At 66.8% G+C, this 115343-nt stretch carries 104 protein-coding genes, 1 tRNA gene, 6 pseudogenes, 1 riboswitch and 1 other annotated feature (1 of these 113 running past the window's edge); of the genes and pseudogenes, 65 read left to right on the plus strand and 46 right to left on the minus strand.

What is annotated here, in order from left to right; all coding sequences use genetic code 11:
• The first annotated feature begins 442 nt into the window (after nt 1-442).
• The 8 genes from M1L58_RS03705 (at nt 443) to M1L58_RS03740 (ending at nt 7141) form a co-directional block, all read left to right on the plus strand.
• The gene (locus M1L58_RS03705) at nt 443-1198 is read left to right on the plus strand and encodes a hypothetical protein (RefSeq protein ID WP_040535982.1); all 756 of its coding nucleotides are present in this window, start codon (nt 443-445) and stop codon (nt 1196-1198) included.
• A 1037-nt stretch (nt 1199-2235) separates the two neighbouring features.
• Nucleotides 2236-3294, plus strand: coding sequence for a septum site-determining protein Ssd (ssd, locus tag M1L58_RS03710; RefSeq protein ID WP_248657867.1), 1059 nt, complete (start codon nt 2236-2238; stop codon nt 3292-3294).
• The gene (locus M1L58_RS03715; RefSeq protein ID WP_248657868.1) at nt 3291-4529 is read left to right on the plus strand and encodes a TadA family conjugal transfer-associated ATPase; all 1239 of its coding nucleotides are present in this window, start codon (nt 3291-3293) and stop codon (nt 4527-4529) included. The genes ssd and M1L58_RS03715 overlap by 4 nt, the downstream gene beginning before the upstream one ends.
• Nucleotides 4526-5377 carry a type II secretion system F family protein gene (locus M1L58_RS03720; RefSeq protein WP_248657869.1) on the plus strand — a complete coding sequence of 284 codons (852 nt, stop codon included), beginning with the start codon at nt 4526-4528 and terminating at the stop codon, nt 5375-5377. The genes M1L58_RS03715 and M1L58_RS03720 overlap by 4 nt, the downstream gene beginning before the upstream one ends.
• The gene (locus M1L58_RS03725; RefSeq protein ID WP_248657870.1) at nt 5374-5988 is read left to right on the plus strand and encodes a type II secretion system F family protein; all 615 of its coding nucleotides are present in this window, start codon (nt 5374-5376) and stop codon (nt 5986-5988) included. Before M1L58_RS03720 ends, M1L58_RS03725 begins: the two co-directional genes overlap by 4 nt.
• 168 nt (nt 5989-6156) lie before the next feature.
• The gene (locus tag M1L58_RS03730) at nt 6157-6372 is read left to right on the plus strand and encodes a DUF4244 domain-containing protein (protein ID WP_248657871.1); all 216 of its coding nucleotides are present in this window, start codon (nt 6157-6159) and stop codon (nt 6370-6372) included.
• Nucleotides 6372-6773 (plus strand): TadE family type IV pilus minor pilin, encoded by a 402-nt coding sequence (locus M1L58_RS03735; protein ID WP_248657872.1) that lies wholly within the window; start codon nt 6372-6374, stop codon nt 6771-6773. The genes M1L58_RS03730 and M1L58_RS03735 overlap by 1 nt, the downstream gene beginning before the upstream one ends.
• Nucleotides 6770-7141 (plus strand): Rv3654c family TadE-like protein, encoded by a 372-nt coding sequence (locus tag M1L58_RS03740; RefSeq protein WP_154882041.1) that lies wholly within the window; start codon nt 6770-6772, stop codon nt 7139-7141. The genes M1L58_RS03735 and M1L58_RS03740 overlap by 4 nt, the downstream gene beginning before the upstream one ends.
• 10 nt (nt 7142-7151) lie before the next feature.
• Here the strand turns inward: M1L58_RS03740 and M1L58_RS03745 are convergent, their stop codons facing one another.
• Nucleotides 7152-7703: a hypothetical protein gene (locus M1L58_RS03745; protein ID WP_006866625.1), complete on the minus strand. Its 552-nt coding sequence runs from the start codon at nt 7701-7703 to the stop codon at nt 7152-7154.
• Nucleotides 7696-10023 carry a DEAD/DEAH box helicase gene (locus tag M1L58_RS03750; protein ID WP_248657873.1) on the minus strand — a complete coding sequence of 776 codons (2328 nt, stop codon included), beginning with the start codon at nt 10021-10023 and terminating at the stop codon, nt 7696-7698. The genes M1L58_RS03745 and M1L58_RS03750 overlap by 8 nt, the downstream gene beginning before the upstream one ends.
• Nucleotides 10024-10359: 336 nt before the next feature.
• Between M1L58_RS03750 and M1L58_RS03755 the strand changes: the two genes are divergently transcribed.
• From M1L58_RS03755 to topA, 3 genes are all read left to right on the plus strand, one after another.
• On the plus strand, nt 10360-10563 hold the full coding sequence (locus M1L58_RS03755) for a cold-shock protein (protein ID WP_004022110.1): 204 nt from the start codon (nt 10360-10362) through the stop codon (nt 10561-10563).
• 158 nt (nt 10564-10721) lie between these two features.
• On the plus strand, nt 10722-11306 hold the full coding sequence (locus M1L58_RS03760; protein WP_248657874.1) for a hypothetical protein: 585 nt from the start codon (nt 10722-10724) through the stop codon (nt 11304-11306).
• 184 nt (nt 11307-11490) lie between these two features.
• Entirely contained in the window at nt 11491-14553 is a 3063-nt protein-coding gene (topA, locus tag M1L58_RS03765) for a type I DNA topoisomerase (RefSeq protein WP_154882045.1), read from the plus strand.
• 111 nt (nt 14554-14664) lie between these two features.
• Here topA and M1L58_RS03770 read toward each other — a convergent pair whose 3' ends face one another.
• Nucleotides 14665-16182, minus strand: a complete 1518-nt coding sequence (locus M1L58_RS03770) for an adenylate/guanylate cyclase domain-containing protein (protein ID WP_248658046.1) — start codon at nt 16180-16182, stop codon at nt 14665-14667.
• A 115-nt stretch (nt 16183-16297) separates the two neighbouring features.
• On the opposite strand from M1L58_RS03770, the gene M1L58_RS03775 reads away from it, so the two are divergent.
• From M1L58_RS03775 to M1L58_RS03810, 8 genes are all read left to right on the plus strand, one after another.
• Nucleotides 16298-17584, plus strand: coding sequence for a DNA polymerase III subunit delta' (locus tag M1L58_RS03775; protein ID WP_248657875.1), 1287 nt, complete (start codon nt 16298-16300; stop codon nt 17582-17584).
• 65 nt (nt 17585-17649) lie between these two features.
• Nucleotides 17650-18018, plus strand: a complete 369-nt coding sequence (locus M1L58_RS03780) for an ArsR/SmtB family transcription factor (protein WP_248657876.1) — start codon at nt 17650-17652, stop codon at nt 18016-18018.
• Nucleotides 18015-18542 carry an SRPBCC family protein gene (locus M1L58_RS03785; RefSeq protein WP_248657877.1) on the plus strand — a complete coding sequence of 176 codons (528 nt, stop codon included), beginning with the start codon at nt 18015-18017 and terminating at the stop codon, nt 18540-18542. Before M1L58_RS03780 ends, M1L58_RS03785 begins: the two co-directional genes overlap by 4 nt.
• 64 nt (nt 18543-18606) lie before the next feature.
• Complete coding sequence (locus tag M1L58_RS03790; protein ID WP_248657878.1) at nt 18607-19452, plus strand: ABC transporter ATP-binding protein; 846 nt, start codon at nt 18607-18609, stop codon at nt 19450-19452.
• Nucleotides 19445-20218 (plus strand): ABC transporter permease, encoded by a 774-nt coding sequence (locus tag M1L58_RS03795; RefSeq protein WP_248657879.1) that lies wholly within the window; start codon nt 19445-19447, stop codon nt 20216-20218. The genes M1L58_RS03790 and M1L58_RS03795 overlap by 8 nt, the downstream gene beginning before the upstream one ends.
• Complete coding sequence (locus M1L58_RS03800) at nt 20215-21048, plus strand: ABC transporter permease (protein ID WP_248657880.1); 834 nt, start codon at nt 20215-20217, stop codon at nt 21046-21048. The genes M1L58_RS03795 and M1L58_RS03800 overlap by 4 nt, the downstream gene beginning before the upstream one ends.
• Nucleotides 21049-21100: 52 nt before the next feature.
• Nucleotides 21101-22162 (plus strand): ABC transporter substrate-binding protein, encoded by a 1062-nt coding sequence (locus M1L58_RS03805; protein ID WP_248657881.1) that lies wholly within the window; start codon nt 21101-21103, stop codon nt 22160-22162.
• A 60-nt stretch (nt 22163-22222) separates the two neighbouring features.
• Nucleotides 22223-22399, plus strand: a complete 177-nt coding sequence (locus tag M1L58_RS03810) for a hypothetical protein (RefSeq protein WP_248657882.1) — start codon at nt 22223-22225, stop codon at nt 22397-22399.
• Between the two features lie 69 nt (nt 22400-22468).
• On the opposite strand, the gene M1L58_RS03815 is transcribed toward M1L58_RS03810, so the two are convergent.
• The gene (locus M1L58_RS03815; RefSeq protein ID WP_248657883.1) at nt 22469-23311 is read right to left on the minus strand and encodes an alpha/beta fold hydrolase; all 843 of its coding nucleotides are present in this window, start codon (nt 23309-23311) and stop codon (nt 22469-22471) included.
• 145 nt (nt 23312-23456) lie between these two features.
• Here M1L58_RS03815 and M1L58_RS03820 point away from each other — a divergent pair, with 145 nt between their 5' ends.
• Complete coding sequence (locus tag M1L58_RS03820) at nt 23457-24029, plus strand: TetR/AcrR family transcriptional regulator (protein WP_248657884.1); 573 nt, start codon at nt 23457-23459, stop codon at nt 24027-24029.
• A 16-nt stretch (nt 24030-24045) separates the two neighbouring features.
• Nucleotides 24046-24342: a hypothetical protein gene (locus M1L58_RS03825; protein ID WP_308221788.1), complete on the plus strand. Its 297-nt coding sequence runs from the start codon at nt 24046-24048 to the stop codon at nt 24340-24342.
• Nucleotides 24343-24361: 19 nt separating this feature from the next.
• Here M1L58_RS03825 and M1L58_RS03830 read toward each other — a convergent pair whose 3' ends face one another.
• The 6 genes and pseudogenes from M1L58_RS03830 to M1L58_RS03860 all read right to left on the minus strand — a co-directional run bounded on the left by M1L58_RS03830 (nt 24362) and on the right by M1L58_RS03860 (nt 29909).
• On the minus strand, nt 24362-25774 hold the full coding sequence (locus M1L58_RS03830; RefSeq protein ID WP_248657885.1) for a hypothetical protein: 1413 nt from the start codon (nt 25772-25774) through the stop codon (nt 24362-24364).
• Nucleotides 25775-26083: 309 nt separating this feature from the next.
• A tRNA-Thr gene (locus M1L58_RS03835) sits at nt 26084-26159 on the minus strand.
• A gap of 173 nt (nt 26160-26332) precedes the next feature.
• Nucleotides 26333-27187: an esterase/lipase family protein gene (locus M1L58_RS03840; RefSeq protein ID WP_248657886.1), complete on the minus strand. Its 855-nt coding sequence runs from the start codon at nt 27185-27187 to the stop codon at nt 26333-26335.
• Nucleotides 27184-27660: pseudogene (locus M1L58_RS03845) on the minus strand (VOC family protein). Before M1L58_RS03845 ends, M1L58_RS03840 begins: the two are co-directional and overlap by 4 nt.
• A pseudogene (locus M1L58_RS03855) lies at nt 27657-28768 on the minus strand (IS3 family transposase); the annotation flags it as partial. The pseudogenes M1L58_RS03845 and M1L58_RS03855, both read right to left, overlap by 4 nt.
• Nucleotides 28545-28676: a sequence feature (AL1L pseudoknot), on the minus strand. Its footprint overlaps the pseudogene before it by 132 nt.
• A 172-nt stretch (nt 28769-28940) precedes the next feature.
• Nucleotides 28941-29909 (minus strand): AAA family ATPase, encoded by a 969-nt coding sequence (locus tag M1L58_RS03860; RefSeq protein WP_308221789.1) that lies wholly within the window; start codon nt 29907-29909, stop codon nt 28941-28943.
• A 226-nt stretch (nt 29910-30135) separates the two neighbouring features.
• Here M1L58_RS03860 and M1L58_RS03865 point away from each other — a divergent pair, with 226 nt between their 5' ends.
• Together M1L58_RS03865 and M1L58_RS03870 are read left to right on the plus strand one after the other, a co-directional pair.
• A complete protein-coding gene (locus M1L58_RS03865) occupies nt 30136-31173 on the plus strand; it encodes an aliphatic amidase (RefSeq protein ID WP_248657888.1) in 1038 nt (345 codons plus the stop codon).
• Between the two features lie 160 nt (nt 31174-31333).
• On the plus strand, nt 31334-32413 hold the full coding sequence (locus tag M1L58_RS03870; RefSeq protein ID WP_248657889.1) for a substrate-binding domain-containing protein: 1080 nt from the start codon (nt 31334-31336) through the stop codon (nt 32411-32413).
• Between the two features lie 23 nt (nt 32414-32436).
• On the opposite strand, the gene M1L58_RS03875 is transcribed toward M1L58_RS03870, so the two are convergent.
• Nucleotides 32437-32931, minus strand: coding sequence for a MarR family winged helix-turn-helix transcriptional regulator (locus M1L58_RS03875; protein WP_248657890.1), 495 nt, complete (start codon nt 32929-32931; stop codon nt 32437-32439).
• Between the two features lie 307 nt (nt 32932-33238).
• Between M1L58_RS03875 and M1L58_RS03880 the strand changes: the two genes are divergently transcribed.
• From M1L58_RS03880 to M1L58_RS03915, 8 genes are all read left to right on the plus strand, one after another.
• Nucleotides 33239-34795: a tubulin-like doman-containing protein gene (locus M1L58_RS03880; RefSeq protein ID WP_248657891.1), complete on the plus strand. Its 1557-nt coding sequence runs from the start codon at nt 33239-33241 to the stop codon at nt 34793-34795.
• Entirely contained in the window at nt 34792-35145 is a 354-nt protein-coding gene (locus M1L58_RS03885) for a hypothetical protein (RefSeq protein ID WP_248657892.1), read from the plus strand. Before M1L58_RS03880 ends, M1L58_RS03885 begins: the two co-directional genes overlap by 4 nt.
• An 18-nt stretch (nt 35146-35163) precedes the next feature.
• Complete coding sequence (locus tag M1L58_RS03890; RefSeq protein WP_248657893.1) at nt 35164-36870, plus strand: tubulin-like doman-containing protein; 1707 nt, start codon at nt 35164-35166, stop codon at nt 36868-36870.
• 92 nt (nt 36871-36962) lie between these two features.
• Nucleotides 36963-37415 carry a hypothetical protein gene (locus tag M1L58_RS03895; protein WP_248657894.1) on the plus strand — a complete coding sequence of 151 codons (453 nt, stop codon included), beginning with the start codon at nt 36963-36965 and terminating at the stop codon, nt 37413-37415.
• Nucleotides 37416-37458: 43 nt separating this feature from the next.
• On the plus strand, nt 37459-38172 hold the full coding sequence (locus M1L58_RS03900; protein WP_248657895.1) for an energy-coupling factor ABC transporter permease: 714 nt from the start codon (nt 37459-37461) through the stop codon (nt 38170-38172).
• Nucleotides 38162-38533: an energy-coupling factor ABC transporter substrate-binding protein gene (locus tag M1L58_RS03905; RefSeq protein WP_282578315.1), complete on the plus strand. Its 372-nt coding sequence runs from the start codon at nt 38162-38164 to the stop codon at nt 38531-38533. The genes M1L58_RS03900 and M1L58_RS03905 overlap by 11 nt, the downstream gene beginning before the upstream one ends.
• Nucleotides 38530-39279, plus strand: coding sequence for a cobalt ECF transporter T component CbiQ (gene cbiQ, locus M1L58_RS03910; protein WP_248657896.1), 750 nt, complete (start codon nt 38530-38532; stop codon nt 39277-39279). The genes M1L58_RS03905 and cbiQ overlap by 4 nt, the downstream gene beginning before the upstream one ends.
• Nucleotides 39264-40178 carry an energy-coupling factor ABC transporter ATP-binding protein gene (locus tag M1L58_RS03915; RefSeq protein ID WP_248657897.1) on the plus strand — a complete coding sequence of 305 codons (915 nt, stop codon included), beginning with the start codon at nt 39264-39266 and terminating at the stop codon, nt 40176-40178. The genes cbiQ and M1L58_RS03915 overlap by 16 nt, the downstream gene beginning before the upstream one ends.
• Before the next feature lie 156 nt (nt 40179-40334).
• Here M1L58_RS03915 and M1L58_RS03920 read toward each other — a convergent pair.
• The 3 pseudogenes from M1L58_RS03920 to M1L58_RS03930 all read right to left on the minus strand — a co-directional run.
• Nucleotides 40335-40802, minus strand: a pseudogene (locus M1L58_RS03920) (transposase); the annotation flags it as partial.
• 63 nt (nt 40803-40865) lie between these two features.
• Nucleotides 40866-41312 (minus strand): annotated as a pseudogene (locus M1L58_RS03925) (transposase); the annotation flags it as partial.
• Nucleotides 41313-41361: 49 nt separating this feature from the next.
• Nucleotides 41362-41910: pseudogene (locus M1L58_RS03930) on the minus strand (hypothetical protein).
• Nucleotides 41911-42125: 215 nt separating this feature from the next.
• Between M1L58_RS03930 and M1L58_RS03935 the strand changes: the two are divergent.
• From M1L58_RS03935 to M1L58_RS03960, 4 genes are all read left to right on the plus strand, one after another.
• On the plus strand, nt 42126-43010 hold the full coding sequence (locus M1L58_RS03935; RefSeq protein WP_248657898.1) for a hypothetical protein: 885 nt from the start codon (nt 42126-42128) through the stop codon (nt 43008-43010).
• A 121-nt stretch (nt 43011-43131) separates the two neighbouring features.
• On the plus strand, nt 43132-44247 hold the full coding sequence (locus tag M1L58_RS03940; protein ID WP_374112657.1) for a hypothetical protein: 1116 nt from the start codon (nt 43132-43134) through the stop codon (nt 44245-44247).
• Nucleotides 44248-45176: 929 nt separating this feature from the next.
• A complete protein-coding gene (locus M1L58_RS03955) occupies nt 45177-45884 on the plus strand; it encodes a hypothetical protein (RefSeq protein ID WP_248657901.1) in 708 nt (235 codons plus the stop codon).
• 105 nt (nt 45885-45989) lie between these two features.
• On the plus strand, nt 45990-46658 hold the full coding sequence (locus tag M1L58_RS03960; RefSeq protein ID WP_248657902.1) for a VOC family protein: 669 nt from the start codon (nt 45990-45992) through the stop codon (nt 46656-46658).
• A gap of 63 nt (nt 46659-46721) precedes the next feature.
• Here the strand turns inward: M1L58_RS03960 and M1L58_RS03965 are convergent, their stop codons facing one another.
• The gene (locus M1L58_RS03965) at nt 46722-47918 is read right to left on the minus strand and encodes an NAD(P)-dependent malic enzyme (RefSeq protein WP_248658048.1); all 1197 of its coding nucleotides are present in this window, start codon (nt 47916-47918) and stop codon (nt 46722-46724) included.
• Between the two features lie 268 nt (nt 47919-48186).
• On the opposite strand from M1L58_RS03965, the gene M1L58_RS03970 reads away from it, so the two are divergent.
• From M1L58_RS03970 to M1L58_RS03980, 3 genes are all read left to right on the plus strand, one after another.
• Nucleotides 48187-48837, plus strand: a complete 651-nt coding sequence (locus tag M1L58_RS03970) for a GntR family transcriptional regulator (protein ID WP_248657903.1) — start codon at nt 48187-48189, stop codon at nt 48835-48837.
• Nucleotides 48834-50099 (plus strand): MFS transporter, encoded by a 1266-nt coding sequence (locus M1L58_RS03975; protein WP_248657904.1) that lies wholly within the window; start codon nt 48834-48836, stop codon nt 50097-50099. The genes M1L58_RS03970 and M1L58_RS03975 overlap by 4 nt, the downstream gene beginning before the upstream one ends.
• A gap of 104 nt (nt 50100-50203) precedes the next feature.
• A complete protein-coding gene (locus M1L58_RS03980) occupies nt 50204-52321 on the plus strand; it encodes a DUF6541 family protein (RefSeq protein ID WP_248657905.1) in 2118 nt (705 codons plus the stop codon).
• 448 nt (nt 52322-52769) lie between these two features.
• Here M1L58_RS03980 and M1L58_RS03985 read toward each other — a convergent pair whose 3' ends face one another.
• Nucleotides 52770-54353: an HNH endonuclease signature motif containing protein gene (locus M1L58_RS03985; protein WP_248657906.1), complete on the minus strand. Its 1584-nt coding sequence runs from the start codon at nt 54351-54353 to the stop codon at nt 52770-52772.
• Between the two features lie 202 nt (nt 54354-54555).
• Between M1L58_RS03985 and M1L58_RS03990 the strand changes: the two genes are divergently transcribed.
• On the plus strand, nt 54556-55392 hold the full coding sequence (locus M1L58_RS03990) for a hydrolase (RefSeq protein WP_248657907.1): 837 nt from the start codon (nt 54556-54558) through the stop codon (nt 55390-55392).
• A gap of 4 nt (nt 55393-55396) precedes the next feature.
• On the opposite strand, the gene galE is transcribed toward M1L58_RS03990, so the two are convergent.
• Together galE and M1L58_RS04000 are read right to left on the minus strand one after the other, a co-directional pair.
• Nucleotides 55397-56416, minus strand: coding sequence for a UDP-glucose 4-epimerase GalE (gene galE / locus M1L58_RS03995; protein WP_006866671.1), 1020 nt, complete (start codon nt 56414-56416; stop codon nt 55397-55399).
• A gap of 105 nt (nt 56417-56521) precedes the next feature.
• Nucleotides 56522-57418, minus strand: a complete 897-nt coding sequence (locus M1L58_RS04000; RefSeq protein ID WP_248657908.1) for an SDR family oxidoreductase — start codon at nt 57416-57418, stop codon at nt 56522-56524.
• Between the two features lie 44 nt (nt 57419-57462).
• On the opposite strand from M1L58_RS04000, the gene M1L58_RS04005 reads away from it, so the two are divergent.
• Nucleotides 57463-57834: a hypothetical protein gene (locus M1L58_RS04005; RefSeq protein ID WP_248657909.1), complete on the plus strand. Its 372-nt coding sequence runs from the start codon at nt 57463-57465 to the stop codon at nt 57832-57834.
• On the opposite strand, the gene rfbB is transcribed toward M1L58_RS04005, so the two are convergent.
• The gene (gene rfbB / locus M1L58_RS04010; RefSeq protein WP_248657910.1) at nt 57827-58831 is read right to left on the minus strand and encodes a dTDP-glucose 4,6-dehydratase; all 1005 of its coding nucleotides are present in this window, start codon (nt 58829-58831) and stop codon (nt 57827-57829) included. The genes M1L58_RS04005 and rfbB overlap by 8 nt on opposite strands.
• 97 nt (nt 58832-58928) lie before the next feature.
• Here rfbB and rfbA point away from each other — a divergent pair, with 97 nt between their 5' ends.
• Nucleotides 58929-59804 carry a glucose-1-phosphate thymidylyltransferase RfbA gene (rfbA, locus tag M1L58_RS04015; RefSeq protein ID WP_248657911.1) on the plus strand — a complete coding sequence of 292 codons (876 nt, stop codon included), beginning with the start codon at nt 58929-58931 and terminating at the stop codon, nt 59802-59804.
• 28 nt (nt 59805-59832) lie between these two features.
• Complete coding sequence (locus M1L58_RS04020) at nt 59833-60453, plus strand: dTDP-4-dehydrorhamnose 3,5-epimerase family protein (protein WP_248657912.1); 621 nt, start codon at nt 59833-59835, stop codon at nt 60451-60453.
• A 292-nt stretch (nt 60454-60745) separates the two neighbouring features.
• On the opposite strand, the gene M1L58_RS04025 is transcribed toward M1L58_RS04020, so the two are convergent.
• Complete coding sequence (locus M1L58_RS04025; protein ID WP_006866677.1) at nt 60746-61099, minus strand: DUF2304 domain-containing protein; 354 nt, start codon at nt 61097-61099, stop codon at nt 60746-60748.
• A gap of 7 nt (nt 61100-61106) precedes the next feature.
• A complete protein-coding gene (locus M1L58_RS04030; RefSeq protein WP_006866678.1) occupies nt 61107-61808 on the minus strand; it encodes a glycosyltransferase family 2 protein in 702 nt (233 codons plus the stop codon).
• Nucleotides 61809-61874: 66 nt separating this feature from the next.
• Here M1L58_RS04030 and M1L58_RS04035 point away from each other — a divergent pair, with 66 nt between their 5' ends.
• The gene (locus M1L58_RS04035; RefSeq protein WP_248657913.1) at nt 61875-62720 is read left to right on the plus strand and encodes a glycosyltransferase family 2 protein; all 846 of its coding nucleotides are present in this window, start codon (nt 61875-61877) and stop codon (nt 62718-62720) included.
• Nucleotides 62721-62949: 229 nt separating this feature from the next.
• Here M1L58_RS04035 and M1L58_RS04040 read toward each other — a convergent pair whose 3' ends face one another.
• Together M1L58_RS04040 and M1L58_RS04045 are read right to left on the minus strand one after the other, a co-directional pair.
• Nucleotides 62950-64236: a polysaccharide biosynthesis protein gene (locus M1L58_RS04040; RefSeq protein WP_248657914.1), complete on the minus strand. Its 1287-nt coding sequence runs from the start codon at nt 64234-64236 to the stop codon at nt 62950-62952.
• 8 nt (nt 64237-64244) lie between these two features.
• Complete coding sequence (locus M1L58_RS04045; RefSeq protein ID WP_248657915.1) at nt 64245-65612, minus strand: M1 family metallopeptidase; 1368 nt, start codon at nt 65610-65612, stop codon at nt 64245-64247.
• 219 nt (nt 65613-65831) lie between these two features.
• On the opposite strand from M1L58_RS04045, the gene M1L58_RS04050 reads away from it, so the two are divergent.
• Nucleotides 65832-66260, plus strand: a complete 429-nt coding sequence (locus M1L58_RS04050; protein ID WP_006866682.1) for a DoxX family protein — start codon at nt 65832-65834, stop codon at nt 66258-66260.
• Between the two features lie 132 nt (nt 66261-66392).
• Here M1L58_RS04050 and M1L58_RS04055 read toward each other — a convergent pair whose 3' ends face one another.
• Entirely contained in the window at nt 66393-66965 is a 573-nt protein-coding gene (locus tag M1L58_RS04055) for a hypothetical protein (protein ID WP_248658049.1), read from the minus strand.
• 109 nt (nt 66966-67074) lie between these two features.
• Between M1L58_RS04055 and M1L58_RS04060 the strand changes: the two genes are divergently transcribed.
• A complete protein-coding gene (locus M1L58_RS04060; protein WP_006866684.1) occupies nt 67075-67569 on the plus strand; it encodes a DUF5709 domain-containing protein in 495 nt (164 codons plus the stop codon).
• A 124-nt stretch (nt 67570-67693) separates the two neighbouring features.
• Here M1L58_RS04060 and M1L58_RS04065 read toward each other — a convergent pair whose 3' ends face one another.
• Nucleotides 67694-68443 carry a Clp protease N-terminal domain-containing protein gene (locus M1L58_RS04065; RefSeq protein WP_248657916.1) on the minus strand — a complete coding sequence of 250 codons (750 nt, stop codon included), beginning with the start codon at nt 68441-68443 and terminating at the stop codon, nt 67694-67696.
• 180 nt (nt 68444-68623) lie between these two features.
• On the opposite strand from M1L58_RS04065, the gene egtB reads away from it, so the two are divergent.
• Together egtB and egtD are read left to right on the plus strand one after the other, a co-directional pair.
• Nucleotides 68624-69925, plus strand: a complete 1302-nt coding sequence (gene egtB / locus M1L58_RS04070; protein ID WP_248657917.1) for an ergothioneine biosynthesis protein EgtB — start codon at nt 68624-68626, stop codon at nt 69923-69925.
• On the plus strand, nt 69922-70857 hold the full coding sequence (egtD, locus tag M1L58_RS04075) for an L-histidine N(alpha)-methyltransferase (protein ID WP_248657918.1): 936 nt from the start codon (nt 69922-69924) through the stop codon (nt 70855-70857). Before egtB ends, egtD begins: the two co-directional genes overlap by 4 nt.
• A gap of 6 nt (nt 70858-70863) precedes the next feature.
• Here egtD and M1L58_RS04080 read toward each other — a convergent pair whose 3' ends face one another.
• On the minus strand, nt 70864-71919 hold the full coding sequence (locus M1L58_RS04080; RefSeq protein WP_248657919.1) for an LLM class flavin-dependent oxidoreductase: 1056 nt from the start codon (nt 71917-71919) through the stop codon (nt 70864-70866).
• A gap of 215 nt (nt 71920-72134) precedes the next feature.
• Between M1L58_RS04080 and M1L58_RS04085 the strand changes: the two genes are divergently transcribed.
• The 5 genes from M1L58_RS04085 to M1L58_RS04105 are packed head-to-tail and all read left to right on the plus strand — an operon-like array spanning nt 72135 to nt 78273.
• A complete protein-coding gene (locus tag M1L58_RS04085) occupies nt 72135-72524 on the plus strand; it encodes an SHOCT domain-containing protein (protein ID WP_006866689.1) in 390 nt (129 codons plus the stop codon).
• 47 nt (nt 72525-72571) lie between these two features.
• A complete protein-coding gene (locus tag M1L58_RS04090) occupies nt 72572-73555 on the plus strand; it encodes an ABC transporter permease (protein WP_248657920.1) in 984 nt (327 codons plus the stop codon).
• A 1-nt stretch (nt 73556) separates the two neighbouring features.
• Nucleotides 73557-74555 (plus strand): ABC transporter permease, encoded by a 999-nt coding sequence (locus tag M1L58_RS04095; RefSeq protein WP_248657921.1) that lies wholly within the window; start codon nt 73557-73559, stop codon nt 74553-74555.
• Entirely contained in the window at nt 74552-76624 is a 2073-nt protein-coding gene (locus M1L58_RS04100) for a dipeptide ABC transporter ATP-binding protein (RefSeq protein ID WP_248657922.1), read from the plus strand. Before M1L58_RS04095 ends, M1L58_RS04100 begins: the two co-directional genes overlap by 4 nt.
• The gene (locus tag M1L58_RS04105) at nt 76621-78273 is read left to right on the plus strand and encodes an ABC transporter family substrate-binding protein (protein WP_248657923.1); all 1653 of its coding nucleotides are present in this window, start codon (nt 76621-76623) and stop codon (nt 78271-78273) included. The genes M1L58_RS04100 and M1L58_RS04105 overlap by 4 nt, the downstream gene beginning before the upstream one ends.
• A 243-nt stretch (nt 78274-78516) precedes the next feature.
• Here M1L58_RS04105 and thiD read toward each other — a convergent pair whose 3' ends face one another.
• Complete coding sequence (gene thiD / locus M1L58_RS04110) at nt 78517-79368, minus strand: bifunctional hydroxymethylpyrimidine kinase/phosphomethylpyrimidine kinase (protein WP_248657924.1); 852 nt, start codon at nt 79366-79368, stop codon at nt 78517-78519.
• Nucleotides 79365-81041 (minus strand): phosphomethylpyrimidine synthase ThiC, encoded by a 1677-nt coding sequence (thiC, locus tag M1L58_RS04115; RefSeq protein ID WP_248657925.1) that lies wholly within the window; start codon nt 81039-81041, stop codon nt 79365-79367. Before thiC ends, thiD begins: the two co-directional genes overlap by 4 nt.
• A riboswitch (TPP riboswitch) is annotated at nt 81033-81147 on the minus strand. It overlaps the preceding gene by 9 nt.
• Nucleotides 81148-81330: 183 nt before the next feature.
• Here thiC and M1L58_RS04120 point away from each other — a divergent pair.
• Entirely contained in the window at nt 81331-81678 is a 348-nt protein-coding gene (locus tag M1L58_RS04120) for a GNAT family N-acetyltransferase (RefSeq protein WP_248657926.1), read from the plus strand.
• A gap of 324 nt (nt 81679-82002) precedes the next feature.
• Here the strand turns inward: M1L58_RS04120 and M1L58_RS04125 are convergent.
• Both M1L58_RS04125 and M1L58_RS04130 read right to left on the minus strand, forming a co-directional pair.
• Nucleotides 82003-82359 (minus strand): annotated as a pseudogene (locus M1L58_RS04125) (PucR family transcriptional regulator ligand-binding domain-containing protein); the annotation flags it as partial.
• An 85-nt stretch (nt 82360-82444) separates the two neighbouring features.
• Entirely contained in the window at nt 82445-84109 is a 1665-nt protein-coding gene (locus M1L58_RS04130; protein WP_248657927.1) for a (2,3-dihydroxybenzoyl)adenylate synthase, read from the minus strand.
• A 158-nt stretch (nt 84110-84267) separates the two neighbouring features.
• Between M1L58_RS04130 and M1L58_RS04135 the strand changes: the two genes are divergently transcribed.
• The 6 genes from M1L58_RS04135 to M1L58_RS04160 all read left to right on the plus strand — a co-directional run bounded on the left by M1L58_RS04135 (nt 84268) and on the right by M1L58_RS04160 (nt 90399).
• Nucleotides 84268-85638: a salicylate synthase gene (locus tag M1L58_RS04135; protein WP_248657928.1), complete on the plus strand. Its 1371-nt coding sequence runs from the start codon at nt 84268-84270 to the stop codon at nt 85636-85638.
• Between the two features lie 47 nt (nt 85639-85685).
• Nucleotides 85686-85934, plus strand: coding sequence for an acyl carrier protein (locus M1L58_RS04140; RefSeq protein ID WP_248657929.1), 249 nt, complete (start codon nt 85686-85688; stop codon nt 85932-85934).
• A gap of 29 nt (nt 85935-85963) precedes the next feature.
• Nucleotides 85964-87130 carry an acyl-CoA dehydrogenase family protein gene (locus tag M1L58_RS04145; protein ID WP_248657930.1) on the plus strand — a complete coding sequence of 389 codons (1167 nt, stop codon included), beginning with the start codon at nt 85964-85966 and terminating at the stop codon, nt 87128-87130.
• A 24-nt stretch (nt 87131-87154) separates the two neighbouring features.
• A complete protein-coding gene (locus M1L58_RS04150; RefSeq protein WP_248657931.1) occupies nt 87155-88459 on the plus strand; it encodes a wax ester/triacylglycerol synthase family O-acyltransferase in 1305 nt (434 codons plus the stop codon).
• A gap of 125 nt (nt 88460-88584) precedes the next feature.
• Entirely contained in the window at nt 88585-89403 is an 819-nt protein-coding gene (locus M1L58_RS04155; protein ID WP_248657932.1) for a hypothetical protein, read from the plus strand.
• A gap of 24 nt (nt 89404-89427) precedes the next feature.
• Nucleotides 89428-90399: an ABC transporter substrate-binding protein gene (locus M1L58_RS04160; RefSeq protein ID WP_248657933.1), complete on the plus strand. Its 972-nt coding sequence runs from the start codon at nt 89428-89430 to the stop codon at nt 90397-90399.
• A gap of 140 nt (nt 90400-90539) precedes the next feature.
• Here the strand turns inward: M1L58_RS04160 and M1L58_RS04165 are convergent, their stop codons facing one another.
• From M1L58_RS04165 to M1L58_RS04195, 7 genes are all read right to left on the minus strand, one after another.
• Nucleotides 90540-91856 (minus strand): lysine N(6)-hydroxylase/L-ornithine N(5)-oxygenase family protein, encoded by a 1317-nt coding sequence (locus tag M1L58_RS04165; protein WP_248657934.1) that lies wholly within the window; start codon nt 91854-91856, stop codon nt 90540-90542.
• Nucleotides 91853-93397, minus strand: coding sequence for a pyridoxal phosphate-dependent decarboxylase family protein (locus M1L58_RS04170; protein ID WP_154883895.1), 1545 nt, complete (start codon nt 93395-93397; stop codon nt 91853-91855). The genes M1L58_RS04165 and M1L58_RS04170 overlap by 4 nt, the downstream gene beginning before the upstream one ends.
• A gap of 65 nt (nt 93398-93462) precedes the next feature.
• Nucleotides 93463-94914 (minus strand): condensation domain-containing protein, encoded by a 1452-nt coding sequence (locus M1L58_RS04175; RefSeq protein WP_248657935.1) that lies wholly within the window; start codon nt 94912-94914, stop codon nt 93463-93465.
• Entirely contained in the window at nt 94902-97250 is a 2349-nt protein-coding gene (locus M1L58_RS04180; protein WP_248657936.1) for a penicillin acylase family protein, read from the minus strand. Before M1L58_RS04180 ends, M1L58_RS04175 begins: the two co-directional genes overlap by 13 nt.
• The gene (locus M1L58_RS04185) at nt 97247-99046 is read right to left on the minus strand and encodes an IucA/IucC family protein (RefSeq protein WP_248657937.1); all 1800 of its coding nucleotides are present in this window, start codon (nt 99044-99046) and stop codon (nt 97247-97249) included. The genes M1L58_RS04180 and M1L58_RS04185 overlap by 4 nt, the downstream gene beginning before the upstream one ends.
• A 5-nt stretch (nt 99047-99051) precedes the next feature.
• On the minus strand, nt 99052-99660 hold the full coding sequence (locus tag M1L58_RS04190) for a GNAT family N-acetyltransferase (RefSeq protein ID WP_248657938.1): 609 nt from the start codon (nt 99658-99660) through the stop codon (nt 99052-99054).
• A 49-nt stretch (nt 99661-99709) separates the two neighbouring features.
• Nucleotides 99710-103429 carry a non-ribosomal peptide synthetase gene (locus M1L58_RS04195; protein ID WP_248657939.1) on the minus strand — a complete coding sequence of 1240 codons (3720 nt, stop codon included), beginning with the start codon at nt 103427-103429 and terminating at the stop codon, nt 99710-99712.
• Nucleotides 103430-103759: 330 nt separating this feature from the next.
• Here M1L58_RS04195 and mbtM point away from each other — a divergent pair, with 330 nt between their 5' ends.
• Nucleotides 103760-105424, plus strand: a complete 1665-nt coding sequence (gene mbtM / locus M1L58_RS04200) for a long-chain-fatty acid--ACP ligase MbtM (RefSeq protein ID WP_248657940.1) — start codon at nt 103760-103762, stop codon at nt 105422-105424.
• Entirely contained in the window at nt 105425-106180 is a 756-nt protein-coding gene (locus M1L58_RS04205) for a siderophore-interacting protein (protein ID WP_248657941.1), read from the plus strand.
• A gap of 433 nt (nt 106181-106613) precedes the next feature.
• Here the strand turns inward: M1L58_RS04205 and M1L58_RS04210 are convergent, their stop codons facing one another.
• The 6 genes from M1L58_RS04210 to M1L58_RS04235 are packed head-to-tail and all read right to left on the minus strand — an operon-like array spanning nt 106614 to nt 111050.
• Nucleotides 106614-107399 carry an exodeoxyribonuclease III gene (locus tag M1L58_RS04210; protein ID WP_154885067.1) on the minus strand — a complete coding sequence of 262 codons (786 nt, stop codon included), beginning with the start codon at nt 107397-107399 and terminating at the stop codon, nt 106614-106616.
• A complete protein-coding gene (locus M1L58_RS04215; RefSeq protein ID WP_248657942.1) occupies nt 107400-107912 on the minus strand; it encodes a barstar family protein in 513 nt (170 codons plus the stop codon).
• On the minus strand, nt 107909-108508 hold the full coding sequence (locus M1L58_RS04220; protein ID WP_006867336.1) for a ribonuclease domain-containing protein: 600 nt from the start codon (nt 108506-108508) through the stop codon (nt 107909-107911). The genes M1L58_RS04215 and M1L58_RS04220 overlap by 4 nt, the downstream gene beginning before the upstream one ends.
• Nucleotides 108508-109545: an N-acetylglutamate synthase, CG3035 family gene (locus M1L58_RS04225; RefSeq protein ID WP_248657943.1), complete on the minus strand. Its 1038-nt coding sequence runs from the start codon at nt 109543-109545 to the stop codon at nt 108508-108510. Before M1L58_RS04225 ends, M1L58_RS04220 begins: the two co-directional genes overlap by 1 nt.
• A 30-nt stretch (nt 109546-109575) precedes the next feature.
• Nucleotides 109576-110187 carry a peptide deformylase gene (locus M1L58_RS04230; RefSeq protein ID WP_006867334.1) on the minus strand — a complete coding sequence of 204 codons (612 nt, stop codon included), beginning with the start codon at nt 110185-110187 and terminating at the stop codon, nt 109576-109578.
• Nucleotides 110188-110207: 20 nt separating this feature from the next.
• Complete coding sequence (locus tag M1L58_RS04235) at nt 110208-111050, minus strand: lipase family alpha/beta hydrolase (protein ID WP_248657944.1); 843 nt, start codon at nt 111048-111050, stop codon at nt 110208-110210.
• 250 nt (nt 111051-111300) lie between these two features.
• On the opposite strand from M1L58_RS04235, the gene M1L58_RS04240 reads away from it, so the two are divergent.
• The 4 genes from M1L58_RS04240 to M1L58_RS04255 all read left to right on the plus strand — a co-directional run bounded on the left by M1L58_RS04240 (nt 111301) and on the right by M1L58_RS04255 (nt 114153).
• The gene (locus tag M1L58_RS04240) at nt 111301-111645 is read left to right on the plus strand and encodes a DUF3263 domain-containing protein (RefSeq protein ID WP_005199114.1); all 345 of its coding nucleotides are present in this window, start codon (nt 111301-111303) and stop codon (nt 111643-111645) included.
• Nucleotides 111646-111692: 47 nt separating this feature from the next.
• On the plus strand, nt 111693-112181 hold the full coding sequence (locus tag M1L58_RS04245; RefSeq protein WP_006867332.1) for a LytR C-terminal domain-containing protein: 489 nt from the start codon (nt 111693-111695) through the stop codon (nt 112179-112181).
• Between the two features lie 137 nt (nt 112182-112318).
• Nucleotides 112319-112999 (plus strand): superoxide dismutase family protein, encoded by a 681-nt coding sequence (locus M1L58_RS04250; RefSeq protein ID WP_006867331.1) that lies wholly within the window; start codon nt 112319-112321, stop codon nt 112997-112999.
• A 32-nt stretch (nt 113000-113031) separates the two neighbouring features.
• Nucleotides 113032-114153: a glutamate--cysteine ligase gene (locus tag M1L58_RS04255; protein ID WP_248657945.1), complete on the plus strand. Its 1122-nt coding sequence runs from the start codon at nt 113032-113034 to the stop codon at nt 114151-114153.
• Between the two features lie 93 nt (nt 114154-114246).
• Here M1L58_RS04255 and mnhG read toward each other — a convergent pair whose 3' ends face one another.
• The 3 genes in view from mnhG to M1L58_RS04270 are tightly spaced (at most 10 nt apart) and all read right to left on the minus strand, a layout consistent with a single transcriptional unit that may run on beyond the window.
• Nucleotides 114247-114579, minus strand: coding sequence for a monovalent cation/H(+) antiporter subunit G (gene mnhG, locus M1L58_RS04260; RefSeq protein WP_248657946.1), 333 nt, complete (start codon nt 114577-114579; stop codon nt 114247-114249).
• A gap of 10 nt (nt 114580-114589) precedes the next feature.
• The gene (locus tag M1L58_RS04265; RefSeq protein ID WP_154884631.1) at nt 114590-114853 is read right to left on the minus strand and encodes a monovalent cation/H+ antiporter complex subunit F; all 264 of its coding nucleotides are present in this window, start codon (nt 114851-114853) and stop codon (nt 114590-114592) included.
• On the minus strand, nt 114850-115343 hold the 3' portion of the coding sequence (locus tag M1L58_RS04270; protein ID WP_248657947.1) for a Na+/H+ antiporter subunit E. It continues 361 nt past the right edge of the window; only the last 494 of its 855 coding nucleotides appear in the window; the start codon falls outside the window, past its right edge; the stop codon is at nt 114850-114852. The genes M1L58_RS04265 and M1L58_RS04270 overlap by 4 nt, the downstream gene beginning before the upstream one ends.

The raw sequence follows: 115343 nt of genomic DNA on the forward strand, positions 1-115343 counted from the left end.
TGGCGGGAACGCCTGGACGGTGGTGGAGGACATCAGTGAAATGAGCCTTTCGCTTCTCGACGGCGGGTCAACCCACAGTAAAGGTGACCCGATCGGATGACGGATCGCTGGTGTGAGCGTAGTCACGCCACGTTGCAACGGGGTACCGGTGCTCCGATGAGCGTGATCGATACGCGACGAGCGGTGGCTCTGTCGCGACAAGCGGTCGGCGTCCATTCTCCACGCATGGCCGACGCCCTGTTCGGGCGACCGAAAAGAATGGATAGAAGAACATATTCGAAACCGTCGCTAACAATAAGTGATGTCATGGTCGGTTAGGGGATGATTCGGTTGTCGACCGGGTGGGCCACAGCGATGTCCGGGTTCGGGAGCGGTGGACGTGGAGATGCTCGGACCGGGGTCGGGAACGCACGCGACGAGTTCGCGCCACTATCGTCAGGGCGTGACCAACGATCCTTTGGCTCCTCTGTTGGACCTCCCCGGCGTGGCCGACGCCGCCGACCGGGCGCGTGACGCGCTGTCCGCGGTACACCGGCACCCCGCCAACCTGCGCGGATGGGACAAGACAGCCACCGAGGCCTCGTGGCGGGCGGGCCGGTCGTCGGCCGCGATCGACGGCGGCAGTGTGGAGCTCCGCCGTGACGGGGACTTCGACGATCCGATCCTCGCGGGGGCGATGCGCGTGTCGCAGGCTCTCGACGGTGAATCGCTCGAGACCCTCACCGGCGTGATCCGACGCGCTCCTGCCCAGGCTCTCGCTCGGCTGCACACGCTCGCCGCCGCCGACCTGGTGGAGGATCCCGACGAGCTCGGCCGGCCGCGGCCTGAGACGGATGTGGCAAATCGTCTCGATCTGTTGGGGCAGTTGATAACCGGTGCAACGTCGGTGCCGGCGCCGGTGCTCGCCGCGGTGGTACACGGCGAGCTTCTCGGGCTCCAGCCGTTCCCCTCGGCGAACGGGGTGGTCGCGCGTGCCGCGTCCAGGCTCGTGGGTGCGGCGACGGGACTCGACCCGCATTGTCTCGGGGTCCCGGAGGTCACCTGGTTCAAGCGCGCGGCGGAGTATCGGTCGCTGTCCGCGGCCTTCTCCTCGGGGAGTCCGGACGGGCTGCGGGACTGGCTCGTGTTCTGTTGCGAGGCTCTCGAAGCCGGTGCGGCGGAGGCGAAATCGATCGCCGATGCGGCGCGTGCCGGGTAGCTGAAACCGGCCCCGGACAACACTGCGGGCGGCCTCCCTGTCGTTACCGACGAGGTTGCCGCCCGCGTAGCACGGACTCAAGTTACCAAGCGTGCTTGGTGGGTTGTGGTCACCGCCTCGGCGATTGAACGCGAGTCAGGTCGCCCGTACCGTCCACGTGCTGCCATTGGAGGGCCATTCTCCCCGGGCTATCTACCGTGCGGGGGAAGGCTTTGGCGCATCAGTGTGTCGGTCGTTTCTCCTGGCCGCGATTTCGCAGGCGCACAACGCTTTTGCCTCTATGCGGCGTGCTCCGCGTGGGTGCTTGCCGCCCGTGCTGGGAAGTGTTGGAGTGGGGGCTCGGTCCTTCTCTTCCGGATCGGGCTTGGCCCTCCGAACTTCCGTACCACTGTTGTACACCGTGATCGCGGTCACATCAAGTGATTCGGGTCCAAATGTCGAACGACTTCCCCGAATCGACGAGAAGTGCTGCGGGACAAAGCATCCGCGGATCTGGAGGGCGTCGGGAAGCTGTCGATGCACTGCGGCCTGCGTGTCGCGAGGCGGGTTCCGGCATCCTGTCGAGTCCTAAGTTCGTCATGACGATCTGCCCCCTGGCGCCGTCCGTGGGACCGAGGCGGCGAACACTTATGTCCGAGATTTACCAACCGCAATTTTCCTTGCGGAAATACGTCTGCTGGGATGTTGCCTATCGGGCTCCGGGTCTATCCTGAGATCAGAACGGACATTTGCGAAAAACGATTGTTGTACTTGCAAAGAATCCGGGGCCGTGTGTATAGTCGTCGGTACCCGGTTCTGATACCGGCGCCTTTCAGCCCGACCCCCCGGGGCTGAAACGCGACAACCCCGGCCTCCTCCCCCCCTGGCCGGGGTTGTCTTCTATCTAAGGGTCGTTTCGTTCCAGGATTCCCCTCACCACAGTCAGTTGTAGTCTGCGCTGTCGTCGTCTTGTGGATTCCTTCCACAGCCCCACGAAGATCTCCACAGAGTCGGCTGCCGGCCTCGTGCGGGTCTTCCTCCACCTCATCATCGACTCCATGCCCGATGATCTGCTCGTTCTCGTCGACCCGGAGCTGTACGACGACGTCGCCCGCTGCGCCGCAGCTGCCGGTTATCGAACGGTCGCAGGCCGACCCGACGACTGCCGCCGCGAATGGCTGACCACCCGCGCCGTGGTGGCCGATCCGGCGGCGATCGCCGTTCTCTCGCTGACACATCCGCCGCGTCGCGACGGTCTGATCCTCGTCAGTGCGGAGGAGCCGCACACCGACACCTGGCGGATGGCGATGGATCTGGGGGCCGCCGACGCGGTCGCGTTGCCGTCGGATGAGAAGCGCCTGGTCAGAACCCTCACCGAGGTCCGCGTACCCCGGCGCCGTCCTGCAGGTGTCCTTGCGGTCATCGGCGCACACGGTGGAGCCGGCGCATCGACGCTGGCCGCTGCGGTGGCTCTCACCAGCGTCGGGAACGGCTCGGCCACCCTGCTCCTCGATCTCGACGACGTCGCGCCCGGTGCCGACCTCCTGCTCGGGATCGAGCAACGCCCGGGATTGCGATGGCAGGACCTGTCCCTGGACGGTGGAGTCGTCGGCGGCACGGCGCTGCACCACGCGCTGCCCCGTGCGGAGGGCGGTCTCGCGGTGCTGACCTCGGAACGCCTCCCGGCGCGGGGCCCGGGTGCGGACGCGGTCGCCGCGGTCATCGACGCGGGTCGGACGCACGGAGATCTCGTGGTGGTCGATCTCCCGCGCGCCGACACCCCGGTCGTCCGCACGGCGATCGCGTCGGCGGATCTCGTCGTGCTGGTCTCGGCTCCCTCGGTCGGTGGCTGCGCTGCGGCGCGCCGGGTCGTCGGCCGGCTCATCGGTGACGAGGTCTCCGTCGAACTCGTGGTCCGGGGCCCGTCACCAGGTGGTCTGCGACCCGCCCAGGTCGCCGACGCGATCGGGGTCCCACTGATCGCCGCTTACCGGCCTGACCCCCGCCTTCCGGTCCGGCTGGAAGGCGGACCGCTCCGTGTCCGGCCCCGCAGTCCACTAGGGCGCGCGGCCCGAGCGGTGCATTCGAGGGTGGTCGGGCAGGGGAGGGCAGCGTGACGCCCGATCGGACCGATGACGAGCTGCTCGAACGCGTCCGTTCCCGCCTGGCCGCAGATGCCGCGGAGCCGAGCCCGGCCGTCATCGCCGAGGCGATCCGCGCCGAGGCGGGCGGTGTCCTGGGCGACACCGACCTCCTCGCGGCACTCCGATTCCTCCAAACCGAGCTCACCGGCGCCGGGAAGTTGGAGGCGCTACTCGCCGAGCCCGACATCGCCGACATCCTCGTCGCCGGTCCCGCCGACGTGTGGGTGGACCGCGGACGCGGACTCGAGCCGACAACGATCCGCTTTCCCGACGAGGCATCGGTCCGGCGCCTGGCGGGACGTCTCGCGCTGAGCGCCGGACGCCGTCTCGACGACGCGCAACCGTGGGTCGACGGCCAGTTGTCCGACGTCGGCCGGTGCGGGTACACGGTGCGACTCCACGCGATCATCCCGCCACTCGCCGCGGACGGCACCTGTATCTCGTTGCGGGTGCTGCGTTCGGCATCGAAGGACCTGCCGAGTCTGATCGCCGGCGGCGCGATCCCGACCGAGGTGGTCGGGACCATCGGAGACATCCTCCGACACCGCTTCTCTTTTCTGGTGATCGGCGGCACGGGTTCGGGCAAGACGACTCTGCTCAACGCGCTGATCGGCGAGATGGACCCGCGTGAGCGGCTCGTGTGTGTCGAGGACGCCCTCGAACTGGCACCACGTCATCCCCAGGTGGTGCGTCTCGTGGCTCGTGCGGCGAATGTCGAAGGCGTGGGCGAGGTTCCGGTGCGCACACTGGTGCGGCAGGCACTGCGCATGCGGCCCGACCGGATCGTCGTCGGCGAGGTACGAGGCGGCGAGGTGATCGACCTGCTCACCGCACTCAACACCGGCCACGACGGCAGTGCCGGGACTGTGCACGCCAACTCGACCTCCGAGGTGCCGGCGCGCATGGAAGCCCTTGCCGCACTCGGCGGGATGGGGCGGGATGCGTTGCACAGTCAGCTGGGCGCGGCGCTACAGATGGTGCTCGGTGTCGCGCGCCGAGCAGACGGTTCACGCGGACTCGTCGAGATCGGCGTCGTACGTCGCGCTCCTGACGGCAGGGTCGACATCGTACCGATCTGGTTGCGCGACAGTGGATTCACCGACCACCGACCACTCTTCGACACAATGCTCGCCAGACATCGACCGCCCGGTAGCTTGCCCATCGGCGATCACGGGGTCGCATCCGGTCCGCCGCGGTTGCCGGCATGATGGCCGCGGTCCCGCCGTTGGCCCCGGTGCTGGCGGCCCTCGGGTTCGGTGTCCTGTTGTGGTCGCCACTGCGGGCCGGACACCGCCTCCGGGTCGTCGTGGGCAGGCCGCGCGTTCCCCGATCGTCGAATCCGACGGCGCTGGTCGCCGCGAGTGCACCGTTGGCGGCCCTGGTGCCGGGCGGACTCTCGGCCGCGGTTGCGGCGGGGATCGTCGTGACCCTGGTGGTGTGGATTCGACGCCGTCGGCGGGCGGAGAGAGGATTCGATCGTCGGTTGGACGACCTGCTGCTGGCGCTGTCCCTGATGATCTCGGAACTGTCGGTCGGTGCGCCCCCGGTCCATGCCTGCGAGGTCGCCGTCGCCGAACTTCGGCGGCGCACATCCGGCGGCGGGCCCGGTTGTTCGGAGATCGCCGACGGCCTCGAGGCGATGGCGTCGCGGGCGTCGCTCGGTGGGTCGGCGATCGCGGAACCGGACACGGCACCGGGCTCGGACGACGCGTCGGGGGCCGCGTCGTGGCGTCGGATCGGAGTCGCCTGGCAGACCGCAGAACAATACGGCCTACCGATGGTGGACACGCTGGCGGCGTTGCGGGCCGATCTACGGTCGCGCCGCGGGTTCGCAGACCGCACACGTGCCGGCCTGTCCGGACCACGCGCGACCGCGATGGTGCTGGCCGGTCTCCCCCTGCTCGGTATCGCACTGGGCCAGGCGACCGGCGCCGGGCCGATCCAGGTACTCCTCGGTGGGGGTCTCGGTGGCCTCCTGCTGATGGTCGGAACCGCCTTGGCCGCTGCTGGAGTCGCCTGGTCGGAACGCATCACCGGCAAGGTGCTGGCCCGTTGACTCCAGTGGCCATCGCGGTGGCGGCTCTGGCTGCGGGACTGTTGGTCTGGCCCGCGCCACGCTGGCGGTTGTACCGGGTCATAGACCCGCCGCCGGGCCCCGACCGCTCACCGAGATGGCTGGGTGCGGGTCCACCACGTGAGGACCCGTTCGCCGTGGCATCCGCCTTCGATCTCTTCGCCGTGTGCCTTCGGGCAGGGTTACCGGTGGGGGTCGCCGCGGCGGTCGTTGCCGGCCGTGCCCCGCCGTCACTCGCCCAGCCGCTCGCGCGGGTCGCCGACCTGCTAGAACTCGGTGCCGACCCGGACGCCGCATGGTCGGCGCTGCTCGACGACCCACCGGATGGAAAGGCATCGGGCGACGACCATCTCGAGGCTCTCGCGGCCCTGGCGCGACGATCGGCCAGAGCCGGTTCGTCGCTCGCCGGCGGACTAGCGGAACTGGCCGACGACGTTCGACGCCGCGCTCACGACGACGCGCTGGCCGCCGCAGAACGTGCCGGCGTCGCGATCAGCGGTCCGCTCGGGTTGTGCTTTCTCCCGGCGTTCATCTGCCTCGGGATCGTGCCGGTCGTCGTCGGTCTGGCGTCGACGGTGCTCGGCACATTCTGAGCTGTCCGCAAACCCACCCCTTTTCGGCAAACCCACCCCTCGAAAACTGGTGGTCCTGCCGAAAAAGGGTGGGTTTGCGGAGGCGGAAATCCGATGGATCCGAACAGGGCTCGCGTGCGTCCTAGTAAATGCAGGAACTCGGAAGTGCTCGTCCCGACAGGAGAACCCATGACCCACAACCTTTCTCGTCTCATCGACCGTGCGGGTGCGCACGCCATGCGGCTGATCACCGATGAGGACGGCATGTCCACGGCCGAGTACGCGATAGGGACTATTGCGGCTGCGGCGTTCGGAGCGATCCTTTATACGGTGATCACCGGGGACAACATCGTGAGTGCGCTGACCGGCATCATCGGGAAGGCGCTCAACACCTCGGTGGGCTGATGTGTCTGCACGCGTGGCAGATTCGGCTGGTGCAGCTGGGTCGCAACGAAGACGGGATGGTGACGGTCGAGGCGGCCTACGCCGTGGCCGCGATAGTCGTCGCGGTGTTGCTCGCCGTCGGAGCAATCGGTGGCGTGACGGCCCAGATCCGTTGCACCGACGCTGCGCGGGAGGCAGCGCGGTTGACGGCGGCTGGGGATGATTCGGCGCGCGAGGTCGCGAAGCGGACGGCGGGGGATCGGGCGGTGGTGTCGGTGTCGGTGCAGGGCGAACGTGTCGTCGCGCAGGTCCGGACCTCGGTGCCCCTGCTGCCCGGGCTCACGCTGTCGGCGCAGGCGGTCGCGGCGAAGGAACCACGCGGCGAGGACGAGGTGCTCTTCGCTCCCGGCGTCGAACCGTGAGAGCGATCCGCGGTCTCGTCGCCGACGACCAGGGCAATGCGACGGTGCTGGGTGCGTTCGCGATCGCCGCTCTCGCCGCAGTTCTCGTCATGGTCATCTACGTCGGCGCGGCCGTGCTCGCCCGTCACCGCGCACAGTCCGCGGCCGACCTGTCTGCGCTGGCGGCTGCCGCAGACCATGTGGCAGGGGAGTCCGACCCTTGTACCGCTGCGCGTGCAGTGGCTGCGGCGCAACGGCCGTCAGCCGAGGTGGTCTCGTGCCGACTCGACGGCGACGACGTGCTGGTCTCGGTGCGCGTACCGGTCGACCTGGGCAGCTTCGGGGTCCGGGCAGCTACGGCATCGGCGCGGGCCGGGCCGGCCGAGTGATGGGGGAGCGCTACCCGCGACTGTCCTCGTCGACGACGATCCGCTTGGGATACACGCGTACCGATTGCATAGGGGCGAACCACAATTGGTGAAAGTGCACGTCGGTGTCGCCGCGGTAGGCGAGTTCGAAGGCCTCGGTTCCGGTGTTCAGCGGGATCCACGGTCGGACTGCCCGCACGAACGAGGACCAGTGGATCAATTCGCCCTCGGTCAGGAAACCTCCTGCAGCAGCCCAGGTTTCGCCGGACTGTGCGTCGGACGACGCCAGGTACACCTCGCCGAGCGACGGCGTGATCCGCGGGCCGATCATCGCGGTCTGCAGGTACCACTGGGCGGTGGTCACCACCGGGGTGAAGCCGCCCGATCGCGCCGCGCACCACCCGTAGTGCAGGTCGAGGGCGTCGAGGGCCGCCTCCTCGGAGAAGAACACATCGCGTTCGCCGATCGAGGCCGGCAGGTTGTCGGTGTCCTGGGTCGGCCGCGCTAGCAGGAAGAAGGCGCGCGAGGGCCGGGTCACCACCCGCTTCGTTCCGATCCCCCGATCGGATGCCTCGTCATGCATGAGCCAAGTATTGCCGAGACAGCAGCTCGAGGACCGCCACTGCGCCATCTTTGTCCAAAGGATCATTGCCGTTGCCACACTTGGGGCTCTGCACACACGACGGACAGCCACTCTCGCATCCGCAGCTCGCGACGGCGTCCCGGGTGGCGTCGATCCAGGTGAGGAAGGCGGAGTGCCCGCGCTCGGCGAAACCCGCCCCGCCCATGTACCCGTCATAGACGAAGACGGTCGGCAATCCGGTGTCGGGATGGAGGTCGGTGGAGACGCCGCCGATGTCCCAGCGGTCGCATGTCGCCACGAGGGGGAGGAGTCCGATCGCGGCGTGCTCGGCCGCGTGCAGTGACCCGGGCAGCCTCGTCTCGTCGATCCCGGCCTCGGCCAACACCTCGGGTGTCAGTGTGTACATGACCGCCCGGGTGTGCAGGGTCTGCTCGGGCATGTCGAGTTCGACGGCGTCGAGGACCTCGCCGGTGCGCAGAGTCCGTAAATACCCGACCACCTGGTGCGTCACGTCGACCTCGACGAAGGTCACGGTCAGCGGGCCGAACTCGCGGCTCTCGATGACGGAGGTGATCGAGATGTCGGTGGTCTCGCGCGCGGCGGTGGTCCAGTCCGGGTCCTCGGGATGAGCCAGGGCCAGGCCGTCGTCGAGGTCGAGCTCGTCGACGAGGTATGTCTCGCCCTGATGGATGTGCACCGCCCCGGGGTGCACCGTCGACATCGCACGTCCGGTGTCGACGGTGCCCAGGACCTGCGAGGTCGTGGTGTCGACGATCAGCACCTGTCCGCCGATGCCGCCCCGGATGTCGATGTCGGCGTGCGGTTCGACGCCGGCGGCGACGTACCAACCGGACTTCCGCTTGCGCAGCAGCCCTTCCGCCGCCAGCGCCTCGGCCACCGGCCGTGCATCCCAGGCATCGATCTCGGCGTCCGACAGCGGTTTCTCCGCGGCGGCACACAGTAGATGCGGCCCGAGGATGTACGGGTTGGCCGGGTCGGTGACGGTGGCCTCGACCGGTTTGCCGAGGAGTGACTCGGGATGGTGCACGAGATAGGTGTCGAGCGGGTCGTCGCGGGCGACCAGGACCACCAGCGAGTCCCCGGACTCGCGCTGGCGACCGGCACGGCCCGCCTGCTGCCAGAACGATGCGACGGTTCCGGGGTAACCGCTGACGATGACGGCGTCCAATCCGCTGATGTCGACACCCAATTCGAGTGCGTTGGTGGTCGCGACACCGAGCAGCGCGCCGTCGGAGATGGCCTTCTCGAGCTTGCGCCGGTCGTCGGCGAGATAACCCGCCCGGTAGGCCCCGACCCTCGACTCGAGTTCGGGCGCACTCTGCGACAACAGGTTCCGCGCGGACAGCGCTGTCAGTTCGACGCCCCGCCGGCTGCGCGCGAAGCACAGGGTCCGTGCACCCTCGACCACGAAATCGGCCAGTAACCGTGCGGATTCGGCGCCGGCGGAGCGTCGGACCGGTGCGCCGTTCTCGCCGGTCACCGCCGGCAGGAAGTCCGGTTCCCACAATGCGACGGTGCGTTCGCCGCGCGGCGAACTGTCCTCGGTCACCGCGACCGCGGGTTCACCGATCAAGCGGCCCAGCGCCTCCGCGGGTTGTGCGACCGTCGCGCTGGCACCGATGACCGTCGGATCGGCACCGGCTGCTCGGGCGATTCGCAGCAACCTGCGCATCACGAGGGCGGTGTGCGAGCCGAAGACGCCACGGTAGTGGTGGCACTCGTCGACGACGATGTAGCGAAGATGCCGGAAGAACTGACGCCACCGGGCGTGATGGGAGAGGATGCCGATGTGCAGCATGTCGGGGTTGGTGAAGATCCACCGTGAGTGCACGCGCGCCCACTGTCGGATCTCGGGGTCGGTGTCGCCGTCGTAGGCGCAGGGCTGCAGATGCCCGAACTCCGGCCGCCCGGCGATGACCGAGGAGACCGACCGGATCTGGTCCGCGCCGAGAGCTTTCGTCGGCGCGAGGTATAACGCTGTCGAATTCTTTTCATTCAACAGAGTCGAAAGAATCGGCATTTGGTAAGACAGCGATTTACCCGATGCGGTGCCCGTGCAAATGGCGACATGATTACCGCGGAATGCCTCGTCGGCGGCGCGGGCCTGATGTGTCCAGAGGCGTTCGATTCCGTTGTCCGCGTAAGCGTCGAGAAGTGCTTGGGGAACCCATTCCGGCCACTCGGCGAAAGATGCAGGGCGCGACGGGATTACCGACAGGTGCGTGAGTGGGGACTCGTCGGGGTCGGTGCCTGCGAGGGACCTCGCGAGGAGGCCTGTCCCGAATGTGGAGTACTGCATTTTATGGAGGAAACTCTTCAAAGTGGTGTCGACGCGGTAGGTCTGGGGAAGCTCGGGATGTTACCGACGGATGTCGTGCTGCTGAAGTTTGGCGAGGTTTTTGCTCATCTTGGTTGATGCGACTATCGCAACTGGGCCGGACATGATTGACTGGGTGCGGCCGCAGCTTTCGCAACCCGTCGAGGCGGGCGACAAGCGTGTTGCAGCCGTGGTACTGAGGTTAGTTTGGCGGATCGAAGCAGATCTTCGCGGGGCTCTTTGAGGTATGGCGGTCAACCGGCCACGACGCGATGACCCATCGTGTCGCGACAGTTGATATGTAAAGGATTGCAAGACATGGCACAGGGAACTGTGAAGTGGTTCAACGCGGAAAAGGGCTTCGGCTTCATCGCGCCTGACGAGGGCTCCGACGACGTGTTCGTCCACTACTCCGAGATCCAGGGATCCGGTTTCCGTACCCTCGAGGAGAACCAGCGGGTGGAGTTCGAGGTCGGCCAGGGGACCAAGGGCCCGCAGGCCACCGGCGTTCGCGCGGTCTGAGACCACCTGCGCAACTGCTCACGCAGATTGCCGACAACCGCTCCTGTCTCGATCAGTCGAGACGGGAGCGGTTTGTTTTGTGTGGGCCGATGAAGCGCCGTCGCGAACCGCCGCGGGAAAGGCCGGTTTCGCGGACCCGGACCACCTAATCTCGATCTGTGGGCCAGTTGTCGTTTTTCTCCGCGGAGACCGAGGAGCCCGCGTACTCCGATCTCGCGGGTCTGCTCGTGGCGCACGGTCAGGCCGTCCGTTCGGATTCCGGTACGCGGGTCTCGATCGTCGTCCGCGATCGCTGGCGCGCGGAGCAGATCGTCGAGGAGATGCGGGCCTCCGGTCTCGACGCCGAGGTCACCACTTCTGATGAGGGCACCCCGCTGGCCCGCACCGCCGCGAGTCATGAACTGGACTCGCTGCACCAGGCGTGGTCGGCCGGAGCGGTCAAGGCGATGCCCGCCGGCTGGATTCCGTCGTACCGTGCGTTGCGGCTCTGGGTGATCGCCTCCGGCCACTCCGACGAGGGCCGCTACCAGCTCGGTCTCGACCCGCACGCCCCCGACACCCACGCGGCCCTCGCCACCGCTCTGATGCGGGTGGGGATCGCACCCACGCTGGTCGGCACGCGGGGCCATTCACCTGCACTGCGTATCGCCGGACACCGCCGTCTCGTTCGTTTGCACGAATACGTGGGTCCTCCACCGAATGCCGCGGCGGTGCCGGATTGGCCACCTGCGGACATCCATTAGCGATCTCGACGAGAATTCTTTGACCTGGGAAAACGCGGGCTGGTAGCGCGGTATGGGTCACATCTGACAGCGCGACATGGAATTCAGATGTGCAAACGGCGCTATACATAAGGTACAAACCCATCGAACACACCTGTTTCAACGCGCAGGTGGTTCTCCACCCAGTCAACCGAAGGACGCCCCGGTGGCCGAGACCAGCACCGCATCCCGCTCTAGTGGGGGAATCCGACGACTCGTGATCGTCGAGTCCCCTACGAAGGCGCGCAAGATCGCCGGTTACCTCGGCTCCAACTATGTGGTGGAGTCGTCCCGCGGCCACATCCGCGACCTGCCGCGCGGCGCCGCCGACGTGCCCGCCAAGTACAAGGGACAGCCCTGGGCGCGTCTCGGCGTGAACGTCGACGACAACTTCGAACCGCTCTACGTCGTCTCGCCGGACAAGAAGACCACCGTCAGCGAACTGAAGTCGCTGATGAAGGATGTCGACGAGCTCTACCTCGCCACGGACGGTGACCGCGAGGGGGAGGCCATCGCCTGGCACCTCCTCGAGACGCTCAAGCCGAAGATCCCGGTCAAGCGGATGGTCTTCCACGAGATCACCGAACCTGCGATCCGCGCCGCCGCCGAGAACCCGCGTGACCTCGACATCGACCTGGTCGACGCCCAGGAGACCCGCCGCATCCTCGACCGCCTCTACGGCTACGAGGTGTCGCCGGTCCTGTGGAAGAAGGTCATGCCGAAGCTGTCGGCGGGGCGTGTGCAGTCCGTCGCGACGCGCATCATCGTCGAGCGTGAACGTGAGCGCATGGCGTTCGTGTCCGCCGAGTACTGGGACATCGCCGCGACCATGGACGCCGGCGCCGAGGCCAGCCCGTCGACGTTCAAGGCACGTCTGGTCAACGTCGACGACGCCCGCGTCGCCACCGGTCGCGACTTCGAGGCGACCGGCGAACTGAAGAAGTCCGACGGCGTCGTCGTGCTGAACGCCGACCGTGCGGAGAGCCTGGCCGCAGGCCTGCGTGGCGCGGCCATGACGGTGACGTCGGTCGAGGAGAAGCCCTACACCCGCCGCCCGTACGCGCCGTTCATGACGTCGACGCTGCAGCAAGAGGCCGGCCGCAAGCTGCGGTTCACCTCCGACCGCACCATGCGCATCGCGCAGCGGCTGTATGAGAACGGCTTCATCACCTACATGCGTACCGACTCGACGAGCCTGAGCGAGTCGGCGATCAACGCCGCCCGTGCCCAGGCCCGCGAGCTGTACGGCGACAACTTCGTCCATCCGACGCCGCGTCAGTACACCCGCAAGGTCAAGAACGCGCAGGAAGCCCACGAGGCGATCCGTCCCGCGGGCGAGACCTTCCGGACCCCCGGTCAGGTCGCCGGCCAGCTCGAGGCCGACGAGTTCCGCCTCTACGAGCTCATCTGGCAGCGCACCGTCGCCTCCCAGATGGCCGACGCCAAGGGCACCACGCTGAGCCTGCGCATCGCGGGTACCGCCTCCTCCGGCGAGCGCGCGACCTTCGCCTCGTCGGGCCGCACCATCACGTTCCCCGGCTTCCTGTCGGCCTACGTCGAGACCGTCGACGAGCAGACCGGCGGTCAGGCCGACGACGCCGAGAACCGCCTGCCGCAGCTGACCGAGGGACAGTCGCTCACCGCGACCGAGCTCACCGCTGACGGCCATTCGACCAACCCGCCGGCCCGCTTCACCGAGGCGTCGCTGGTCAAGGTGCTCGAAGAGCTGGGCATCGGCCGTCCGTCGACCTACGCCTCGATCATCGGCACCATCCAGGACCGCGGCTACGTCGTGAAGAAGGGCAACGCCCTTGTCCCGTCCTGGATCGCCTTCGCGGTGGTGGGGCTCCTCGAGGCGTACTTCGAGAGTCTCGTCGACTACGACTTCACCGCGACCCTGGAAGACGACCTCGACCAGATCGCCACCGGCAACGAGAACCGCACCAAGTGGCTGACGGAGTTCTACTTCGGCGACGAGCGGTCCGGCGACGACGCCGAGGCACGATCTGCATCGTCGGCGATCGCCCAATACGGCGGCCTCAAGAAGCTCGTCGGCGTCAACCTGGAGGAGATCGACGCCCGTCAGGTCAACTCGATCCGGCTCTTCGACGACGAAGAAGGCCGTCCGATCTACGTGCGCGTCGGCCGCTTCGGCCCGTACCTCGAGCGTGACGTCAACGCGAACAAGAAGACCGACGCCGACGCCGAACCCGATCTGCAGCGTGCCAACCTGCCGGCCGACATCACGCCGGACGAGCTGACCCTGGAGATCGCGGAGAAGCTGTTCTCGACGCCGCAGGAGGGTCGCTCGCTGGGCGTCGACCCGCTGACCGGCCACGAGATCGTCGCCAAGGAAGGACGTTTCGGTCCGTACGTGACCGAGATCCTGCCGTCCGACGACGATGACGACGACGGTGATGCCCCGATCACCATCCCTGCGGGTCCGACGCCGCGCGACGGCGGATCCCCCGGTGCCGGCGGCAGCGATGCCGGCGACGCCGATGTGGTCCCGCTGGATTCCCCGGGCGGCGGCACCACCACCAAGACCAAGCCGGCTGCGAAGAAGGCCGCCAAGAAGGCAGCGAAGAAGGCCGGTCCCAAGCCGCGTACCGGCTCGCTGTTCAAGTCGATGGACATCTCGACGGTCACCCTCGAGGATGCGCTGAAGCTGCTGTCGCTGCCGCGCGTCGTCGGCGTCGACCCCGAGTCCGGCGACGAGATCACCGCGCAGAACGGCCGCTACGGTCCGTACCTGAAGAAGGGTTCCGATTCGCGGTCCCTCGGCAGCGAGGAACAGCTCTTCGAGATCACTCTCGAGGAAGCCCTGAAGATCTACTCCGAACCGAAGCGTCGTGGACGGCAGGCTGCTGCTCCGCCGCTGCGTGAACTGGGGAAGGACGACGAGGTCAGCGGCAAGCCGATGGTCATCAAGGACGGCCGCTTCGGTCCGTACGTGACCGACGGCGAGACCAACGCCAGCCTGCGCAAGGGCGACGAGGTCGACTCGATCACGCCGGAGCGCGCGATGGAACTCCTCGCCGATCGTCGTGCCCGCGGCCCGGCCAAGAAGGCGGCGAAGAAGGCTGCCAAGAAGGCCCCGGCCAAGAAGGCGGCGAAGAAGACGGCCGCCAAGAAGACCGCGAAGAAGGCTGCCGCCAAGAAGACGACGGCCAAGAAAACCGCGGCCAAGAAGACGGCCGCGAAGAAGACGGATTCGTCGGAGGACTGAGCGCCCTTCGTGGCTCGCTTCGCTCGCACCTCAGGGAGCGGGGGTTGGCCGCGCTCGCACCTCAGGGAGCGGGGGTTGGCCGCACTCGCGCCTCGGACGCGATGGCCGGCTTCAGTCCAGGCGGTACGGCTCCATGTGCGGGCGGGCGAGGAGGGTCTCGATCCCTCGTCCGCGGAGTTCAACGCCTTCGCCGATCTCCCAGTGCTCGGCCTCCTGATGCGAGGCCAGGAACACGGCACGGGCCGAACCCAGCACACGGGTGGGCTCGTCCTTCGCGAGTTCGGTGAGACGGGCGGCCTCGTTCACCGGGTCTCCGATGACGGTGTACTCGAGGCGCTGTTCGGCGCCGATGTGACCGGCAATCGCCTTGCCTGCGGAGACGCCGATGCCGATGTCGGTGTCGCCGAGGGTCTGGTACAGCTCGGCACGTAGTTCGCGCGCGGAGGCCAGCGCGCGGCCGGCGAAGTCGTCGAGGTCGAGGGGAGCGCCGAAGATCGCGAGCGCTGCGTCACCCTGGAACTTGTTGACGAAGCCGCCATGGCGTCCGACGACGGTCACGACCACTCGGAAGAACTCGTTGAGCAGCTCGACGATCTCGCGAGGCGGACGGTTCACCGCCAGGCGCGTCGAACCGACGATGTCGACGAACAGCACGCCGACGTAGCGTTCCTCGCCGCCGAGTTCGGTACCGGTCTCGATGGCGCGTCGAGCGACGTCCTCGCCGACGTAGCGGCCGAACAGGTTGCGTAGTTCCTGTCGTTCGCGCAGGTCGGCGACCATGTCGTTGAAGCCGGCCTGCAGCAGGCCGAGGTCGCTGCCGTCGTAGATCTTCACCGCGACGTTCAGGTCGCCCTCACTGACCTTCGACTGGGCGCGGCGCAGCTGCTTGATCGGGTCGTTGATCGCGGCCACCACGCGCACGATCGCGATGACGCTGAATGCGAGAGCCGACACCGCCATCCACAGGATGGGACGTTCCAGGCCGGTGGAGTCGCCCTCGAAGATGCCCAGCCGGTGCAGCACGATCAGGCCGATGATCACGACCATCGGCGCAACAACGCTGATCACCCAGAACGCGGTGATGCGGGTGGTGACGCTCGGGGCGATCGCATGGTCGGGGTTGTTGGCCATCGCGGCGACGGTGATCGGCCGCATGACCTTTTCTGCCTGCATGTAGCTGAGGGCGCAGGTGACCATCGCACCGATGGCGCTCGCGATGGCGACGATGAAGGCGTTCTTCGACGACACCGTCAGGTTGACCAGGGTGAAGAGCGCGCCGCCCACCACCCACAGTGCGGCGTTGACGACCGTCAGCAGCGTCGGTAGCGCGAGGGCGCGGCGTCGGGCGGCCTCGTTGTCGAGTCGCGTGCGTCTTCGGTGCCACACGAGCACGGGTAGCGACAGCTGGATACTGGCGTAACCGCCGATGACCATTGCTATCAGCAAGTAGCTCGCGAAGATCACCTGGTTCAGTGCGGTGATCTCGTCCAGGCTGATGGAATCCTGGAGCGGCATCCCGAAGCGGAGGAAGGCGAAGGTGAAGAGCGCGCCGACGAGATTCGCGCGGAGCATGTCGAGCGCGAGGATCGGCCACGGCGTATGAATCAGCCAACGGCCAAGGTGCAGCACCTTGGACCATCGCGACCGCTGTTCCACCACGGAGACTACGGTAGCTGGCTGCTTGCAATCGTTAAACACGGTTCCGCCCCGTTGGCGTGTCCGAACTGCGGTTTAGGGTGTCGTTGTGACCAATGTCTTTGATCGGCTGACCGGCCAAGAGGCCATCGCGGACGATCTGCGGGCTGCCGCGCGTGCTGCGCGGGTCCTCGCGCAGCAACTCGACGCGGGCAGCAGCGAGGGCCTGTTCGTGCCCGACGACGAGATCCCGGGCGTCGACGCGGGGTGGTCACGCGCGTCGATGACGCACTCCTGGTTGTTCACCGGGCCGCCGGGAAGCGGCCGTTCGGTCGCTGCGACGTGTTTCGCGGCCGCCCTGCAGTGCCAGTCGCCCGAGTCGGCGAACGTCGGGTGCGGCGAGTGCCGCGCGTGTGTGACGGTGATGGCAAAGACCCACGCCGACGTGAGGCACGTCGTGCCCGAGGGTCTGAGTCTGGCGGTCAACGCGATGCGCGACATCGTCCAGGCCGCCGCCCGACGCCCCGGGACCGGTCGCTGGCAGATCGTGATCGTGGAGGACGCCGACCGCCTCACCGAGCAGGCCGCCAACGCGCTGCTGAAGGTCGTCGAGGAGCCGCCACCCCGCACCGTCTTCCTGCTGTGCGCGCCGTCGGTGGACCCCGAGGACATCTCGGTCACCCTCCGGTCGCGATGCCGGCACGTCGCGCTGGTGTCGCCGACACCCGCGGCCATCGAACGGGTCCTGATCGAACGCGACGGCCTCGACCCCGAGCAGGCCCGATGGGCGGCGTCGGTCTGCGGCGGCCACATCGGCCGCGCCCGGCGCCTCGCCACCGACCCCGACGCCCGTTCCCAGCGGGAGAAGGCGCTGTCGCTGGCGCGGGCGGCTTCCCGGGATTCGACGGCGTACGCCGCGGCCGAGGAGCTGGTGCGTTCGGCGGAGACAGCGGCCAAGGCGATCAGCGCGGAACTCGACGAGGCCGAGACCGAGGAGATGAAGACCGCGCTCGGTGCGGGTGGTACCGGCAAGGGGACCGCCCGGATGCCCCGCGGTAGTGCCGGCGCGCTCAAGGAGCTGGAGAAGCGACAGAAGTCGCGGGCCACGCGCGTCGGACGCGACGTCCTCGACCGCGCCCTCGTCGACCTCGCCGCGCTCTTCCGCGACGCGCTCGTCGTCGGGGTCGGGGCGAAGGTGACCGCGATGCACCCCGACAAGTCCGACGACATCTCGATACCCCTGGCCGGCTACGCCCGCCCCGAGCAGCTGCTGTCCTGCGTCGAGGCCGTTCTCGACTGTCGTGAGGCGCTGGACATGAACGTCAAACCCAAGTTCGCGGTGGACGACATGGTCGCCCGGATCGGGTTGGCACTCAAGCGCAAGGTCGACGCCTAGATCAGCTAGATCACGGATCTCGCTGATCCACCCACTATTGGTAACTGATGTGTTACCAATAGTGGGTGGATGCATTCGAGGCGATCGCCGACCCGACTCGTAGGGCACTCGTCGAACGTCTCGCGCAGCGCCCCGCGCGCGTCGTCGATCTCGCGGCCGAACATCCGGTCAGCCGTCCCGCGATCTCGCGTCACCTGCGGGTCCTCGACGAGGCCGGCGTGGTCTCGGCCGTCGACCACGGCCGCGAACGGCACTACGAACTCGTGCCCGGCGGACTGGCACCGGTGCGCGACTGGCTCGACGAACTGGCGGCGGGAGCAACGCCGCCGTTCGGCGAGCATCATCTCGACGCGCTCGATCTCGAGGTCCGACGCACCGTGCGGGAGTTCGACGACCCGAGCCACCAGACCGGCGAACAGAAGGAGACAGGATGAATGCCGACGTGACGGCCACCGGCCGCCGGGAGATCCGCGACGGGGTTCCCTATGTGGTCCTCGAGCGCACCTTCACCGCGCCTGTGGCCGCGGTGTGGGCGGCCATCACCGAACCCGGACGGCTGGAACGCTGGGTGGGGACCTGGGACGGCGATCCGACCGACGGGTTCGTCGATTTCCGTATGACCGCAGAGGGTGAGGACGCGGCGCCGGAGCAAATGTCCATTCTGGACTGCGAGCCGCCGAACCGGCTCGTCGTCGAATCGAAGTCGCCCGATCCCGAGGGCGGACCCGACGACGTGTGGCGGCTGGAGTTGGATCTCACCGAGGCCGATGGGACCACCACACTCACGTTCGCGCAGGGACTTCCGCGCCCCGAGATGGCCGAGAACGTCGGTCCCGGGTGGGAGTACTACCTCGACCGGCTCGTCGCGGCGGAGTCCGGCAGCGGCGTCGGCACGGTGGACTGGGATGCCTACTATCCGGCGCTGTCGGCTCCGTACGCCCAGATGTTCGCCGGCTGAGCACGGCGCGACTATTACGCGACGGTAATCAGGCTGCAACACGGCCTCTTTAACGTCTCCGGTCATGACACGCCCCCTGGGTACGGGGATCAACATCTCTGGACTGACCAAGACGTTCACCTCCCGTTCGCTGCGCGGGAGTTCGACGGTGACCGCGTTGTCCGACGTCTCGCTGAGCACGTCGGAGGGTTCCTTCCTGTCGTTGCTCGGTCCGTCGGGCTGCGGCAAGTCGACGGTGCTACGGATCCTCGCCGGCCTCGAGGACGCCACCTCGGGGACCGCGCTCATGAACGGGCAATCGCCGCAGGACCTCCAGCGAAATCATGAGCTGGGCATCGCTTTCCAGGATTCGGCGCTGCTGCCGTGGCGGTCGGTGGAGTCCAACATCAGACTGCCGCTGCAGGTCGGCGGGATGCCGGCCGACGACGCTCTCGTCGCGGACCTGATCGAGCTCGTGGGGCTCAAGGGTTTCGAGAAGTCCAAGCCCGCGATGCTCTCCGGCGGTATGCGCCAGCGTGTTTCGATCGCTCGCGCCCTGGTCGTGAAACCGACTGCGTTGCTGCTCGACGAACCCTTCGGAGCACTCGATGACATGACGCGGCAGCGGCTCAACGTCGAATTGCTGCGTATCTGGACCGAGAAGCCGGCGACCACGCTGATGGTCACGCACGGCATTGCCGAGGCGGTTTTCCTCTCCGACGTGGTGGCGGTCATGAGTCCGCGGCCGGGCACGGTGGTGGAGGTGGTCCCCATCGATCTGCCGCGGCCACGTGTCCCGGAGATGATGCGCACCCCCGAGTTCCATGCGATCCACGACCATCTCTCCGGTCTCCTGTTCGGCAAGCAGTCGAACTCGAAATCGACCGAAGATGTTGCGCCCGAACCCGTTGCGGAGGGCGTGAGTGGCTAGATTCGGATCGGTCCGATGGCTGGCCGGTCTCGGAGGCATCGTCGGGCTCGTCGTGGTGTGGTGGATCGCGGGTGCGCTGGAGCTGTTCGGCGGAACGATCCCGACGCCGTGGTCGGTGCTGGCCGAGATCGGCGAGACCGGGTCCGCCTACTACGTCGACAACTTCTCGCTGACAGTCGAACTGGCGTTCCGCGGATTCCTGTGGGGTAACGGCCTCGCGATCGCGCTGGCCATCGTCGTGATCCTCTTCCCGCCGGTCGAGGGGCTGGCGACCCAGCTCGCGATCCTGTCGTACTGCACGCCGATCATCGCCGTCGCACCGATCATCCAGGTGGCCTTCGCCGAGGTGACGACCATGATCGTCTTTCTCGCGGCGATCTCGGTGTTCTTCACGACGATGATCGGGACGTTGTCGGGGCTGCGATCGCCGCACGCCGGCAGCCTCGACCTCATCAAGGTCTACGGCGGCGGCCGGTTCGCGCAGCTCTGGCGGGTGCGATCGGTTGCCGCATTGCCGAACACGCTCGCAGCCATCAAGATTGCTGCTCCGGCGGCGGTACTGGGCGCAGTGCTCGGTGAGTTCCTGGCGATGCCCGAGACCGGGGCCGGTCCGGCGATGATCATCGCCCAGCAGAGCGGCAACATCCCGCAGGTGTGGGCCATCGCCCTGATCAGCGGAGCGGTCGCAGGTCTCGGTTACGCCGTGGTCGCGGTGATCGCCAAGTATGCGACGAACTGGTCGAGCGGAACGGCGGCGGGACGATGAGCGCCGAGGTGAGGACTCTCGGAGCAGGTGGGATCGGAACCGGTGGTCTGTGGGCGGCCGGGCGTTTCCTCGGCTCCCTGCTGTTGTCGTTCGCGTTGATCCTCGTGATCTGGTGGCTGTTCCTCCTGGCCTTCCCCGACATCGGGCCGATCATCGGACGCACACCGGTCGATGTGTTCAACTACCTGTTCGTCGACGCCGACGCGCCGGCCAATCGCGCCGAGATCTTCGACAATCTCTGGATCACGTTGCAGGACGCGGCGATCGGATTCGTCGCGGGCATGCTCGCCGCGATCGTCACGGCAGCGATCTTCGTCGTGTCCCGTTCTGCGGCACAGACCTTCATGCCGATCGCGATGCTCCTCCGATCGGTGCCTCTGGTCGCGATGACGCCGCTGATCACCGTCATCGTCGGCCGAGGTGTCGCGGTGGTCGCGGTGATGGGCGGGATCGTCGTGTTCTTCCCCGCGCTCGTGATGATCATGACCGGGCTGTCGAATGCGCCGCGCCAGATCACCGACGTGATCAGTGTGTACGGCGGCGGGCGCTGGACGGCGTTGCGGCGCTCCGCGATTCCGTCGGCGGTCCCGTCGTTGTTCAGCGCGGCCAAGGTGTCGGTGCCGGGCGCGCTGATCGGTGCGACCGTCGCCGAATGGTTGGGGACCAACAAGGGCCTCGGTGCGTCGCTTCAGCGGGCTCTGCCCGCCGCGGCCTACGACGAACTCTGGGCCTCGGTCCTCGTCATCACCGTTGCTTCGATCGTCATCTACGCCGTGGTGGGTGTCATCGAGACTGTCGTCCTGTCGCAGATGGGAATGCAGCAAACCTAGGTCGGGCGCACCTGTGCGACCGAATCAGCTTCGTGCGAAAGGTAACTCTCACATGGCAAACTCCTTCGACCGTCGGTCGTTTCTCCGCTATTCGATGATGGCCGGGGGCGCCGCCGGTGCACTCGGCCTGACCGGCGCGTTGTCGGCGTGCAGTTCCGGTGGCTCTGCGAGCGGGGGTACGACCTCGACCAATCCGAAGGTGCAGCTGTCGTGGCAGAAGAACATCGAGTTCGCCGGTGAGTACTTCGCCATCGAGAACGGCTACTACGAGGAGGAAGGCCTCGGCACACCCGAACTGATCACCGGCGGTGGCGCCGGTACGGGCGTCGAGAACGGCCTGACGTCGAACAAGGTGTGGATCGGCATGTCCGCGCCGCAGCTGACCGCACCGGTCATCCTGCAGGGCGCGAAACTGATGACCGTAGCCGCGACGTTCCAGCGCAACCCGTTCTGCATCGTCTCGTCGGCGGGCAAACCCATCCTCAGTCCCGAAGAGATGAAGGGGCGCAAGATCGGCGTGCAGGCGACCAACGAGAACGTCTTCCAGGCGCTGCTCACCGCCAACAACATGACCGAAGCCGACATCGAGAAGATCACCGTCCAGTACGACCCGACGCCGCTGAAGAACGGCGAGGTCGACGGCTGGGTCAGCTACGTGACCAACGAGCCGATCACCCTGGAGGAGAGCGGTTTCCCGAACGCCAACTTCCTGTTCGCCGACTTCAACCTGCCGCTCGTCGCCGAGACGCTCGTCGTTCGGCAGGACACCATCGACAACGAGCGCGACAAGGTGAAGGCCTTCCTCAAGGCCGACATCAAGGGCTGGTACGACGCGGTCGCCGATCCGGCGGGGTCGGCGAAGCTCGCGGTCACCAAGTACGGCAAGGATCTCGGACTCGACGAGGCCGAGCAGACCAAGGAGGCCATCGCGCAGAACACGCTCGTCGTCTCCGAGGACACCAAGGCCAACGGTCTGCTCACGATGACAGACGATCTCATCGCGCAGAACATCGAGGCTCTGGCCAAGGCCGGCTACGACATCAAACCCGAGCAGATCTTCGACATGTCGCTCATCAAGGAGGTCTACGAGGAGAACCCCGATCTGAAGAAGTGACCCGCCCTATCATGGGTGGACGGTCGCAGGCCGTGCAGTCGATGAGCGAGGGAGCAGGCGATGTCGGACTTCATCCGCAAGATCAAAGAAGAGGCCAAGGCCGTCTCGGCCGCCATCGACCAGGAGCTGACCGTCCTCGAAGGGGTGCCCGGGTACGACCCGCTGGCCGATGACACCGACGCGGAATCCTCCCAGGAGACCGCAGCCGTCGAGGCCGAGGACGAGACGACCAAGTAGAGAGACACGACGCAACGGCCGTCGGGTGGGATGTCCCCCCGACGGCCGTCGTGCGTCACGCGCGCGTGGTCACTTCACGACGAACCGCAGCAGAGCCTCGTTGACCTCGGCGGCATGCGTCCACAGCAGGCCGTGGGGAGCGTCCTCGATCTCGACGTACTCGGCCTCCGGGACGGCGTCGTGGAAGCGGCGACCGGTGGCGTCGATCGGCAGGATGTTGTCGGCGGTGCCGTGCAGGATCAGCGTCGGCTTCCCCGAATCACGGACTGCGACAACGTCCTTGCGGAAGTCTTCGATCCAGGTGGGGACCACGGCGTAGGCCGCGACCGGCGCGCTGCCGACGGCGGTGTTCCAGTTGGCGTCGACGACCTCCTGGGTGATGCGGCTGCCGAGTGTGTCGTCGAGGTTGTAGAAGTCCTTGTAGAACTGCGTGAACCAGGCGTACCGGTTGCTCTTGGCCGCCTCGGCGATGCCGTCGAAGACCGCGGCGTCGACGCCCTCGGGGTTGTCGTCGGTCTTCACCAGGAACGGCTCGAGCGATGCCAGGAAGGCGAACTTGGCGATCCGCTCGGTCCCGTACTTGCCGGCGTAGCGGGCGAGTTCGCCTGTGCCCATCGAGAATCCGACCAGGATGACGTCACGCAGGTCGAGGGTCTCGAGCACGGTGTTCAGGTCGGCGGCGAAGGTGTCGTAGTGGTAGCCGGTGCCGACCTTGCTCGACTTGCCGAACCCGCGACGGTCATAGGTGATGACCCGATAGCCGGCGTCGAGCAGTTCGCGGGCCTGCAATTCCCAGCTGTTGCCGTCGAGGGGGTAGCCGTGGATCAGCACGACCGGCCGGCCGGCCCCGTGGTCCTCGTAGTAGAGCTCGATGTCGGCGGAGTTCTCGGTGCCGACGGTGATGTAACCCATGGAGATCACTTCTCTCTTCTGCAGCGACCCGAGGGGGTCTGTTCGGAGCTGCGGAGAACGGGCGTTCTCTGAGCTGGTTGCTATGCTAGAGAACGATCGTTCCCCACGCAAGGGGTAGCTCGGAATCCGGTGAGGACGGTGTGTCGTGGCAGCTTCGAAGGACACTGTGGTCGACCCCCGTGAGCAGGTCATTCGCGCCGCCGATGAGCTGTTCAACGCGTATGGGGTGCACGCGGTCGGGATGGACAAGGTCCGTGACGCGGCAGGTGTGTCGCTCAAGAAGATCTACTCGATGTTTCCTTCCAAAGAGGCACTGATCCTCGCCGTCCTCGACGATCGAAGCGGGCAGTGGGGCGCGGGTATCGCAGCCTGTACGGAGGGGTCCTCGGCGCCGCGGGAGAAGCTGCTCGCGATCTTCGACTTCCTGCTCGGATGGTTCGGAACCGAGGAGTTTCGGGGATGCGCGTTCATCAACGCGTACGGCGAACTCGGCGGGGAACTGCCCTCGGTGGCCGAGGCGGTGCGCAGGCAGAAGGCTGGCTTCCAGGATTACGTGGCCGGCCTCGTCGCCGAACTCGGCGGGCCGCCTCGCCTCGCTGCTCAGCTGGCGATTCTGGCCGAGGGCGCCCAGACGACGGCGGCGATCGCCGGGACCGCGCAGGCGGCCGACGACGCGCGCAATGCTGCCGAAATTCTGATCGATCAATCGCTCGGATGAATTGTCGTTCGTCCGGGTGAAGCACGCGCTCAAGATCGTGTGGTGGATCAACAAGTCGATTGCGAAACAGGGCTCGGCTACCGCCACCACGTGGAAGTCCGGACGTGCCGACACCTCGTACGTGATCTACCAGGAGTGCGCGACGCCCGATCCGGTCCTCGGACTGACGATCAACGGCCGCACACAGGCTTACAAGGTGACCGGCACCGGCAAGCCGGCCGACAACGGCGGTGGTGACAACGGCGGCGGCGACAACGCCGGAGGCGACACCGGTGGCAACGGCAGCCTGGGAAATCTGTTCGGCTCCAGCTAGTCCCACGGCCGGTGGGGGATCAGGCGGCTTCGCGGTCCGTCGAATCCCCACCGGCCGAACCGGTTCCGGAGGAGTCTGACTTCTCCCGATCGTTGCCGGCGCTGCTGTTCGATGAGTTGTCTCCGCCGGTCGACGAGTCGGAATCTCGGGATCCGCTGTCGCCGGAGTCCGGCTTCTCCGAACCCGAATCCGAGCCTTCGGAATCCGGCTTCTCGGAGCCACCCGGTCGGTCGCCGGCGTCTTCGGAGACGGGTTCACCCTCGCCGCGATCGACTGCGGGCTCGCGCTCACCCGTGGGGACGTCGTCGGCGGCCGGCGGCACGATCCCGGCCGGGACGATTCCCCGGGTTTCCGGCGGGCCTTCCGGCTTCTCTGCGCCGGTTGCGACTTCGGATGGCACGGTGACGGTGTATCCGTCGCCGAGCGGGTCCTGCTTCACCGGATCCACGGCCGTGACCGGTACCGCTGCGTTGTCGGGGTTCGGCGCCTGGGTCGGGTAGTAGGCCTCGGCGAGTGCGTCCCAGCGGGCGAGATCGTCCTTGTCGTAGGTGATCCCGAGCGTGTCGTAGATGGCTGCCACCAGCAGTGCCAGGGGATGCGCGGCGTCGTACACGAGGTATGTGGTGTTGGCGCTGGTGTATTCGGTCGGGTCACCCAGACGTTCGACGTCGCCGTACGTGTGCGGTCCGTTGCCCGAGTGGATGGTGAGGAACCCGGCCGCGTTGACGATGAGCGACGAGATGGGCCGGTACGCCACCCACTGGAAGTTGCTGACTGGGTCGCCGACGACGATCACCGACACGACCTTGATCTTGCCGCTGGCTTCCGGATCGCGGGCGCCGTTGGCGTCGATCCCGGCCACCGCGACGAACGGCTTCAGGAACGGCATCGTGTCGAGCCAGGCCTTGATGCCCCAAGGGCTCCGCGGGTCGGAGACCAGGACGACCATGTCCTTGCCCGGGACGAAGAAATCGTTGTCGTAGGCCCGGGGGTTCTCGGCGGCGTCGCCGAGTGCGTCGGCGCCCTGCGAATAACCGGTGTAGACCACGAACGGGCGGTCCTCACCCATCTCGGCGAACGCGGCCATCACGGCCAGGTTCTGGTTCATCGCATGCTCTTTGGACTCGTCGTAGCCCGGTGAGAACGGTGCGAGCGTGTTCGAGCGACCGGCGATGACGGGTCCGAAGGACTCGGGGTAGTTGATGATCAGGGTTTGCCGCTGGCCGACGTACGGAAGGTTGCGCGAGATCAGCGTGGTGTCGTCGGTGCCGGGGGTGACGACCATGATCGTGCCGTCGGGCAGGTCGGCGAAGATGTCGCTGGTGTTTCCGTGCTGGGTGGCCTCGCGGACGATTTCGCGATCGATGAGGTCTTCGACGACGGGGATGTTTGTCGACGCGACGGCAATCGGCACGACGGTGCCGAGAGACAACGCGCTGAGCGTCAGCGATGTGGCTGTCGCGCGCGATGGTTTACGAGAAGTTGTGGCAGTTCGCGCCGGTTGAGACCGGTGCTTACCTCCCCGACGTGCCCCCAATTGACCTCCTACAGTCGGATGGAGTCTAAGGAGCGGGAGGCTCGGGACGTGTCATCTGAATGGATTAACACCGACATTCCTGGCACGCATTTATCTTTGCGTAGCTAAGTGTTTGAGGTATGCGTCGGCCGACCGGGTGAGAAACTGAGCGATCTGCGAGGGTATGAGGAGCGTCGTGCAGGGATCGGCATCGCACGATCCTGGTGGAGCCGCCCAGGGGAATCGAACCCCTGACCTATTCATTACGAGTGAATTGCTCTACCGACTGAGCTAGGGCGGCGTGCTACGCGAGGCAGCGCAGACGAGTCTAGCGAGTCCATCGCCCGCAACAAAAACCGGCTCCATCCGCGCGCCTGGACGTGCCCCCGCACAGAATCGCGACCTGCGCCCAGGCGCGCTAGCTGTAGCTCGCGAACGTGGTCTGACCGGGTGATTCTGGCGAGGGCCCGGGGCTCAGAGCGGGTAGTCGGAGCCGCAGACGACCGGCACCCGATGGGCGGAGTCGAGCGCGTTTCGGACGAGCGCGGCGACGGTCGGGGAGTAGGCCATGCCGACGTGACCGATCTTCGACGCCGGGCACACGTCCTGGACCAGCGTGTTGACGACGTTCGGCCCAGGTGTCATCAGGGTGTTCGTGTACGGGGTGGAGATCTCGTCGTAGCGGGTCGCGAAGTTGACGTAGTCGATCGACGGGTGCCGCGGACCCCAGTAGCTCTGGCCGGGAGCCCGTGCCGGGAGTCGGTCGGTGATCGACCCGACGCGCGAGGTTCCCTGGTGCGACGCCGACAGGGAGATGAGGGTGTCCACCTTGGAAGCGCGGCCCGGGAGCTGCGTCACCAGCTGGGCGATGGCTCCGCCCTGACTGTGGCCGATGAGGTCGACCTTGGCGGCGCCGGTGGCGGCGAGGACCTTGTCGACGAACGGTGCGACCTGACGCGCCGCCGCCTGTTCCTTGTTGCCGAGACCGCCGGTGTTGCCGCTCCACGACGCCTGGCCGTAGGTGAGGCTGAAAACGCAGTACCCGGCGTTGGCGAGGGTCGGGGCAAGGTACGCCCAGTTGGCGCTCTGGTTCATCGCGGTGGCGTGCAGCAGGACGATCGGGTCGCGTCCGTGTCGATCCCGGCAGTCGAACCGGTTGCTGCCGGCCGGCGACTCGGCGGCCGGGCTCAGGTAGTGCTCGGCGATCGCCTGGTTGGCATCCGTGGTGACGGGGAAAGGGGCGGCCTGCGCGGTGCCCGGGGCCAGCAGCATGCAGGCCGCGGCCAGAGCGGTCGCAGCGGCGGCGAGGCCTGATCGGAGACGGGTCATACGAGCATTGTCGCCGATGACCGTCGGCGCGACAGGCGGTCTCGCACCCATGCCGGGATCTCCGCGATCTGGGTCAGGCGGAGCCTGATGCCCGAGGGGTCGCGGAAACCTGCGCCGATCCCATACGGCCGTTTTTCGGGGTTCTCGGTGAACTCGACGCCGCGGGCGGACACGGCCTCGTAGTCGCCCCGACAGTCTTCGGTGGTGAGGAAGACCGTCGCCGCGAACCCCTAGGACATCAGGCTGTGGCTCTCTCTCGAGATCTCGGCCTCGAAGGCCGGTGGGCCGGGGATGTCCATCACCACGATGGAGACGTCGTCCTGTCCCTGCTGCCCGACGGTGAGCCAGCGGAACCCGCGCATCTCCGGCAGCGAGACGTCCGAGCGGACCTCCATCCCGACCTTCGTCGTCCAGAATTCCAGGGCCTCGTCCTGGCCGTGTACCCACCGCTGAGCGCTTGCAATGCGAATCATGTTGTCCACCATTTGAAGTGGATTGTGTGGGGACGGTTCCCCTCGGCGACGGTGCGATCCGTCTCGCGCAACACTGCCCGCTCGAGTCGACGTGTTTGCAGTTTGGAGTGTGGGGACTGCCCGAACGCGGCGGTGAACGCGCGCGAGAAGTGATGCACCCACGCGGCGGTCTCGCGCTCGACCTAGCCGCGGCCGGTCCACGATCGCTGGCGCTCGATCGGTTCGGTCTTGTACAACCCGATCGCTGATTCCATCAACGCGCTGTCGAGTGCATCGCCGACCGAGCCGATCGATACGGCGAGGCCGGAGTCGCGTAGCGCCTCGGTAGACGCCAGCGCTGTGTACTGACTGCCCGCATCGCTGTGGTGCACCAATCCTGTTGCGGTAAACGAGAAGTAGATTCTTCGTCGGGCGAACAATGCTTGCTCGAGAACGCTGGTCACCAACGGTGTCGTCTTGCTTGTCGTCACCCGCCATCCCAGGATTCGGCGCGAGTACACATCGACGAGAAACGCGGTGTGGACGAACCCTGCCAGCGTCCAGCAGGGGGTAAAATCAGCCACCCACCATTGGTCGGGCCCGACCGGTGAAGACCACTGTCGCTCCACCAGATCAGGATGCCGCGGCGCGCGATCATCGCGCTGGGTCGTGACCGTTCGACGCTTACCGGGTACGACTACGGTGATGCCGCAGATCCCCATCAGCCGGCCCACCTGATCGCGACCCATCTCCCGGCCCTCGCGCCGCATCGTGTGTCAGACTTTGCGGACGCCGTAGACACCACGATTGCGGTGAAACGCCTGGTACACGGCGTGAGCGGCGTACGCCTCGGCCACTTGTGTCGCCGAGACCGGACCCGCCTGGGTGCGGGCGTAGTAGGTGGACGGGGCGATCTGCACGCCGCGCTCGGAGAACACTCGGCAGATCGGGGCGACCCCGAACCGGTCCTTGTGAGCGTCGATGTAGTCGACGATCAGCGCAGTCGGCGGTCGACCTCCGCCGCTGCGAAAAACGCTGACGTGGTCTTTAAAATGTCGTTGGCCCTTCGTAATTCGGCGTTCTATTTGCGAAGCGCGGCCAGTTCGGCGTCCTGTTCGCCGACCGTAGTCGTCCCTCAACCTTCTCCAGTGCCGCTGATCTTACTGCCGCCATCACCCTATGGGCTCAGCACTGGAGCGTCGACCCGAAGCCCTTCATCTGGAAAGCCACCTCCGAATCGATTGTCGACAAAGTCAGTCGCGGCCGCGGCACCCTTGACAGATCAATTCACAGACGGACCACTAGGACCCAGCGGCCCGGGTGACGGTGGCGACGACTTGTCCCTGCGTCACTGTCGTGGACAGCGTGAGACGAGATCGCTTGTCTGCGTCAGGAGCGGTTACGATTGCTTCGGCGATCGGTGCCGACAGCGTAATGCGGACGGTACGTTTTATATGCCTGGCTCCGTAGGTGGAATCAAATCCCTTGTGGATTAGAAGACTTCGTACGTCGTCATCTGTTATCCAATCAATGTGGATGGCAGACAGCTGATTACGTAGGCGCGCGAGCTCAAGATCCACGATCTTGCCCGCTGAGGTCTGGGTCAACGGCGCGAAGTGCACAACCTCGTCGAAGCGGTTGTACAGCTCCGGGTCGAAGAACTGTTCGACGACGTCGGCAACGATCTGCTGCGAGTCGCGACGTGCGCCGGGCCGGAATGGGGCCGCGAGCCGCTGCAGTGACGACGAGCCTCGGTGCTGGCGTTCGTGGGCGGCTACTTCGGCAGATCCGAGGTTGGATGTGAATAGGACAATCGCGTTGCGGAAGTCGATGGTCTCGTTGCCTGCCGACAGCCTCAGGACCCCGCTGTCCAGAATCTGCAGTAATGACCGCAGGACTGTCGCGTGCGCTTTCTCGACCTCGTCGAAGAGGACGAGCCCCGGCCGGGAATGGTTACCCGCGATCAGGGTGGGGTCAAAGAGCGTCAGGCCTTCCTTTGCACCGGCGTAGCCGGGCGGCGCCCCGGCAAGCGATGCCGAGTAGTGTTCTTGTGCAAGGGCATTCATGTCTATTCGGCAGAGGCTATCGGGATCGCCGGTGACCTGACGCGCGAGTTGTCTTGCGAGCTCGGTCTTTCCCACACCTGTCGGCCCAACCAGCAGTAGCGAGGCGATCGGACGGTTGGGATCGCGCAGCCCCGCGGCGGAAATCGTCAATGCGCGCACCGCCGCCTCGATAGCGGCCTCCTGCCCGACGATATGTGACTGCAATGCGGCAGTCAGCTCCTGTGGTGATCGGAGCCGTCCCAGCCTGAACCGGCTGGAGCCCATCGGGCTGGGGGGCGAGTTCGTGGGTAATCCAGGTTGCATCGAGAGATCCTCCTTGAAACATAAGTGTAACGGCTATGGCTGGACCCTGTCGTTTCGAATACTTTACGATCAAAGTACCTCGTGCAGAAGGCTGGCGAGAGTTGACGAACTAAATGGAGGGTCCAACATGCGACATGGAGACATCTCATCGAGCCCGGACACGGTTGGCGTTGCCGTCGTGAACTACAAGATGCCGCGGCTGCACACCAAGGAGGAGGTACTCGACAACGCGCGCAAGATTGCGGACATGGTTGTCGGGATGAAGGCCGGCCTCCCGGGCATGGATCTGGTGGTGTTCCCCGAGTACTCCACCATGGGCATCATGTACGACGCCGACGAGATGTATGCGACGGCCGCCACGGTGCCAGGCGATGAAACCGACATTTTCGCCGAGGCATGTCGGGCTGCAAAGACCTGGGGAGTCTTCTCCTTGACCGGTGAACGGCATGAGGATCACCCGAACAAGCCGCCGTACAACACATTGGTGCTGATCAACGACGAGGGCGAGATCGTGCAGAAGTATCGCAAGATCATGCCGTGGACCCCGATCGAGGGCTGGTACCCGGGTGGGCAGACCTATGTCACCGACGGCCCGAAGGGTATGAAGGTCTCGCTCATCGTCTGCGACGACGGCAATTACCCGGAGATCTGGCGTGACTGCGCGATGAAGGGTGCGGAACTCATCGTCCGCCCGCAAGGCTACATGTATCCGGCCAAGGAACAGCAGGTTCTGATGTCAAAGACGATGGCGTGGGCAAACAACTGCTATGTCGCAGTGGCCAATGCGACTGGTTTCGACGGCGTCTACTCGTACTTCGGCCACAGCGCCATCGTCGGATTTGACGGGCGCACGCTGGGGGAGTGCGGGGAGGAAGACTACGGGATTCAGTACGCGCAGCTCTCACTTTCGACGATCCGGGATGCGCGTGCCAATGACCAGTCGCAGAACCACCTGTTCAAGCTGCTCCACCGCGGCTACACCGGCGTCTACAACGCAGGCGACGGCGACAAAGGGATCGCCGAATGCCCCTTCGACTTCTACCGTGACTGGGTGACCGACGCCGAGGCCACTCGGGAAAAGGTCGAGGCGATCACCCGCAAGACCATTGGTGTTGCGTCCGCACCGGTCTACGATCTGCCCACCGAGAAAACCGCAGAAGCATAGCCACGGAGTCGATCTCGTCGGGGAGTCACGTCATGTCACCGGCGGGATCGATTCTGTTTTCCGCGTGTGGGACCTCACACGAGCGATTTACACCCAGGTAATAGCGCGCTGAAATCATAGGACGTAACCGGCGATCCACGCTGCGCAGGGAGAGAGTTCGATGTCTGACCCACGCATGAATCTCGGTCTGCTCATACCTGAGAGTGGTCCGGCGGGCATCTTCGGGCCTTCGTGCCTGAGCAGCGCCGAACTGGCCATCGCCGAGCTCAATGAGCATGGCGGACTTCTGGGTTGCGAGGTCTCCGCCACCGTCATCGATGGCGGCGCCGACATCGGGGACGTGACCCGCGACGTCTCCGCATGGGTGTCCAACGGTGAGGTCCAAGCCCTGATCGGCTGGCATACCTCGGCGCTGCGTCGCGAGATCGTCCGATCCGTTGGTGGTCTGGTGCCCTACATCTACACGGCGGTGTACGAGGGCGGCGAATCGTCACCCGGTGTGTTCACTACCGGGGAGGTGCCCGAACGTCAGATCGTGCCCGCGCTGCAATGGATGGGTCGAGAGAACGGCATCACATCCTGGTTTATCGTCGGCAGTGACTATGTGTGGCCACGACGCACGACTGGTCGGATGTTGAAGTGGGCGACAACAGATGCCTACGGTCCAGGTGTCAGGCTTGTCGGGGAGCACTTCGCGCCGCTGGGTGAGACCGACTTCAGCGGTGTACTCGATGAGATCGAGCGCTCCGGCGCCGACGGAGTGTTCGTGTTGTTGCTGGGCCAGGATGCGGTGTCGTTCAACAGGCAGTTCGCCGCACGTGGGTTCGATCGCGACCTTCCTCGACTCGGTCCGCTGATCGATGAGAATATGCTGCTGGCGGGCGGTGTGGGCGCTGCGCGTGAACTCTATTCCGTGTCAGGATTCTTCGAATCCTTGGGGACCGGCCACAGTCTGGAGTTCGGTGGGCGTTATGCGGACCGGTTCGGTGTGAGTGCGCCGCCGCTGGCCTCGCCGGGCGAGTCCTGCTACGAGGGTGTGCGGCTCCTGGCTGAACTGGTTGAGCGGTCGGCGTCGGTGACTGTGTCTGAATTGAGTGCGCAGGCACAAGCCGACATTCGTTATCACAGTCCACGTGGACATGTCCGATTCCGTCGGCACCATCTTGCTCAAGACGTGTACATGGCGAAGGCCAACGGGCTCGAATTCGATGTCCTCGAACAGATTGCGATGGTCGGCTAAACCAGCAGCGGGCGCCGGTCGGCTTACTGACTCGTGAAGTCCTCTGCTTGTTTGCCGTAGTGTTTGAGCATGCGTTCCAGCGCTCGGCGGTCGCGTGCGGCGAAGATGCCCAATACCTCGGCTTCGGTGGCAGCGATAGTGCCGAGGAGTTCCTGGTGGACGCTCGTACCCCGGCTGGAGGCGTGCACCAGTACTTTGCGCCGATCGCGCGGGTCGGCGAGCCGGAAGACGTAGGCGTTCACAGCCAGCTTGTCCACGTACTTGGTGAGGGTGGGTGCGGCGACGCTCAATGCGCGCGCCAAGTGATTCATCGCCACGCCGTCCCGACGCACTATGACGTCGAGTGCGTACCAGTGATCGGCGGACATATTGTGCTGCGCGGTAATCCCGTCGATGCGGCGTGAGAGCATTCGACTCAATGAATCCAATCGCCCTGCGAGTGGCCGGGGTGAGACCTGGAGGGCGTCTGCCTCGGCCGCGTCGGCGGCGCCCGCTGGCTTGGTCTGGACATTGGTCATTCAATCATCCTTCTCTTGGTACGGGGATGCGCAGTACGAGCGACTGCGGCCACCGTTCCAGCCCCCGCTGGCTACATACTAGCGTTCACAGGATTGGTCCTCAACCATATCGTTGTCAGTTCGCATATTTCGGTTACGAACAGTTAACACCGAGATATTTCACAATGACAGTAAAACCTCTACGCTCAGTTGCGGGAAGCCATTGGCTTCTCATTCAGGCAGTAACTTCGCGAGTCCGGTCGACAAGACCCGTCCCTCCCCGCTGTGCGGCATCCGCAGGCTCGCGACCACCGTTGAAGGAGATGAAGTGTCAGGAGCACACGACCACAATCACGATCATGGGCACAGCCACACTCATGAAGGTGCGGCGTGCGACAGCGAGTCCGCTGGGTACGGCACCGACAAGGTGCGGCTTGAGGCGTTGGTCACCGATGGCGTTCATCGCATCGGAGATCACGAGGGGCCGTTCTCTATTCACGTCCTGGGCATCGGCAAGACCGGTTCTAACGTCGTTGAATCGATGCTGCGCGAGTACGCCCCCGGGGGTGCTGCAGCCGGCTCGGAAACACCGTTCCGTGGGCTGGCCATCGACATCGGTGATGCCGAATTGACCGGTGTCACCACCGCGTCGGCAGCGCTGTCCGGCGATCTCGCCAGCGCGGAGGTCGTCGACCTCCCCGCGCTGGAGAATGAGGCGCTGTTCAGCGAACTGCGCCGCTACCGCGAATTCCTCAAGAAGGAGTACCCTCGCTACTACTGGAATCCCAACTACGAGCCGTGGCTTCCCAACGATCTCGTGGTGCCAGAGACTGGCGAGCACTTCCCGCGCGCGGTGTCCAAGGGCCTCTACGGCGTCGACTACTACACCGGTGGTGAGGTTGCCCAGGCACTGGACCGCTTCGCCGACGGGATCATGTCCAGCGACAAGACTCCACTGGTGATCATCGCCTTCTCGCTGGTCGGTGGAACGGGCAGTGGCATCGTCGTAGAGTTGGCCCGCCACCTATCCAACATCCGGTTGGGCCGTCGTGCGCTGGTTGCCGGCATGTGCGTTCTGCCCGCCGACGCCGACAACGACGAACTTAAGGACGGTCGCGCGTTCATCGCCATCAACGAGCTCGACTGCATGGTGGACGCCGACAAGAACAAAGGCGTCATGACCGTCTGGGGTGACCTCTACAAGAACCCCTTCACCGCAGGCTTCTTCGGTGTACCGCAGAACGCGGTGTACAACGCGGTCGGCGACCTTGACGCGGCGCACAAGGCCATCGACACCGGTATCGCGCAGTTTGTTCTGCGTGACGGAGGCGATCACTTGTACGAGTCGATCAAGGCACTCAACTGGATGAATGTCCCGGCCGACGCGTGGCACCCGGCCACCCGTGGTGATCAGACCGACAGCTGGATCAACCTGCTCGCAGTGGGCATTGGTCCGGCCGACACGCCGCTGGTCGGCGAGGTAACAGACTCGGCAGCAGTCGAATTCGTCGAGGTTCGCGCCTTCGGTGCGGATTCGGCCAGTGCGGTCACCGCGTCGTTGTCTGAATCGCTGGATCCCGTCGTCGGGCCCAACACGCTGGCGTTCGCGGGTTCGGGTGCCACCACGGTCGCCGCCTTCATCCCGCGGCTGAGCAAGCTCGACATGAGCTGGTTCGTGCCCGCGCGGGAGGCCTACGACGCCCTGGATTGGGAGTCCAAGCTCATGCGTCACGCATGGCTGCTCGATCTCGGTGTGCTGCTCTGCGAGCCCTCGACCCGATTCGAGGGAGTCGGCGGCGAATGCCTGTTGGGCTGCGCGTGCTGGGTTGTTGTGCCGCACTTGGCAATCCGTGGTGAGGTCGAACAACTCGAGCTGTCCAAGTGAGCACCGGAACCGACATCGAGCGCTCGGAGGCCGAGATGACTACGGAGCCAGCAGGTCTGGACTGGGATCAGGCCGTCGAGAAGTATCGGGACGGCGCGGCGGTCGACACCCTTCCGGGCGGGGCAACCGTGACCGTCAGCGGAGCCGACGACGAGCGGATCTACGTCAAACACCGGCTCTGGACCGCGGAACTGCACCGCTACAACCTGGAAAAAGGTGTTGACCTGGTCAACCAGGGGGCCATCCCGCGAGAGGCCAACAAATTCATCGACAAATACCGAACGTTGGTTGCCGACGAACGCCCCACGGTCGCGGCAACCGTTCTCAAGGACCTCGGATACCTGAACTAGAAGGGCTGAACTACCACCATGGCACTATCCATGTACCACAGTGCAAGCGGAAAACAGGCGCCGCACTGTATCAATGTTGTCGGCCTCGGTAAGGCCGGCGCCCAGCTCATCGACGCGCTGCTGCGCACCGGTGAGATCGAGGACATGCTCGATGATCCGCGCGCTCGGTTCACCGCATTGGCGATCGATATCGGCGAGGGCGACATGCGTCAGATGCGCCAGTACGCTGACTCGTTCTACGCACGCCTTGATGATCGTGGGATTCCCCGGGACCGCGCGCAGATTCGGACTGTGGCCCTGGACATCCCCGATGCCGCGGATCTCGAGCAGAGCATGGCTCGCTTCCCCGAGTTCCTTGGCCAGGAGTTTCCGCGGTTCAGTTGGAAAGGTCAGGACGACAGCGGATTCGCCTCGTGGTTGGATGCCACCAAGACGCCGACCACCGAGAAGAACTACGTCGGCCAACTGGAGGTTCCGTCCTCCGACGAACATGTGTCCCGATCCTTGGCGAAGGCGATCTATGGCCGTGCGTACTACGACGGCGAACGCCCGCTCCATAGCGAACTGGAGGCATTTGCCGACAGTATCGACCAGACCGGCCTGCCATGCCTGGTCCTTGTTGCCTTCGGTGTTGGTGGCGGCACGGGCAGCGGAATGGTTGTTGACCTCGCCCGCCACCTGAGCACCGGTGCGCTCGGCCGTCGCGTGCCGGTCATCGGGGTCGGTTTCATGCCGTGTTCGGGAGATCCTGAATACCAGCGTGGCGCATCGGTTTACACCACTCTCAACGAGATCGACTGCATGCTCGATGAGACGAAGAACGAAAAGATCACCTCGGTGTGGGGTGACATGTACAAGAATCCGTTTACCGGCGGATTCTTGGCGGTCACCCAGGAGCAGTCGTGGGAGCGTCTGTACCGGTACACCACAATCAAGAAGGGTGTGCTCCCCGAGATCCGACATCAGCAGGCGCTGCACGTCACGAACAAGTTCGTCGACGACTCGTTCGCCCGCTACGTCGTTCACGACTACGGTCGCGAGATCTTCCGCGTTCTGCGTCCGGCCGGTTTCACCGGTGCACCACATGAGCGAGTCAGTTTCGGGCCGCGCAACTTCACCGTGTTCAACGTCGCCAAGCTCATGCATCCCGGTGTGGAGGTACTGCCGGGCGAGCCGATCAGCAAGTGGCGTAGTGCGATCAGCGACTGGATCGGGTATGTCCCGCAGTGGATGGGTATTCGCGAGGGCTTCGCGACAGAGTATGTGGAAGCACATACCTTCGCGGCCCGTACCAAGTGGAACGCGACCCTGCAGGCCAAGCTCGAATCGACTCTGTCGCAATACCTGCTGCCGGGTGAGGACGGCTCGCTGCGGACCACCGAAGGCGAGTTCTTCGACGAGTTGACGGTGTACTCCAACATCATCGTGCCGGGTGTGGCGAAGGCGGACCTGACGGCGTTCGCCGAGGCCAAGAAGCTCTATGACGCGGTACCTGCCAGTGAGCGGATCGGCCTCAGCAGTTGGCTGCTCGAACTCGGCATCGTGCTCTCGGAGCCATCCGATCAGTTCGAGGCCACGATGGGCAAGGCCCTCGCGGGATCGCCCGGGTGGAACACCCATATCGGTGTCGACGAGATGGCGGGCGCAGCGCTGCCGGCCACCGCTGTCGAGTACACCAACGAAGTGATGGCAGCCTCGGTCGCCACGGTGGTGCCGACGCCATAACCGGGGCCCGGGGCGGTCCGCTCGGCGCGTGTGGGTGTGCGAACCGAGCGGACCGACCGGTCCTGGCCCCAGAATTCTTGTGCAGGAGGGCAGTGGAGTCCGAAAGTGGTTGGCAAGACGACTATTTAGCCTGGATATTGCGCCTGAATGACACCCGTGATTCGGTGCGGTACATGGTTACCCACCGGCTGGGTGACCGGACGATTGCGGAAGCGGTGGCCATGCAGGTGGTGGTCTCGATGCTGGCCCGACCCCGGGTGTTTCGTTACCAGGGACTGCCTTACGCGGGACGTATCGCGGCCCTTGCCGAACCGCTCATCGCCGACCCGGACGGCGACTGGCGAGCACAGCAGTGTTCCTGGGAACAGCTCGCCGCCCGGCTGATCCAGATGCCGACCGAATTGCGCAACATACATGTGGCAGCACATGTTCACGGACTTAGTGCCGCCGAGATCGGTTCGGCGCTCGGAGTGGACGTCGAGACGGTGCAGTCGATGCAACAGCAAGTGGAGGACTATCTCCGACCAACCGATGATGGTGTCTGAGTTCTCGTAACCGACCCGTCTCATACAGCAGAGGAATGACCCAGTGCATATTGCCGAAGGCTTCTTGCCGCCGATCCAGGCGGCGTGTTGGGCGGCTGTAGCCGCACCGTTCGTCGTCCACGGTGCCGTGGCCGTCGTGCGCGAGGTACGTGAGCATCCCGAATCGCGGCTGTTGCTTGGGGCGGCAGGGGCATTTACCTTCGTCCTGTCCGCAATCAAACTTCCGTCGGTGACCGGTAGCTCGAGCCATCCCACCGGAACCGGGTTGGGTGCGGTGCTCTTTAGGCCGCCGGTGATGGCCTTCCTGGGAACGGTGGTACTCCTGTTCCAGGCGCTGCTGCTCGCGCACGGCGGTATCACCACCTTGGGTGCCAACGCGTTCTCGATGGCCATCGTTGGTCCGTGGGCGGGGTACGTGGTATGGCAGTTGAGCCGAAAGTTGAAGGCACCCTTCAGTGTCGGGATATTCTTCGCAATGGCGATCGCGAATCTCTCGACATACTGCGTTACCTCTGTTCAGCTCGGCATTGCCTTCCCCGATGCGACCGGCGGTGTGATCGGTTCGGTGGTGAAGTTCCTGGGTGTCTTCGCGGTCACTCAGATTCCGCTGGCCATCATCGAAGGCCTCGTCGGGATCCTGATCTTCAACGTCCTGCGGAAGGTGGCACGGCCGGAGTTGCTGCGTCTGGGAGTTTTGACCAACCGGACCGCGCAAGACAGCCCAGTCCCGGCCAAGGAGACCATCCATGTTGCGTAACAGGAAAGTTCCGGTCACCGCACTGATCATCGGCGCGATTGTCGTGATCTTCGCTCTGTCGATGTTCCTTAACCGGAACGCCCCGGAGGATGAGGCGTTCGTCGGTAGCGATTCCCTGGCCACCGAGCACATCGAGGAGAGCAATCCTGACTACAAGCCATGGTTCTCGCCGGTCTTCACCCCCGGATCCGGTGAGATCGAATCAGGACTGTTCGCGCTGCAGGCCGCCCTCGGTGCGGGAGCGTTCGGCTTCGCACTGGGCGCGATGTGGCAGCGCCGGCGCCCTGAACGTGAGGCGAATGCACTGGCCGGTGATGTCGACGCCATGGCCGCGAGCGCTGGCGAGGTTGACCGGACATGAGTGCCGGCACCGCCGCCATCGACAGCGTTGCGTGGAGGTCGCCGTGGCGCCGCCGGTCGGTCGCAGAGAAGGTCATTCTCTTCGGCGGGATCGTCGGATGTGCGGTGGTGCTTCCCCCGATTCCGGCGGCGCCACTGTTGATCGTGGTGACCCTGATCGCCGCGCGACGAGCCGGGGTTCCGTTTGCGCACGTATTCCGTACCGTCCGAGGACCTGCGACCTTCATTGCGATCGCGGCGCTCTCGACTGCGGTCTCGATCGATTTCGGCGCTCGGACGGTATCGATGACCGCAGAAACGGCTTCGGGTGCAGCTGAACTCGCACTGCGTGCGATGACGGCGTCGCTGGCGATGCTCGTCTTCGCCTCCACGACACCGATGACCACGTTGACGACGGCGCTACGGCGGGCGGGGCTGCCGGCGGCCTGTGTCGACGTCATCGGGATCATGTATCGCATGGTGTTCGTGCTGGTGGAGTCGCTGGCAACGATCCGGCAGGCGCAGGTCGCGCGACTGGGCTATGTAGGATTCCGCCGATCACTCAACTCTGCGGGCCTACTGACCGCGGCTGTGCTAATTCGGTCTTGGACTCAGGCACAACGGCTGGAAACCGGATTGGCGGGTCGCGACCAGGGCATCGGTATGCCTGTTCTGTACCGACAGCCGGTGAGCCGACAGTTCATCCTCGGCGCGGTATCCGTTCTTATTGTTGTTGTCGCACTATCAGTTTCGTGGAGGATGGCATGAGCCATAGATCGCTGAGCGCCGAGCATGTGGCGTTCGCATATCACGGTGCGAGCGAGGCGCTGATCGACGTCGATATCGAGGTGGCACCACGGTCACGGGTGGCACTGCTGGGTGCCAACGGATCGGGAAAGACAACGCTGCTCCGAATACTGGCCGGATCGCTGCGGCCGTCGCGCGGGACGGTCAGTCTTGACCACACCCCCATCAAGTACGGCAGGGCAGGGCTGCGCACTCACCGTCAGAATGTGCAATTGGTTCTGCAGAATCCGGATGATCAGCTGTTCTCGGCGGATGTCAGACACGACATCGCCTTCGGGCCCGCGAATTTGGGATTGAATACCGACGAGATCCTGGAGCGGGTCGACGAGGCGATGCGGCTGCTGTCGATCACCGATCTGGCCGACCGGCCGACTCATGAACTGTCGTACGGGGAACGCAAACGCGTCACGATTGCCGGTGCGATGGCGATGCGGCCCTGTGTGTTGCTCCTCGATGAACCCACTGCTGGCCTGGACCCTGCCGGGGTGGCCGAGATGTTCCAGGCACTTGAACGGCTCGAGGAGAGTCACACCACGGTGGTCCTCTCCACCCACGATGCCGCTCTGGCGTTGGACTGGGCGTCGTCGGTTGCGATCGTTGAGGGCGGCACAGTCCGCCAAGGTGATCCCGGCGAGCTGCTCGGCGATGCGTCGCTCCTGGCGGCCGCCCGGCTCGCGGCTCCGTGGTCGCTGGAACTCGCCGCACTGCTGGCGCGTGACGGATTCTTGCCGCAATCACTGCGCCCGCGCAATGTCTCCGAGGTACGTGCGTCTGTCGCAGCACACTCATTACGCCACGGCGGACTGAGACCGGGCCAGCGAGCTAGACCTGGCTGCCAGGAAAGGCCACTGCGGTACTAGCCCCGTTAGGGGCGAACCGCTTGCTCCGCCGAGAGATTCGGTTCCACAGGGCTTTCCGGCGGGGTGAGATGTTCGAGCAGTGTCCGGCATCGGGCGGGATGTTCAATGTCACGTCGGTGCAGGATTGAACCGTCCTGGATCGGATGGAGTCCTGGTTTAGGCCACCTCCGCTTCGGAGGCGACCGTCTCACAGTTGCGCGTCTCGTACTCGATGGGCGGGCAGTAGCCGATCGCTGAGTGCAGCCGCTCGGTGTTGGACCAATGCACCCACGAGGTGGTCTCGCGCTCGACCTCGCCGCGGCCGGTCCACGATCGCTGGCGCTCGATCGGTTCGGTCTTGTACAACCCGATCGCTGATTCCATCAACGCGCTGTCGAGTGCATCGCCGACCGAGCCGATCGATACGGCGAGGCCGGAGTCGCGTAGCGCCTCGGTAGACGCCAGCGCTGTGTACTGACTGCCCGCATCGCTGTGGTACACCAATCCTGTTGCGGTAAACGAGAAGTCGGCTCTTCGTCGGGCGAACAATGCTTGCTCGAGAACGCTGGTCACCAACGGTGTCGTCTTGCTTGTCGTCACCCGCCATCCAAGGATTCGGCGCGAGTACACATCGACGAGAAGCGCGGCGCGATCATGTGGGCCGGCTGACTTTACCTACTGCTGGACCCTGGAAGGGTTCGTCTACACATACAGCGCCAGCACTACCCGATCCACATCGGTGACGCGTCGTTTGCTCTTACCGACGATCACCGGATCGAAAGTGCCGTTGCGGTCGCGGGGCACCTCGATCGGCACCTGCCCGCACGCGTCGGTCAGCACCCGTTTCGTACGCGTGCCATTGCGTGAATTGCCGGTGTTCCGGCCGGCCACGTCATGTTTGTCATAGCCCAGATGCTCGGTCATCTCCTCATCGAGCGCGGCTTCGAGCACGCTCTTGGTCAACGCCTTGAGCAGCCCGTCAGGACCGGTCAGTGCCACGCCCTGTGCACGTGAGCTACGTACCAGATCGCTCACCAAGGCCTGCTCGGCCTTGGTGAGCTCACGCACCGCGTCCGCGGCGGTGACATCGTGTTCCTGACCGGTCTGAACCGGTCCTGCCACTGGGGCATCCACGCCCCCGATTGTGTCGGTCATCGTCGTGATTCCTCCTGCCCCACGCCGGGGGCGATCAAAACCACTTACGCTAGATTAGCGACAGCCCCCGACGGAGGAATTCGACGCCGCGCGGAGAAAGTGCATAGCCCACTTCGAGGCTCTCGGTCAGTCCCAGTTTTTCAGCTTGGCTACGTCGTTCTTGAAACCTGCTCGTTCCCTGCCGAGTTCGGCTGAGAGCTCGGTAGATACGACGCCGGGTCGACGGCCGATGACCTCGAGGGTGGCGCGGGTCCACGGGCCGATCTTGGAGCAGGTGTCCATTCGATCGAGCCGCGAACCGATGTCGGCGACGTCGTCGTCGGAGAGATCGTCGTCGGCGCGCAGTGCGATCCGCGGGTCCTCGCCGATGCAACGGAGGCCGATCCGGTAGGTCGGATCGTGGGTGTTGACGCACAGCGTCACCCGTAGCTCGTCGACGTTCTGGTAGCCGGCTCGGCGGGCTTCTTCTGAGGTGATCTGTGCGGGGTCAGTGCGATGAAGCTCGACCCGGGGCGGATGCGGGGATGTCCCCAGCGTCGAAGGCGAGGTCGACGGAACCGTCGGCGACCCCGCGCGCCACAGCGGCTGTGAGAAGCACATCTCCGACCGTAACGACGGCGCTGCGGGCGCGCAGGGAGTCGGGACGACCGCCTGTCGTGCCTGTGGAGGACGTCTGAGATGTTGCTGAGAGCTGTTGTAGGGTAACCCGAGATCAGCGACGGCAATGCCGGCGTCAGGGGGATCTTCCTTTGGTGTCGTGTCGTCGCGTGCACAACTGACGACGACGATCACCAGCCGGGGGGAGGGGGTCTCATGGTGTTGCAGCGTCCGCAGTCCCTGTGGTTCCCCGACATTCCCGCGTGGCCGTCCTCCGGCGCGACACCGGCCGTCGATCTGGCCGCTCACCTCGCCAGATTTCGTTCTGTCGACGCAGTTCACGGCACTGTCGGCGGCACCGCTGCGGCAGTTCTCGACGCTCCGGCCCCGCCTGTCGAGCCGTTGACGCCGACGGTCGTGCCACCCGCTCTCGAGGTTCCGGAGAAGCCGTCGTCGGACCTGGATTCCTTTCTCGCGGAGGCCGAGAAGTCGTTCCGCGCGAAGCGAAAAACGTTGTCCGGCACCGCTCCCGGCTGGCGTCGATTCCTGGGTTCGGGACCGCGAATCGTGGGTGCGACAGCCGCGATTCTTGTGATTGTGGCCACAGTCGTCGTCTCGATTTCGCTCGCCGGTGGCGGTTCCGACCGGCCCGCGGTCGCCGCGGATTCGACAACGGAGTCCACTGCACCGACCGAGGCTCCGTCGACGTCGGGCGTCGCCAGTCACCCGGCTTGTGTGCAGCGACCCGTCGGGTCGGGGACCACGGTGTCCAACGACGACGAGAAGGGCGACCAGGAGTCCGGCCCGGGCGCCATCCGCGCGTTCAATCACGGCTACTACGTGCTGCGCTCGGCGAAAGCCGCGCGCGCCGTGGCGGCCCCGGGTGCGGTCGCCTCCGAGTACGTGATGCAGCAGTACATCGATCAGCGCCCGATCGGTACGCGGCACTGTCTGAAGATCACCGAACGGGCTCCCAATGAGTACTCCGTGGTGCTCACCGAGCTGCAGCCCGACGCGGCTCCCATCACTTATCGCCAGGTCATCCGCACGTCCACGGCGGGTGGCAAGACCTTCATCCAGTCCATCAGGTCCGTCGAATGAGTTCAGGCCGTAAGTCATTCGGATGGCGCAGAAAGGTAGTTCCGAGATGACCCAGAGTCGAGGTCGGCATCGTAGGCGTCGGGCGCCGAGTGGTCCGGTTTTGTCGGTGACGTCTGCTGTGGTGGCGGTGTCGATCACTGCTGGTGCGGGTGCGGCGTTTGCTGTTCCGGAGCAGGGTGGTACTGATCCGGCGGATTCGGCGCCGGGTCAGGGTGGTACGAGTCCGTCTGATGTGGCGCCGGGTGCTCCGGCTCCGGGTGAGACGGTGGTGCGGCCTGTTGTTGTGCCGGGTCCGGGTTCGATTCCGGGTCCGCCGGTGGAGGCGCCGTATCAGTCGTATGACGAGTCGTTGTCGCAGAGTTACGAGCAGCCGTATTCGTCGGCGATCACCAATCCTGTTGCGCCGCGGGTTGCTCCGCCGGTGCGTCCGATTGCGCCGCCGCCGGACAAGATTCGTGTGGGTAACTTCGTGACCGACATTCCGCAGGGGTTGTCGTCGAAGGACGTCAATTCGATCAATGCGTGGTCGGCGTATGGCGAGGCGAAGATCGCTCAGGGTTTGATCTCGGTGGGTGTGCCCGAGGATGAGGCGAGTCGCCGTGCTGCTGCGACGATCATCGGTGTGATGGCTGGTGGTACGGCTGGTGCTGTGGCGCTTGGTATTCCGGCGGCGGTGGTTGGTGCCGTTGGTGGTGCAGGTGTCGGCGCGGCGGCACGGGCACTCATACTCGGTATTCCTACTTTGGGTGTCGAGGTGCCGTACGGGGCGGGTGTTGGCGCTTTGATCGGCGCGGGAGTTGGCGGTGTCGGTGGTGCTGCAGCGGGTGCGGCGATCGGTTTCGCTATTGGCGGCACCGCGGGTGGTCTTCTCGCCTACTCGCTGGGTGCCGGCGATCCGGGTGCAAATCCGGATGAGCCGTGGAAGAACGATGGTCCGCGCCATGCGGCGCCGGAAGTCGAGGGCCCGAATCAGTTCGAGTTCCATCTGTCTGCAGATGAGGCTCGTGAGTCTGGTCTGCCGGCCGTTGGCTACGTGGTCAACAGTCGCGGTGACGTGAACGCAAAGGTCGGTACAACCACGTACAAGTGGTCAGGTGAACAGGCGGGAGCACCGTACGCGGTTCTAGGTCCGGGGGCAGAAAAGTCTGTTCGAGACTGGACCAGGGCGCAATCAGACAGCTTGAAGAAGGCGATCCCGGGTAGCGAGGTTCTCTGGCCGGCGGAAAGCGCACGGTAGTTCGGGCGGCCATTGGTTCGGCACTCACGAAGCCTGACGGACGCTTCCTGAGTCAAATCAGCGCATAGAGAGAGGCGGAGCGAAGATATGAAGAGATTGGCAGTGGCCGCGGCGGCGTCTGCAATTGCTGCGACTGCAAGCTTGGTCGGGGCGGGGCAGGCGTCCGCAGCCCCAATACCTCACTTTCCTGCGTCGACTTCCTTCGGGACGTTCGGCGACCACTCCTTTTGTCATGGTGTCTTGAGAGTCGATGTCGACGCGCCGCCGAAAAAGCGCGGTGTCGTGCGGGTGACTGTTACCTCTCTCGGGTTCACAGGAATTGGGGCAACTTGGAAGCGAAACCCAAACTGTCGCATGCGAATTAACACGCTCTACAACGGCTCCGCAGGGTTTGGTCGGGAGAAGTGGGTCACCGCTTCGTTCGGTCCTCGTAGGGGTGAGAAGAAGGTTTGGGAAGTCGCCACGGGATCAGGTCCCGCGTCTATCGGTTTGACGACCTACTCAGTAAACAGTCCCGTGCGCGTGCGGCAGGGATACAACGGTGGCGCCTACGTGCTCGTTCCGTAGGGCGCGCCGCAATCCGGGTTGACTAGTGAAGTTCGGTGGGAGAGGTAGCGCAGCGGTGACCCAGAGTCGAGGTCGGCATCGTAGGCGTCGGGCGCCGAGTGGCCCGGTTTTGTCGGTGACGTCTGCTGTGGTGGCGGTGTCGATCACTGCGGGTGCTGGTGCAGCGTTTGCTGTTCCGGAGCAGGGTGGTACTGATCCGTCGGATTCGGCGCCGGGTCAGGGTGGTACGAGTCCGTCTGATGTGGCGCCGGGTGCTCCGGCTCCTTCGCGTCCATGACGGTCAGGGCTCTGCGCCGAAGCTTCCGGTCGACGTGCCACAGTCATTGGGGTGCGGCGGTGATCTTCTGGTTCCATAAGGACCGATGACTGCTTCGACAACACCTCGCGTCGGCGACCCGCAGATCTGGGATGAGCGGGCCGTCGTCGTCTGTGGAACCGCCGGTGGGGTCGGCACGTCTGTCGTGTCGGCCCTCCTCGCCGAACATCGTGCTGCGTCGAGTCTCGGCCTGCTCTCGTGGTGGGTCGACGCTTCCGGCAACGACTGCGACATAGAGCTCCGCCTCCGCGGGACCGGCAACGAGGAGTTGCTTCGCACCGCGTCGGGCACCGGCTTGTGGTTGCCGCCCGACGAGGCGGCGGTCACCGACGCCGTTGTGGAGGTGTGGCGTCAGGGAGCAGTGCCGGTGATCGACGCCGGTGCGCACCCGTTGACGCTGCTGCCCGAACTCGCCGAAGACGACCTCCCGAACCTCACGCCGGTCCTCGTGATCAGTCCGCGCCCAGACCTGCTCAACCGGGCACGGGTCATCTTCACGGAGTGGGACCGCGCCGGCGTACTCGAGAACACCGTCGTCGTGATCGACTCCCAGCTGCCGGTACAGCAACAGACGGGCCTCGCGGACATGCTCGTCGGCGTGGTGTCCGGGTCGGTCGGCACGGTGATCGGCCTCGACTACGACCCAGTCCTCGGCGCCGGGACCGCGCTCGACGAGGACGCCCGCCGCGGGTTCTTGCCGGCAACGATCGAGTCCATCGCGAAACTCGCAGCAGCGACATCGAACCGACGCTGACACGATTCAAGAGTGCGGCCTGAGGGCTGGAGAACGGCACTCAGGCCGCACTCTGTGAAACCGGGCCCTTTCGGAACAGGTCCCGAAGGTGCAGCATGGGGCAGTATGACCGGGTCCACGCGTGCACCGCTCACTGCCAAGCAAGCCACCGAGGTCGTTGCCGACCCGTGGCGCGTCGTCGCCGACAAACTCGTGGCCGCCTACCGCACCGGGTCGATGGTGCGGGGGCTCGAGTTCGTCACCAAGATCGTCGACGCGGCAGAGGAAGCCAACCATCATCCCGACGTCGACCTGCGGTACGGCTCAGTGCATCTCACCCTCACGACACACAGCGCGCATCAGCTGACCGAAGCTGATGTGGCCCTGGCAAACCGGATCACCGGGATCGCCGCCGAGATGGCGCTCGAGAAACTCGTGGACCCGGTAACGAAGATCGAACTGGCGATCGACGCCATGGACATCTGGGCGATCCGTCCGTTCTGGCAGGCGGTCCTGGGTTACTCCGACGGGAACGACAAGGAACTCGCGGAGCTCGCCGACCCGGCCGGGCGGTTGCCGTCGGTGTGGTTCCAGCAGATGGATGAGCCTCGCCCGCAACGTAACCGAATCCACTTCGACCTCTGCCTACCGCATGACGAGGTACACGAACGACTGCAGGCGGCGATCACCGCCGGTGGGCAACTACTATCGGACGAATTCGCGCCGGCGTGGTGGATTCTCGCCGACCCCGAGGGCAACGAGATCTGCCTGTGCACCTGGCAGGGACGGGACTGAAACACTTGGAATGAAACAAGCCGGTTCGATCGAGGAGATCGAACCGGCTTGTGACACAGAATCTTACGAGCAGAGACCCTCGTCCTGCGCCGCCTTGGCGACCGCGGCCGCGACGGCCGGTGCGACCCGGTCGTCGAGCGGGCTCGGCACGATGCGATCGGCACGCAGGTCATCAGACGCCACCGAGAAGATCGCGTCTGCCGCAGCGATCTTCATGCCCTCGCTGATCCGGCGTGCGCCCGCGTCGAGTGCGCCCTTGAAGACGCCCGGGAAGGCGAGCACGTTGTTGATCTGATTCGGGAAGTCGCTGCGTCCCGTTGCGACGACGGCCGCGTACTTGGCGGCGACCTCGGGGTGGATCTCCGGATCGGGGTTCGACAGCGCGAACACGATCGCGTCGTCGCTCATCGACGCGATGATCTCCTCGGGGATGAGGCCGGCCGAGACGCCGATGAAGACGTCGGCGCCGTCGAGTGCCTCCACCGCACCGCCGGTCAGGCCGCGCGGGTTGGTGCGCGTCGCCAGGTCGGCCTTCGACTCGTTCAGACCGTCGCGGCCCTCGGAGACGATGCCCTTCGAGTCGAGCACGATGACGTCGGCGATGCCGACGGCGAGCAGGATGTTGGCACATGCGACGCCCGCGGCGCCGGCGCCGGAGATGACGACGCGCAGGGTGGTGATGTCACGGCCGAGGTGGGTGACGGCGCCCTTGAGGGCGGCGAGAACCACGATCGCGGTGCCGTGCTGGTCGTCGTGCATGACCGGGCAGTCGAGGGCCTCGATGACGCGACGCTCGATCTCGAAGCAGCGCGGTGCCGAGATGTCCTCGAGGTTGACCGCACCGAAGCTCGGACGCAGACGGATGAGGGTCTCGACGATCTCGTCGGGGTCCTTGGTGTCGAGAACGATCGGGATCGAGTTGAGTCCGGCGAAGCTGCGGAACAGTGCGGACTTGCCCTCCATGACCGGCAGCGACGCACGCGGGCCGATGTCACCGAGGCCGAGCACGGCCGATCCGTCGCTCACCACGGCCACCAGACGGTCGGTCCAGGTGTACTTGTTCACCAGGGTGGCGTCGGTGTCGATCGCGCGCGACACCTGGGCGACACCCGGGGTGTAGGCGATCGACAGGTCGCGCTGGGTGTCGATGGGCGCCCGCAGTTCGACCGACAGTTTGCCGCCGGCATGCGCCAAGAAGATCTCGTCGTCGGTGATAGGCAGATCGGCAATGGTCGGTTCGGTGAACGGCGTCTCGCCCATACGTGTGTCCTCCGTGCTTGTCACGGTCGGGTCCTCCTGAATCCCGCGAAACGCGGGTTGCATCGTCTCGCCGGCCACGCTGCCCGCGAGCTATCGAGATACGCATCGACGCCGGGGCGGGTAGCTCGGCGGACGCGAATCGGGCGCTCGAGCGCGGGTGACGCTCGTTACGGCCGCATTAAGTGTCTCACTGCTTGGGACCGTTCTGGAAGGCGGGTCGGCGCTGGTGACGGCTTCATCGGACAATGGTAAGGTACAACTTGTGTCTATGTCGCATACCTCTGCCGAATCCGCTGCTGAGCGTGTATATGCCGAGGTCAAAGAGCAGATCCTCACAAATGAGATCGCCGGCGGTGAGCTCATCAGCGAAGGTGAGATCGCCTCGAAGTGCTCGGTCAGCCGCACCCCCGTGCGTGAGGCGTTCCTGCGTCTCGAGACCGAGGGATGGATGCGGCTCTACCCGAAACGGGGAGCGCTCGTGGTGCCGATCGGCGACCGCGAGAAACGCGACGTCGTCGACGCTCGGCGTCTCCTCGAAGGACATGCCGTCCGATCGGTCACGTCCCGGCCCGCCGCCGTCGCCGAGCTGGTGGCACGCCTCCGCGACAACCTCGACGCCCATCGACGCGCCGACGCCACCGGCGCGGCCGAGTTCTCGCGCCTCGACGCCGAGTTCCACCAGCTCATCGCAGCGGCCGGCGACAATCCGCTCCTCGCCGACTTCTACACGACGTTGGGGGAGCGCCATCGACGCATGACGATCGCCTCGGTGCACCGCGACGCCGCGGTGGCGACGCGCATTCTCACCGATCACCTCGACCTCCTCGGCGCCATCGAATCCGCGGACGCCGACCGTTTCGAACACCTCTTGGCAGGGCACCTCGCCGGTGTCCACGACCTCTCGGGAGAACCCGCATGACCGACAACCGCAACCGCTTCGGATGGCCCGCCGTCTCGCTGGCCGTCTTCGCGACCGCGTGGGGCGGCAACGAGTTCACCCCGCTGCTGGTCCTATACCGACAGATCACCGATCTGTCGCCGGTCGTCGTCGACGCCCTGCTGTTCGCCTACGTGCTGGGCATCGTGCCCGCGCTGCTGATCGGTGGGCCGCTGTCGGACCGCTTCGGTCGACGGCCGCTCATGCTGCCTGCGCCGGTGTTCGCCGCGCTGGGTTCGGTGCTGTTGGCCGCGGGTTCGCAGTCGGTGACCCTGCTGACCGCGGGGCGCATCTGCAGCGGCATCGCCCTGGGCCTGTCGATGGCCGTCGGCGGCAGCTGGATCAAGGAACTGTCCGACCGCGACGGTGCGCGGGCAGGCGCCGGCGCAGGACGCGCGGCGATGAGCCTGACCGCGGGATTCGGTATCGGCGCGGGCGTCGCCGGCGTGCTCGCCCAGTGGGGTCCGTGGCCGCATGTGCTGCCGTACCTGGTGAACATCGCCATCGCGGTGTGCGCGGGAGCCCTTCTGATGGTCGTGCCGGAGACGCGATTCCGCAGTTCGACGCCTGGCCGTCTGGTCGACGATCTGCGTATCCCGGCTGCCGGTCACCGGCGGTTCATGTTTGTCGTCCTGCCGGTCGCGCCGTGGGTCTTCGGTGCCGCCGCGTCGGCGTACGCGATCATCCCGGCGCTGATGTCGGCACGGACCTCCGGCGCGCCGATCGCGTTCGCGGCATTGTGTTGTGTCCTGGGACTCGGTGCCGGATTCGGTATCCAGTCGGTGGGCCGACGCATCGACGTGCCGGGGAGCTCGCGCGGCGTGGTCGTCGCCCTCACGACCCTCGTCGCGGGCATGCTGGTCGCCGCGCTGGCCGCGCACGTGCTGACGGTGTGGCTGTCCCTGGTCGCCGCGACGCTGCTGGGTTGCGGCTACGGCATGGCGCTGATTGCCGGCCTTCTCGAGGTGCAGCGCATCGCCGGGCCCGACGACCTCGCCGGCCTGACCGCCGTCTTCTACAGCGTCACCTACCTGGGGTTCGCCGTCCCCGCGCTCCTCGCGTGGATCACCGAGACCTGGACCTCGATCACCTACACCGAGATGTTCCTGTTCGGTGCGATCGCCGCGCTGGCTTGCCTCGCGGTCGCCGCGTCGGGGCACACCAGGCATCGCCCGGAGGTCCGGCCGGTGGCGGTCGAGCAGCCGATGCGCGCCGAGGGCGTCGTCACCGGACAGTCGCACTGAGACGACGCCGGGTACCCTGCTGAGTGTTTGGTCGGGGCTCGCCAGGGAGCGGAAGCGGGTCCCACCGCGGGGTGTGACGAGCGAGTGTGGAAAGGCGCGGGGTGATGGTGCTGGCTGCGTGGGTCGTGATCGTGTCCGCGCTGGTCCTGATTCTCCCGGGCGCCTTCGTGGGTCGGCGGATGAACCTGCCGTGGCCGGTGGCGTTCGCGGCCGGACCCGCCATCACCTTCGCCCTGGTCTCCATCCTCACCGTCCTGTACTCGGCGGTCGGCTTCGAATGGAACGCGGTCTCGGCGCTCGTCGGGCTGGTCCTGGCGCTCGTCGGTGCCTGGCTGTACTCGCGCCTGCTCGGCACCGGAATCGGGCGTCGCCTCGCGCCGGCACCGGCGGACACCGATGAGCTACGCGTCGGGCGCACCGCGATCCTGCGCGCGGCGGCAGGCCTCGGACTCGGTGGACTCATCATCGCGATCACCTGCATCCGACCGGTGGCCAAGACCGCCTTCGCGGGCCTGAACAACATCTCGCAGGTGTGGGACTCGTTGTGGCATGCCAGTTCCCTGCGGTGGATCGACGAGACGGGTGTCGGTTCGGCCATGCGCATGGGCGAGCTGATGAACTACGACACCCAGGGGTTCAACTACTACCCGAACACGTGGCACGCACTGGGCGCTTTGCTGTTCCCGCTGACCGGCGCGAACCCCGTCGAGCTCTACAACACGTATTCGCCTGCGGTGCTGGCTGTCACGGTCCCGCTGGGTGTTGCGTCGTTGGCCTACTGGTTCGCCCGTCATCGCTACGACGTCGACAATTCTGCGCTCATCGCCGGCACCGCCGCCGCTGTCTCCGCGCTGTTCCCGTCGCTCCCGTATGTCGAGGTGCAGCTGACCTCGGTGCCCAACGCCGTCGGCGTGAGCTTGGCTCCGGTCGCGGCGGTCCTGGTTCTCAGCGTCGTCCGGGATCGATCGCGGGTGGCGCCCGCGGCGCTGGCCGTGGCAGGCGTGACGGCAACGCATCCTTCCGGCCTGATCCTCGTCGGTGTCATCGTCGGACTGTGGTGGCTGTGCGAGGGACTGTGGCGTCCGGCGACGAGTCGCCTCGCCGATCTCGCGACACTCGCCGTCACCGCCGTGCTCACGATGATCCTCATCTTCCCCGTGGTAATCGGCACGATTCGGGTCGCCGACACCAACGAACTCCCGTTCTTCGACTTCCGCGAGGAAGGAATCGGGGTTCTGCGCGGCCTGGCGCAGGGCGCGTTCAACGGCACGATCCCGCTGGAGCTCAACCACTTCCCGATCTGGCCGCTGATCATCGTGACGGTTCTCGGTCTCGGCGTGCTGGCCTGGCTGCGCTGCTGGGCGGGACTCGCCGTCTGGTTGGTCTTCGCGCTGGTGACGACCAACTCGGTGGTGTCGCTGGGTCCGCTGTCCTACCCGTTCGGCGCGATCGGCGGCTACTTCTATAACTCGCCGCACCGACTCACCTTCGTCGTCGCGATCTTCTCGGCAGCGGCCGCGGGTGTCGCGATCGGCGTGGCGGTGGTCGCGCTGATCGGCGTCCTCGGGCGGCGGTTCGGTCAGTCCGACGAGAAGTCCGCCGTGGGCACCGGGCGCCCGGGCTGGCTGGTCGCGGCGACCTACGTGGTGCTGCTCGCGCTGATCGCCGGCGCCGCAGTGGTCCGCTACCCGCCGAACGCACAGATCGCCTCGAAGGAACGCGGCGGCAAGTACGTCGGCCCCGACGACCTCGCCGCCTACGCCTGGCTGGCATCGCAGCCTGATGCGCAGGACGTGCTCGTCCTGAACAACCTCGATCAGGGCACCGGCTGGTTGTACCCGGTCACCGGCGTCACCCCGATGTTCCCGTTCTACCGGGCCAACGAATTCTCCGACCGGCAGCGCGACCTCTTCTGGGGCGTCGCGAAGATCGGCGCCGACCCCGCGATCGACCAGATCGTCCGGGACATGAACGTGCACTACGTGATCGACTCCCCGACGAGCTACTGGGAGTTCCAGCGCGGCCGGCCCGACCCGGAGAACGGCCACCAGGGCGACCCGTTCCTCGAACTGCGCGAAAACGGCGCTCCCGGACTGACCGAGGTCTTCCGCCAGGGCGAGGCCGTCATCTACCGCGTCAACGACCGGGTCTACCCGCCGGCTCCGCCCGTCGAAGGTGCTCCGGCCGAGGGCATCCCGCCCGTCCCGGCCCCTATCCCCTGAGGTGCGAGGAGCGCAAGCCGCCGGGCTGAGTGGCGACGCGGCCCCCTCCCTCCCCGAGGTGCGAGTGTGGTTGCGCGCGTCGTCCATTGCTCCCTGAGGTGCGAGCGCAGCGAGCCTCGAAGGGCTGGTGAGACAACTTCGCCCACCTGACTACCGGTCGACGTCAACCCGACCGGCAGACTTCGATCGACGTCTGCCGGTCGAGTTGAGGTTCGGCAGTCGGGATCCGGGCGCTCCTCAGCGAGCGGACCCTTTCGACCTTCACGACGGCCGGTTCACCGGCCCTTCGAGGCTCGCTGTGTCAGCCACTGGGCTGAGTAGCGACGCGGAGGTGCACTCCTCGCTCCCTGAGGTGCGAGGAGCGTAGCCGCTGGGCTGAGTAGCGACGAAGGAGCGTATCGAAGTCGACGAGCCACGAAGGGTGGTGACCATCCCTCGAGAATCGTGATCAGCGCGGGTACGCCGCGGCGAGGAGGATCGAGGCGAGGGTGGCTTCGGCGTCGGAGGCGTTGCGTAGGTCGATGACCTCGCGTAGCTGAAGGCGTGTTTCATCGCCGGACTCGGTGTCGGGTCCGTGGATTTCGTCGCGCACTTGTTGGAGGTGTTCGGTGAATCGGCGGGGTATGTCGGGTCGCCGGTTGATGTGTTCGGGGTTGGGTGGTGCGCCGGGTTCGGCGTTGAGCCGCCAGGCGCAGCGGCCTTCGTCGGGTCCTTCACGCACCATGCGGGTGGTGTACTGGCCTGCCTGGTTCCCGACCATGCGGTTGTGTTTCGGGCAGGCGGGGGCGAGGTCGGTGATGTCGGTGAGTCCACCTGCTGCCCAATCGAGTTGGGCGTGATGCATTTCCAGGTGTGCGGCGGCGAGGTCGCAGCCGGGGGTGGAGCAGTTTTGGCCGTCGGGTCGGGCGAAGGACACCAATCGTTGTTCGCGGGTCGCGAGGCGTTTGCCGCGTCCGAAGTACAGCGGGACTGCGGTGGCGTCTTTGAACACCGCCAACCAGGGCTGAGCGTCGGCGGCCATGTCGATGAGCTCGGGGATGGGAATGAGGGTGCCGGTGGCGGTGGTGGCGAACCCGGCTTCGCGGACCAAGTCGTTGAGGTCGGCTTTGATGATCAGCTGGGTCGGTAACCCGCGGTGACTCTTACCCAGGAGGCCGTCTTCGACGACAGCTTTGAGCAGTGCGTTGAACGCGTCGTGATTGAGCTGGGCGGGGGTGCGGTCATCGCGTTCGGCCGCAGCAGCCACCGCTTCGGGGTCGGCGTCTTCGATCGATCCGTGTGGGGAGTCGGGGTCGTCGGGGTTGTTCATGCCGGGTTTGGCCCACACGGCGAGCAGCATCGTGACCCGGGCGAGAAGCTCCGGAGTCAGATTGGCGGTCATCTTGGCGGTGCCGTCGGCGCGCTGGCGATTGACGCACAGGTTGCGGCGGCGTTTGCGATCGGTGTCGTCGGCGAGTGTGCCGTCGGGGTCGAGGTGAGCCAGTAGGCGCGAGCCGAGGGCGGTGATGTCGGCGGGGGTGTGGTCGACGGCGATCTCGGCCATTTGCCGTTCTGCGGCGACTTTGATGTCGTGGTCGATGGCGTGGGGGATCTGGTCGAGGACGTCGAGTACTGCCCGGACGTGGGAGGTGCTGACGTGGCCGTCTGCCAATGCTTCTGCCAGAGCGGGGTGTTCGGGTTCGAGTGGTTCGCCGGTGGGGCTGAGGTGGGTGGCGGTTGCGTGGCGTTGTTTGGTGCGGCGCATGGGGTCGGCCACGCGTAGGCGGTGGGTCATGAACGCGGTGATACTGCGATGCCCGGTCTTGTGGGGCAGATCGCGGTCGGCGATCTCGACGATCTGTCGGTCGCCGGCGAAAGTCATTCGGGCGATTGCCCGTTCGGTCTCAGCAGCGACATCGACGAGTTCGTCGTGCGAGCATCCGGTGAGGTTCATCGTCTGCAGCTCGTCGATGAGGGAGTGGATCCGGTCGATAACAGCGACGGCGCCGGACGGTTCAGCGGCGTCCGGATTGCCCAGCGATGTGTCGGACATGGCGGCCACCCCCTGAACCGATAGTGCGAATGTATGTTCGATAGTACGCCCGAAACCCGAGCACTGCAACGATTGTCGGCGAAGATTTCGCCGAGGAATTCTGTCGGTAGGTACTGGTAGAGTGCGGGTTCGCCTCGATCCGACGGGCCATATCCGGCCAAAACTCGCGCCCGATGACGGGGACGGGGGTTAGCGTCGAAGTATGCAGTCGTGGATGTGTGTTTTCTGCGCAAACGAGTTCGCCCCCGACGCGGACCTTCCCGAGGTCTGTCCGATCTGTGACGACGACCGCCAATGGTTGCCTACGAGCGGGCAGCAGTGGACCCGGCTCGACGAGAACGCCGACAACGCTCTTGACGTCACGGAGGTTGAGCCCGGCCTCGTCCGGTTGTCGCTGAGACCGTCGGTCGGTATCGGTCAGCAGGGATTCCTGGTGACCACCCCGGAGGGCAACATCCTCTGGGAGCCATCAGGTTTCATCGGCCCGGCCCTCATGGACTGGTTGGACCTACACGGCGGTGTCAACGCAATCGCAGCCAGTCACCCGCACCTCTACGGCGCCAGTGTGTCCATCAGCCACCATTTCGGCGGGGTGCCGGTCTTCTACAACGACGTCGATCGCCGATGGCTGACCCGACCCGACCCGGTCGCGAAGTTCTGGTCGGGTGAGGCAGAGGTCCTCGGCGATGTTCGACTCGTCCAGTGCGGCGGGCACTTTCCGGGCAGCGCAGTGCTGCACCTGCCGCACGCCGCGGACGGTCGGGGAGCGCTGCTGACCGGCGACACCATCAAAGGTGTCGCGCAACCGGGCATGGTGACGTTCATGCGGAGCTACCCGAACATGATCCCGTTGTCGCCGAGGCTCGTTCGTCAGATCGTCGGCCGGGTCACGGCACTGTCCTTCGACCGGTTGTACGACGCTTTCGGCGTCGTCGTCGACGAGAACGCGCGTGAGGTCGTCGAATCGTCAGCCCGACGCTACATCGGTTGGGCCAGCGACGAGATCGTCGATCCCGACGATCCGTACGCCACTCGATGACGGTTCAGGCGTCGGGGTAACCGGTCGGGTTCTCCGACTGCCAGCGCCACGTGTCGACGCACATGTCGTCAATCGTCTTGGTGGCGTGCCAGTTCAGGTCTGCGTTCGCGCGAGTGGGGTCGGCGTACGACGCGGCGATGTCGCCGGGCCGACGGGGTGCGATCTCATAGGGAATCGGCTTGCCGCTGGCCTTCTCAAAGGCGTGGACGACCTCGAGGACCGAGACACCCTGCCCGGTGCCGAGGTTCCACGTCGACATGCCGGTGTCGCCGGTGCTGATGCGGTCGAGTGCGGCAACGTGCCCGGCGGCGAGGTCGTCGACGTGGATGTAGTCGCGGACGCCGGTGCCGTCGGGGGTGTCGTAGTCGTCGCCGAAAACCGACAGCTTCGCGCGCCGGCCCACTGCGACCTGCGCGACGAACGGCATGAGGTTGTTCGGGATACCCGACGGGTCCTCACCGATCTGACCGCTCGGGTGCGCGCCCACCGGGTTGAAGTAACGCAGTGCGGCGATCCGCCAGGCGTCGGAACTGGCCGCGACGTCGCGCAGCACCTGCTCGATCATCACCTTCGTCCAACCGTACGGGTTGGTGGCCGACGTCGGGAGGTCCTCGGTCATCGGTAGCTCGGGGTCGGCTCCGTAGACGGTCGCCGACGACGAGAACACCAGGGTGTGCACGTCGTGGCGTTCCATCGCCCGCAGCAGCGAGAACGTCGTGCCGAGGTTGTTCTGGTAGTAGTCCAGCGGCTTGGCCACCGATTCGCCGACCGCCTTGTACCCGGCGAAGTGGATGACCGCATCGACGTCCTCGTGGGCGAAGAAGTGCTCGGTCTTGTCGACGTCGGCGAGGTCGAAGGCGTGCACCGGGATGGAACGGCCGCTCAAAGCCTCGAGTCGACCGACCACGGTGGGCTTGGCGTTGCTGAAGTCGTCGACGATGACGACGTCATGACCGGCGGAGACCAGCTGGATCACGGTGTGCGAGCCGATGTAGCCCGCGCCGCCGCTGACGAGTACGCGCATGTGACCACCGTAGGCGCCGGACCTGGGAGAACGCCAAACGTGCCCCGCTTGGCAGCAGGAGATCGGTAGCCATGGGGTCCTGTGCTGGTTGGGAGGTCCGACTGACTATCGGCGGAAGTAGTGCCCGGCGCGCAGATCCTCGATCAGGCCGGGCTCGACGGGCGTCCAGTTGAGTGACTGCTGGGTGAGGGAGCTCGAGGCCGGTGTGTCGAGAGCGAAGAACGAACCCACCCAGCCGAAGTGCGACAGTGCCTCATCTGGGTCGACCGAGCGGCTCGGGATATCGAGCTCGTGACCGATCACCTCGGCGATCTCACGGGTGGCGATCCCTTCCTCGCCGACAGCGTGCATCACCGATCCGGGTGGCGCCTTCTCGAGTGCCAGCCGGGTCATCCGCGCGGCGTCCCGAACATGCACAGCAGGCCATCTGTTGGAGCCGTCGCCCACGTACCCGGACACCCCGGTCTCCCGAGCCGCATCGATGATCGTAGAGATGAATCCGTGGTCCCCGACTCCGTGCACGGTGGTGGAGAACCGCAGGGCAACGGGGCGAACACCTTTCTCGGTGTAACCGAAGGCGAGTTCTTCGCCACCGCCGCGGGGCGCATCGGGACCACGCATCGAGTGGGAGTCGTTTTCCGTCACGACATGTCCCGGTCGGATGCCGGCGACACCCGAGGCGAACAGCAGGGGACGGTCGGAACCGGCCATCGTCTCGCACAGCGTCTCCAGGACCGACCGCTCGGTGCGACCGGCGCCGGCGTAGTCGGAGAAGTCGTGCTTGAAAGCGAGGTGGACGACGCCGTGGGCGGCGTCGGCTCCCTTTCGCAGACTCTCCAGATCGTCGAGGTCGCCGCGGTGCACCTCGACACCCTTGTCGTGGAGGGCCGCGGCGGCTTCACGCGAACGGGCGAGGGCGACCACCTCGTGACCGGCGTCGAGCAATTCGGGGACAACCGCTGATCCGATCCAACCGGATGCGCCGGTGACGAAAACACGCATGGTGAGGCCTCCTGTCTCGAGGTCCGACCGCGCTTCAGACCCAGGTGATCGCCGCGATCGAGGCCGCACCGGTCGACGTCGCGCCACTCGACGCCGTCTGTGCCGCGATCGGCGACGCCGGCGTCTTGTTCGACCGCGTCCATGCACGTCGCCGAGACGCGGTGATCTCGGCGAACCCCGGTCTTCTCGAGCGGGAGCTGTTGAAACTGAATCGCCTGGCCGCCGCCATCGCGGACGCTCTACGCGCGCGCGGCGTCCCCGAACTCACCGCGACCGTTTCTGCAGAGGCGGGTGTCGCGGTGTTCAAGATCAGCTTTGCCCGATGGATCGCCGACGACCCGGACTCGGATTTCGCCGGGAGTGTCCAGAAGGTGCGTGCGGAGCTGGGTGCCCAGGTCGGCGAACCCGCTACCTGACCACTTTCTCGGTGACGGCGTACTTCTGTTCGACGGCGTCTTTGGCGGGCTGCCACCAGGCGGCGTTGTCCCGGTACCAGGCGATGGTCGCGGCCAGGCCGGCGCGGAAGTCGACGTACTGCGGGGTCCAGCCGAGTTCGGTGCGCAGGCGCGTGGAGTCGATGGCGTAGCGGCGGTCGTGGCCGGGTCGGTCGGTGACGAAGTCGAACGCGTCTTTGGGCTGACCTTGGAGTTCGAGGATGGTTTCGACGACGGTGCGGTTGTCGACCTCGCCGTCGGCGCCGATCAGATAGGTTTCGCCGATCTGGCCTTTGTCGATGATGGTCCACACCGCGTCGTTGTGGTCGTCGACGTGGATCCAGTCGCGCACGTTGCGGCCGTCGCCGTAGAGCTTGGGGCGTACTCCGGAGAGGACGTTGGTGATCTGGCGGGGGATGAACTTCTCGATGTGCTGGTACGGGCCGTAGTTGTTCGAGCAGTTCGAGATCGTCGCGGCGACGCCGAAGGACCGCACCCAGGCGCGGACGAGCAGGTCGGAGCCGGCTTTGGTCGAGGAGTAGGGGCTCGACGGGTTGTAGGCGGTGTGCTCGGTGAAGCGGGCGGGGTCGTCGAGGTCGAGGTCGCCGTAGACCTCGTCGGTGCTGATGTGGTGGTAGCGCACCTGATGAGCGCGCACGGCCTCGAGCAGCGTGTAGGTGCCCACCAGGTTGGTCTGCACGAACGCCGACGGGTCCGCCAGCGAGTTGTCGTTGTGGGATTCGGCGGCGAAATGCACCACCTGATCGCTCTCGCCGACCAGCTTGTGGACGAGCGCGGCGTCGGCGATGTCGCCTTCGATCAGCTCGACACGGTCCGCGACCGGAGCCAGGGTCTCGGGGTTTGCGGCGTAGGTGAGTTTGTCCAGCACCCGGATCGTCACGTCAGGGCGGGTGGCCAGGGTGCGCAGCACGAAGTTGGCGCCGATGAAACCGGCACCACCGGTCACGAGAACACGCACGTCGTTCCTTCCGCCTGAGGCATTCGTGGACGTCACTCTACCGAGGCGGCTGGTGTGGACTCGGTGAGCTGGATCGTCGGGCACTAGGCTGAGGCGCATGCGAGGGATCATTCTGGCCGGTGGCACGGGCACGCGCCTGCACCCGATCACGCAGGGTGTGAGCAAGCAGCTCGTCCCGGTCTACGACAAGCCGATGATCTACTACCCGCTCTCCACGCTGATGCTCGCCGGCATCCGCGACATCCTCATCATCACCACCCCGCACGACGCCCCGGCCTTCCAGGGATTGCTCGGCAACGGTGACCAGTTCGGCATCAACCTCACCTACAAGACCCAGCCCTCACCCGACGGCCTCGCCCAGGCCTTCACCCTCGGCGCCGACCACATCGGCGACGAATCGGTCGCACTCGTCCTGGGCGACAACATCTTCTACGGACCCGGCCTCGGCAGCCAGCTGCAGGGCTTCGAGAACGTCGACGGTGGTGCGGTGTTCGCGTACTGGGTGTCGAATCCGGAGGCCTACGGTGTGGTCGACTTCGACGCGAGCGAGACCGCGATCTCGCTGGAAGAAAAGCCGGCGCAACCGAAGTCGAACTTCGCGGTGCCCGGACTGTACTTCTACGACAATGACGTGGTCGAGATCGCCCGCGGGTTGAAGCCCAGCGCCCGTGGCGAATACGAGATCACCGACATCAACGCCCACTACCTCGAACGCGGCAAACTGTCGGTGACGGTTCTTCCTCGGGGCACCGCCTGGCTCGACACCGGTACCTTCGACAGCCTCCTCGACGCCGGCAACTTCGTGCGCACCGTCGAACAGCGGCAAGGTCTGAAGATCGCGTGCCCCGAGGAGATCGCCTGGCGGCGGGGCTTTCTCGACGACGACGGGCTCCGATCCCGCGCGGAGAAGCTGCGCAAGTCCGGCTACGGCGACTACCTGCTCGAACTCCTTCAGCGAGGCAAGGGGTTTTGAGTACACATCCGATGCGAAAGGCTCATCCATGAAGGTGCGACCGCTCACGATCGACGGCGCGTGGGAACTCACCCCGGTCCAGCACGGCGACGCACGCGGCCTGTTCGCCGAGGCGTTCAAAGGTGACCTGCTCGCCGAGGTCATCGGGCATCGCTTCGACCTCGCCCAAGTCAACTTGTCGGTGTCCGCGGCGGGTGTGCTGCGCGGTGTGCACTTCGCCGATGTGCCTCCGGGACAGGCGAAGTACGTCACGTGCGCGTCGGGGGCGATCCTCGACGTCATCGTCGACATCCGCGTCGGTTCCCCGACCTTCGGCACCTACGACACCGTCCTGCTCGACGATGTCGACCGACGTGCGGTCTACCTGTCGGAGGGGCTCGGCCACGCCTTCTGCGCCCTGGCCGACAACTCGACCGTCACCTACCTCTGCTCCACCGGTTACAACCCGTCGGGTGAGCACGGCATCAACCCGCTCGACCCCGAGCTCGGCATCGAATGGCCGACGCAGGCCCGCGACGGATCGCCGCTGGAATACGAACTGTCCGAGAAGGACACCGCCGCACCCGGTCTCACCGAGGCGCGCGAGTCCGGGCTGCTGCCGGACTACGACGACGTGATGTCGTTCCTGCAGGGGCTCGCCGCGGAGTGATCCCCGCTTTCTGAGGTGCGAGCGCAGCAAAAGGCTGCCGATGCCGCCTCACCAGGCCTTCGTGGCTCGTCGCTTGCGCTCCTCACGCCTCAGGCAGCAGGGGGGTAGCGTCGCTTGCGCTCCTCACACCTCAGGCAGCAGGGGGGTAGCGTCGCTTGCGCTCCTCACACCTCAGGCAGCAGGGGGTAGCGTCGCTTGCGCTCCTCACACCTCAGGCAGCAGTGGGTAGCGTCGCTTGCGCTCCTCACGTCTCAGGCAGCAGGGGGGTAGCGTCGCTTGCGCTCCTCGCACCTCAGGCAGCAGGGGGGCGGTTCTCCGGCTTCTCGGCGTTCTGCAACGCGATGGCGCGGGCGAGGCGGGCGTACTTCACCTCGAGGTCGCGGAACCGGAGGTACGTCGAGACCGTGGTGAACGCGAACGCGATGACCAACAGGAACAGCACGAGGTCGAGGCCGCGCTGGATGCCGATCTTGTTGGCCACCCAGGTGACGTCGTCCTGACGCAGCATCGCGTAGAGGCCGAAGCCCACGAACGCGACGAACAGGATCTTCACCCCGGCCGACGAGCGAGCCGTGCCACGGTTGACGACGAAGAACCCGACGAGCGCGAGCAGTCCGATGATCGCGAGGATCTGGAACCAGATCATGGAGTCCTCACTTCCTCATCCGGGTGTGGAACAGGCCGTCGGCGACGATGTTGACCCCGTTGATCAGCGACTGTCCCTTCGCGCGCGAGTATTCGGTGTAGAGGATCGTCACCGGTTGCTCGGCGACCCGCCAGTTGTGGTGGTCGATGAGCGCGATGAACTCCGACGCATGGCTCATGCCGCTCATCAGGAGGTCCAGGTCGTCGGCGACCTTCTTGTTGAAGACGCGAAGTCCGTTGTGCGCGTCGGACAATCCGAGCCGTCGAGTGCGCGGGCTCAGGAAGACGATGGTGCGCAACGCCATCCGACGCAGCAGCGGGACCGACTCGCTGCGTCCCTCGGCGAAGCGGGTGCCGACGATGATGTCGACCGGTTCGGTGCGCAGGCGGGCGACCATCGCCGACACGTCGTCGACCTGATGCTGGCCGTCGGCGTCGAAGGTGACGAAGAAGCGTGCGCCGGGCTGCTTGCGCGCGTATTCGACGCCGGTCTGGATCGCGGCGCCCTGCCCGAGGTTCACCGGATGACGCACCAGGTGGACCCCGGCCGCCTTGATCTCCTCGGCAGAGTTGTCCGACGAACCGTCGTCGACACAGACGATGTTGGGGAAGGTCTCGCGTGCCTTGGCCGCGACCTCCCGGATCACCTGACCCTCGTTGAAGACGGGTACCACCAGCCACACGTCGGCATTGGTGATGGGTTCGGCCATGGTGAACAACCCTATCCCGGCCGGTCGCGGCGCTCAGCGCCCGGCACGCCCGGCTAGTCTTGTCGGGTGCCGATCGACGTGATGATGCCCTTCTACGGCGACGTCGCGCAGTTCCGCGAGGCGGTGACCAGTGTCCTCGACCAGAGTGACCCGGATCTGCGGCTCGTGGTGGTCGACGACTGCTATCCCGACCCCACACCCCGCGAATGGCTCACCTCGCTGAACGACGCGCGCGTCCGCTACGTGCGCAACAAGACCAACCTCGGCGTCAACGGCAACTTCCGCAGGTGCGTCGACCTCGTGACCGCCGACTGGTTCGTCGTCATGGGTTGCGACGACGTGATGCACGCCGACTACCTGGCTACGGTCCGCACCCTGACCGAGCACCACCCGGAGGCCTCGGTCATCGCGCCCGGCGTCGACGTCATCGACGAGAACGGCCGGACGGTGCGCCCCCTGGGGGACCGCATGAAGAACGTGCTGGCCCCCTCCCGCGCGACCGTGCTGTCCGGCGAACGCCTTGCCACCAGCCTCTATCACGGCAACTGGACCTACTTCCCGTCGTTGCTGTGGCGGACCGCCCCGGTACGCGAAGTGGGTTTCCGGCCGGGGCTGGAGATCGTCCTCGACCTCGCGCTCCTCATCGACCTCGCCGCCGCTGACGGCTCACTCGTCTACGACCCCGAGGTCGTCTTCTCCTACCGCCGCCACAGCGCATCGGTGAGCTCGGTGCAGGCCGTCGACGGACGGCGCTTCGACGAGGAGAACCGTTTCTTCGCGGAGGAGGCGCAGCGGTGCGCCGAACGCGGCTGGCCCAAGGCGGCGCGGGCGGCCCGGCTGCATGCGACGTCGCGGTTGAATCATTTGCAGGCGCGGGTGGGTGCGCAGGTCGGCCGGTTCAGCCGCGGATAGAGCTTGTGCCCCGTGGCTCCCTGAGGTGCGAGCGCAGCGGCCCACTGCTCCCTGAGGTGCGAGCGCAGCGAGCCTCGAAGGGCTCCCGACGCCGTCTCACCAGGTCTTCGAGGCTCGTCGCTTGCGCTCCTCGCACCTCAGACAGCGAGGGGTGGCTCCTCGGATTTCGGAGGACGAGGGTGGCTCCTCGGGTCTCGGAGGGCGGGGTGGCGCGTCGCTTGCGTAGCTCTCAGGCCGCCGGTCGCCGCAGCACCCCGACCACGTGCACGCCGAGGCCGACGAGAGGACCGACGACGAGGGCGACGCAGGTGCGGACCTCGACGTCGGCCGGGATCAGCAGCATGCCGACGGCGACGAGCGTGGCGACCCACCATCCGGCCGCGTACCAACGGTGGGCGCCCGCGGCGATCGCGGCGGCGCCGGTGACGGTCAGCAGGGCCAGGCACGTGGCACCGGCGGTGAGGAGGGCAACGACGTAGCCGTCGAGGTCGAAGTCGGCGCCGAAGATCGATCGCAACAGCCACGGCCCGACGGCCCACGCGGCCACGATCCCGACCCCGCCGATCACGCCGACGATGCCCAGCGGAGCTATCAGCGCGGCGGTCCGACGGTCCCGTCGGTCGACGAACCGTGAGATCAGCACGCCCTGGAAGCTGTTGAGCGGCACCAGCAGCGGCGCGCGGGTGAGTGTCACCGCCAAGATCAGTGCGCCGATGACCCGCGCCTCATCGGCGTCGGGGGTGCCGCGCAGGTTGGCGGTCAGATTGATGAGCACCGGGAAGCCCATCACGAGGACGGCACTCGCCGCGGCCGCGGCCATCGCGGTCAGGGTGTTGGCAGTGAGACGGCGCGGTGGCACGTCGCCACCGACCCCGACCGCACGCCGGGCCGCCGACGAACCGAGCAGCAGCAGACACCACGACACGGAACCGATGACGGTGATGACCAGGAAGGCCGTGGTGCCCCAGCCGGCGGCCACCGCGATGACGGCACCGGCCAGACGGATCAGCGCGTCGACCGACAGCAACACCGCGAACGACGACCAGCTCAGCATCCCGGACAGCGCGCCGCACAGGTGCGCATACACCGCGAAGCTCGCCACCCCGGCCGACAGCAGGGCCACCGACAGCCAACGCTCGTCGGTGAAGACCTCACCGCTCCACAGCGGCGAGGTCGCGGCCACGAGAGTGGCCAGACCAACCCCGATCCCGACGTTCACGAGTATCGGTCGCGACCGGACGGTGCCGTCGGAGGCCGCGCGCACGGCACGCGTCGTCTCCTGCAGCTGACCGTTCTGTGCACCGGTGACGAGGCCGTAGGCCGCCCAGAACACCGCGAAGACGCCGTATCCGATCGCGCCGAGATGTCGTGCGGCCAGCAGCAGCACCAGATAGCCCGATGCGGCGGCGATGAGCGTCGCGATCGTGACGCGTCCCAGGGACCGCGCGTCGGTGTCGGTTCCCCCGGCCGCACCGGAAGGGGTGTCCGGCGTCGGTGCCGGCCTGTCCGTCGTCACGGGATGCCTCAGGACGGGGTGGGGAACGGCGGCAGCTCGGGGGTGAACAGCCAGGCGTCCCACAGGTCCTTGAGCGGCTTCGACGAGTGGTTGGCGGCGAGCGACATGAAGTCCTCGGTGGTCACCGACCCGTAGCGGTACTTCTCGGTCCACCGTCGCAGCAGTGCGAAGAAGTCACCGTCACCGATCCGCAGGCGCAGGGCGTGCAGCGTCAGTGCGCCGCGCTTGTAGACCCAGTCGTCGAACATCTTGCGCGGGGTGGGATCGGCGAGGGGCACCTTCACCGGCTCGGCGTCGAGCTTCTCGTAGTAGTGGCGGGCCCACTCGTCGGCGCTTCGGCCGCCGGACCGCTGGCTCCACAACCACTCGGCGTAGCAGGCGAATCCCTCGTGCAGCCAGATGTCGCGCCAGCGTGAGGCGGTCACCGAGTTGCCGAACCACTGATGGGCCAACTCGTGGGCGATGAGGCGGTCGGCGTCGCGGCTGCCGTCGCAGTGATTGGCGCCGAAGGTCGAGAAACTCTGTGCCTCGATGGGGATTTCGAGTTCGTCGTCGGTGACGACGACGGTGTACTGCGGGAAAGGATAGGGCCCGAACATCTCGATGAACGCCGAGATCATGTCCATCTGCGGGCCGAAATCGATCCCGAAGTTCTCTTCGAGGCGGGACGGGATGAGCCCCGTCACCGGAAAGGGCTTGTCGGCCAACGAGATCTGCTTGTACTGACCGATCTGGATCGACGCCAGGTAGGTGGGCATCGGCTCCACCTGCTCATAGACCCAGGTGGTTTGCGCGGCGCGGGCCCTCTTGGACTCCAGCACGCCGTTGGCGAGCGCGTGGTAGGGGCTGTCGGTGGTGATCGAGATCCGGTACGGCGCTTTGGCACTCGGATGGTCGTCGCACGGGAACCACGACGCCGCCCCGTTGGGCTGGTTGGCGCACAGTGAGCCGTCGGTCAGTTCTTCCCAGCCCACCTCACCCCATGGGCCTCGGATGGGACGGGGGCTGCCGTGATAGCGGACGGTGATCGTCATCGCGCCGCCCGGCGGCACCGGGGTGTCCGGCGTGATGGTGAGTTTGTTGCGGCGATGGCTGTAGCGGGCACGCTTGGCGTTGACCGAGACCCGCTGCACGGACATCGAGCCCGCGAGATCGAGGGTGAAGCGCTTGAGTTCCCGCAACGACGTCGCGGTCAGGACAGCGGTGCCGTCGAGGCGATTGCTCGCGACCTTGTACTCGAGTTCGAGGTCGTAGCGGGAGATCCGGAAGCCGAGATTGCCGTTGTCCGGCAGGTACGGATCGAGGACGTCCGACGGCGCGCCCAGGACGGGCTGCCCGGTGTTCCCTCGCGACCCCAGGCCAGACTTTCCCGGCACTCTCGACTCCTACTCCGTTCTGCCGTATGGCATGTTCGCCGGCGGTCGGGTGCCGTGGCCCCCGGGTTGCCGGTACGGTGCGTTTTGGGTCACGACGCGGTTGCGTTTGATGACTCGATTTCGGCGTAACACCCGCGACGAGGTGATGTCGTCGCGGACACTGTGAGAGTACCTGGCGGCGGGGATCCGGGCCCGCCCGACGATGCGAGGAGCAGGGTTATGAGCGGATTCGGCAGTGTCGCGCAGTTTCTCGCGCGACTGATACTCGGCATCATCTTCATCGCCCACGGCTGGCAGAAGCTGGTGACGCAGGGGATGGACGCCACGAAGGTGGCCTTCGGTCCGGCCGGCATGGACGTGCCGTACCCCGATCTCGCCGCGTACTACGCGACCTGGGTGGAACTGGTCGGCGGCATCCTGCTGATCCTGGGCCTGTTGCTGCCCATCGTGGCCACGTTGCTGATCGCGGACATGATCGGCGCGATCGTGTTCGTGCACTGGGATGCGGGATTCTGGAACGCCGACAGCGGATACGAATGGCCGCTGGCACTGATCGCCGGTCTCCTGGCGGTCGGCTTCACCTCGGCGGGACGTGTGGCCGCGGACAGCTACATCATGCGACGGCGGCGTCGAACCGACGTGGTCTGAGGCTCGGCGGTAGGCGAAGCTCGAGACGAGCAGGGTCGCCACCTCCGCACGGCGGCGCCGGTTCCGCCGACGCAGCCGGCGTGGAGGTGGCGATTCCCGTCGGAGCGGCGAGGGCTCGGTCGGGCGGGGTTGTCAGGCGAACGCCAGGCCGTCGATGGTGGCCGAATTCTGCGATGCGGTGTCGTTGTCGGCGAGCTGGGCCACCAGGCGCGCGATCACGGTGCGTTCCTCGTCGGCATGGTGCAGGCCCACTCCGTCGATCTCACCAGGGGTGAGGATCTCCAGGGGATCGGTGTCGTGCCGGTGGATCACCGCGGCACCGAGAAGGCGCTGTGCCTGACCGGGATCGATGTCCCAGCAGGCGTCGGCGGTCATCAGGTAGAGGCGGACGGCCGGCGGATAGTCGTGCAGGTTCACGAGCGCCCAGGCCCAGTGCTTGGCGACGTCGACGGTGTCGGCCTCCCCGCGACCGTGGGTGCGCACGTACTTGCCGTGCAGCTCGCTGCAGAGGTAGTTGGCGTCGGTCCACAACTGCAGGTGAGACATGCACCGGACGCAGTCGTGCAGATTGGACAGATACTTCGTCGAGTATGGTCCCTCGCGTCGTGCCCTGACCTCGCGGAGGACGGAGAATGCGGCGAGCGCATGCTCGTATTCGCCCGCGGAGAGGAGAGCTTCGGCCTCGACCTGCAATTCCTCGATCATCTTCGTCATTCTGGTCGATTTCGCGGGCGGCCACCGGCGTATTGACCGAACTGGGACAACCCGTGCCGATTCCTGGCACAGGCCTCGACAGGCTGGCATCGTGGCAAGGATGAAGGACGACATCGGCAGCACCCCCGAAGGCTCCGACGGCGAATACAGCCTCGACGAGGACGATCAGCTCCAGCCGGAGGACACCCTGGTCGACCGCGGAGTCGACGACGTCCTCGACGAAGGTTATTCACCGCCCGACTACCGGCCCAAGGGCGCTGTCCACGGGTTGACCGCCCAGGAGCAACGCGAGGGCGAGAGCCTCGACGAGCGACTGGCCGAGGAGGAGCCCGATGTGGGTGCGGTCGATCCGCTCGACGAGATCACCGCCGACGAGCATGCCAAGAAAGACTGGCGCGCACACGATTCCGACCGGAGCGACGAGTTCGACGAGGACGACGAGGTCGGTGACCGACGGGCCGGTCGGCTGATCGCGCCGGACGAGGGCTCGGGTATCGACACCGAATCCGAGGTCATCGCTGCCGACGCGGGCATCGACGGCGCGGGCGCCTCGGCCGAAGAGGCCGCGGTGCACTACATCTCCGATCAGGAGTAGGGGGGACCTCGATACGGCCCTCGGGTGGCCCCTCGGGCCTACTCGGCCGGCGGGTTGGGGGCCTCGGGTGGCCCCTCGGGCCTACTCGGCCGGCGGGTTGGGGGCCTCGGGTGGCCCCTCGGGTCTACTCGGCCGGCGGGGCGAACTGCGCGAGAGTGTCGACGATCTTGTCGCGGATCGCGGTCTTGTCGAGCCCCAGGCCCGTGAGTGCCTCGGCCACCGAGTTGTCGGCGAACAGTCCGAGCAGCAGGTGTTCGGTGCCGACGTAGTTGTGTCCGAGATCGACGGCGATGCCGACGGTTGCCTCAAGGACCGCCTTGGCCGCGTCGTCGTAGGGCACAACGGTCGACGCCTCTGATTCCGGGACGTCCCGCGACGCCGGGACGAGCGGTGTCACGGCCTGTGCGAACGCCTCGGCGTCGACCCCGAACTCCCGCAGCACCACGAAGACCAGGGCCTGTGGATCGTCCGTCATCGCCGCGGCCACGTGCCCGGGTGTCACGAATTCGGCCCGATCCGCGGCCGCCGCAGCGTTGGCGGCCATCAGGACGTTCGCTGCGCGGGGCGTGAACCGCGAGAACGGGTTCGACTCGTCGGCCGGTCCGCCCGCGGCATCGCCTGCGGCCGACACCCGGTCGACGAACCGCTTCTGAGCTGCCTGTTTGCTGACCCCCATGCTGGTTCCGATCGCCGTCCACGACGCGCCGGATCGGCGGGCCTGGTCGACGAAGTGGCCGATCAGGCTGTCGGCGACCTCGTCGAGGTGGGCGGCGGCGAGGACTGCGTCGGACAGTTGGTCGAGTGGGTCGTCGTGCACCTTGCGGATCGCAGCGATCAGGTCGTCGAGACGGACGGGAACGGAGTTCTTTGCCATGCGTCAACCGTAGGTTGACGGGAACTCTGTCGTCAACCCTCGGTTGACGATCGGATCGTCCGGGGGTCGGATGCAAGGCTGACCATCGTTGACAGCGACGGAAACCGTCGTGACGATGGATGCGGAGATCCGCCGAAGACGCCGCCGCACACTCCTTCGTTTGCCACGGGAGGCTTTCCAGTGAGCATCACCGAACCCACTGTCCGCCCAGACTCGCGATCAGATGCGGGTGCCCCGGATGCCGAGCGCCCGGGAGTGGTCGCGGGCGGTTCCGACACCGTCCGTCGCTTCCTCGATGTGCGGTCGCAGACAGACGCGCTCGCCGATCGACTCTCGCCGGAGGACCAGACGCCGCAGTCGATGACCGAGGCGAGTCCCGCGAAATGGCATCGGGCGCATGTCACCTGGTTCTTCGAGGAGTTCATCCTCCGCCGGAACCCGGACTACGTGGTCTACGACGAGACGTTCCGCTACCTGTTCAACAGCTATTACGAGACCGTGGGAGAACGACACCCGCGTCCCGATCGCGGTCTCGTGACCCGGCCGGGCGTGCGCGACGTGACGCGGTATCGCGAACACGTCGACGCGGCGATGGTCGCGGCCCTCGAGTCCGGCCGACTCGACGACGCCGCGCTCGGCCTCGTCGAACTCGGCTGCAATCACGAACAGCAGCACCAGGAACTGCTGCTCATGGACATCAAGCACCTGTTCTCGACGCACGCGTTCGGGCCGGTCTACGTCGACCGCGAACCGGACGCGCCCGGGGAGGTCGCGCCGATCCGATGGCGCGAGTTCACCGGTGGTGTCCACGAGATCGGTGCTGTCGGAAGTGGATTCGCCTACGACAACGAGGGGCCACGGCACCGTGTCTATCTCGAGGACTTCGCGGTGTCCGATCGCCTCGTCACCAACGCCGACTGGCTGGAGTTCATGGCCGACGACGGATACCGACGTCACGAATTCTGGCTCTCCGACGGATGGGCCACGGTCAACGGAAGAGACTGGCGTGCACCGGGTTACTGGCGCGAAGAGGACGGCGGGTGGACGACCTTCACGCTGTCCGGACGCCGGCCCGTCGTGCCCGATGAGCCGGTGACCCACGTGTCGTTCTACGAGGCCGACGCCTACGCACGTTGGGCCGGCGCACGCCTCCCCACCGAGTTCGAGTGGGAGGTCGCCGCGGGAACACTCGGCGACGCGCGTGGACAGCTTCTCGACCCCGACCGCTGCCATCCGGGCCGAGCCGGTTCGGCGATGGTCGGTGACGTCTGGGAGTGGACGGCCAGTGCGTATCTGCCCTACCCGGGATTCGTCCCGGCGAACGGGGCGGTGGGCGAATACAACGGCAAGTTCATGTCCGACCAGCACGTGTTGCGCGGTGCGAGCGCGGTGACTCCGGTCGGCCACGAGCGGATCACCTATCGCAACTTCTTCCCCGCCGCGTCGCGGTGGGTGTTCTCGGGACTGCGGCTCGCCCGATGACTCTTGCCGCGGACGCGCTTTCCGGGTTGTGGCAGGACCCGCCGACGCTGCCCACCAAGTGGCTCTACGACGAGCGCGGGAGCAAGCTCTTCGACGAGATCACCCGGCTGCCCGAGTACTACCCGACGCGCCGGGAGACCGCGATCCTGCGCACGCGTTCGGCCGAGATCGCCGCTGCCACACAGGCCCAGGTGATGGTCGAACTGGGTTCGGGCACCTCTACCAAGACCCGGTTGTTGCTCGACGCCTTCAGCGCCGCCACACCCGACGCCGAGCGGTTCACCTACGTGCCGGTCGATGTCAGCACCGAGATGCTCACGATCACGGCCGATGTGTTGTCCGCCGACTACCCGGGCATCGACGTCGTCCCGGTGGTCGCGGACTTCACCGAACCCGATCTACGTCTGCCCGACGCCGACGGCCCTCGCCTCGCCGTGTTCCTCGGCGGCACCATCGGGAACTTCGACCCCGACGCGCGGCGGGCGTTCTACCAGGGACTGGCGAAAGCGCTCTCGCCCGGCGACTTCTTCCTGCTCGGCACCGACCTCGTCAAGGACACCGGCCGACTCGTCGCCGCCTACGACGACAAGGCCGGTGTGACAGCCGATTTCAACCGCAACCTCATAGAGGTGCTGCGGACCGGGCTCGACGCCCGCGGCCTGTACGCCGACGACTTCGAACACATCGCGCGGTGGAACCCGGGCGAACACCGCATCGAGATGTGGCTCCGTGCCCGCCGGGACATCGACGCGTACTTCGAGGTCCTGGGCCGGGCGTGGCGGCTTCCCGCCGGTACCGAGATCCACACCGAGATCAGCACCAAGTTCGAGCCCGATGCGCTGCGCGACGAACTCGAATCCGCCGGACTGCGGGTGGTCACCGTGTGGACCGACCCCGCCGGGGATTTCGCGCTCACGCTCAGCCGGCGCTGAGGCCGCTCACCCCTCGGCGAGGAGCTCCCGCACCCGCGGGATGACCTTCGTACCGTAGAGCTCGACGCTGCGCATCAGCTGCGCGTGCCCCAGGGTGCCGTGGGAGTACTTCATGTCGAAGCGACTCAGGTCGAGACCCTTCGCCGTCGAGACGATCTTGCGGGCTACGGTCTCCGGCGATCCGACGAACAGCGCGCCGTCGGGCCCGGTGGACCGCTCGAAGTCGAAGCGGCTGGGCGGTGGCCACCCTCGTTCGCGCCCGATCCGTGCCACATAGCCTCGGTAGTGCGGCCACAACTCCTCGCGTGCCTGCTCGTCGGTGTCGGCGATGTGGCCCGGGCAGTGGACGCCGACCGGCAGGTGGTCCTTCTCCAGGTCGGTGAGAGCGCGGTGATAGAGGTCGACGTAGGGGCGGAAGCGGAGGGGGTCGCCGCCGATGATGGCCAGCATCAGCGGGAGTCCGTACGACGCTGCGCGCACCACGGATTCGGGGCTGCCGCCCACGGCGATCCACGTGGGTAACGGAGGGTTCTCGAGCTGCGGGAACACGGGCTGAGCGCGCAACGGGCCGCGTGTCGAGCCCGACCAGTCGACCGGCTTGCCGGTACGCAGTTCGGCGAAGAGTGCGAGCTTGTCGGCGAACAGCTCTTCGTAGTCGGCGAGGTCGTAGTCGAAGAGGGGGAACGACTCGGTGAACGAGCCGCGGCCGAGGATCACCTCGGCGCGGCCCGAGGAGAGCGCGTCGACGGTCGAGAACCGCTGGAACACACGGATCGGGTCGTCGGAGCTCAGGACCGTGACGGCCGAACCCAAGCGCATCCGACTCGTGCGTGCGGCGACGGCGCCGAGGACGACCTCGGGTGCGGACACCGAGTAGTCGGCGCGGTGATGTTCGCCGACACCGAGGAAGTCGACGCCGACCTCGTCGGCCAGGATCGCCTGGTCGAGCACATCGCGCAGTGTCTGCGCGTCGGAGAGCGGGGTGCCGTCGGGGGCGGCGGTGATGTCACCGAAGGTGTCCAAGCCCAATTCGAGTTCGTGGCCGGCCGTATGTGATTCCATTGCGTCTCTCTGTTCTTCCGGTTCTGTTGCGAGCCGGAACCGGTTATGGGACACATTCTCATATGCGGCAAATGGTGTGCCGCTACGTCGTGCTGATAGTTCTCACGGCCACTTTGGCCTGACAGAGCAGTACCGAGGGTATTGCTGTGCCATGCTTCTATCCGTCAGGGGACCATTGTGAAGTGGTCCTTTTCTTCTAGAAAGAGGAGACCTTCATGTGGGACTCATTCTGGGATTTCATCTGGTACACCATCGTCATCTTCGCATTCGTGGCGTACCTGATCGTCCTGTGGCACATCATCACCGACCTGTTCCGTGACAAGAAGGCGTCGGGCTGGCAGAAGGCCGTCTGGGTGGTCTTCCTGATCATCTTCCCGTACCTCACCGCCATCGTGTACCTCCTGGCCAAGGGCAAGGGCATGGCCGAGCGTCAGCGCGAGGCCTACACCGAGGCCAAGCAGGCCTCCGACGAGTACATCAAATCGGTCGCGGGAACCTCTCCGACCCAGCAGATCACCGAGGCGAAGGCTCTCCTGGACTCCGGTGCCATCACGCCCGAAGAGTTCGAGCACCTGAAGTCGAAGGCTCTCGGCGGAGCAGCCTGAGTCACGGTACGGTCGTCACACCGACCTGACGACGACCTGGAGCCGCGGTGATCGGATACCTCTGTAAACGCATCGCGGCCTGGGCTGTCCTCGTCTTTCTGGCAACCAATCTGACCTATCTCCTGGCCACCTGGTTCCTCGACCCCCGATCCAATTTCGCCGTCCGCCGACCCCCGTTGCCGGAAAGCGTCGTCGACGCCACGCTGTCCTCCCACAACCTCAACGACAAGACCCCGCTGGTCGAGCGTTGGTGGAACTGGCTGACCGGCGTGGTGCTGCACTGGGATTGGGGGTCGACGCCGGTCGGTGAGAGTGTCAACAGCGAGATCGGTTTCCGGCTGGTCTCCTCGGTGCAGCTGCTCGCCGCCGCCACCATCATCTCCACCCTGCTCGGTATCGCCCTGGGCGTCTACACCGCGCTCCGTCAGTACAAACTCGCCGACCGTGCGTGGCAGTTCATCTCGATCGCGATGATCAACCTGCCGGTTCCCGTTGTCGGCCTGGGCATCGTGCTCGCCGCCATCTCTCTCAACCAGTCGCTCGGCCACAGCGTCGTCTACGTCTCCGGGGCGTCGAGCGTGGGGGTCGAAGGTTTCTTCCCGGTGCTGCTGGACCGTGTCCAGCACCTCATCCTCCCGACGATCACCCTGGTCGTGATCCAGTACGCGGGACTGCATCTCCTCCAGCGGTCGATGGTGCTCGACACCATCAACGCCGACTACGTCCGCACGGCTCGCGCGAAGGGGCTCACCCGTGGCGTGGCGGTTCGACGACATGCGTTGCGCACGGCCATCATCCCGGTGGCCGTCGGCATCGCCTTCGCGATCCCCGCGGTGTTCACCGGCGCAGTCCTCACCGAGACCATCTTCGGATGGGAGGGGATGGGCAGGTACTTCGTCACCTCCATCAACACCAACGACATCCACGGGGTCGTCGCCGTCGCTGCCTTCGGTGCCCTGGCCACCGCGGTCGGCGCGATCCTCGCCGACCTCGCCGTGGTCTACCTCGACCCGAGAGTGCGGGTGAGCTGAGATGGCCATGCTCCCGCCGGAACCGCGCGGGCCGCAGTCCGGACACCTCGACGCGGCCGCCCCGATCATGGGTGAGACCGGCGGTGTCCTCGACGAGTCGGACACCGCATCGGCGCCCCTGGTCCGGCGACGCAGCGGCCGGGCCAAGATCTTCGCGAAGCGATACGCACGCAACCGATCTGCGCTGCTCGGCCTGGCCATCTTCGGATTGCTCGTGCTCTTCGCCGTCTTCGGCGGGCTGTTCACCGCCTACTCCTACACCGACACCGATTTCCTGGCGATCGGCTTCCCGCCGTCGACTCAGGGGGTCGAAGGCGCCCACTGGTTCGGCACCAACGACGCCGGCAACGACCTGTATGCGCAGGTGGTACACGGACTCCAACGCTCGCTGACGATCGCCCTGGCCGTGTCGATCGGGACGACCGCGATCGCCGCGTTCCTCGGCGGACTCGCCGCCTACTTCGGCGGTTGGGTGCAACGCGTCGTCCTGGGCGTCGTCTATCTGCTCCTCGTGGTCCCGACGTTCCTCATCCTCGCCCTGGTCTCCAACAGCACCGGCGGTGACTGGCGGTGGCTGATCGTCGTGCTCATCGCGTTCGGCTGGATGATGCTGGCGCGCGTGATCCATTCACTTGCGCTGACCGTCCGCGAGCGCGACTACGTCGCCGCCGCAAGGTATCTGGGCGTGTCCCCGGTGACGATCATCCTCCGGCACATCCTGCCCAACATCGCGTCATTACTGGTCATCAACTTCGCCCTCGGCGTCGTGGCCACGGTGCTCGCCGAGACCGGGCTGTCGTTCCTCGGGTTCGGCGTGAAGATCCCCGACGTCACCCTCGGCTCCTTGCTACAAGCGGGTGCCGGGACGCTGGCCGCGTCGCCGTGGCTGTTCTGGTTCCCCGCTGCCGCACTGGCACTCCTCACGGTCTCGATGGCGCTCATCGCCGACGGCCTGCGCGACGCCTTCGACCCGACGTCGCGTGGAGGTGCCCGTCGATGACGAATCCCGATGCGGTGCTGACGGTCCGCGATCTGAGAGTGGACTTCGGTAGCGAGGCAGGCACGGTGGAGGCCGTCCGCGGTCTCGACTTCGACCTGCGGGCCGGCCGGACCACCGCCATCGTCGGTGAATCCGGGTCGGGCAAATCGGTGTCGGCTCTGGCGGTTCTGGGGCTGCTGCCGGACACCGCACGCGTCAGCGGATCGGTCGCGCTACGGAATCGAGAACTGATCGGGTTGTCGGACAAGGAGATGTCCGCGGTCCGGGGTTCGGAGATCGCCATGGTTTTCCAGGACCCGTTGTCGTCGTTGACCCCGGTGTTCACCGTGGGAGCGCAGATCTCCGAGGCGGTGCGGGCCCATCAATCCATCACCGCCAAGCAGGCCTGGTCGCGGTCGGTCGAACTGCTCGACCTGGTCGGGATCGGTGATCCGCAGCGACGCGCCAAGGCCTTTCCGCACGAGTTGTCCGGCGGGATGCGGCAACGCGTGATGATCGCGATGGCGATCGCCAACGACCCATCCGTGATCATCGCCGACGAACCGACCACCGCGCTCGACGTGACCATCCAGGCGCAGATCCTCGAGGTACTCGCCACCGCCCGGCGCGAGACCGGCGCCGCGATGCTGCTCATCACGCACGATCTCGGCGTCGTCGCGGGGCAGGCCGACGACGTCGTGGTGATGTGCGCCGGCCGGGCGGTCGAGACCGCCGACGTCGACACGCTGTTCGGCGGACCGCGGATGCCGTACACGATCGGATTGCTGGGAGCGGTGCCGCGGGTGGACCGCCGGGCCGATGCGCTCATCCCCGTCCCGGGAACGCCTCCGGTCCTCATCGACGTACAGGACCGCTGTCAGTTCGCACCACGGTGTCCCGTCGCGATCGACGACTGCCGTCGGAGCGAACCGGAACTGGTGAAGGTGACCGGCGACCACCGGGCTGCGTGTATTCGCGTCGGGGAGATCGATGTCGACGGTCGGGTCGGCGGCGAGCCGGTGTTCCCGCCGCCCGATGTGCCCACGGCGCCGACGGCGGTCGTCGACCGCCAGGAACGGGAGACCGTCCTCGACGTGGTGGACATGACCAAGGTCTTCCCGCTGACGAGCGGCTTCCTCAAGCGCCGGGTGGGTTCGGTGCGGGCGGTCAACCGGATCAGCTTCGACATCCGGCGCGGCGAGTCGATGGCCCTCGTCGGGGAGTCGGGCAGCGGCAAGTCGACGACGTTGCTGGAGATCATGGACTTCGCGCAACCCGAGGGCGTCGTCCGGATCGGTGGGGTGGACCCGGCTGCGGTCCGGTCACGCGAGGCCCGCGCGCTGCGACAGAAGACGTCGATCGTCTTCCAGGACCCGTCGGATGCCCTCGACCCGCGATTCACCGCTTACGACATCATCGCCGAACCGCTTCGCGCGCTCGGGGTCTCGAAAGCGGAGACCGAGGAGAAGATCACCGATCTCATGCGGCGCGTCGGACTGGATCCCGTTCACGCAGACCGTTTCCCCGCCGCCTTCTCCGGCGGCCAGCGACAACGTCTCGCGATCGCGCGAGCTCTCGCCACCGACCCCGACCTGATCGTCCTCGACGAGCCCCTGTCAGCGCTCGACGTCTCGGTGCAGGCGGACGTTGTCAACCTGATCCGCCGCCTGCAGGCCGACAGTGACGTGGCGTATCTGGTTGTGGCCCACGATCTCTCCGTGGTCCGCCATCTCGCCGACCGCGTCGCGGTGATGTATCTGGGTTCGATCGTGGAGTCCGGGCCCACCGAGGCGGTCTTCGCCGAGCCCGCGCACCCCTACACCCGGGCACTCTTGTCGGCCGTACCCGTTCCGGACCCGCGCGTCGAACGGAGGCGGCAGCGCATCGTCCTGACCGGCGAACAACCGAGTGCGACAGACGAGATCGTCGGATGCAGTTTCACCAGCCGTTGTCCGTTGCATGCGCAGCTCGACGAGGAACGCCGTGCACGTTGCCGGACGGTCGTGCCTCTCCTGCGGCCGACGGATCAGGACGACGCCCCAGCGGTCGACCACCGAGCAGCATGCCATTTCCTGGAGGTGGACCGGTGAAGCGCTGGTCGGTGATCATCGCCGCGGTGGTCGTGGCCATCGCCTGCGTCACCGGTTGCGGTGCCGCGACCGACACCGGTGCGGTGAAGACCGAAGGAGCCTCGCTCAACCTGCAACCGCGCGAGAACCTGAAGGACGGCGGCAGTCTCACGACCGTGCTGCCGGAGGTGTCGGCCCAGTGGAACACCTTCCACGCCGACGGCAACGTCTACACCCTGGCCCTGTGGCGCTGGTACAACCCGCTGCTCGCCTACTTCACGCCAGACGGGCGGTACCTGCCGAATCCCGACTACCTCACCGACGTACGGACCGAGATCGTCGGCCGGGACACCGTGGTCACCTACACCGTCAACCCGAAGGCCTTCTTCAACGACGGCACACCGATCGACTACCGCGCCTTCGTCGAGACCTGGCGTACGAGCCGGGGCGTCGACGATCGCTACCTCGTCAGTTCCAGCGACGGGTACAGCCAGATCGCCTCGGTCACCCGCGGTGCCGACGACCGTGAGGTCGTCGTCCGCTTCGACGGCGTCTACGCCTGGCCCGACGGCCTGTTCAACGTCGTCCTCCATCCGAAGGCCGCGGCCCCCGATGTCTACAACGAGGGTTATGTCCGGAAGCCGCATCCCGAATGGGGTGCGGGGCCGTTCACGATCGCCTCCTACGACGCCGACAACGGGACCGTCGTTTTCGAACGAAATCCCAAGTGGTGGGGGAAGCCTGGCAAACTCGACAGTCGGATCTTCCGGCAGATGGAGTCCCAGGCAGCGCTCAACGCTTTCCAGAACGGCGAGATCGACGCGACCGGGGTGGCCGCCAAGGACGCTCGCGCGCGGGCCCTCACCATGAACGGCATCGACATCCGCACCGCGGCGGCACCGCAGCAGTCGTTGCTCGTACTCAACCTCGACACCCCGATCCTGTCCGACCGGCGCGTCCGGGAGGCCGTGCTCTCCGCGGTCGACCGGGAGACGCTGTCGCGCATCAGGTTCACCGGTCTCAACTACACCGAGGAACTCCCCGGTTCGTTGTCGCTGTACCCGTTCCAGCCTGGTTATGAGGACAACCTGTCGAAGGTGCTGTCCTACGACCCGGCGAAAGCCGAGGAGCTGCTCGACCGGGCGGGGTGGCTGAAGGGTGGGGACGGCATCCGCAGCAAGGACGGCAGAAGGTTGTCGCTCGAGCTGCCCAACATCGGCGACGACACCACGACCCAGAACCTGTCCCGCGCGCTCCAGGCGATCCTGAAGAAGGTGGGCGTCGATCTCACTGTCCGCCAACGCCCGTCGGCCGACTTCTCGCAGGTCGTGGTCAACAAAGAATTCGACCTACTGCTGCTCGGCTTCTCCTCCAGCGATCCCTTCGGCATGGCCTACTTCTGTCAGGTGTGGTGCACGGGCTCCCAGCTGAATCCCGCCGGTGCCGGTTCCCCGGAACTCGATGCACAGATCGATGCGATGTCGCGGATCGGCGACCCGATGGCCCAGATCAAGGCCGGGAACGAGTTGGAGCGCGAGGCCTTCGCCCAGTTCTCCAACCTCCCGCTCTTCAACGGTCCGTCCATGGTCGCGGTGAAGGAGGGCCTCGCCAACTACGGGGCGGGACAGTTCTACGTCGGTCCCATCGAGGACGTCGGCTGGGAGAAGTAGATCTGCGCCTACTCACCCGCTGCCTGAGGTGCGAGCGCCGCGCCCCCCGCGCTCCCTGAGGTGCGAGCGCCGCGCCCCCCTTGCTCCCTGAGGTGCGAGCGCCGCGCCCCCTTGCTCCCTGAGGTGCGAGCGCAGCGAGCCACGAAGGGCTGGCGACGTCGGCTCACCAGGCCTTCGTGGCTCGTCGCCCATGCTCCTTGAGTAGCCGAGGAGCTTGCGACGAGGCGTATCGAAAGGTGTCGCCTACTCGCCCACCCGCCACAGCGGGTTCACCGGGCCGTGTCCGGCGCCCAACGGATAGGCGGCGGCCAGGCCGCGGGTGACCCACTTCTTCGCGAAGGAGACCGCGTCGGGAACCGAATAGCGATGTGCCAGGGCACAGGTGATCGCCGCGGCAAGTGTGTCGCCGGCGCCGTGGTCGTGGGTCGTGTCGACGCGCTCGTGGTTGAGTTCGATGAACTCGGCGCCGTCGTAGAGCAGGTCGGGGGAGTGGTCGCAGGACCGTAGGTGTCCGCCCTTGACCAGCGCCCAGGCAGGTCCGAGATCGAACAACGCCTTCGCCGCATCGCGCTGCGAGTCGGTGTCGACGACGTCGATCCCGGTGATGAGCCGCACCTCGTCGAGGTTCGGCGTCACCACCGTGGCCAGCGGGAAGAGGTTGTCGCGCAGGGTATCCAGGGCGGAGTCGGCGAGTAGTTGGTTCCCGTGCATCGAGGCACACACCGGGTCGACGACGAGCGGGGAGGAACCGTCGCGACCGATGCCGCTCGCCGAGCACTGCGCGACCACGGCATCGATGATCGGTGCCGACGCCAGCATGCCGGTCTTGGCGGCGCCGACGCCGATGTCGTCGGCGACTGTCGCGATCTGGGCGGCCACCGTTTCCGGTGCGATCTCCTGGAAACCGCTGACGCCCAGGGAGTTCTGCACGGTCACCGCGGTGACCGCGACACAACCGTGTAGGCCGAGGAGCGCAAAGGTACGCAGGTCGGCCTGGATGCCGGCGCCACCGCCGGAATCCGATCCGGCGATGGTCATCACGCGGACCGGTGTCTCTCCCGGTGCCGCGACCGGCAACAACTCGACGTCGGTCACGCAGTACCTCCGGGAACGGTCTCGAGCGGCAGGTACACGCGGTTGCCCGCCTCGGCGAACTCGGCCGACTTCGCCGCCATCCCCTCGGCGATCTTCCGGTCGATGTCCTCGGCGGTCACCAGGTTGTTCTCCTCGGCGTAGGCGCGCACGTCGGCGGAGATCCGCATCGAGCAGAACTTGGGGCCGCACATCGAGCAGAAGTGTGCGGTCTTCGCGGGTTCGGCCGGCAGCGTCTCGTCGTGGTACTCGCGGGCGGTGTCCGGGTCGAGGGCGAGGTTGAACTGGTCAAGCCAGCGGAACTCGAAGCGCGCCTTGCTCAATGCGTCATCACGCTCCTGTGCCCGGGGGTGGCCTTTGGCGAGGTCCGCCGAGTGGGCCGCGATCTTGTAGGTGATCACGCCGACCTTCACATCATCGCGATCGGGCAGTCCCAGGTGCTCCTTGGGTGTTACATAACAGAGCATGGCGGTGCCCGCCTGGGCGATCATCGCCGCACCGATGGCTGAGGTGATGTGGTCGTAGGCGGGTGCGATGTCGGTGGCGAGGGGGCCGAGCGTGTAGAACGGTGCCTCCTCGCAGAGTTCCTCCTCGAGACGCACGTTCTCGACGATCTTGTGCATCGGGATGTGCCCCGGTCCCTCGATCATCACCTGCACACCATGGGATTTGGCGATGGTGGTGAGTTCGCCGAGGGTGCGCAGTTCGGCGAACTGGGCCTCGTCGTTGGCGTCGGCGATCGACCCCGGGCGCAGTCCGTCGCCGAGAGAGAAGGTGATGTCGTAACGACGGAAGATCTCGCACAGCTCGTCGAAGTGCGTGTACAGGAACGACTCCTGGTGGTGCGCCAGGCACCAGGCGGCCATGATCGATCCGCCCCGCGAGACGATGCCGGTGACCCGGCGGGCGGTCAGCGGCACGTAGCGGAGCAGGACGCCGGCGTGCACCGTCATGTAGTCGACACCCTGCTCGGCCTGCTCGATCACGGTGTCGCGGTAGATCTCCCACGTGAGGGCGACAGGATCGCCGTTCACCTTCTCGAGGGCCTGATAGATCGGTACGGTGCCGACCGGCACGGGGGAGTTGCGCAGAATCCACTCGCGGGTGGTGTGGATGTCGGCGCCGGTCGACAGGTCCATGATGGTGTCGGCGCCCCATCGGGTGGCCCACACCATCTTCTCGACCTCGTCGGCGATCGAGCTGCGCACCGCTGAATTCCCGATGTTCGCATTGATTTTCACCGCGAATCTCTTGCCGATGATCATCGGCTCCGACTCGGGGTGACGATGATTCGCCGGGATCACCGCGCGTCCGATGGCCACCTCGGAGCGAACCAGCTCGGGGTCGACGCCCTCGCGCGCCGCGATGAACCGCATCTCGTCGGTGATGATCCCTGCTTGCGCCCAGGCGAGTTGGGTGCTCGCTCCGTCGACGGGTTCCGGACGGTGCCATTCGTCGCGGGTCGGCGGCAGTCCGCGCTCCACGTCGATGACCGCATCGGAATCGGTGTACGGCCCGGAGGTGTCATAGACGTCGAGATGTTCACCGTTGGTGAGGTGGATTCGACGCTGCGGTACGCGGAGGTGATCGACGGTGAGGTAGTGCTTGGAACTTCCCTCGATCGGTCCGGTCGTCAGACCTGAAGTCGTGGGTGTGGTGGATACACGTGTGCCCATGATGGTTCTCCCTACGCCGGCATTACCCGGACAGGTTCGAGCGGTCGGCGACCGCCCGTCGCCATCTCAGCCCTCGGTCATCGTGAGAGCCCCCGCGTGTGTAGTTGTGTTGCGGTTGCCACCTTACAACGGCGGTCAACACCCGAGGCCGCGCCCGGGAAGATCACCGGGAGGTCTCGTCAGTTACGGATCCGTAAGGTACGGTGTGACCCTGGTCACAAGGGGTCCTTACGTCGAGCCGCGGCGTCATGCAGGTGACCCGCCACAGTGATCACGTGAGGAGGTGTAGGTGTTACGCCAGAACCGGCATCGGCCGCCGCAGTCGGCGCGATCCATCCTGCAGCAGATCGCGCAGGTGGTGCACAACCCCGACCGCGAGCGGTTCGAACTCTGGGTCGCGGGAGATCTCGTCGGCGTGCTCGGCTACTCGACCGAGACCGTCGACGGTCAGACCACCATCACCGTCCTGCACACCGTGCTCTACGACGAATACAGCGGTCACGGACTCGCCACCCGTCTCACCCGGACGGTCATCCACTTCGCCCGGGAACGTAACGCGCGGCTCCGACCGGTGTGCTCGTTCACCAAGAACTATCTCGACCGTCACCCGGGGGTTGTGACGCTCGCCCCCGTATAAGGCGCGCGTCGATGTCCATGGCGGCGATCAACTGAACACGATTTGTACATCGCGGCGATGACCCGGTAGTACCTCGCGGGCGTACGGTTCGGCGGTGACCCGGACCGCGAGGACATCGATGACCGCAGTGGTAGAGACGACCGTCGGCGGCCCGCACCTCGAACAGGTGCGCCGCTTGGTCAACCTCATCGACGGCCAGTGAATCGAGGGTGAGGACACCCAGCTCGTCAGCACGAGTCCCACCTACCCCGATGTCGTCGTCGCCGAGGGGCGTTGTGCGAGTGCTCGACAGGTCGACGCCGCCGTCGACGCCGCATGTCGCGGCTTCGCCATCGCGATGAACGGGGTGGGGGGCGGCACCGAAAGGATGGGGAGACCCAGTGCGTCGCCGGCGGCGCAAATGCCTTCGGGGACGGCGTCGAAGGTGGTTCCGGTGTCGACGGCGAGCGCGGCCGCACGCGCCTGCGCGAGGCGCGAGACGTACTCGAACTGCTGCGCGTCCGAGGAGCCGATCGGTAGACCCGTGGTCATCACCAGCTCGCAGCCGGTGATCCATGGGGTGGGGTCGGCGAGCTCGATCGCGTGCGCCCATTCGATCACCCGATCCGCGCGCTCGTGTCCACCCACGAGAGTGAGTCCCAGGTCTGTGTTCTGGGCGAGACGCCGCACGGTCAAGGCCACGGCGACTCATCTCCTCGCAGGTCGGCGGACGGTCGGAGCCGTCCATCTGTGCGTCAGAGCATAGCGAGGGCGCCGGGAGTGGAGGTCATCCCGCTGAGGACACCAGCTGCTCTCGTAGAACCTTCTTGTCGATCTTGCCGACGGCGGTGACGGGCAGGGTTCGGACGACGCGGACGACGTCCGGCAGCTTGAACGACGCGAGGCCGCGGTCGGCGAGGAACGTGCGAAGCGTGGCCAGCTCGAGCGGCTGGGCCGGCGGATGGTCGTGGGAGAGCACGACCGCGGCGCAGATCTTCTCGCCCAGCGCGTCATCGGGCAGCCCGACCACCGCGACCTGCCGCACCGACGTGTGTGCGAGCAGGTTCTCCTCGACGTCGTCGGCGGCCACGTTCTCACCGGCCCGGACGATGGTGTCCTTGATACGACCCGTCACCGAGAGGTGTCCCGACGGCAGCCGGGTCACCTTGTCGCCCGATCGGTAGAAACCGCCGGGGGTGAAGGACTTCTCGTTGTGTGCGTCGGCCCGGTAGTACCCGCGGATCGTGTACGGGCCGCGAACGAGCAGTTCGCCTTCTTCACCGTCGGGGACGTCAGCCCCCTCCTCGTCCACGACGCGCACCTCGTCGAACTCCGACATCGGCGAGCCCTGGACCTCATGCACGAGATCCCGCGGCTCATCGGGCCGGGTGTAGCAGATGAGGCCCTCGGCCATGCCGAACACCTGCTGGACCACGTTGCCCAGTGCCTCGTCGAGGGCGACCGCGTCCGGGTGGGCCAGCTTGGCGCCGCCGACCTGCAGAAGTCGCAGGGAACTGATGTCCGCGGGCTCCCACTCGGTCGCCGCGCACCACAGCTGTGCGAGGGCTGGGACCAGCGCGGTCACCGTGACGCGGTGCCGTTCGATCAGGTCGAAGGTGTTGTCGGGACTGGGGTTGTCGGTGAAGACGACGTGGCCGCCGACGCCGAGGACGCCGAGGATTCCAGGGCAGCACAGGGGGAAGTTGTGGGCCGCGGGCAACGCGACGAGGTAGGTGTCGTCGGCGGTCAGCTCCGCGACCTCGGCCGACAGTCGTGCGTTGAGGTCGTAGTCGTCATGCGTGCGCGCGATCAGTTTGGGCAGGCCGGTGGTACCGCCCGAGACCAGGAACAGGGCCGGGAGTTCGGCGCTCGGCGGGTCGGGGAGATCGACCGACGCGGGGTCCGCTTCGGGTGCCGGTGCGAACGGGCCGGGATCGCCGGAGATGAACACCTGCGCGACGGCCGGGACGCGGGACTGCAGCTCGGTGGCGAGATCCCGGAAGTCGAAGCCGCGTCGACCGTCCTCGCCGATATAGGCGACGGCCCCGGCGCCGGCGGCGAGATGGGCGATCTCGGTGATCCGGTGCGCGGGCAGGGTCATGACCGGTGCGACGCCCGCGCGGAGCAGACCGAGCAGATTCACGACGAACTCGAGCGAGTTGTTCTGCTGGAGGACGACGCGTTCTCCCGGGCGGAGTCCGGCCTCGACGAAACCGGCCGCGCGACGCAGCGAGGCCTCGCGCAGTTCGGAGTAGGTGAGCGTCCGCGGCCCGTCGATGGAGGCATCGGTGACGGCCGGGGCGTCGGGGGCGCGGTCGATGCTGGCGTCGAAGCCGGCGAACAGTGGGAGTCCGCGGAACAGTCCGGCGTCGCGGTAGCGGTCTGCCTGGGCGTCGGCGTACGGGGTGAAACCGTCGAGCAGGTCGGTCGCGTGGTCCTGAGGCGTCGGCATGGGACCCATTCAAACACAGGCAGGATAGGGTAACCTTACCGGTCGGTCGGGGTGGAGGATTCGTGCGGTACTCTGCCTACTCGGACGGTCTGTTTGATTAGGCTGTCCTAATATCCCTAGGATCACTGGTGCTGCCGCCCACGACCGGAGGACAAGACATGTCGCTGACGACCGACTCGCGGACATCGAGGATCGATGCTGCGGAACTCGGCCTCGACGGGGCGGCCGGTCTGATCGCTCCGGCGGCACCGCTCACCGAGACGGTGGCCGCCCGGATCTCGGCGGCCTGGGCCGGTTCCGGCGAGTTCGGCGACCATGTCGTCTACGAGCGCGGCCGTCGATGGACCTTCGCCGCGGGCGTCCGCGTGCGAGTCGTCGTCACCCGCCGCGAGGTCATCGTCGACGACCAGGGTCGCCGGACGACCACCGCATGGCAGGGCGATCCGGCCGACGCGCTGGCCGCGGCGACGGAGTCCCTGTCGGTCGCCGATTGGCGTCTCTACGGGTGGGTCGGTTTCGACTTCTGTGCGCCGTACCACGGCATCCTCGAACGCGTTCCCGACGACACGGTGCTCGCGCATCTGATCGTTCCCGAGTTCGAGGCCTTCGTCGACGCGGACGGGGTGGACACCGGCACCGCCGACCCGGAGCGATCTCGTCGTCTTCTCGAGATCGCGGCCACCGCAGGCGATCCCGGGACGTCGCGCCCCGTCGACGTGCGGGTGGACACCGAGGACTACCGCGGCCGCGTCGCCGCCGCCGTCTCCGAGATCGCGGCCGGTCGCTATCAGAAGGTCATCCTCTCCCGCGCAGTTGACGTCCCCTTCGCGGTCGACATCCCCGCCACCTACGCCCGCGGCCGGGCCGACAACACTCCGGCCCGCTCCTACCTGCTGTCGCTCGGCGACCTCTCGGCTGCCGGATTCAGCCCCGAACTCGTGGTCGCGGTGCACGCCGACCGCACCGTCGTGACCGAACCCCTGGCCGGGACAAGGGCTTTCGGAGTCTCAGCCGATCACGATGCGGCCGCTCGGGCCGAACTCCTCGGCGACGCCAAGGAAGTCGCCGAACATGCGATGTCGGTGCGCGCGTGCTACGACGAGATCGCCTCGATCTCGGCCGCCGAGACGACCGCGGTCAGCACGTTCATGGAGGTACGCGAGCGCGGCAGCGTCCAGCACCTCGCCTCGACGGTGAAGGGCACCCTCGCCGAGGGTGAATCACCCTGGCGTGCACTCGAAGTCGTCTTCCCGTCGATCACCGCTTCGGGAGTTCCCAAGACCGCGGCCGTCGACGCCATCGACCGCCTCGAGTCCCGGCGGCGCGGGCCGTACTCCGGTGCGGTCCTCGTCGCGTCGTCGTCGGGTGAACTCGAGGCGACGCTCGCCCTGCGCACCGTCTTCTCGTCCGGGGGCAAGGCGTGGCTGCGGGCCGGCGCCGGCATCGTCGCGCAGTCGACGCCGGAACGCGAGTTCGAGGAGACCTGCGAGAAGCTGGGCAGCGTCGCCCCGTACGTCATCCCACGCTGACCGGCCGTTACGTTCGAAGCACCACCTAGTCCACCAGGAGTCATCACATGTCCGACCACATCACCGAAGCGCTGCACGGCATCCTCACCGAGGACCTCGACCTCGCGCTCGGCGAAGTCACCCGCGACTCGCGGCTCATCGACGACCTGGGCCTCGACTCGGTGGCATTCGCCATCGGCGTCGTCGCGATCGAAGAGCGTCTGGGTGTGAAGCTCTCCGAACGCGAGCTCTTCGAGTCCAAGACGGTCGGCGATCTCGAGGACCTGGTCCGCGCGAAGGCCGGGACGCCGGCCTGAGCCGGAACGAGATACGAGTCGGGGGAGAGGTGAGCGTGGACACCGGAGTGCAGACGTACGCAGAACTGCTCGACGAGGCGTTCGACGAGAAGGTCGCCGCGTGGACGGCCCAGGCCGAGAGCGATCACCGATTCCCGCGACCACTGCTCGAACACCTCGGTGAGGCCGGGGTTTTCGCCCGCAAGTGGGAAGACCGCAAGCTCACCGACCTCCACGACCACTTCGCTCTCGGCCGTCATCTCGGCTCGCTGGGCTCGGCCGCGATCGGTGTCGGTGTCAGCCTGCACGATTCGGCCATTGCCATCCTCCGCCGTTTCGGGCGGAACGACTTCCTGAAGGACCTGGCGCAGCGGGCGATGACCACCGACGCCGTCCTGTGCATCGGTGCGTCCGAGGAACAGGGCGGTTCGGATCTGCAGAACTCGGAGACGCGAATCTTCGCCGAGGACGGCGGCTACCGGGTTGTCGGCGCCAAGAAGTTCGTCTCGCTCTCACCGATCGCCGACCACATGTTCGTCGTGTGTCGCGGTGTCGAGGACGGCCCCGACACCGGTGGCAACGTCGCGCTGGCCGCCGTGCCGATCGACAGGGTCCGCGTCGGTGCGCCCTACGAGAAGCTGGGCGCCGGACCGCTCGACACCGCGCCGGTCACCATCGACACCTGGATCCCCGAGGAGGCGCTGATCGCCCGGCCCGGAACGGGGCTGGCGGTCATCAGCTGGGGGCTTGCGCACGAACGCTATTCGGTCGCCGCGCAGATCGCGGCCGCGTGCGAGGTGATGCTCGGCGTGACGCTCGCCCGCATGATGGAACGCACGCAGTTCGGCAAGAAACTCTACGACCATCAGGCGCTTCGTCTGCGGCTCGCGGATCTGCAGGCCCGCGTCGACGTGCTGAGCTACTCGCTCGACGGCGTCGCTGCCGGGGGAAAGATCAACCTGCGCACCGCCGCCGCGCTCAAGGCGACCGCGGCCAACCTCGGTGAACGGGTCGCGTCGGAGTGCCTGCACATCTTCGGCGGGATCGGTTATCTCGAGACCGAGACGCCGATCGGACGCTGGTGGCGCGACATGAAGCTCGCTCGCGTCGGGGGCGGCACCGACGAGGTGTTGTGGGAACTGGTCGCGGCGGCCATGAAACCCGATACCGAGCGTTACCACCAGTTCTTTTCCCATTCCCTCAACCAGGCGCCCTGAGCGTCCCTCATCCAGGCGGTCATCATGAACAGCCCAGTCACCACTCCGGCCGACGCTCGTGTCACCGAACTCGCACCGCCGGATCACACCTATCTGCACATGGACACCGACAGTCGGCCCATGCACTGGTCGATGATCCTCCAACTCGACACCGGCGGAACGCTTCTCGGCCTCGATGAAGTACGTGCCCGGGTGCGGGACCGGGGGCGGTTGTTCGAGATCTTCCGGCTGGGCGTGAAGAACGGCCGGTGGCGCAAGCCCGAGGTGGTGCTCGCCGACGAGAACTGGGATGCCGGCGAACACGTCTCGGAGCTCGGGTTCACCGACCGTGAGCATCTGCAGCGCCGCGTCTCCAAGCTCCTCGAGACGCCGCTGCCCCGGCCGCGCCCGTTCTGGGACATCACGCTCTTCACCCCCTCCGCCGGCGCCGAGGGGGTCGGTCAGTGGGTGCTGCTGCGCGTACACCACAGCATCTCCGACGGCATCGCCGGCGCGGCCTTCGCAGCACTGCTCGCCGACGGTGAACCCGAGGACCTCGCCGAATTCGAGCGCTTCGCCACCAGCCCGCGGTTCCACATCAGCGGTATCGACCCGGAGAAGCTTGGGGAGGCCAAGTCGGCGTTCAACGACCAGCATGCGGCCGGCGGCGGCAAGAAGCGCGCCTGGCCGAGTCTGACGAAGTCGGGGCGTCGTGAACACGCACTCTTCAGTACGTCCACCCGCGCGCTGCGCAAGGCGGCCAAGGCCAACGACTCCAGCGTGCACGAGTTCGTGCTCGGGGCCATCGGACGCGCGCTCAGCATCGACCCGCCTGCGGCACCGCAGGCCGAGGTCCTCCGCGTGACCCTGCCGGTGACCCTCGATCCGGAGTTCCGGCACACCGGCAACGCGGTCTCGGTGGCGCTGCTCAACCTGCCCGGCAACGAGACGAACCTGTCGCAGCAGATCGGCCGGGCGCGCAGCGAGCTGACGACCATCGCCGAGCGTCGGCCGGAGCTCTACCTCGCCGCGGCCGACGACCTGCCGCGGGCGCCGCTCTGGGGCCTGCAGCGGGCGATTGTGAACGCCTCGATGAGCCACATGCACCCGGACATCCACATCGGGATCAACCCGGGCTTCTCCCGGGTGCGGTCGGTCCTCGGTAAATCCATCGCGAGCCTGACGCCGCTGTCGCCGCTGGCCGGCTACTCCTTCTCGGTGACCGTTTTGATCCTCGGCAACACGACGACCTTCGGCATCGTGACCGACGCCCAGGCGCTTCCCGGGTACGCGCAGAAGTTCGTGGAGACGTTCGACAAGGTCCTCACCGAGGCCCTACCGTCAGCATGAAGACGAGGCGAGCTTAGGCTTGCCTAGGAATTCGTTCCCCACGGGGAACGATCATCACGTGGATACGCGCATCCAGGCGTTCCACGGCACAAGTGAACGACACAGCAGAAAACACGGAGAGCACCATGCAGAACGATGTCGGCTACCAGGACCCGGCCTACGTGGATGAGACCCACGAACCGGAAACGGGCCCGGAGAAGCGCTCGGGTGGGATCAACATCCCGACCGTGCTGGCATCTGCAGGTGTTGCGGCGGTGATCTCGGCGATCATCGTGACGATCGGTGTGGTCGGTCTGATGGTCGGCGACCGCAACGACTCGGCGAACGCGGTCCAGCCGACCGTCGTGAACCTCGGTTCTGCGCAGACTCCGCAACAGCAGCAGGGCCTGGTGGGTCCGGCCGCCAACCAGCCGCCGGCCGCCGCGCCCGGTGAGCCCGCCCCGGCCGTGGCGCCCGCACCCGCGGCCACCGAGAACGTGCCGGAGAGCGGCGGCATCGTCGGTGCCGGCCCCGACGCCGTGGCGCCCGCACCTGCACCGGCTCCCGCGCCGGGTACCTCGGCCCCGCCGACCCAGCAGGCTGTCGCGGCCCCGACCGCGCTCACGCCCGGCCAGCTCAACACCAAGGTGAAGACGGTCATGAACTCGCGCGGCAACCGTGCCGCGCGTGCCGCCGAGCTCCAGGGCGGCGAGCGCGCCCTGCGTCAGCTCGACGCCGTCGCCCAGGCGATCACCACCTACGGCAACGTCGGACTCAGCTACCAGATGGTCGGTCCGGTGCAGGTCAGCGGCACCAAGATGACCGCCCCCCTGCAAATCAGCGTCGTCGGCCGGGGCAGCCAGAACCGTGCGATGACCTGGGTGTGGAGCGGCGACAAGTGGAAGCTGTCGAACAGCAGCGTCTGCCTCATCGCCAGCTTCGTCCTGCTGCCCTGCTCGCTCTGACCTCGACCGTTCTGGAGAACTGACGTGAAAACACGACTTCGTCTGGGTGCGCTCCTCGCGGGTGCGCTGATGTCCGCCGGCCTCCTTGCCGGATGCTCGAGTTCCGATGAGTCGACCGGTGGTTCGGTGCAGCTGAATCTGCCCGACGGGCGCTCGGTGACGATCCCGGAGACGCCGAAGCGCATCGTGACCCTGGGTGACCAGTGGACCGACGTGGCGCTCTCGTTCGGTGTGACCCCGGTCGGTTACTACGACTACTCGAAGTCGGCCACCGGCGAACTGCAGCCCTGGTACGGCCAGAAGCTCGCCGACTCGACGTTCATCGACCCCACCAAGGGCGACGACGCGACGTCGATCGCCAAACTCGACCCGGACCTGATCTTCGCTCCCGGATTCGCCTCCGACAGCCCGGAATTCGAGCAGATCTCCAAGCTCGCGCCGACGGTCAACGCGATCAGCGGCCAGGAGATCGACCCCTGGCAGGACATGGTCACCGTCATGGGCACCGTGCTGCACCAGCCCGACAAGGCGACCGAGATCATCGACGACACCAACGCGAAGGTCGCCGCCGCCGGCAAGGAGTTCCCGAAGCTGGCCGGCAAGACCTACGCGTTGGCCTTCATGTACGGCAACGACCAGCTGTCGGTCCTCGGCGACCCGAACGACGGTGCGGCAAAGCTGTTCACCGAGTTGAAGATGCAGATGGCGCCGAAGCTCGTCGCCGAGTACCAGCGCACCCGCAATCCCCGGTTCGGGCTGAGCACCGAGAACATCCCGATGCTCGACGCCGACGTGCTGGTCGTCGCTACCGCGACGCCGGAACAGGCCGAGACCCTCAAGAAGCTCCCGGGTTACAAGAATCTGAAGGCGGTCAAGAACGGTGCCGTGACCTTCATGACCCAGTCGCAGATCACCGGCCTCAACGCGCCGACGCCGAATTCGGTGCCGTACGTGCTGGACCTGCTCAAGCCGAGCTTCGCAGCCGCGACCAGCTGACACGCAACACGATTCGGCCCGACCCACTGCTGTGGGTCGGGCCGTCTTGTGTTCGGTGATCTCGGCCGGCGCAGATGTCGCGCTTCGTATCGGTGCGCGACACGAAGCGCGACATCTGCATCGACAGCGAGCGTTCGCGTCTAGCTGACGACGTCGTCGAGGTCGTCGGCGCCGAAGGCGGTGAACGCGGTGTCCTTCGGGAGGCGGTACACCTCGCGGCCCGTGACGGCGTTGAGGATTCGGGCGTTGCGGACCGCGCCGATGTCGAGGTTGGGGGCCGAGACGCCGACGGCGTGCTCCTCGGCGTTCGCGACGAACAATCGGTTGGCCAGTGCGGGTTCGGCTTCCACCTGGTGAGCGGCTCCGATGACGAGCCGGCCGCGCGAGTCACGGTGCAGCCGTGAATCGATGGGGTCCAGGAACGGCGTGGGCCGGGGCTGGTAACCGGTGCAGGCGATGACCATGTCGGTGGTGTGAGCGAGCTGGGTTCCGGTGTCGAGGTGGCGTCCGCGGACCCTGAGCTTGCCGTCGGCGAGGGTGTCGATGGCGTCGACCTCGGTGGAGATGCGCAACTGGACCGGATTGAGCTTCTCGCGCAGCTGGCGCTGGTACATCAACTCGTGCACCCGCTCGAGGGTGTCGCTGGAGACGCCCTTGTGGAACTGCCAGTGCTGCGGGCGAATCCGATCGCGGGCCTCCTCCGGCAGACTCTGGAAGTAGTCCATGTACGCCGGGGTGGTCATCTCGAGCGACATCTTGGTGAAGTCGAGCGGGGCGAACCACGGCGTGCGGGTCCACCAGCGGACGGACGGACCGCCGCGGAGATTGGCCTCGAGTAGGTCGATGACGATCTCGGCGCCCGACTGTCCCGATCCGATGACGGTCACCGTGTCCGCGGCATGGGCCTTGTCCTGGTGGTACAGGTAGTCGGAACTGTGGACGACCGCCGAGGAGTCCGACGACAACGACTCGGGCACAAAGGGTTCGGTACCGACGCCGACGACGACGTGGCGCGCGGCCACGGTCGAGGTGGTGCCGCCGGAGACGATCGTGACGGCGAAGGCGTCGGCGGCGTCATCCCAGGTGACCCCGGTGACGGTCGTGCCCCAGCGCAGGGTGTCGAGCCGGTCGATACACCAGCGCAGGTACGCCTCGTACTCGACGCGTGTGGGATAGAAGTTCTCCCGCACCAGGAACCGGTACATCCGGTCGGTGTGGGCCATGTAGTTCAGGAACGACATCGGATGCGTCGGGTCGACCAGGGTCACCAGGTCGGACAGGAAGCCGACCTGCAACCGGGCCTCGTCGAACATGAGGCCCGGATGCCAGCGGAACTCGTCGCGGGAGTCCACGACGAGCACGTCGAGGTCGTCGACGGTCGATGCCAGCGCGGCGAGTCCCAGGTTGAACGGACCGCAACCGATCGCAAGGACATCCACGTTCTCTACACGGGTCATTCCGACACCTTCACCATTTCTTCAGTGTGGGCCTGGTCGCTCGCGACCGAGGTGCTCTCTGATTCCACTTCGATTGCGAGACGAAGAAGTTCGTCGAACAGTTCGTCGATGTCACTCTCGGCGGTCTCCGGGTTCAGAAGGGTCAGCTTGAGGCAGGTCCGGGGTTCGTCCTCACCGGGGACCCGCACCTGGGTGCGTCCGATGAGCGCCTTGCCGTCGGTGATGAGGCGGCGGCGCAGTTCACCGTTGACGGCGTCGAGGTCGGCGCAGCGGTAGCGGAAGACGATGGTGGTCAACGTGACCGGTGCGATCAGCTCGAGCTGCAGCTCGGTGGCAACTCGCTGTTCGGCGTACACGGCGAGGTCGTTACACCGGTCGAGCATCCCACCGAGTTCGCGGCGCCCGTACGCCAGCAACGTCGCGGCGACCTTGAGGACGTCGGGTCGACGGGTGGTCTGCAGGGTCTGCCCGAGTAACCCGCTGTAACCGGCCTCGACGTCGTCGTCGGGGTTCAGGTAGGCCACTGAACGGTTCAGCGACGCGAATCGACCGGCGTCGGAGAGCAGCATGAGGCTGGCCGCGGCAGGCTGCCACCCCACCTTGTGCAGGTCCAGGGTCACCGAGTCGGCGCGGTCGATGCCGGACAACAGCCCGGACAGGCGGTCGGAGAACAGGGTGCCGAAGCCGTAGGCGGCGTCCACGTGCAGCCAGATCTCGTGACGTTCGGCGATGTCGGCGATATCGGGCAGCGGGTCGACGGTGCCGAAGTCGGTGGTTCCGGCCGTGGCGACGATCGCGAGCGGGGTCACGTCGCCGGCCTTGCGGATCGCGCTCTCGAGCGCCTCCGGGATCATCCGGTGATGTGCGTCGACCTCGACGGGGACCACCGCCGACTCGCCGAGTCCCAGTGCGGCACAGGCGCGATGCACCGAGAAGTGGGCAACGCGCGAACAGAACACCACCGGTCGGCGCAGTGCGCCGACGCCGTCCTGGCGGACGTCGATGCCCCGCCGGGCCGCGGTGTGATCGCGGGCGATCATGAGCGCCAACAAGTTCGAGATGGAGCCGCCCGGACTGAAGACGCCACCGGCCCGTGGGCCGAATCCGGCCATGCGGGCCAGAGACTGAACGGTCCAGGTCTCCAGGGCGAGGGTCGCGGGACCCGAATCGTAGGTGTCCAGGGAGGCGTTGGTGGCGCTCGCCAGTGCATCGGCGGCAACCGCGACCGACAGGGGTGCCGGCTGCAGATGAGCCGCGGTCAGCGGGTGGGTGAGGTCGAGTCCGAACTCGGCGACCAGGCGCGCCATCCGCGACAGGGCCTCGGACTCGCCGATCCCGGATTCGGGGATTCCGGGCGTGCCCAGCGATCCGGTGACCGCCGCGAGAACCGACACCGGATCCCCGGTTGGCAACGGTGCGCCGTGGTGGTGGTCGGCGACCGATTCCGCTGCTTCGGTCAGGCCACGACCGATCTCCGCCCAGCCCGTACCCGGTCGCGCGAAACGAGAAGCGGTCCACGCAGAGTCGCGGTCTTCGGTCACTGATCTACCCCCTGGACGTGCGGTGGTCGTGTGGTGGCGTGAGGAGCCGTGTGGGTGTCGGTCGGTCACGCCGGGACCCGCCTGTCGAGCTCGGCGACGAGTTCGGCGACCGTCGTCCCCAACGCGGAAGGGATGAGATCGACGAGTGTGGTCAGCACCCCGGTGGCGCGTGCGGCGATGTGATCGGGAACGACCCCCGGCTGGTGATCGACCTCCACGTGGGTGAAGTGGTCGTCGGCCTCGAAGGCGATCGACAACGGGTAGTTGGCTATCCCGTTGAAGACCGAACGGCAGGTGACCGGGGCGTCGTCGCGTTGGGCGATGCCGCGTAGCGGAGCGGGCCGCACCGAGGCCATGATCTCCATGATCGGGAACCGTCCACCCTGCTGACGGAGTGCGGTCAGGATCGGCCCGAAGTCGGTGCCGGCATGTTCCATCGCCCGATAGATCACCGTGCCCGCGTCGCGCAGGGCCTGCTCGACGGTCCCGGTCGGATCGACGCGGAACCGCATCGGGATGATGTTGCCGCAGTAACCGACATGCTGCGGCGACTGTGGTCGTCGTCGGTTGTCGGCCGGGACGACGAGCACATGGTCGGGTGAGCCGGTCAGCGCATAGGCGGCCAGCGAGCACACTCCGATGAGCAGCGCGTTGGGGGTTGCGCCGACGGTCTGGGCGACTCGGTTGAAGGCGGTGAGCGACCCGCCGTCGACCGGGGCGGTCACCTTGATGCCCGCGCGGTCGTCCATGGGGGACAGCCAGCTCTCCGCGGCGCTCTCGGTGGGCAGTTGGCCCGAGAGCGGGTACCGGACGTCCTCGGCCGCCCACGTCGACAGCGCATGCCGCACTGCGGAGTCCGCTGCCTCGGTTGCTGGGGTGGCATCCGGGGTCGTGGGCCGGGATTCGGCGTCGGCGTCGGCGACCCACTCGCCGGACACGAGCGTGCCCAGCAGTGACGGCCAGGAGGTGTCGTCGACGGCGAGGTGGTGGACCACCAGGATCACCGTCACCTGCCCGTTGCACCCCGACACCCGAAGCCGCAACGGCGCGTCGACGTGTAGGTCGAACGGGGTACGAGTCATCCGGGTGGCCACGGTGTCGGTATCGGCCGATTCCCCCTCGACGTCATCGACGCCCCAGGTCCAGACCGAATGCGCTGCGTCCCAATGCCCTTCGCGTTGCACCCGGACGCGGTGGGGTACGCCCTGGTCGTCGACCTCGACGACCGACTGCAACACCTCGAAACGCTCTACGAGCACTTCGGCCGCGGCGACGACGGACTCGACGGTGCGGTCGCCGCCGAACTCGAGGACGAGACCGATGTTGTGCGAGACCGATTCGGGGTCGAGTTCGTAGATCTTCCACATCCGGCGCTCGGCGATGCCGAACTGTCCGAACGAGGCCGAGGTCTCGGGGTCCGAATCGGTACCGGACCCGGCTGCCCCGGACAGCGTCGCACCGGACTCCGCGATCCGCCGGCGCAGCAGTGTGAGTCGCGCTTCGGTCAGCGTGGGCACGGTTCCCCCTTCGTCGGAATGACAGGCGAAGTGGCCTGGTGGGTGGTGTCGTCGTCCGGTGCGCGTAGGGCCTCCCAGTCGCGGGCGACGGGGATCAGCCGGCCGTCGGCCCACAGGGGGGCCTGGTCCTGGAAATGTTCGGAGGCCGGGTCGCCGGATGCGCCGAGCGGAACCACCCAGCGGCTTGCGTGTGGATCAGCGAGGTCCCAGACGTAGCGGGCTGCGGAGCCGGTGATGCAGACGTGGGTGCCGACCGCGGATGCGTTGGCGAAGACGCACTCCGAATCCCCGGCAAGGGGCAGCGGGGTGGGTCGCAGCGTTGCGAACAGCCCCGGGTGGCGGGGCGACGCACCGACGAGATCGAACCCGTGGATCGGGGCGAGCACATGCACGGTGCCCCAGTTCGGAACGTGCCCGATCGTCTCGATGCGAGTGACGACGGCGTCGAGCGCACCGACTGCGACCTCGTCGATGTCGACGCCGATCAGCGCGCAGTTGGCGATGACCGTGGTGATCGCGCTCGCGAGGCGGGGTTCCGGTACGAACCACGGCTGGAACACGGCGGGGAAACCGTGCGGGCCGCGCAGCGGCGCCAGGACATCCGTGCGCGCAACACCGAGCACGAGCTGGCTGCGGAACTCCGCGAAGAGATATGCGTCGGTGCTGTCGGCGGCCATGGTGCGATCCCAGGTGAGGATGCGCTGCCGGATGTCCTCGGCGGCAGGGGTGTTGCCCACGACGCGGGCGAGGAGTTGCTGCACCACCGCGGCCTGCTCGAGGACGACGTCGCGGTGGATGTCCGCGCAGTCCTCGGGGGCAACAGTGTCGAGGGCATCGAGGCGGGCGGTGATCCGGTCGGCCCGGAACGCCTCCACGCATTCGGTGGTGATCGGTTGCAGAGCGGGCGTTCCGGAGATCCGCTGGTTCGCGGTCACGCTCACACCGCCGTCGGCGACCGTCGCGTCGAAGTCCGGGTCGCCGAGCGAGCCGGTTTCGTGGCCCCGCCACTGGTATCGCTCGTCCCAGCCGGGAACGGGGAGCCAATAGTTCTCCGGGGCGCGGACGGGAACGCGGCCGGCCACGTGGGTGACCGTGGTCCCGTCACGATGTGCGATGACGGCGCGGTTGACCGGTTCGACCCACGTCGAGAGCGCGGCTTCGACGTCGTCGATCGTCCGGGCGAACAGCAGGTCGAGCGGGGCGTCGAAGGTGACGTCCTCGGAGAGCAGCGGCGACCGGAGGCTGATCGTGAACGGCTCGTCCGGGCCGCCGAACACGACGGCACCGTTGTGGGTGGTGATCACCTCGACTGCAACGGGTTCGGAGTCGCGGACGCCGATGTGCTCGGTGTGGACGGTGGCCGGGATGTGGTTGCCTCCGGGAGCATCGACCAGAAGCGTTCCATCCCCGTCACGGGTCAACCGCTCGACGTAGAGGTCCTGGTAGTCGGCCATCGCATTCGTGATGCCCCAGGCGATCTCGGGGCCCTGTGCGAAGTGTGGGACGCCGGGGACACCGGCGAAGGCGAAGCCCACGACGTCGAAGGGCTGTGCCGGATCGGTCGAGGCGAGATGGAACTGCTCGTAGATGCCGGGCAGCTCGAGGAATCGGTGGGGATCACCGGCCACAATCGGGGATCCGGTCGTGCTGCGCGCGGCGGACACTCCCCACGCGTTGCTGCCGGACATCGGATCACCCAGGTCGACGGTCTCGCCGACGGGGGCGTCGGCGGCCGGAGCGGGCCGGGTGAGATCGAGGATCTCGCGTACGAACTGCTCGTCCGGCATCGGCGGCACGGTCGGATCGTTCTCGCTGCCCTCGAACGCCCAGAACCGCAGCGCATCCGGTCCCGTGGTCCGGCAGGCGTGCAACCGGAACAGTTTCGTGGTGAATCGGCCGAACAGCACGTGGTGCATGATGAAGACCGAGATCGGCGTCCACGGCCGCCACGGATCCGGCTGGTGTCGGAGTGCCCCGAGTTCCGGCGCCGAAGCCACGGTTTCGGTGTCGGACAGAGTGCTGTTCACGCCGCCGGCATAGGCGCGCAGCAGGCTGCGGGTGCGGTCCGAAGATGCGTGGTACATCTGCTCGGCGACCGCGTCGAGACGGGCGCGCCGCGCGAAGGTGTCCCACTCGACGCAGGAGTCGCCGAACACCTCGGCGGTACGCCCCTCGGCGCGCAGCCGCATGAACTCGATCTGCCAGCGGCGGTCCTGCCCACAGGCGCGACCCTGTCCGTACAGTGCGTCGGTCGCCGTGGCGGCCAGCACGTGCGGGATGCCGTGCGCATCGCGCAGGATCTCGGGGGTGGGCGTTCCGGAGGTCGTGACGGTCATCGTCGTCCCCGATCGGCGACGGGATTGACGAGCATGTGTCCGGCGTCGATGAGCGAGGCGTAGGAGTCCTCGATGTCGACCATGCGCTTGTTGTTCCGCAGCTGCAGACCGTTCATGTGTACCGCGCCGAATTCCGGTGCGAACAGATCCCATTTCGCGAACTGGTCGTCGAGATCGGGGTGGGCCGCGACGAACTCGCGCAGACTCTCGGCCACCAGGTCCCAGAACTCCTCGTCGGTCACCAGACGGTGGGTGTGGAGGACCTCGGCCAGCGGCCGCAGGTAGTCGTCGAAGATGTCCGAGAGGATCCCGAGGTTGCGGATCTCGTCGGGTTCGGTGGTGAGGACGCGGGCACAACTCTCCGGGAAACCGGCCGGCTCACCGAAGACCGACACCTCCTCACCGATGTCCTTGAGGATCGCGCGGACCGGGATCCCGTTGTCGAGGACGAGGATCAGGTTCTCGCCGTGGGGGGAGAACTTCAGTTCATATCGGTAGAGCAGGTAGGCGATCGGGTGGAGATACGTCCGCAGGTAGCGCCGGACCCACTCGGCGGCCGGAATACCCGATCGTGCGATGAACGCGCCGACGAGCGGGTCGCCGTGGTGGTCGAGGTGCAGGAGAGCGGCCATCGTGGAGAGCTGCTCACCGCCACGTACCAGCGCGACGGGGCTCTGACGCCACAACGCCGAGAGGATCTTGCGGTACTCCGACCCCGGCTGGGTGATCGGGGTGAAGGTGGGGCTGCGGTAGCCGATGGCCGCGACCTCGAAGATCATCTCGAACCCGATGGCGGCCAGGTACGGGTCGTCGGCGACGAGCCCGCGGACCCAGTTGTTGATCAGCGGGGTGGTGCGCATGTAGTCCGCCGACATGCCCCGGGTGAAGCCCATGTTCACGATCGACAGCGCGCCCTTCACATAGTGACGGGTGGGCGTGGTCGCGTTGAAGACCGTGCGGATCGACTGCTGCGCCTGGTAGAGATCGGGGCTCTCGCCCACGAACACGATGCGGCGGTCGGCGAGATCGGCCGAGTAGAGCTTCCGGACCTTCTCCGTCCACTGCCACGGATGAACGGGCATATAACGGTAATCGTCGGGTTCACAACCGGATTCGCGGAGGACGGCATCGAACTCCGCCAGGGTCTCGGTGCCGAGTTCGTCGACGAGCATGGCGTCGTAGTCGACGCCGCTCACCGTCGCGACATCGCAGTCCTCGCGGCGGGCGGCGACCCAGACGAGCCGGAAGTGGTTGCCGACCTCCGGTGCGTAACGGTCGATGTCGTCGGCGCTGAAGCCGAGGCGTCCGGCGTTCGCCACGATGCACGGGTGACCCTCGGTCATCGTCTTCTCGATGGTCTGAAAGTCCGCATGCGCGAGATCGGTTGCCGTGATGCGTCGTTCGTCAGGCCGGTCGGCGCTGATCGCGAGAGTGTTGATGAACTCCTCGAGGTACTCCGGCAACGCCTGTGGACCGATGCCGAGCATCGGGGCGAGGTCGGCGACCAGCGCGACGGCGTCGACGGGCAGTTCCTCCCCGTCGCGCACACGGCGCAACGAGGTCTCCTCGATGGCCCAGTTCTCCAGGGACAGGACTTCGGCACGGAAGTGGTACTCCGTGCGGCCGTCGGCGGAACCGACCAGGTAGCGACCCGGGCCGGTCTCGACCGGACGCAAGGCGCGTTCGTGGGAGAACTCGGCCAGGATCTTCCGCGCGATCCGGCGGTGATACACCTGCCGATACGACACGGTGGACTGCTGCGCGGTCCGTACCGGGCGGATCTGTTCGATGGTCAACGGAACTACGCCCCCAGGTCCGTCACCTCGACGGAGCCGACGCTGGTGCCGTCGGCGGTGACGCGGAGGAAGTCGTCTCGGGTGCAGTAGCTCAGGTGCGCGGTCTTGCTGCCGACCGGGTAGTCGCCGTCGACCCGGAAGCCCACGCTCGCGTTGAGGCGGTGGACCGCGGTGTTGCGGACATCGGGTTCGACGACCACCCGCGCGGCACCGACCTCGAGGATCGCCGTCCGCATGATGTGCAACATCACCGCGCCGGTGAAACCGGGCAGCGCCTGCTCGGAGTGGGCCACGAGGAGGTGCATCCCGATGTCGCCCTCGGCGTGGACGTAACCGCTTGCCGGGTCGGCGAGTTCGCTGGTCTGCGGATCGTACAGTTCGAACAGGAACTGCGGCCGGCCGTCGTGGTAGCCCAGACGCATGCCGTAGGGCGTGCCGGCGGTCGCCGCTGCGGTGTCCCGGATCATCTTCTCCACGTCCGCGACGGAGCTCTCCAGCATGTCCCAATACTTGGCCTTGGGATGGGTCAGCCACCCGTGGACCGTGACGGCGTGCGACTCGTCGTCGAGATCGACCGAGTGCAGGTCGTACGTGCGTGCCGGTGAAGTGGTCATGATGCCTTTGCTGTCGGGGTGTCTGGTGGATGCGGCCGGGCCGGTTGCGTCAGGTGCCGGCGAGTTCGACATCCACCTGTTCGTCGGAGAGGGCCACGACGTCGAGGAGGATCTCGGCGACCCGCGCGACCCGGGGGCCTTCGAGGGCGGTGAGCCGCTCGGCGAGGCCCGCGATCGTCCGGTGGCCGAAGATGTCGGCCACCGACAGGCGCGGTGCGTCGAGCCAGGTACGGGACAGGGCCACGAGCCGGGTGGCCTGTACCGAGTCGCCGCCGAGCGAGATGAAGTCCTCGGTGACGCCGATCGGCCGGACGGGCAGGACCTCGGAGAAGATCACGACGAGCGCCTCCTCGAGCGGGGTGCGCGGTTCGACGACCTGCGGGCCGCCCTCGGCGGTGTCGACGAGAGCCGCCAGGGCCTTGCGGTCGTATTTGCCGTTCGCGGTCAGCGGGAGGGCGTCGAGGACGGCGATCGACCGCGGGACCATGTGCGGCGGAAGGGACTCGGCGAGACCGGCGCGGATCGTGTTCTCGTCGACCTGGGTTCCGGCGACGACGGCGGCATGAAGATCGCGGCCGTCGGACCAGGCGACCGCCGAGGCGACCTCGTCGAGGGCGAGAAGTCCGGCCTCGACCTCGCCGAGCTCCACGCGGTAACCGCGGACCTTGACCATGTGGTCGGCGCGGCCGAGGAAGTCGAGGAACCCACCGGGCAGGTACCGGGCGAGATCTCCGGTGCGATACCACTTCTCGCCGTCGTGGTGGACGAAGCGATCGGCTGTGCGCTCGGGATCGCCGCGATAACCGTCGGCGACACCGGCGCCGCCGATCCACAGCTCGCCGGGTACGAGGTCGGGGCGATCGCGGCCGGTATCGTCGACGACCCGGCAGCGGACGCCGCGCAGCGGGACACCGTAGGGCACGAACGCCATTCCGGCCGGGACGTCGTCCGCCTCGCAGATGGTGGAGTGGATGGCGGTCTCGGTGGTACCGCCCAGGCCGGCGACACGGCAGTCGGGGAGTTGCGCGGCAACACGTTCGAGCAGAGAGACGTCGACTTTGTCGCCGCCCATGATGATCATCCGCATCGAGGCCGGCAGCGAACCGATATCGAGGATCATCCCGAGGATCGACGGCACGCAGTTGAGCACGGAGACCGAGTGTTCGGCGAGGAGGCGCACCCAGTCGTCGACCTTGGTGCGCTCGTCGTCGCCGGGTACGACGACCGCGCCGCCGACCGCGAGGAGTCCGAAGATGTCGAAGACGGAGAGGTCGAACTCGAGTGAGGAGACCTGCAGGCTGCGGTCACTGGCGTTGATCGAGTAGCGGTCGACGAGGTCGGTGATGGTGGCCACCGCGGCGCGATGAGGGACCTGAACGCCCTTGGGCAGCCCCGTCGATCCGGAGGTGAACAAGATGTAGGCCAACTCCTCGCCGGTGACCTTCACCGGGACCACCGGTACCGCGGTGCGTGCCGTCTCGAGGTCGATGACGGCGGGGGTGTCGGAATCCGCCCAGGCGTCGGCGTCGGCGGTGAGCACGGCGTGCGGTCGGGCGATGGCGACGATGCGATCCCGACGGGTCGCGGGCTGTGTCGGCGCGATCGGTACGTAGGCGGCGCCGACGGCGAGGACGGCGAGTGCGGCGACGATCTGGTCGCCGCCCTTGGGCAGGTTGACGACGACGGTGTCGCCGGTGCGGACGCCCGCAGCCGTGAGCGCGCCCGCCACACGCAAGGCCTCGTCGGTGAGGTCTCCGTGCGTCCAGGTGCGAGTGTCGGTGATGACCGCCGGGGTCGAGGATCGCTGCGCCGCGCGAGCGAAGACGGTGCCGTGCAGGGTCCCGTCGAAGGTTTCGGAGTCGGGCAACGGTTCTTCGACCGAAAGCCGCTGTGCGCGAACGTCATCGTCGACCGGATCGGGCGCCGGGAGATCCCAATCACCGTCGACGAGCAGTCCGAGGAGCCGGACGTAATAGTCGAACATCGCGCGGGCGGTGGTCTCGTCGAGGTCGGACACCCGGACGTCCCAGTTGAGGAGGAGACCGCCGGCGATCTCGGTGACCTGCGCGTCGAGCAGCACCTGCGGGCCCTGCGACACGATCCAAGCGGGGTCGCCGAGGACGTCGGTGGCCTCTGGAGAGAACAGGTCACCGAGTCCGAGCGCACTGGTGAAGACGACCGGGGAGACGACGGATTCGCCTCGGGCCCGGCCGAGTTCGCGGAGGACGTCGAGACCGCTCATCGATCCGTGGGCGGCGGCGTCGTGCATCGCCGAACGCATCTGGCGTGCGCGGTCGGCCAGGGTCGCCGAGCGGCTCAGGTCGACGTCGACGAGGATCGACGACGTGAAGTCGCCGACCACGCGCTCGACGTCGGCGTGGATCTGGGGACGATCGAACAGTGGAACAGTCAGCAGGAAGCGGGAATTCGCCGCATGGGTGCCGACCGATTCGGCGAAGGCCGCCGCCACCGCGGCCGCGGGGGTCACCCCTCGACGATGGGCGTGTTCCTCGAGGCGCTTCCATTCGGAGGCCGAGACGGAATGGTGCAGGCGGACGCTGCGGGGTTCGACCTCGCCGCGGGCGGCGCGATCGTCGAGCGGCAGCTCCGGTGGCCCGGGCAGGTGCGGGATGCGCTCGCGCCACCAGGCGAGATCGTCGTCGCGGATCTCACGGGAGGTCCGGTCGGCGGTGATCGTCGCGAAGGTGACACCCAGTTCGGGCAGCGTCTCCCCGCGGTAGAGGCGAGCGAGGTCGTCGACGAGGACGCGATAGCTCATGGCGTCGGCCGCGATCATGTCGACGTCGAGATGCACCCGGGTGGAGTCGTCGGGCAGCAGGCTCAGTTCGGCGCGGATGACCGCACCCTCTTCGACCGGGAGTGTGCGATGTGTTCCATGGGAACGCTTTTCGGCGAGGATCGCCTCGATCATCTCGGGCGGCTGGTTGCGCAGGTCGTGGACGGCGATCGCGTCCGGGTGCGCCGGCCCGACGACCTGGGTGCCGTCGGGGAGTACGCGGATCCGGAGCATCGGATGACGCTGGAGCAGCTCACCCATGGCGGTGGTGAAGCGGTCGGGATCGACGTCGTGGCCGTCGAACTCGATGTAGAGGTGCGCGGCCACATTGCCGAACGCATGGCTGTCGGATCGCCCGATCCAATAGGCGTGCTGCATCGGCGCCAGAGGGAAAGGTGAACTGGGATCGACGATTTCCGGCGATGTGCTCGTCTCCGCGGGAGTCGACGATCCGCCGAGGAGGGCGGTCCAGGCGTCGAGGGTGGGGGAGGCGGCGAGGCGGGCGAAGTCGATGTCGATGCCTCGTTTGCGCCAGGTGCCTGCCAGTCGCATCATGCGCAGGGAGTCGAGTCCCTGGGCGATGAGGTCCTGGCTCGGGTCGAGGGACTCGGGTGTGACCCCGAGCGCGGCGGCGATCTCGCCACGGATATCCGGCAACTCGGGCGCTTCGCTCTGAGGGGAGGCGGCTTCGGGAACCGACGGAGCCGACGCGGCGTCGGCGGCGATCATCTCGGTCCAGGCGTCGAGGGTGGGGGAGCCGGCGAGACGGGCGAAGTCGATGTCGATGCCGCGCTTGCGCCAGGTGCCTGCCAGTCGCATCATGCGAAGGGAGTCGAGTCCCTGGGCGATGAGGTCCTGGCTCGGGTCGAGGGACTCGGGCGGGACGCCGAGCGCGCCGGCGACCTGGCTCCGGATCTCGGCGGGGCTGACGAGGTCCGCGATGGGGTCAGTCATCTCAGAATTCGTGGCCACAGCCGATTGCCTCTCGCGGTTCGGGAACGTCTTTACTCGAGCAAACTACGCAATTTAGGGTAGGTTATACTAACTACTTGCTGGTTGAAACGCCTGCATTGCCTTCCAAACTTAGGTAAGCCTAAGTTAGTGAGCGTCGTCTTGCCAGATGATCTGGGTCACGCCATACTTCGGCCGCTGCCGACCTCTTGCGCGCTATGAAGATTAGGCTAACCTACCCAAGGGCTGCGAGCTGAGTCCGGTCCCAGCGACCCGTGATCGACGAGCGGCCGGCGCATCCACACGAACACGACGGCCGACTCCTGGGGTCGGCGAGAACGGGGAACGAACATGTCGCAGAGCAGCGTGGTCCTGGAGGAAACAGGGTCGACCAACACCCTCGCAGCAACCGTCCGCGAGGCGATGCTGGCCGGGGACACCACGCTGTCCGTGCTCGACTCCGAATCCGGCGAATGGGTGACCGCGCCCTGGCGCGAGGTCCACGCACGCGCCGAACAGATCGCGGTGCAACTCCTCGCCGACAGTGACCTGCACGAGCCGCTCGCCGTCGGCCTCATCGGCGATCCCACCGTCGACCTCATCGCCGCGATCCAGGGCGCGTGGCTCGCCGGCGTCCCGGTGAGCATCCTGCCCGGGCCCATCCGCGGAGCCGACGAGAGCCGTTGGGCGGAGACCACCTACGCGCGCTTCGTCTCGATCGGCGTCGGCACCGTCCTCGGCAGCGGCTCCCAGCTCGATCTGCTCGCCAAGGTCGACGGGCAGCTTCGTATCGCTCGAGTCGCCGAATTCGGGATGGCCGCCGACACCACCGGCTTCGTCGCCCGCAACGTGAACGCCAACACCGTCGCCGTTCTGCAGGGCACCGCCGGGTCGACCGGTGATCCGAAAACCGCGGTGCTCACGGCATCGGCGGTCTACTCCAACGCGATCGAACTGGTCAGCCGCCTCGGCCTCCACCGCACCCGCGACACCGGCTTCACCTGGCTGCCGCTCTACCACGACATGGGACTGATGTTCCTCCTCGCCGGCATGACGACGGGCATCTCCGCCTACGTCGTGCCGAACACCGCATTCGCGGCCGCACCATTCAAGTGGATGCAGTGGCTGACCGAGACGAAGGCGACCGTCACCGCCGCCCCGAACTTCGCCTACGACATCCTTGGCCGCTACGGAAAACTCCTGCACGACGTCGACCTGTCGAACCTCCGTGTCGCGATCAGCGGCGGCGAACCCATCGACGCCGACGCCTTCGACAAGTTCCTGGAGGCCACGGCGCCGTTCGGCTTCGAGCGCTCGGCCGCGGCTCCCGCCTACGGAATGGCCGAATCCGCCTGCGCTGTGACGATGCCCGCGGTCGGCGAAGGCGCACACTACGACGAGGTCACCGTGACCCCGCCCGGCGGTGGCGAGCCCATCCGCCGGCGGTACGCGATCCTCGGAAAGCCGCTGGGCGGCATGCAGGTTCGGATCGTCGAACCGAATGTGGACGTTCCGGTCATCGACGGGCGTTCGGTGGGGCACGTCGAGATCCGCGGTACCTCGATGATGCGCGGTTACCTTGGCGGCCCCGACCTCGGTGCAGGGGAATGGTTCGCCACCGGAGATCTCGGTTACCTGGTCGACGACCGCCTGGTCATCTGCGGTCGTGCCAAAGAGGTCATCATCGTCGCCGGACGCAACCTGTTCCCGATCGAGATCGAGCGTGCCGCCGCCGAGGTCGCGGGCGTGCGCCGGGGTGGCGTGGTCGCGATGGCCCGCGGTGAGGGCTCGTCGCGACCGGGTTTGGTGATCCTCGCCGAGTACAAGGGCGCGGACCCGGAAAAGGCTCGCGCCGAGGTCAACTCGGAGGTGGCATCGGCGTGCGGGATCATGCCCGCCGACGTGATCTTCGTGGCGGCCGACTCGGTCCCGCGCACCACCTCGGGCAAGATCCGTCGCCTCGAGACCCGGCAGATGGTCGAGGACGGCGCGTTCGAGATCATCGGACAGAAGTAAGTGGGTCAGGTTGCGACGAAGGGTCGAGGCTGGCAGGGCGCTGTCCTCAAGCTGCTCGGCGGCGACGACTTCGAGCTGACCGTGACCGGCACCGAGGTCGTCACCGATCACTATGTGCGCCTGGAGTTCACCGGGGGTGGCCTCTTGGCGAAGCGGGCGCTGCATCCGACGATGTGGATTCGGATGTGGTTCGACGACGCCGGGAAGCTCCATCAACGCGGGTACACCCTGGTCGATGCCGATACCGTCGCCGACACCTTTGGTATCGAGTTCGCGATCCACGACGGTATCGCCGCCCGCTGGGCGCAGCATGCGGAGGTCGGGGACACGATCACCGCCACCGTCATGGGTTCCAAGTTCACGATGCCCGGCGATGAGGTCCGTGGCTGGATCATCGCCGGCGACCCCGCCTCGCTCCCGGCGATCAACTCGTTACTCGATGCCATCGAGGCGTCCGATTGTCCGCAGACTCCCGCGACCCTGTGGCTGGAGTATCAGCACGAGAGCGACAAGACGCTGCCCCTGCGGGCCCGTGCACAGGACACCGTCCATTGGGTCGCGCGTGAGCACGACGGAGCCGCACTCGTCGACGCGGTGCGCTCCTCGGCGGTCCCCGCGGCAGACCACTTCGGTTGGGTCGCACTCGATTCGGTGAGTACCCGCGCGGTTGCGGCGTCGCTGAGAAATGACTACGGCATCCCCAAGAAGTCGGTCAAGGCCCAGGCCTATTGGATTCCGGGCAAGTCCTTCGCCTGATCCTCTGCTTGGGTGGGAAGCGAGCCACGAATCTGTTCCCTGGGGTGCGAGCGAAGCCAGCCACGCATCCGCTGCCTGAGGTGCGAGCGAAGCGAGCCACGAAGGGCCCGCGACTCGACTCACCAGGCCTTCGTGGCTCGTCGCTTGCGCTCCTCACACCTCAGGCAGCGGATGGGTTGCGCTCCTCACACCTCAGGCAGCGGATGGATTGCGCTCCTCGCACCTCAGGCAGCGGATGGGTTGCGCTCCTCGCACCTCAGGCAGCGGATGGGTTGCGCTCCTCGCACCTCAGGCAGCGGATGGGTTGCGCTCCCCGCACCTCAGGCAGCGGATGGGTTGCGCTCCTCGCACCTCAGGCAGCGGATGGGTTGCGCTCCTCGCACCTCAGGCAGCGGATGGGTTGCGCTCCTCGCGCCTCAGGCAGCAAGGGGAGTCAACCGATTTCGAACACCACCGGAGCATGATCGCTGGCGCCCTTGCGTTTCCGCGCCTCGCGATCGATCTGCGCGCCCAGAACGCGGGTGTCGAGTGCGGGTGAGCAGAACGCGTAGTCGATGCGCATGCCCTCGTTGCGGGGGAACCGCAACTGCGTGTAGTCCCAGAACGTGTAACCCGAGGCGTAGGGGAGGGCGGAGTCGACCAACCCGCCCTCCAGGAAGCGCTGCACTGCAGCACGTTCCGGTGGTGTGACGTGGGTTCGTCCGTCGAAGTACTCGCGGTCCCAGACGTCGTCGTCGGTCTGCGCGACGTTCCAGTCACCGGCCAGCATCATCTCCGCGGCCGGGTCGTGGGCCAGACGTAACGCGATGTGGTCGGCGAGGGCGTCGAGCCAGCGGAGCTTGTACTCGTAGTGCGGGTCCTCGGGTGTCCGCCCGTTGGGCACGTACAGGCTCCACACCCGGATGCCCGCGCACACCGCGGAGATCGCGCGGGCCTCCCGGATCGGTTGGTTGTCGACCGGATAGGTGGGTACCCCGTCGAAGGCGATCTCGACGGCGTCGAGTCCGATCCGCGACGCAATTGCCACACCGTTGTAGGCGCCCTGCCCGACATGGGCGACGTCGTAACCGGACGCGAGGAAGCTCATCAGCGGGAAGGCGTCGTCGTGGCACTTCGTCTCCTGCATGGCGAGGACGTCGACGTCGGCGTTCTCCATCCACTCGACCACCGCTTCCGAGCGAGCGCGGATGGAGTTGACGTTCCACGTGGCGAACCGCATTCAGCGCTCCCCGAAGTCGTCGAGGTTGGCGACGGGCACACCGGCGCCGTCCCAGCGTGCTCGCACAGCCGAGACCTGCGAGGCCGGCGTCGACAGGATCAGTGCAAAATTCCGGCCGACCCCGCGATAGTGATCGCGGTAGAAGTCGATCGAGTCGGCGAACCAGGTGAAGGTCGCGTCGTCCTCGTCGAGGAGGCGGTGAGCCTGCGTGATGTGGGTGACGATCGCCGCGGGTGTGCGTCCGTCGGTGTCAGGGGTGTCTAGATCGCGCATGCAGTCGTCGAAGGCATCTCGGTTGCGGCCGAAGTGATCCGGGAAATCCCAGACCCGCGCGAAAGTGGAGTACATCGTGCCGGTGGTGGTCGCCGCCGTACCGCTGATGGTGCGCAGACGGGTGTCGGGGCCGAGATCGGGCAGGTCCGCGGCCACCGTGAGTCCGACGGCCGGGCCGTCGTGTCCGGCGGCGTCGAGGAAGCGGCGGAGGTGCGCGCCGGAATCGTCGTGCGAGGTCATGACGGTCCTCGAATCAGGATGAACGATCGGTAGTGATCGGCTGTGTACCAGGCGGTTCCGTCGCTTCCGGTGACGATCCGCTCGGCGTCGCGACTGCGACCGGGCTCCTTGGGGTTGACGTCCCATTCCCGGTAGGCGACCCGGCGGCCGTCGGCATCCGTGACCGGCAGACGACGCTCGTTGTTACGGAAGGTGATCCCGCCCTTTGTTCCCGGAGCGCGGGCGGCCTCCGGCCATTCACCGGCGTCGATCAGGGCGAGCGTGCGCGTGACGCGGGCGGGGACGGCCGCAGTTGCAGGTGCCGTGGACGTCTTCTTCTTGCTCGACCGTGCTGCGGGCTTGGGCGTCGTGCTCTTCGAAGCTGTGCTCTTGCGGGCCGTCGACGTGGGAGTCGTCGTCTTGACCGCAGACGTCCGGACCGTCGAACTCTTCGACGAGACGGCACTGGAGGATTCGTCGGCCCCGGAGTCGCCGCCGCTGTTGATGAACCAGGTGATCGCGAACACCAGCGCGATGACCACGAATGCCACGGCGGTGATCGCGGCCTGCCGACGGCGTTGGGCGACGGTCGGCGTCGAGCGTGAACGGCTTGGCATCAGGGTTCCTGGGGTGCGGCGGCGGAGGGGGTGTCGAGCGTGACGTAGCGGTAGCTGTGGTGCAGACCGAAGCCGAGCCGCCGGTACCAGGCGCCGGCGAGGCGGTTGGTTGTCTCGACCTGCAGGTAGGCGTGATCGGCGCCGTGTTCGGCACCCCACGCGACCAATTCGGCGAGGACCTGCGAGGACAACCCCGTCCGGCGTCGCTCCGGATCGGTCCACAGCGCCGACAGGCCGAGCCATCGTCGACCATCCGGGGACTCGGTGACCACGCCGCGACCGATCGCGACGGCCGCCGATGACTCGGCGTCACGGATCGTGGCGAAGACCGGCGGCCCGTCGCCTGCGGTCACCACCTGCCGCACAGCGTCGGTGTGGTCGAGGTCGGTGTCGTCGCCGGCACGGTGCCCGGTGTAGGCGGTCAGCCAATCGGTGTCCGGATGGTCGGCGAGATGGACTGTGTCGGAACGGTATTCGGTCAACCGCTCCGTCAAGGGCGCCATCGCGGAGGTGAGCATCTGCACCTCGATGTCCTCGGTGCCTCCGACGGTGGCGGCCTTCAGCAGCCGCTCGGGAAGTGCGAGGAGGGGCGGGAGTTCCCTTTCGGCGTACCACTGCGTGATCCGGGCGAGCGTCGTCGCATCCGGGTGGGCCGACATGTCCAGTGGGATGGCGGAGTTCGCGCGACGGGTGAACCCGTGTCCGGCGCGGACGAACCATCCGGCGATCCACGCGGTCTCCACGCCCGGCCAGGATCGGGCCGCGACACCCTCCAGGGTGCGGATCTCCTTGTTACGCACCGGCGTCGCCGAGAGGAGCTTCACCGAGGTGATGGCAGTGGCCGGGATCGAGACCACCTCGCCGTCGCGTTCGAGGCGGAGCGGGTCGGTGTCGTCGAGCAGGATGCCGGTCACATCCGATTGCGCCGCATCGGGATTGCCGCGCCAGTCGGCGGGAGTCGCCTCACCGAGCAGATAGCGCACGACGACGCGGTCGCCGATCACGGCGCCCGACTTCGTCGTGTGCGGTTGGGACACTGTCGTCCGGTGTGACCTGATCAGTGGCGGTCAGTCGTCGTCTTCGTCGTCGTGCCCGAACGGGTCGGCGACGGCGCCCGGCAGCCAGGTCAGTCCGGGGACTCCCCACTTGTTGCGCTTGATGGCCTTCTTCGCGGCACGCGCATTCCGGCCGACGAGAACGTCGACGTAGAGGAACCCGTCGAGGTGGCCGACCTCGTGCTGCAACATCCGGGCGAAGAAGCCGTTGCCCTCGATGACGACCTCGGCGCCGGTGCGGTCCACCCCGGTGACGCGCGCCCAGTCGGCGCGGCCGGTGGGGAACTGCTCACCCGGCACCGACAGGCAACCCTCGTCGTTGTCGTCGGGATCGGGCATGGTCTCGGGGATCTCGGAGGTCTCGAGGACCGGGTTGATCACCTCGCCGCGGCGGCGGGTCGCCATGCGGTCACCGTCCGGGCAGTCGTAGACGAACATGCGGGACCCGACCCCGACCTGGTTCGCGGCCAGGCCGACGCCGTGTGCGGCGTCCATGGTGTCGAACATGTCGTCGAGGAGGGTGATGACCTCCTGTGACGGACGGCCGTCCGCGTCGAGTGGGACCGGGGAGGTGGGCTGGTGCAGCACCGGCTCGCCCACGATGCAGATCGGGAGAATCGCCATGTCGATCACCCTATCGCTGCTCAGGGCGCCGGAACGACTCCGGGTACGGCGTCGCGGACGGCATCGCCCGCCGGACCGGGAATGCCCGGGAAGAGGGTCGACTGCCAGCCGAAACCGTCGACGGGGTCGCTGACGACTCGACCGGCGCAGCCGCCGCGCAGGGACGTGACGACCCGCGAGACGATCGTCGGGTCACGCATCTCGATGGCATGGTCGAAACCGGTGTTGGCCAGCGGAACCGGTGAGTAGGCGCGGCATTGAGCGGTGCCGTCGAGCCGGCCGTCGGTCCACTCGCCGTCACTCTGGACCACCGAGTACCGGGTTGGCCCGGGGGCGTCGGGGCCCGCGTTGAGCCGCTTGATCGCGTCGGCGTACATGCAGGTGTCGTAGCCGGCGTCGCGCGGCTGCGAGCATCCGCCGGGGGAGCCGTACTGGGCCGTGCCGATCGCTACGTACTCGCCGACCAGGACTGCGCCACCGAGGAACTTCAGATAGTGGCGCGCGCCGAGACCGCCCGCGCTGTGCGCGACGATGTCGATCGACTCGGCGTCGGCGGCGAGCGGATCGACGACGTCCTTGATCAGGCGGGCGTCGTCGGCCACGTTCTTCCCGCCGGCGTGCGCGTACACGACACGGTGTCCGGCGGCCCGGATCGCATCCGCGAGCGGGCGGAAGGTCTCCTCGTTCTGACCCTCGTCGGCGTACAGCTGCTGACCGGGGACGATCACCACCACGCGGGTGCTCGGTCCGCCCGGTTCAGCCGTCGTCGGGGCGGCGAGTACCGTCGACGCGGCGAGAGCCAGGGCCGTCATCCCGACCCCACCGGACAGAGCGGTGAGACCGCGTGTTAGCACTGCGAACATCGGATTCCCCCGGATCGACGCGAACGTGGTGAGGCGAGGCTAACAGTGACAGCTCACACACAGTTCCGGCCGACCGTGCGTCGTGGCGAGTCACAGCGCGATCGGACGGTGTGACCGTGGTTAGATTGTCTCCGAACCACACCGTTGTGATTCGTCGTCGTGTCCCGGTTGTCCGATTCGGATTCGAACACTCGGTCCGGCACATCAGCGGCGGTGTGAGTGTCATCAGGTTTATCGGTGAGGGAGTGAGATGGACGGCGCAACCGCGCGTAGCCAGAACGACGGCGATCAACCCACCCCCGACAACGGAGCCCAGCTCGACCCGCACGAGGTCGGCGCAGACGGCTTGACGCGCAGGGAACACGACATCCTGGCCTTCGAGCGGCAGTGGTGGAAGTACGCCGGTGCCAAGGAAGAAGCCATCAAGGAATTGTTCGGTCTGTCGGCGACCCGGTACTACCAGGTGCTCAACGCGCTGGTCGACCGTCCGGAGGCGCTGGCAGCGGATCCCATGCTCGTGAAGCGACTCCGCCGTCTGCGTGCGTCGCGCCAGAAGGCCCGCGCAGCGCGCCGTCTCGGCTTCGAGATCACCTGAGACGCTGACCCCGGTCAGCCACCCGAGGTGCGTTAAGGTCGTCGGTGATGAATGCAGACCGTGAGCCCAATCGCCTGCCGCTGCGCGCGGGGGCGATGATGCTCTTCGCAGTGGCCGTCGTCTTCATCGGGCTCGGCTGGCATTCCGCGGCAACGTCGGGAAGCGAACCCCAGGCCACGGAGACCACCGCGACCGCCACCCAGACACCCGCCTCCACCACCTCGTCGTCGACCTCGGCGGCGTCGACGACGAAGCGGGTGTGCGTGATCAACGCCGGCCAGGTGTCCGGACTCGCCTCGGATGTGAGCGACCTGCTGAAGGAGAAGGGCTACACGATGGCCCAGCCCGGCAACTACACCGCCGGCGGCTTCAGCGAGAACACGATCTTCTACGACTCGGACTCAGACAAGGCCCAGGCCGACGAACTCGCGGAGGCATTGGGCGGCACGGTCTCCGTCGAGGAACGTCCCAGTTCGTTCACCCGGTGCAAGGGCGGGGTCCCGGTGATCGTGGTGACCGCGGTCAGTGGATCGTGACGTACGCGGCCGGACTATCGTCATAGCAATCACACAACTTCAACGCGCGCGGTGTAGTCGTCGCGCACCGTTGGGCCGACGCCCAGTGAACCGCCCCGAACCGGGCGCAGCCCCGGTGACAGTGATCAAGGAGTGACATGTCCGGACGTTCGAACATCACCGCGTCGCGCGCGCTCGCCGCGCTGGCTTCCGCGGGCCTGATCGGGCTGGCCCTGGCCGGTTGCAGCCCCGACCAGAACCCCACGGATGTCCCCGGCACGACGCCGCCGGTGGTCTCCGACAAGCCGCTGCCCCCGGGCGCTGCCGACGACGTCGACGGTGAGCCCAGCGGTCAGATCGCGGTCGCCGAGATCAAGGACACCTCCGGCGATGTCGTCGGCGAGGCCACCTTCTCGGCCGAGTCCCAGAGCGACGGTCCGGTCACGGTCAGCGTGCGCGTCACCGACGGCGACCTCCCCGCCGGTTTCCACGGCATGCACATTCACGAGAACGGCACCTGCGACGCCGGTTCCGGTGGCGCACAGGCCTTCACCTCGGCGGGCGGACACCTGCAGGTCGACGGCAATACCAGCCACCCGTCGAGCGGTGACCTGGTCTCGATCAACATCCTCGAGGACCACACCGGTCGTACGGTCACCACCACCGACGCGGTGAAGCTGGAGCAGATCTTCGGCAAGGCCATCATGATCCACGAGAAGGCCGACAACTTCGGCAACATCCCGGCCGACAAGTACCCGGGCGGACCGAAGGAAGACACCTTGAAGACCGGTGACGCCGGCTCCCGCATCGCCTGCGGCGTCATCGAAGAGAAGAGCTAGGCCCCGCGGTCCGGCAGCGATCGCGGCCGTCCATGTCACCGATCGAGTTCGACGGATCGCCGACCCCAACACTCGGGGTCGAATGGGAATTCGCGCTGACCGACAAGGTCACCGGCGATCTGTCGAACTCGGCGGCAGCGCTCTTCGCCTCGGTCGAGGAGCATCACCCTGAACGTCTTGGGAAGATCCACAAGGAGTTGCTCCGCAACACCGTCGAACTGGTGACCGGCATCTGCCGGACCACCGGTGAGGCCGTCGCGGACCTCACCGACACGCTCGGCGTGGTCCGCGTGCTCACCGAGGAACTCGGCGTCGACCTCTACGGCGCCGGCACCCACCCCTTCGCCGAGTACTCCACGCAGCTGTTGACCGAGGGGCACCGCTACGCCGAACTCATCGAGCGCACCCAGTGGTGGGGTCGGCAGATGCTCATCTGGGGCGTCCACGTCCACGTCGGCATCAGCCACCGCGACAAGGTGCTCCCGATCCTCGACTCCCTGCTGAACTACTACCCGCACCTGCTGGCGCTGTCCTCCTCGTCGCCGATGTGGGCCGGCCAGGACACCGGCTACGCCAGCAACCGCGCGATGATGTTCCAGCAGCTCCCCACCGCGGGACTGCCCTTCCAGTTCGAGACGTGGGACCAGTTCGAGGCCTTCGTCGCCGACCAGAAGACCACCGGGATCATCGACCAGCTCAACGAGATCCGCTGGGACATCCGCCCGTCACCGCATCTCGGCACCATCGAGGTCCGCGTCTGCGACGGCATGACCAACCTCGGTGAGCTCTCCGCGATCGTCGCGCTGATCCACTGCCTCGTCGTCGATCTCGACCGCCGGTTCTCGGCGGGGGAGACCCTGCCGACGATGGCACCCTGGCTGGTCCAGGAGAACAAGTGGCGCGCAGCGCGATACGGCCTCGACGCCATCGTCATCCTCGACGGGCAGTGCCGGGAGGAACTCGTCACCGACGATCTGCACCGGCTCCTCGAACGCCTCCAGCCGATCGCTCGCGACCTCGGATGCGTCGACGAACTCGCCGGCGTGGAGCGCATCATCGCGCAGGGCGCCAGCTACCAGCGGCAACGCGCGGTGTACCGCGACACCCACTCGATGCGTGACGTCGTCGCATCGGTTGTGTCCGAGCTGGACTGACCCTTCGATACGCCCCTCCGCAAGCTCCGGGGCTACTCAGGGAGCAGAGGGTAAGCGCCCTCGGCAAGCTCCGGGGCTACTCAGGGAGCAGGGTCAATCCCGGTCGGGTGACTCCATGTCGCGCTCTTCGATGAGGCCGTCGCGGGCGCGCTGCTCCTGGTAGGCGAGGCGACCGATCCGGTGTGCGACCACCGGTGCGGTGATCAGGGCGAAGAGTCCGGCCAGGATGAGCATGCCGCTGTCGACGTTGTCGCCGAGGCGGACCACCGCGCCGATCAGGATGCACAGCAGACCGAAGGTCTGCGGCTTGGTGGCGGCGTGCATGCGGCTCAACGTGTCCGGGAACCGCACCAGGCCGATGGCCGCGGTGACGGCCATGAGGCAGCCGGTGAGGATCAGCGTCCCGCTGATGATGTCCACAATCATTTCTGCACCGTCATGTCTGGTCATCCCGCACTCGGAATCGGGCGATCGCCACCGATCCCACGAAGCTCAGCAGCGACAGCGCGACGATGGCCGGCACGACCGTCGAATCGAGGCTGTAGGCCGCCCACACACCGAGACCGCACATGCACAGCGCGATGAGGACGTCGAGCGAGACCAGACGGTCCAGCGTCGACGGTCCGCGCAGGATGGCGACCATCGTCAGGATGGCGGCGACGAGAAGCATCGCCGCCGCGATCGTCCACACGACGCTCATGATTCACCTCGTTCCGGGCGGGAGGTCTCCGTCGTCGCGGCCGGGATGTCCGGCGACTGCGCGCCGGTGACCGGTTGGATGGGCCGCACGTGATGGAAGTCCTCGTCGATGCCGTGGTACGGGCTGGGATGCCATTCGCTGTCGCGCTCGAAGGCCTTGATGAACATGCGCTCGACATAGGCGACCTGGTCGTAGAACGCGCGCACCTTCTTCTCCGACCGGACGTCGAAGACGTGGACGTACAGCATGCGACGGCGGTGGTCGATCTCGAGCACCATCGTGCCGGGCACGAGGTTCAGGTAGTCGACGGCCAGGGTGAGGACCATGTCGGACTTGATCGCGACCCGCACACGCACGACGGCCCCGAGCGGCGGCCGGCCGGGGCGGATGGCCATCCAGCCGATCTGCAGGCTCGAGACGAAGAAGTCGACGACGAGCCGGACGACGAGCTGGGCCACCGACAGCGGGTGGATTCGACCCTCGACGGGGA

It is taken from the genome of Gordonia sp. C13, from assembly GCF_023218005.1.
Taxonomy (GTDB): Bacteria; Actinomycetota; Actinomycetes; order Mycobacteriales; family Mycobacteriaceae; genus Gordonia; species Gordonia namibiensis.

Coding starts and splice junctions, on each gene's coding strand:
- ssd (WP_248657867.1), top strand. CDS start 2,236: ATGCCCGATGATCTGCTCGTTCTCGTCGACCCGGAGCTGTACGACGAC.
- M1L58_RS03720 (WP_248657869.1), top strand. CDS start 4,526: ATGATGGCCGCGGTCCCGCCGTTGGCCCCGGTGCTGGCGGCCCTCGGG.
- M1L58_RS03730 (WP_248657871.1), top strand. CDS start 6,157: ATGACCCACAACCTTTCTCGTCTCATCGACCGTGCGGGTGCGCACGCC.
- M1L58_RS03735 (WP_248657872.1), top strand. CDS start 6,372: ATGTGTCTGCACGCGTGGCAGATTCGGCTGGTGCAGCTGGGTCGCAAC.
- M1L58_RS03745 (WP_006866625.1), bottom strand. CDS start 7,703: ATGCATGACGAGGCATCCGATCGGGGGATCGGAACGAAGCGGGTGGTG.
- M1L58_RS03750 (WP_248657873.1), bottom strand. CDS start 10,023: ATGCAGTACTCCACATTCGGGACAGGCCTCCTCGCGAGGTCCCTCGCA.
- M1L58_RS03755 (WP_004022110.1), top strand. CDS start 10,360: ATGGCACAGGGAACTGTGAAGTGGTTCAACGCGGAAAAGGGCTTCGGC.
- M1L58_RS03785 (WP_248657877.1), top strand. CDS start 18,015: ATGAATGCCGACGTGACGGCCACCGGCCGCCGGGAGATCCGCGACGGG.
- M1L58_RS03790 (WP_248657878.1), top strand. CDS start 18,607: ATGACACGCCCCCTGGGTACGGGGATCAACATCTCTGGACTGACCAAG.
- M1L58_RS03800 (WP_248657880.1), top strand. CDS start 20,215: ATGAGCGCCGAGGTGAGGACTCTCGGAGCAGGTGGGATCGGAACCGGT.
- M1L58_RS03805 (WP_248657881.1), top strand. CDS start 21,101: ATGGCAAACTCCTTCGACCGTCGGTCGTTTCTCCGCTATTCGATGATG.
- M1L58_RS03810 (WP_248657882.1), top strand. CDS start 22,223: ATGTCGGACTTCATCCGCAAGATCAAAGAAGAGGCCAAGGCCGTCTCG.
- M1L58_RS03815 (WP_248657883.1), bottom strand. CDS start 23,311: ATGGGTTACATCACCGTCGGCACCGAGAACTCCGCCGACATCGAGCTC.
- M1L58_RS03840 (WP_248657886.1), bottom strand. CDS start 27,187: ATGACCCGTCTCCGATCAGGCCTCGCCGCCGCTGCGACCGCTCTGGCC.
- M1L58_RS03865 (WP_248657888.1), top strand. CDS start 30,136: ATGCGACATGGAGACATCTCATCGAGCCCGGACACGGTTGGCGTTGCC.
- M1L58_RS03870 (WP_248657889.1), top strand. CDS start 31,334: ATGTCTGACCCACGCATGAATCTCGGTCTGCTCATACCTGAGAGTGGT.
- M1L58_RS03875 (WP_248657890.1), bottom strand. CDS start 32,931: ATGACCAATGTCCAGACCAAGCCAGCGGGCGCCGCCGACGCGGCCGAG.
- M1L58_RS03890 (WP_248657893.1), top strand. CDS start 35,164: ATGGCACTATCCATGTACCACAGTGCAAGCGGAAAACAGGCGCCGCAC.
- M1L58_RS03905 (WP_282578315.1), top strand. CDS start 38,162: ATGTTGCGTAACAGGAAAGTTCCGGTCACCGCACTGATCATCGGCGCG.
- cbiQ (WP_248657896.1), top strand. CDS start 38,530: ATGAGTGCCGGCACCGCCGCCATCGACAGCGTTGCGTGGAGGTCGCCG.
- M1L58_RS03935 (WP_248657898.1), top strand. CDS start 42,126: ATGGTGTTGCAGCGTCCGCAGTCCCTGTGGTTCCCCGACATTCCCGCG.
- M1L58_RS03955 (WP_248657901.1), top strand. CDS start 45,177: ATGACTGCTTCGACAACACCTCGCGTCGGCGACCCGCAGATCTGGGAT.
- M1L58_RS03960 (WP_248657902.1), top strand. CDS start 45,990: ATGACCGGGTCCACGCGTGCACCGCTCACTGCCAAGCAAGCCACCGAG.
- M1L58_RS03965 (WP_248658048.1), bottom strand. CDS start 47,918: ATGGGCGAGACGCCGTTCACCGAACCGACCATTGCCGATCTGCCTATC.
- M1L58_RS03970 (WP_248657903.1), top strand. CDS start 48,187: ATGTCGCATACCTCTGCCGAATCCGCTGCTGAGCGTGTATATGCCGAG.
- M1L58_RS03975 (WP_248657904.1), top strand. CDS start 48,834: ATGACCGACAACCGCAACCGCTTCGGATGGCCCGCCGTCTCGCTGGCC.
- M1L58_RS03980 (WP_248657905.1), top strand. CDS start 50,204: ATGGTGCTGGCTGCGTGGGTCGTGATCGTGTCCGCGCTGGTCCTGATT.
- M1L58_RS03985 (WP_248657906.1), bottom strand. CDS start 54,353: ATGTCCGACACATCGCTGGGCAATCCGGACGCCGCTGAACCGTCCGGC.
- M1L58_RS03990 (WP_248657907.1), top strand. CDS start 54,556: ATGCAGTCGTGGATGTGTGTTTTCTGCGCAAACGAGTTCGCCCCCGAC.
- galE (WP_006866671.1), bottom strand. CDS start 56,416: ATGCGCGTACTCGTCAGCGGCGGCGCGGGCTACATCGGCTCGCACACC.
- M1L58_RS04000 (WP_248657908.1), bottom strand. CDS start 57,418: ATGCGTGTTTTCGTCACCGGCGCATCCGGTTGGATCGGATCAGCGGTT.
- rfbA (WP_248657911.1), top strand. CDS start 58,929: ATGCGAGGGATCATTCTGGCCGGTGGCACGGGCACGCGCCTGCACCCG.
- M1L58_RS04020 (WP_248657912.1), top strand. CDS start 59,833: ATGAAGGTGCGACCGCTCACGATCGACGGCGCGTGGGAACTCACCCCG.
- M1L58_RS04025 (WP_006866677.1), bottom strand. CDS start 61,099: ATGATCTGGTTCCAGATCCTCGCGATCATCGGACTGCTCGCGCTCGTC.
- M1L58_RS04030 (WP_006866678.1), bottom strand. CDS start 61,808: ATGGCCGAACCCATCACCAATGCCGACGTGTGGCTGGTGGTACCCGTC.
- M1L58_RS04050 (WP_006866682.1), top strand. CDS start 65,832: ATGAGCGGATTCGGCAGTGTCGCGCAGTTTCTCGCGCGACTGATACTC.
- M1L58_RS04055 (WP_248658049.1), bottom strand. CDS start 66,965: ATGATCGAGGAATTGCAGGTCGAGGCCGAAGCTCTCCTCTCCGCGGGC.
- M1L58_RS04060 (WP_006866684.1), top strand. CDS start 67,075: ATGAAGGACGACATCGGCAGCACCCCCGAAGGCTCCGACGGCGAATAC.
- M1L58_RS04065 (WP_248657916.1), bottom strand. CDS start 68,443: ATGGCAAAGAACTCCGTTCCCGTCCGTCTCGACGACCTGATCGCTGCG.
- egtD (WP_248657918.1), top strand. CDS start 69,922: ATGACTCTTGCCGCGGACGCGCTTTCCGGGTTGTGGCAGGACCCGCCG.
- M1L58_RS04080 (WP_248657919.1), bottom strand. CDS start 71,919: ATGGAATCACATACGGCCGGCCACGAACTCGAATTGGGCTTGGACACC.
- M1L58_RS04085 (WP_006866689.1), top strand. CDS start 72,135: ATGTGGGACTCATTCTGGGATTTCATCTGGTACACCATCGTCATCTTC.
- M1L58_RS04095 (WP_248657921.1), top strand. CDS start 73,557: ATGGCCATGCTCCCGCCGGAACCGCGCGGGCCGCAGTCCGGACACCTC.
- M1L58_RS04100 (WP_248657922.1), top strand. CDS start 74,552: ATGACGAATCCCGATGCGGTGCTGACGGTCCGCGATCTGAGAGTGGAC.
- thiC (WP_248657925.1), bottom strand. CDS start 81,041: ATGGGCACACGTGTATCCACCACACCCACGACTTCAGGTCTGACGACC.
- M1L58_RS04130 (WP_248657927.1), bottom strand. CDS start 84,109: ATGCCGACGCCTCAGGACCACGCGACCGACCTGCTCGACGGTTTCACC.
- M1L58_RS04135 (WP_248657928.1), top strand. CDS start 84,268: ATGTCGCTGACGACCGACTCGCGGACATCGAGGATCGATGCTGCGGAA.
- M1L58_RS04140 (WP_248657929.1), top strand. CDS start 85,686: ATGTCCGACCACATCACCGAAGCGCTGCACGGCATCCTCACCGAGGAC.
- M1L58_RS04150 (WP_248657931.1), top strand. CDS start 87,155: ATGAACAGCCCAGTCACCACTCCGGCCGACGCTCGTGTCACCGAACTC.
- M1L58_RS04155 (WP_248657932.1), top strand. CDS start 88,585: ATGCAGAACGATGTCGGCTACCAGGACCCGGCCTACGTGGATGAGACC.
- M1L58_RS04165 (WP_248657934.1), bottom strand. CDS start 91,856: ATGACCCGTGTAGAGAACGTGGATGTCCTTGCGATCGGTTGCGGTCCG.
- M1L58_RS04180 (WP_248657936.1), bottom strand. CDS start 97,250: ATGACCGTCACGACCTCCGGAACGCCCACCCCCGAGATCCTGCGCGAT.
- M1L58_RS04190 (WP_248657938.1), bottom strand. CDS start 99,660: ATGACCACTTCACCGGCACGCACGTACGACCTGCACTCGGTCGATCTC.
- mbtM (WP_248657940.1), top strand. CDS start 103,760: ATGTCGCAGAGCAGCGTGGTCCTGGAGGAAACAGGGTCGACCAACACC.
- M1L58_RS04210 (WP_154885067.1), bottom strand. CDS start 107,399: ATGCGGTTCGCCACGTGGAACGTCAACTCCATCCGCGCTCGCTCGGAA.
- M1L58_RS04215 (WP_248657942.1), bottom strand. CDS start 107,912: ATGACCTCGCACGACGATTCCGGCGCGCACCTCCGCCGCTTCCTCGAC.
- M1L58_RS04220 (WP_006867336.1), bottom strand. CDS start 108,508: ATGCCAAGCCGTTCACGCTCGACGCCGACCGTCGCCCAACGCCGTCGG.
- M1L58_RS04230 (WP_006867334.1), bottom strand. CDS start 110,187: ATGGCGATTCTCCCGATCTGCATCGTGGGCGAGCCGGTGCTGCACCAG.
- M1L58_RS04235 (WP_248657944.1), bottom strand. CDS start 111,050: ATGTTCGCAGTGCTAACACGCGGTCTCACCGCTCTGTCCGGTGGGGTC.
- M1L58_RS04240 (WP_005199114.1), top strand. CDS start 111,301: ATGGACGGCGCAACCGCGCGTAGCCAGAACGACGGCGATCAACCCACC.
- M1L58_RS04245 (WP_006867332.1), top strand. CDS start 111,693: ATGAATGCAGACCGTGAGCCCAATCGCCTGCCGCTGCGCGCGGGGGCG.
- M1L58_RS04250 (WP_006867331.1), top strand. CDS start 112,319: ATGTCCGGACGTTCGAACATCACCGCGTCGCGCGCGCTCGCCGCGCTG.
- M1L58_RS04255 (WP_248657945.1), top strand. CDS start 113,032: ATGTCACCGATCGAGTTCGACGGATCGCCGACCCCAACACTCGGGGTC.
- mnhG (WP_248657946.1), bottom strand. CDS start 114,579: ATGATTGTGGACATCATCAGCGGGACGCTGATCCTCACCGGCTGCCTC.
- M1L58_RS04265 (WP_154884631.1), bottom strand. CDS start 114,853: ATGAGCGTCGTGTGGACGATCGCGGCGGCGATGCTTCTCGTCGCCGCC.